Source organism: Pseudomonas sp. SIMBA_041 (assembly GCF_046535095.1).
Taxonomy (GTDB): Bacteria; Pseudomonadota; Gammaproteobacteria; order Pseudomonadales; family Pseudomonadaceae; genus Aquipseudomonas; species Aquipseudomonas mucoides.
The window spans coordinates 115,343-230,272 of sequence record NZ_JAWRXJ010000003.1; the positions used below are offsets into that span (position 1 = coordinate 115,343).

Below are 114,930 nucleotides of genomic sequence, written 5' to 3' on the forward strand. Positions count from 1 at the left end.
ATCCAGGCAATAGGGTTTCGTTAACGCGCAAAGCGCATCGGTATGGGGTAAATGGATCATCAATGGACCTGTGCTTGGGGATCAGACGGTAAGTGCGACAGCGTTGCGGCGAAGAAAAAACCGCAAGGGCAACAGGGATAGAAGCCCGGCGATGCCCGCCATCAGGGAGAAGGATTCATGGCTGTAACCAGCGCCGACTGCCGCAAGCAACGAACCACCGCCCCCCATGACAAGGATCGAGATCATGCCGATCATCGCCGAGACCAGGCCTTTGCTGTCATCGCTTGAGAACAATGCAAGGCGATAGAGTGCGGCGTTGCTCATGCCAAGACCGACCGCGTAAAGCCCAAGGCAACCGATCAGCAAGGGCGTCGAGACGCCGTAGAAACTGAGGACGACCAATGCGAAGAGCCCACCGCACAACGGCCAGAGCGAGTATCGAATCAGTTGTGGGATGTCGGTCTTGGCGATCAATCGATTGAGTATCAGGTTGCCAAGAATGACCGCGGCAAACACCGGGATTTGCCACAGGCCGTAAGCAAGTGGCGAAAGCCCTTGGTTATGCATCAGCAGCAGTGGCGCCAACCCGATCCAGGCAATCAACGGCAAACTCATGATGCCCAGCGCGACACTGGCGCTCAGGAATCGCGTGTTACCGAGCAGTGCGGCATAACGGCGCACGGTACCGCCCCATTCAAACGGCACGGCCATCAGGCGTTGACCGTCATGGCGTAACGTTCCCACGGTTTCCGGCATGTACACAAAAAGTGCCAGCCAGACCGCCATGCCGCTCATGCCCAGCAGCAAAAACAGTTCCCTCCAGGTTAACCATTCCAGCAGCAGGCTGCCCAACAGCGGGCCGAGAAGGGGAGAAAGCAGTGCGACATTTCCCAGCAGTGCCATGATTTTTACCGCGTCCGCTTCGCAGAACACTTCCTGCAATGCCGGGTAGCTGACGGCGATGACAAACCCCAATCCCAAGCCCTGGATCAGGCGTAATCCATTGAACGCATAAATGCTTTGCACACTGAATGCGGCACTGCAGGCGAGGGCGAATACCGCAGAACCGATAAGTAACATTCTACGGCGACCAAAGTGATCGGACAGTGGTCCGATAAGCCACTGCAACAGGATGCCTCCTGCCAGATACAGATTGAAAGCGAATGGGACATGTTGTGCACTTGCATTCAAGTCGTGAGTGACAGTCAACATGGCCGGCATGATCATATCGCTGGCCATATAAGTCAGTAGTTCGAAAAGCGTTATTGCGAAGCAAAAGCCAAGCAAATGACACGCGCTTATATTGATCAAAGGCCTGTCCATATATTCCCAGTTTTTTGCTGCGAGTTAATTGATGTGTGCTCTTGTTGCGCAGTAAGAGTATCCAACGATCAGGGAGGGCTCTAATAAAGGATTGAAACAGGGCGTTTCAACTGTTTGCGAGATGATGCAATGTGAGTCGCAGGGTGAAAAACATTAATGGGTTTAACGAAAATGCCCGCGACAGCGCGGGCATTAGTTAAGAGCTTGTCGGATTTGTCCTACGTACTAAAGTAAATAATGAATAGCTCTTGTCCCGGTCGTAAGTTATCGATGCTCGTAATAACCGGGCCCGCCACGATTATAGTGGTGATCCCCGTGCCAACCGCCGTGGGGGAAAATGATGCAGCCACTCAAGGCCAAAATTGCGATCAGGGGAATCAGCTGTGTGATTCGACGAAACATTTCGAAATCCTCATGGTTAGCGCCGCTATGAAGCCAAATCTCTTCATCGGCTGTAACATGAGACCCCGTTTACAGCTCGCCATCCCCGAAGAAAGGTAGGGGGTTGGCATGCGTTCGGATACAAAGCGGATACATTTTCAGGTTCAGGAACTCGCAATGACTCAATCGCAACGTTTGAAATACTCGATTCTGATCTCCCTGGTCGTGCTGGGGATCATGTTCGGCCTTTCGTATCTGCAAAACGAAGGTGTCATCAGCGAGAAGCTGTTTCAGTACATCGCCATTGGTGTGGCGGTGGTCGTGGTGGTGATCAACGGCGTGATGCGTCGCAAGGTCAAGGCTTGAGCGACGTATCTTCAACGGGTGAATCGCGATGGAGCATGGCTACAGCGTGCGGATGCAGACTGTAGCTTTTGTCCGGATTGAGCGTGATCACGCCTTCGCTGCACAAACGTTTCAACACTTCACGCACGCTGAGAAAGGACAAGGGAATGTCCAGGTCCAGCAACTGGCTGTGCACGCCGCGCACGCCGAGACTACGATCGCTTTCAGCGGCAACCAGTAAGGCGTCAATGACTTTGAGGCGAATCAGGCTGGTGCGCAGGCCAAAGCTTTTGAGCAGCAACCGGATGCGCTCATTGCCGTTGCGCTCGCCGCGCGGCTCGAAAATACCGGAGCCCATGGCAGGGCCCGAGGGTGCATTGCTACCGTCCATTGGCAATTGCGAGTTGTACATGCAAAAACTCCTTTTCCGAGCCGGCCAGAAAATGTGAAGGGGGCTCTCAGTCATTTAGACGAACGAGCACGACAAATAATGAAGGCCCAAATGTAGAAAATTTGTCGGTGCCATGTGAGCAGCCCGTGAGAAGGCCATTTGGAATGGCTTTGCGAGCCTAAATTTTTGTCTTTTGTTTCGTTCCTGAGAGAAGGCAGCGTGTTTGTCTATTCGATCAGGAGCGAGTGTGATTATTTTCAGGCAGTTAACCAGGCTAAGCCTTGCGGGTTTGTTAGTGGCGCTGAGTCTTGTGGCACACGCCCGCAGTCAGACAGAACAGGCGAGCGCTGACATTCGCCGCACCAGTTTCGGCGTGCCTCACATTCGTGCCGACAACGAACGGGGGCTCGGTTATGGCATCGGGTACGCCTACGCGCAGGACAACCTGTGTTTGCTGGCCAACGAAATTGTCACTGTCAATGGTGAACGCTCACGCTATTTCGGCCCGGAACAACTGACTGTCGAAGAGCGTGAGAATCTGGTCAGCGACCTGTTTTTCATCTGGCTGAACACACCCGATGCCGTCGCCGGTTTCTGGCAGGCGCAAACGCCCGAAGTGCAGCAACTCATTGACGGTTATGTCGCCGGCTACAACCGTTCGCTGGCAGAACGCCGGGCCCAGGGTTTGCCCGCGCGGTGTCAGGGGGGCTGGGTGCGCGAGATTACTGCCCAGGACCTGGTCAAGCTGACCCGTCGTCTACTGGTCGAAGGTGGAGTAGGGCAGTTCGCCGAAGCGTTGGCGGGTGCCACTCCACCCCAAGCCGTCACGCAAGTGATCGCTGAGCCATCGTCCTTCCAGGTGGCGGCCTCGCGCATGCAGCGGTTTGCGCTGGATCGCGGGAGTAACGCCGTGGCCATCGGCAGCGAACGTTCGTTCAATGGCCGCGGGATGCTGCTGGCCAATCCGCATTTTCCCTGGGTCGGCGCAATGCGCTTCTACCAGATGCACCTGACAATTCCCGGCAAACTGGATGTGATGGGCGCTGCGCTGCCAGGGTTGCCGATGATAAACATCGGGTTCAACCAGCACTTGGCCTGGACCCACACCGTGGACTCATCCAAACACTTCACGCTGTATCGACTGCAACTTGATCCCAAGGATTCGACCCGCTACCTGCTCGACGGCAAGTCCTTGCCGATGAAAAAACAAACCCTCACGGTGAATGTGCAGCAACCTGATGGTCAGACCACGCCGGTTTCTCATGTGGTGTACAGCACGTCCTTCGGCCCGATCGTGCAATGGCCTGGAAAACTGGATTGGAATCATCAATACGCGTACAGCCTGCGCGATGCCAACCTGGATAACGACCGGGTCCTGCAGCAGTGGTATGCGATGAACCAGGCGAACAGCCTCAAGGAGTTGCAGGCCTCGGTGCACGCCCTTCAGGGCATCCCGTGGGTCAACACCCTGGCCGTGGATGATCAGGGGCAAACGCTGTACATGAACCTGTCGGTGGTGCCAAACGTCAACGCGGAAAAACTGGTCAAGTGCAGCGATCCACGGGCCGGGTTGCAAATGATCGTGCTCGACGGCTCCAACAGTGCCTGTGCCTGGGACATTGACCCGCAAGCAGCGCAAAAAGGCATTTTTGCCCCAGACAAATTACCGCAGTTGTCGCGAAAGGATTTTGTGCAGCACTCCAATGATTCCGCCTGGATGGCCAACCCGGCGCAACCGCTCACCGGGTTCTCGCCATTGATCAGCCAGGAAGGCCAGCCGTTGGGTTTGCGCTCGCGTTTTGCACTGGATCGCTTGGCCACGCTGGAGCAGTCCGGGCGTTTGACGACAGGGGATTTGCAACGGATGGTCATGGACGATCAGGTGTACCTGGCCGCACAGGTGATGCCGGATCTGCTGCAGTTTTGTGCCGGTAACCTTGGCGCCGATGCCGCGGCGCTGACGCCGCTGTGCGGCCATTTAAAGGCGTGGGATCGCCGGGCGAATCTGGACAGCGGGCTGGGCTTTGTCCACTTCCAGAATGTCATGGAACCGTTGCAGCAAAACCCCGGTATCTGGCGCGTGGCATTTGATCCCAAAGATCCGCAAAACACCCCGCGTGGTCTGGCCATTGACCGGGCGGATGTCGCCAAGGCTCTTCGCGAGGCCATGCTCGTTTCGGTTGAACAGGTAAAAGCCCAAGGGTTGAAGCCAGACGTACGCTGGGGCGATATTCAGGTGGCCAGCAGCGGCGGCCAGCAAACGCCGATCCATGGTGGACCCGGCACGTTGGGCGTCTACAACGCCATACAAAGCGTGCCGAGAACAGACGGCAAACTTGAAGTGGTCAGTGGCACGAGCTACTTGCAGGTAGTGACCTTCGATGACGAGGGGCCACACGCTCAAGGTTTGCTGGCGTTCTCGTTGTCCAGCGATCCGGGTTCGAAGTACGCGCGGGATCAGACGCTGGCTTTTTCGAAGAAACAGTTGAGTGTGCTGCCGTTTACCGAGCAGCAGATCACGTCAGACCCGCAGTACCAGGCGCAGACAATTCGCGAGCAGGATGGAAACGCCGGGACGGTGGCTGCGCAGTAACAGCAAAGGCACTTGGATCAAAAACGAAGGCCGCACCCCACAAGGGTTGCGGCCTTCAGCTTTTAGGGGGGGTTAGCGGAATGGAGTTGAGGACCGGATTGCCGTCCTTGTTGCGGGTCAGGTAAACCGGCAGCACCTTGGGCAAGGACGCCACTAGGTTGTTGAGCTCTTTGATGTTGTAGATTCCGCCGAGACGGATCTGACCGGTACTGTGATCGGCCACCATCACGGGTTTGCTCAGGTAACGATTGATCAACGGCAGGGCATCGATGAGTGCCAGGTTATCAAGCACCAGTTTGCCACTGCGCCAGGCCAGCGAATTATCGTTGGCGTAGGTCTGACTGATTTGTGGCGTGTAGTCACTCTGTTTAAAGCACGCCTGCATGGCGGGGCCTAGACGTACGCCATCGCCGGGGAGGTCGTCGTTGCTGGTGACCAGCACCGACCCTTCGACCAGGTTCACACGAACCTGGTCCTCGTACATCCAGACGTTGAATCGGGTCCCGGTGACCCGGATACTGCCGCTGGCGGCCTTGACGACAAAAGGGTGAGTCGTGTCATGGCTGACGCTGAAGAAGGCTTCGCCTTTTTTCAGCGTCACCCGCCGCTGATCCTTGTAGTTGCTGAATGTCAGCTCACTGCCAAGATTCAGTTCAATCTGGCTGCCGTCGCTCAGGGTGACCTGACGGACCGTATCACGGGCTTCAAAGTGTTGGTACGAGTTGGGTAACCAACCCAAACTCCACCCACTGTATGCCGCCAGTGGCAACGCCAGGGTGCACACCGCAGCGGCAATGCCGAGACTGCGCCAAGGCGTAGTGGATTTGAGGCGCGCACCGTGATTGACGGGTTCAGGACGCGGCAGATCCCCGGCAACCTCCCAGATCTCCAGCATGGCTTCATATTCGAATGCATGCAGCGGATGGGCGTCATGCCATCGTTCGAAAGCTACACGTTCTTCAGCCGTGCAGTCGACTGCATGCAGGCGCATGCACCAATGCGCTGCGGCATCGGTGATCGCATCATAGTCGGCTGGCGATAGAGAATTGTCGGTCATTGACTCATCCTGATTTCCGGCATTCTAACCTTGCGAGGAAGCTGGCGAGAACAGCCGTCATGGCAATTAACTATCAAACACGCCTTTTTTTAAGTTCAAGGGGTACTGGCGTGCAGTTGCCGTCCCAAATGACCGATCAACCAGGCGACGCTGTCGGCGTTGCCAAGTAGTACTTTCAACCTGATCAGTGGGTCCCTTTTAAACGTGTGGCGGGCCTCGCTCAGGTTTTCTGCGCCGGTCAGCGTCAAAACGTGTTCTTTGATCAGGTCAGTGTCTTCACTGGCTGTATGACCCAGGTCTTCCCACTCACCAGTGTCAGGGTTTTGCGCCATGAACAGTTGGGTATAGGGCGTCTTTATGGACAGTGCGGTGTCTTGAAGCGTGGTCAACGCGCTTTTGAGCTGTTTGGCATCCTGTGTCACTGTTCCGATCAGGTCTGCGAATGGGCGGCCGGTGTCGAGGTATGAAATATCGAGGGTTTTACAGACGATGTGTGAGAGCTCATGAATGAGGGTCATCGAACGGCTATGGGCGCCGATGGGGAAGTGCACGTCGCTGAGGTGCGAGCGGTAGTGTTCGTAGCTGGAAGCGAAGAATTTTTCCGCCAGGTAAATTTTGCGTTTTGGGTCTTTCGGCGTAATGAAGCCGAAGGTGTTTTCTGCATCCTCGATCACCCTGCCGATCGTAAATCGACTGGAGTTGGCGGTTCTGAGCGTCGGGTCGAGCAACGCTGAAAATATTTCCTCCACGACTTTTTCAAGCTGCTCCACATGCGCGGGCAGAACTTGCGACACGCCTATAAAGTCGGTGATGAGTTGGTGCACCGGGGTCACCGCAGTGTCGGTAGTCTTTAGTAATTGCAGGTTTCGAAAGCTGTTCCAGGCATAGGTGGTTGCCAGGTCCAGTGCTTCATCGATCTGACGTGCCTTGTACGGAAACAATCGCCGGATCTGAGCCATCCCGCGGGCATCGACGTTCATGCCTCCCCAAACGGCCATTACGGTGTCCAATCGGTCGATAAGGTTGAAGCGGGACGCCAGCCTCTGGCGGTCCAGGACCCATTGTTTTACGGTGTTTTGGCGCAGAAAAGGCACACTTTTTTGGCTGCCTGCAATGCGCCAACGGGTGTCAAGCTTGACGACCGGATAGACGTTTCCTTCAACGGGCGCGTAGTGTTTTCCGGAGGCTGGATGAGTGTAGAGCCCAAGTGTCGAGTCGGAGGTCAGTGAATTGAGATCGACGTCGATGCTTTCATGGCGCTTTAACTGCGTGCGTTCGAGGGCGGTGGTATTGACCTCATGCCAGCTAAATCGGTTAGCGGACGACGTCGGAGCCGCTGCCCCCGTTACTGCGGGTAATTGCACTTGATCGCCAGCTAATTGCCGCAACGAAGCCAGTTGAGCAATACCGTCGATGAAGGCACTTATTGCAGCCCCCCATTTATGGGTTTGAAGGTCTTCGGCAGATTGCTTGATGTCGCGGTAACTGCGCCACACGGTCATGGGGTAAGCGAGTTTCCCCATGAAAAACGAATAAGCCTCGTGCAGGTCTTCGCCCAGTACGTGTTTGATGGTTTCCCATTCGCCCTGGTTTTTGTCGTCGGACTGACAACCGAGCAGTCGGCCCAGTAGCGCAGCGTTGTCTTTGAACAACTGGCTGAAGAGGTGGCCCTTGATCGGACTGGACGCCAATGTGACTTCTTGAGGCGGCTTGTCGGAAGTAGCCGTTACGGCTCGAGTGACGCGGTTGTGAGTGGTCGCCATCCGGTTTTCAAGCACCGTCCGGTCAGACGGCGTCAGGTTCATGAGTATCCAGTCGAGCAGCGGTCCGCGAGTCTTCAACTCTGTCAGTAACTGAACTTCACTTTCATATTCCTTTATCCCATGACGGGGACTGTGCGGTGCGACAAGGACGTGGGGGGCTGCGCTATCGGTGGCTGAGCCGATCAGGTAGACACCGGGCACTTTGATCGTCTGTGCGCTCTTGATCCCCAAGAGCTCGAGCGGGCGGATAATGGCATGGGCACCTTCGACCGCCGCGCGAGCGATGGCGTCGGGCATGTCCATGATTTGCCGGATCAGATCAAAGCCTTTTTCGCTCAGGCGTTCCTGCAGTTTTTCCGTGTGAGCGTAATGCATCAGTTGCCAAGGCAATTGTCTGTAAAAGCACTTTCTGCGATCGGCGTTGGCCGGGGTATCAGCAAGGGCTTCACTCAGTATTTTCTGCTGATGCTCCCCCGGCTTAAGATTTCGTATCAGGTCTTTGATGTACTGTTCGTTCATCCCCTCGGGAATGACACTGGTATCCAGCGATTGCAGTTTGAATCGGGCCTGATCCAGCTCCTTCATAGCCGTCAATGCGAAGTCGGTCAGGGTTTGAGTCCGGGCCGGCGACGTCAGACGTGCGCTGATCTGGACCTGGACCTTGTCCGGATCAATGTTGAAGGCGTCCGCCTTGAGTTGTTTTTCAAGCGCTGCGTGAGCCGTACGCTGCAGTGATCGCAGGCCGCTCAGGTAATCCTCGTCGTCTTTGACGTTGTCGAGGTATTGCTGAAGCAGTTCGCCATGCAGCACCAGATCTTCAATGGACGCTTTGGCGAGCCATGCCGGAAGTTTTTGCTGCGTCGTCAGGGACTGGGCAATGTCCGACGCGCGACCTAACCCTGTCAGCGGCTCACGTAGCGCCACCAGATTCAGAAGATCAGGCAGCCGCGCGGGGGGGAGTGGCGTGGCCAATGCGCGGGTAATGCATGCCTGGTCCAGATGGACGTAAGGCTTTTGGAGGTGATCGAGAAAGTGCCCGTGTATCCGCTGCAGTGGCGCCAGCACATACGTCCTGCCGGCCATTCGCTCGCTACGACCAAGGTTTTCCAGAAGGGTTAAACGCAGAGTGTCATCCTTGAGGCGCTGATCAAGTTCGGTCTGCAACTGTGACAGTGTCTTGAACGCTTCGAATCCCGATGCCGGCGTCCACAAAATCGCCTTGCCCGAGTGCTTCAGGTCCAGGCCTCCTCGTTCAGTCAGCACAAAACAACTCGCCAGCTTCAATGGGGTCGTCACGTCGCCGGCCTTCAATGCCAGGGAAAATACGTCTGGCAAGAAACCGTTTAACGCCGCTCGCTGCAGGTGTATCGGGCTATCGAGCACCGTTTTGATGATTGCCTGCTCGGTCGCGCCCAAGGTGCGTGTCACCGTGTGTAGCTTCAATTCGCTGCGCAATGCCGTTGACAGGGTATGCGTAAAACTCGATTGCAAGTCCGCCACGGATGAGTCGAGGAGGCTTTCTACTCGAGCGAGCGTATTGACGCCGACGGGAATGACCGGGTGTTGTTTACGCCGTTGATCGAGCGCCTGCCCAACCGAATCGAGGAGTGTCATCTGCTCTTTGGCTGAATCGGCTCGCACCGTTGCCGGTTGCCCGCTAATGCGCTGATCGACCCGTGTACTCCAGCGGCCTGTGGAAGCGGTGGCCAGCAGTCGACCATCAATAAGACCACGCACGTCCAGAGCATTATCCAGCAGGGCATGTGGGGAGAGCGTGCCTTCACTTTCACGGTAACGACTCAAGGCATGACTGAGGTTGTCCTGTTGCTTGTGAAGGATGTCGGTCATGACTTGGTCAAATACCGGGCCGACGAGGGGACTGCCTTCAATCAGGCGCTCCTGCGGCTCCATGCCCAGAAGGGTGAGACGTTCATCCAGCGACATGAAGTTGAGCAGCGCATCTTCGTGACCTTCACTGTTCATCATCTGCAGTAGGATCTTTTTGACCGCTGACAAATTGTCAGTCGCTTCGATACCTCGGGAGGGGGTGTATAGAAACCCCAAGGTGTCGGCGCCCCCGATCATCAAGGTCGAGGCCAGTTCCACGAAATGCTTGAACGGGGCCGTCACCCTGACTTTTTCGATGCGCAACGTCGCATCCCCGGGTTCTTGGCAGACCTTCATCAGTTGCAGATACTCCTGCGTGGTCAAAATGCCGTCCTGGCGCTGGAGCAGAAGTTTCAGTTGGAACGTATCGCGCAGGCCCTCGCTGAAAAACGCCAGGCGTGGCATCCCATTGCTCATGGCGGTGTTCCAGAACATGTCGAGCAGGCTGTACAAGTGAGGGGTGAAACTTTGGGCGATCTCTTTGACTGCGCTTTCCCAGGCCTGGTTATCGGCGTCACTGCTCACGCCGTGACCGGGATGCTCAAAGACCCTGGAGTCGCCGGGGGGCCACTGGTTGGTCAGGTAAAAGTGCAGGAGGGCATCGCCCAGTGAAAGCGAAGAGGTCGTGTGCTCATAGTCACCCCCGTCGAAGGCTGACACTGTACTGATAAACGTCTTCAGTCGAGTCAGGCGCTGGTCCAGTGCTGGAAACGGCTTGTACAACGCGTTTTTCAGGGTGTCGTTGAGCATAGACTGCAGCGTGGGCATCTTGAGCAGCTCGCCCATCATCGTCTTGATGTTTTGAGCTTGATTGGTATCAAGGGTGAGCTGCTGGTCCTGGAACACCGCGCCTTCGATTATTGTTGTGCAAATGTCAGGCACTGTGGCAACGGCTATAGCGCTACGTTGTTCAATGGAGAGGAAACGCAGCAGAGCAACCTTGTCGGTCGGCGACGCCAACCACTCCTTGAGCTTGCGTTTCAGCTCGTTCATGTCCGCAAACTTGATCAAGCCTTTCCATGGCGTGTAGAGCGTGACTTCTCCATCCTTGGGGCGGCCCATGGCGAAAGCGCCGGCCAGTGGGACGTCCGCCGTGTCCGGCACGGTCAGCCACAACCGGGAGACGTGCATGGGGTTGTTATGCGCGGTGCGGGCTACTTCGGTGGCCAGGTAAACGTTCTTGAGCCATTGCAGGTCATCGAGCGTGAAGTTCAGCGCTTTTTCGCGGTTACCGGGTTCTCGGGCATTGGAGGCAGTTTGTGCCTCGTCGAAAAAATACGGCATTGAAGGAGCGGTCATGATGTCCTCGATGTGCGGGGATCCGCAGGTCGCAGTCGTTAAGTCGAGGAATAACGGTACGGCCGCTATCTGGCTCATGTGCGGTACATATTGCTTGAGCCAATCTGGCTGCCGAGACTTGACAGGACGCCGGTACAACAGCGCTTAATCGGCGACTCTTTTCAGGTTGCCTTGCAACCTCGCTTCACCCTGTTGCCCGCACCCAATAATAAAACTGGAGCTTCAGATGACCGCATCGCCCGAAATGGCCGTCAGTTCGAACACCCAAACGCTCGATTTCGACGCGCTCGTTCAATTGCTCGAACAGATTTTTCTACGTCATGGCACCTCTGCCGACGTCGCCAAAACCCTGGCCCTCAACTGTGCCGGCGCCGAGCGCGACGGTGCTCACAGCCATGGCGTGTTCCGCATTCCGGGTTATGTCTCGACCCTGAACAGCGGCTGGGTCAATGGCCAGGCCGTGCCAGTGGTCGAAGACGTGGCCTCAGGATTCGTGCGCGTCGACGCCGGCAATGGTTTTGCCCAACCGGCCCTGGCGGCTGCACGCTCCCTGTTGATGGAAAAGGCGCGCAGCGCCGGCATTGCGGTGCTGGCGATTCGCAACTCGCACCATTTCGCCGCCTTGTGGCCAGACGTCGAGCCCTTTGCCTACGAAGGGCTGGTGGCGCTCAGCGTGGTCAACAGCATGACTTGCGTGGTGCCGCACGGTGCCGATCGTCCGTTGTTCGGCACCAACCCGATCGCGTTCGCCGCCCCGCGCGCGGATGGCGAGCCGATTGTCTTTGACCTGGCCACCAGCGCCATCGCCCATGGCGATGTGCAGATCGCGGCCCGCAAGGGCGAGCGTTTGCCGGAAGGCATGGGTGTGGACAGCCTCGGCCAGCCGACACAGGACCCGAAAGCGATTCTCGAGGGTGGCGCACTGCTGCCGTTTGGCGGGCACAAAGGTTCTGCCCTGTCGATGATGGTGGAATTGTTGGCGGCGGCGCTGACCGGCGGCAATTTTTCCTTTGAGTTCGACTGGTCGAACCATCCCGGCGCCAAGACACCATGGACTGGCCAACTGTTGATCGTCATCGACCCGAGCAAGGCCGCCGGGCAAAACTTTGCCGAGCGCAGCCAGGAACTGGTGCGGCAGATGCACGGCGTGGGGCTCAAGCGCCTGCCGGGTGATCGCCGCCATTCGCAACGGGCCAAGTCCGCGGCTCAAGGTATTGCGCTCGACACCGAGACGCTGGCGAACCTGCGGGCACTCGCGCAGTAACACAAGCCTGTATAGCCTTCGGGAGCTGCTACGAGTCGGTGTTAGGCGGGTATGAAAAAGGCGAGCCAATGGCTCGCCTTTTTACTGTGCAAAGCGGGGAGGCTTAGCGCCGACCCAGCAACAACCCGACCACCAGCCCGAATCCGGCAGAAATGGCCACGGTTTGCCATGGATGACCGCCGATGTAGGTTTCGGTGGCTTCGACGGCAGGTTTTGTGCGGTCACGCACGCTGCTGACCGAATCCCGTGCCTGCTGGAGTTTCTGGGCGATTTGCTCACGCAGGGTTTCTGCTTCCTCGCCGACCAGCGCGGCGCTGCTGTTCAGCAGTTTTTCCGATTCTTCGATCAGCGTGGTCAGCTCGCTGAATGCCAGATCCTTGATTTGGTCTTCGGCGGTTTGTGCAGCGGTTTTGCGAGCCATTGAGGTACTCCTTGCAGGTAAGTAGGCAGTGAACAATGGAGTCTGGCGCGGGTGAAAAAGTTGCAGTGGATTTCCCCGTCGAGCCTGCCGGACAGAAAATTCCTGAGTCGGACGTTTCGTCCTACAGTGTAAGATGTCGCCTATTTTACGCAGCAGGATATTCCAATGAGCTTCAATCTGGCCGACAAACCCCTCGCCGAGCGCGCGGCGCTGGAAGATGAAAAATCCCGTCTGTTCGACCTCTGGCAAAGCAACCTGGGCAAATCCAAGGGCGAAGCCGCGCGGCTATTTGGTGAACGCGCCAAACGCAAAGGCAAGTGGTCCGAATGGGTCCGCGCCGAACTCGACGCAATGTCGCCACCGGAATACGCCAACATGGTGCGCAGTGAAGTCAATCGCCTCATGGCGGCCAACAAGTAAGGCGGGGCTTCAGGCGAAACACGCGACAATTGCTTCGCGCACTTTCAATACCACCGGGTCGAGTTGGGTGCTGGTGCGCCAGCCCAATTCGATCGGGTAACGCGGCAAGGCCAAAGGGCAGGGCAGCAGCGCCAGACCACTGAGCGCCGCAATGCTCTGAGCGGCATGCGCGGGAATGGTCGCCACCGCCTGACTGCCTTTGAGCAAGTGCGGCAGCGCGGCAAAATGCGTGGTCGACGCACACACCCGACGACTCAAGCCCAGCGCCGCCAGCCCTTCATCGGTGATGCCGATAAAACCACCGGACGAGACCAGGAGGTGTTCGCGTGCGACGAATTCTTCAAGGCTGAGGGTTTGTTGTGCTTCGGCGAGGCTGGCGCGATCCACCAGACACAGATATCCGCCTTCTCCCAATACTTGACGGCTGAGCAAACGCTCGGCAAATCCACCGGCGGTGACCGCCAGATCGATGCTGCGCTCCATCAAGGCATGGCCGACGATCTGGCTGTGGGTTTGGCGGAAGATCAGCCGCAGCTTTGGCGCAGTCCGCGCGATTTCATCGATCAATCGCCGACCATAGGCGATCTCGAAATCGTCCGACATCCCCACCGACACTGAACGGCCATCGTACTGATGGGCCGCCGGATCGACCATCGCCAGGCTCTGGCGGCATTTGTTCAGCGCATCGCTGACCACCGGTTTCAATTGATTGGCCTTGAGCGTCGGTGCCAGTCCGCGGCCGGTGCGCACGAATAGCTGATCGCCATAGACCTCGCGCAACCTGCGCAAGGCGGCACTGACTGCCGATTGCGTCACGCCCAGACGCAAGGCCGCTCGGCTGGCGCTGGACTCTTCATGCAGGGCTTCGAAGACTTTGAGCAGGTTGAGGTCGACGTTGGCGATATTCATAGTGTTCATATCATTCAGCAACGAATCGGGCTTTATTCATGATCCCGTGGCGCCGGAGAATGAGCAATACCTGATGCCAATGGAGTCACTGCGATGCCCAAATCAATCGTTGCTGCGCTGCAAATCGGTGCCTTGCCCGGTGGCAAGGCCGACACTCTGGAACAGATTCTTGCCTGGGAAAAAGCCATTACTGAATCCAACGCCCAATTGGTAGTAATGCCCGAGGCGTTGCTCGGCGGTTACCCCAAGGGCGAAGGATTTGGTACGCAACTGGGTTATCGATTGCCGGAAGGGCGTGAAGCGTTTGCCCGGTATTTCGCCAACGCCATCGACGTACCCGGCGCCGAGACTGAAGCCCTGGCCGGGTTGTCGGCACGGACCGGGGCCAACCTGGTGATTGGCGTGATCGAACGTGCGGGCAGCACGCTGCACTGCACGGCGCTGTACTTCGACCCGCAGGCCGGACTGGTCGCCAAACACCGCAAGCTGATGCCCACTGGCACCGAACGGTTGATCTGGGGCAAGGGCGATGGCTCGACGTTGCCTGTGATCGACAGTCAGGTCGGGCGTATCGGTGCGGTGATTTGTTGGGAAAACATGATGCCGCTGCTGCGCACCGCGATGTACGCCAAAGGCATTGAAGTGTGGTGCGCGCCGACGGTAGACGAGCGCGAGATGTGGCAGGTCAGCATGCGTCACATCGCCCATGAAGGACGCTGCTTTGTGGTGAGCGCCTGCCAGGTTCAGGACTCACCCCAGGCCTTGGGTGTGGAGATTGCCAACTGGCCGGCGGATCGGCCGTTGATTGCTGGCGGGAGTGTGATTGTCGGGCCGATGGGTGACGTATTGGCGGGGCCGTTGCGTGACGGCGCAGGTCTGCTCACGGCGGAAATCGACACGGACGCTTTGATTCGTGCGCGGTATGACTACGACGTGGTGGGGCATTATGCGCGGCCGGATGTGTTTGAGCTGACGGTGGATGAGCGCGCCAAACCCGGTGTCCGCTTCAACACATAACCCCCTGTAGGAGTGAGCCTGCTCGCGATAGCGGTGTAGCAGTCGACAAGTGTATTGCCTCAAACGACGCCATCGCGAGCAGGCTCACTCCTACAGGAGAATTGTGGTGTTTACGATTGCGGGGTTTGCCGGGGGATTGCCGCCGCTCCCGGCAGGCTGAGTTTGCCCGTGTCCGTGAAACGCATCGTGCCAAACAATCCGCCAGCCAGCTTGCCGCGCAACACGTAAGGCAAGTCATTCAGCGATTGCGTCTGGCTCAGCCCGAGGGTTTGGCGCAGCACCGAAAACGCCGAAACGCTGACCGGCACCGTCAGCACCGTTTCAGAGAAGCGCGCAATCGACCCCGACTGATCGCTCACCCCCGAAGCCAGCGGCTGTCCATTGACCTCCAGGTCCAGCGCCACGCCGTTGTAGTCGAAGGAGCTGTCATTGGGGTTCTGCACGCGGATTTTCACCGCAAAACGAATTTCCATGCCCTGGCTTTGCAGCGGTTCGATGCCCACCACATTGATGTTCAATGGATCACGATTGGGGAGCAGGGCGCAGGCGCTCAGAGACAACAACAGCAGGGAAAGGATGATGGCGTGAACGCGGCGCATAAAAACTCTCGAAAAGAAAAGGGCTGAACCGCTCAAGATTAAGCCCTTGAGCCTTACGGGCGGTCCAACGGTGCGACAGCCCCAGGCGTTGCGGGTTCAGCCTTGGCCGGCACATCAGGGTTTTCCATGACCTGCAGGATCGAGGCTTCCGGATCGAAATCGTCTTCTTCCAGTGCCATGAACTCCTCGGGCAGGAAGATGTTCAGCACGATAGCGCACAACGCCCCGACGGTAATGGGCGATTCAAAAATGTTGTGCAGTGCCAGCGGCAACTCGCGCAGCACCTCAGGCACCGCCGCCACGCCCAGGCCCAGGCCGAGGGAAATCGCCACGATCAGCATGTTGCGTCGATGCAGGCCGGCTTCGGCGAGGATCTTGATCCCGGCTACCGCGACGGTGCCGAACATCACCAGTTCGGCGCCGCCAAGCACCGGTTTTGGCATCAGTTGCAGCACCGCGCCGATCATCGGGAACAACCCCAGCAGCACCAGCAAACCGGCAATGAAGAACGCCACGTAACGACTGGCCACGCCGGTGAGCTGGATCACGCCGTTGTTCTGCGCAAACGTGACCATCGGCATGCTGTTGAACACGGCGGCCATGGCGGAGTTGAGGCCGTCGGCGAGCAGGCCGGACTTGATCCGGCGAATGTAAATCGGGCCCTTGACCGGTTGCCGGGAAATCATCGAGTTGGCGGTCAGATCACCCGCAGCTTCCAGTGGCGAGACGAGAAAAATCACCGCGATCGGCACAAACGCGACCCAATCGAAGTTAAAGCCGTACTTGAACGGCACCGGCACGCTCATCAGCGGTACGTCGGGCAGGCTGGCGAAATTGACGTCGCCCATCAGCCACGCCACGACGTAACCCAGGGTCAGGCCGATGACGATGGCGCCGAGGCGTAGAAACGGCACATCGACCCGGTTCAGCAGCACAATCGTGCCGAGCACCAAAGCCGCCAGCGCCAGATGACTGGCCGCGCCAAGGTCCGCCGCACCGAAGCCGCCAGCAATGTCAGTCATGGCCACTTTGACCAACGACAGGCCCATCAACGTGATGATCGTGCCGGTGACCACCGGGGTGATCAGCATCCGCAATTTGCCGATGAACTGGCTCAGCGCGACTTCAATGAACGCCGCAAAAAAGCACACGCCAAAGATCGTCGAGAGGATTTCATCGGTGCCGCCACCGCGAGCCTTGACCATGAACCCGGCACTGAGAATCACACTGATAAAGGAAAAACTGGTGCCTTGCAGGCACAGCAAACCAGAACCGATCGGGCCAAAGCGCCGGGCTTGAACAAAGGTGCCCAGGCCGGAAACGAACAACGCCATGCTGATCAGGTACGGTATTTCGCTTTGCAGGCCGAGGGCGCCACCCATGATCAGGGTCGGGGTGATGATGCCGACAAAACTCGCCAATACATGCTGCAGGGCGGCGAAGACGGTGGCGGTCAGGTGCGGGCGGTCGTTGAGGCCGTAAATCAGGTCGTTGTTGCGCAAAACGGGGGCTTTTTCAGAGGCGGTCATGGTGGGTTGCGTGCCAAACGGCGGGCCGGGTCAGAAAATGGAGGCGCAGGATGCCAGCAGTGGACACTGAGGGCAACGAACAATAACTGCCTGAAAGGTCAGGTTTTACTGAAGGCTGCGAGCAAATCCTGCTCAAACGCCTTCTGCGCATCCCCCGGCACTTGAGCGCGATGCCGTGCGAGATGAAACGCCACTTCAAAACTCATATCGCTCTTCCGCACGGCACGTAATAAACCTTTGTCTTCCCAACTGCGGGCGAAGTGATTGGGCAAATAACCGACATGCTTGCCGGACAGAATGAAGGCAAGGGTGCCTTCGACCTGTTCCGAGCGCGCCGAACATAATTTGCCCTGGAACGGCTCGTCACTGCGCAGGAAACGGTAAGGGTGATCGACCCGGTCGCAGGCTTGCAGCGCTTCGTCGGTCGGCGCGTCATCCGTGAACAATGGGTGACCGGGAGCGCAATACAGGTGCTGGGTTTCAGTGAACAGTTCGCGATAGTCAAACGCGCTTTGCACCTGGGAGAAATAGCCGATGGCCAGGTCCAGCCGTTGCTGCAGCAGCAAGCGTTCCATTTCGCCGGGCATGGCACTGATCAGTTCGATGCGCACCGACTCGTCCCGTTCGCGAAAACGCCGGATCGCATCGGCCACCTGTTGCAGCACCGATTGATCAAGGGCTTCGGACAGCCCCAGGCGCACTTCGCCAATCAATCTGCCGGCCACACCGTTGGATTGATGTCGAAACGCTTCGATGGATTCAAACAGTCCGCGTGTCGCGGTCAATAGCTGCTCGCCCTTGGGGGTGATCTTGAATCCACCCTTGCCGCGACTGCACAGGCGATAACCGAGCCGGGTTTCCAGCTTGGCCATTTGCTGGCTGATGCTGGATTGGCTCAGGCCCAGTTCACCCTGGGCCGCGCTGAAGCCGCCGCACTCGACCACACGGACAAACAGGCGCAGCAGTTGCAGGTCGAGGTCGTGCAGTTGCCCGAGCATCAAACATTACTCCGCCATAAAGTCAGGTTAACAAACTTGATATTTCGCCAATGTAACCGAGCGCGCAACCTGCAACCACTTCTCTGGTCAGGTGTTCGTCATGGCTCCCATGTTCAAGCTGTGTTTCCCCACGTTGTTCCTCGCCATGGCGGTGTCGGCTCAGGCGCAGGAAAAGACCGTCAACCTCTACAGCTGGTCCGACTACGTGGCGCCCGAAACCTTGCAGGCGTTCGAAAAGGAAACCGGGATTCACGTGCGCTACGACACGTTCGACTCTTCGGAAGTGCTGGAAACCAAACTGCTGACGGGCGGCAGCGGGTATGACGTGGTGGTGCCGTCGTCCAGCGTGCTCGCCCGTGGTCTGGTGGCGGGTGCGCTGAAGGAAATTTCCCATGAAGGGCTCAAGGGTTACGCCAATCTTGACCCGGACCTGCTGGAAAAACTGGCCGCCGTCGATCCCGGCAATCGCTATGGCGTGCCCTATACCTGGGGCACGCTGGGTTTGGGGATGAACGTCGAAGCGGTGCAGAAGCGTCTGCCGAATGTACCGCTCAACAGCCTCGACCTGCTGTTCAAGCCGGAATACGCCAGCAAGCTGAAAGACTGCGGCATCGCGATTCTCGATTCGCCGCAGGAAGTCATCGGCCTGGCGCTGCACTATCTGGGTAAAGATCCCTACAGCACCGATAAAGCCGATCTGACAGCCGCCGAGGCGTTGTTACATAAGCTGCAGCCAAATGTGCTGTACGTCGCCTCCGGCCGGCAGATCAACGACCTGGCCAATGGCAGCATATGCCTGGCGCTGACCTACAACGGTGATGCGAGCATGGCCGCTGATCAGGCACGCAAGGCCAACAAGCCGTTTGAGGTGGCGTACCGGATTCCCCAGGAAGGCACGCTGGTCTGGCAAGACAACCTGGCGATTCCCAAGGACGCGCCGCACCCCGAAGAAGCCCGGGCCTTCATCGAGTTCATGTTGCGCCCCGAATCCGTTGCGGCGCTGACCAATACGCTGTTCTTCGCCACGGCCAACCAGGCGGCGACTCCGCTGGTGGATGAAGCCGTGCGCACCGACCCGGACATTTTTCCACTGCCCGACATGCGCGCACGCCTGTACGCCGACCAAAGCATGAGCCTCAAGGACCTGCGGTCGCGCACGCGCCTGTGGACCACATTCCGTAGCCGCCAATAATTAAAAAGGAGATCACCATGGACGTCCCGATGCAAAACGATCAGGCCATGACCCGCGACAGCCTCTACGGGACTGCCGCGGAAAGTACCTACGCCGGTATCACCAGTTTCATGCGCCGTCGCTACAGCCGCGACTTGCGCGGGGTCGACGTCGCGGTCAGCGGCGTGCCGTTCGACACCGCCACCAGCAACCGTCCCGGCGCACGTTTCGGGCCACGTGGAATACGCGCCGCGTCCACCGCAATTGCCTGGGAACGCCACTGGCCGTGGACGTTTGATCCGTTCGATCATTTGGCCGTCATCGACTACGGCGATTGCGACTTCGATTACGGTTCGCCACACACGGTGCCAGAAAGTATTGAGGCCCACGCCGAACACATCCTGAACAGCGGCAGCGCGATGCTGACCTTCGGCGGCGACCACTTTATTACCTACCCGCTGCTCAAGGCCCATGCGCGTAAACATGGTGCGTTGTCGCTGATCCACTTCGACGCCCACAGCGACACCTGGCCGGATGAAGAGGGCAAGCGGGTCGACCACGGCACCATGTTCTGGCACGCGGCGAAGGAAGGGCTGGTGGATCCGTCGCGTTCGGTGCAGATCGGTTTGCGCACCACTAATGACGATCACCGGGGGTTCCAGGTGCTGGATGCGCGGCAGGTGCATCGTGAGGGTTGCGAGGCGATTGTCGAAGCGATCCGGGCGAGGGTAGGGGATAACCCGGTGTACCTGACGTTCGATATCGATTGCCTCGACCCGGCTTTTGCACCCGGCACCGGGACACCGGTTTGCGGGGGCTTGAGCACCGTGCAGGCGCTGGAGATTCTGGGTGGCTTACGCGGGATCAATCTGGTGGGCATGGACGTGGTGGAAGTCGCACCGGCCTATGACCACGCAGACATTACCTCGCTGGCGGCGGCGACATTGGCCATGGAAATGCTGTGCCTCTATGCCGCCCGCCACAAGGTCGACCGGTAAATACCGTAAAACCTGGAGGCGTGAGCCTGCTCGCGAAGAAGCCATCACATTCAATATTGAGGTTGAATGTCAGTCTGCTTTCGCGAGCCGGCTCGCTCCCACATTCTGATAGGTGTCAGGCCACCGGGATGATCGGCAGGTCGAGGGTATGGTCACCGCTAAACCGCGAAAAAGAGCCGGCAAGCGTTTCGTGCGGCACGCCTTTGGCCACATCGCTGGCGCCATCGAGTCGTGATAACTGATCCGCGTTCAACTGCACGTTCAATGCCCCCAGCGTCGCATCCAGTTGCTCACGGGTGCGCGAGCCCAGAATCGGAATCAGCGCAGTGCTCGAGCGCTGGGCTTTTGCCCGCAACCAGGCAATGGCCACATGCGTCGCGCTCGCTTCCAGTTCGGCTGCAACGGCGAGCAGGGTGTCAAGAAGGGCCGTTTCCCGGGCGCCTTTTTCCGCATGAATCAACATGCCGAGTTTGGTCGCGCGATTGTCGTCATCGCTGGATCGGTACTTGCCAGTGAGAAAACCGCCACCCAATGGCGACCATAATGTGGCGGCCAGGCCCAAGGCTTCGGCCATCGGCAGTTGTTCACGTTCGGCCGTGCGTTCAGCCAGGCTGTATTCCACCTGAATCGCTGCAATCGGCGAAAAACCACGCACCTCGGCCAACACGTCGGCACGGGCGATACGCCACGCGGGGAAGTTCGACAGCCCCGCGTAATGGATCTTGCCGGCGCGCACCAGATCATCGAAGCCGCGCAGGATTTCTTCCATGGGCGTCACGCCATCGCTCATGTGCGCCCAGAACAGGTCCAGGTGATCGGTCTTGAGCCGGGTCAAGCTTTCTTCCACGGCGCGAACCATGTTTTTGCGGTTGTTGCCGGTGTGGGAAATGCTCGCGGACGGTGTCGTCCCCAAGGTGTACTTAGTGGCGATGACCAGGCGATCGCGCTCTGCCGCGATAAATTCGCTGAGCATGACTTCCGACTGACCTGCCTGATACCCGTTGGCGGTGTCGATGAAGTTGCCGCCGGCCTCCAGATAACCATCGAAAATACGCTTCGCTTCGTCACGCTCGGCGCCATGCCCCCAACCCGTGCCGAAATTGCCGGCGCCCAGTGCCAGTTCCGAAACCCGCAAGCCGGTTTTGCGGCCGAACACTTTGTAATGCATGGAGTGACTCCTGAGAAAAGACGTCGGGATTGAATATAGATGTTTATCAACATGTATTAAATATGATGCTGATAATTTATGCCGTCAATACGCTTTTCCTGAAGTGGCAAGACAGGCGACCACCGGACGTATCGCTGCTGCCACTTTCTGACAGGGGCCTCTGCTAAGCTCCGACAATTAAGCCCCTACAACTTTTTCAGACCGAGCCAGCCCATCGTGTCGCGAACCACTCGTTTACTCACATTGTTGCAAGTGCTGCGGGGCAAGAGTCGTCCGGTGACCGCCGCCACGCTCGCCAGTGAACTGGAGATTTCCGAACGCACGCTGTACCGCGACATCGCCGAACTCACCGCACTCGGCGCGCCGATCTTCGGCGAAGCGGGGGTGGGTTACGTGCTGCGCAGCGGTCTGTTTTTGCCGCCCTTGATGCTCAATGCCGACGAGACCGAGGCCATCGTGTTGGGTTTGCGCTACGTCGATCAGCGTGGCGACGAGGTGTTGAGCAAAGCGGCGGCCGACGCATTGGCCAAGATTGCCGCCGTGTTGGCGCCTGAAGCCCAGGACGCGTTGCGCAACCCGACGGTGCTGCCCGGGCCACCCGGTTATGGCTATCCGGAAAATGTGGTGCCGTTGAGCGTGTTTCGCCAGGCTATCCGCGACCAGTCCAAGCTGAACATCGACTACGCCGACGCCAACAAAGTGCCCAGCCAGCGGCTGATCTGGCCACTGGCGTTGGGTTTTCTCAATGAAGTGCGGATCATTGTTGCCTGGTGCGAATTGCGCAGTGCCTACCGGACCTTTCGCACCGACCGGATTTGCGCCGCCAATGAGCCGGGCGAGCGTTATCCGGGGCGGCGCAGCGACTTGTTACGGGTCTGGCGCAAACAGATGCAACTGGATGAAGCGGGGCGTTTCACTCCTGACAAGAATTGACACAGGCTTGTCTTAGCATGGGTGCAGAATCAATAAACAAGGAGCCGCAACCATGTCCAATCCCGCCTCTTTACTGGCCCCCGCGATCGCCGCCTACATTGCCGCCGCCAATGCTCGCGACACCTCCAGGGTCGCCAGTTTTTTCGCCGAGGATGCCAATGTGTTCGATGAAGGCCAGCACCAGATCGGCACCCGCGCAATCGCCCAATGGATGGAAGAGACCGCGCAGCGCTATCAGCCCCGGGTCGAGGTGCTGAATGTTCAGCAGCGCACCGGCAAGGTACTGGTGCACAACCTGATCTCCGGCACCTTTCCCGGCAGCCCGCTGGAACTGCGCTACATGTTCCGCCTCAACGAACAGGGGAAGATCGCCCGACTGGACATCTCGCTGTAGCTCAATCCAACCCCGATCTTGTAGCAGCTTGCGTTCGCACGTCGCCGCAGCCTCGCGGTGCTCGACAGTTGCTACGGTCCTGATGCAGCCCTGAGGCGGTGGCGACAGTTCGGACGTATACTCCCGCGCATGAATGTCGACTCTCCGTTAAGCGCCTGGCAACACGCCATTGAAACCAAGGGCTTCGTCCAGGACGAAGCCCAGGAACACGCCGTGTGGGCACTGCAAAAATGCCACGAAGCCTTGCATGAAGGGCGAACGCCGATCACCGGCGTTTACCTGTGGGGACCGGTCGGGCGGGGCAAGACCTGGTTGATGGATCAGTTCTATCAAACCCTGCGGGTGCCGGCCCGGCGTCAGCATTTCCACCACTTCATGGGCTGGGTGCATCAGCGTTCGTTTCAACTGACCGGCACCGCCGACCCCTTGAAGGCGTTGGCGCGGGAGTTGAGTGAGGACGTGCGCGTCCTGTGTTTCGACGAGTTGTTCGTCAACGACATCGGTGACGCGATCATTCTCGGGCGCTTGTTTCAGGTGATGTTCGAGCAGGGCGTGGTGGTGGTATGCACCTCCAACCTGCCGCCGGATCAGCTCTACGCCGATGGCTTCAATCGCGACCGCTTTATGCCCGCGATCGAGGCGATCAAGCGACACATGCAGGTGATCGCGGTGGAGGGCGGCGAAGATCACCGCCTGCATCCGGGCACCGCGTTGCAGCGCTACTGGGTGAGCGACGCCGCGCATCCCGATGCACTGGGTGACGTGTTCAAGGCCTTGACCGTGGGCCAGTCCGTGTCCCGCGATCCGGTGACCGTCGGCTACCGCCACGTCAATGTCCTGCAGGCCAGCGCTGGCGTGCTGTGGTGCCGTTATGCCGATCTGTGCGAACAACCTTTCTCGGCCATGGACTTCATGGCCCTGTGCGACACCTACAGCGCTATTCTGTTGAGTGAAGTGCCCAACCTCAGCGCACAAAAACGCGAAGGGCGCATCGCCCGAGGCACCGAAGATGCGGCCGAACACGTCGTTGCGGGAGACCGCGAGCTGCCGCAACTGTCCGTGCACGACGATGGCGTGCGGCGTTTCATCGCGCTGGTGGACGAGTGCTACGACCGCAAAGTGCCGCTGTACCTCGAAGCGCAGGTGCCGATGGACGCCCTGTACACCGAGGGTTATCTGGAATTCCCGTTCCGTCGCACGTTAAGCCGTTTGAAGGAAATGCAGCTGCAACGCTTTGCTGAAGCCTGATTTTCGGGAGCCGTGAACATGAATCAGCCCCTGTCTCACCATTTGCTGACCATGGCGTATCAAAACGCCTGGGCCAATTACCGACTGGCCAAGGCCTGGAACCAGTTGACCCCGGCCGAGCTCTCGGCCCCGCGAGTCAGTTTTTTCCCCAGCCTCGTCGCCACCCTCAATCACATCCTGACCTGCGACTGGTTTTACGTGGACGCGTTGGAGCGCGAGTTGCGCGGTGATGATCCACACCCCGACTGCTACGTTTTTTTCAAGGAAGACGAGCCATGCAGCGTCGGTGCAGACCTCAAGCGCGAGCAATCGCTGGTGGACAATCGGTTGATTGCCTACTGCGAGCAATTGCGCGATACAGACCTGGGACGAATCGTCACCATCGCCCGGGACACGCCGCAACATGACAGCCGTTTACGTCTGCTGTCCCATCTGTTCGAACACCAGCTTCATCATCGTGGCCAGGTCCATGCCATGCTCAGCGGCACCTCGGTGGCACCGCCGCAACTGGATGAGTTTTTCTGCTCTGGCGAGTCGGGTTTGCGGGCGGCGGATTTTGCCGAACTGGGCTGGACCGAGACGCTGATCTGGGGTGTTTGAGGCAGGTTCGGGTTGTCGGCGATGGCGACTCACGCTAATGTCCTTCGACTTCGCGGCGCGAGTGACGCGCCGGGATAACTCGACGGGATAGCAACGATGGAAATGGAATCCGCAGACATTCTGGTACTTCAGGCCAGCTACACCAACCCGGTGCACGCCGAGGCGATTGGCGTGGTGCTCAATGCCTATGCCCAGGACCCGATGGGCGGCGGGCATGCACTGCCCGAAGATACCCTGCAGCAGTTGCCCGGAGAGCTGGCCAAACGTCCCCACGCGTTCAGTGTACTGGCCTTCGTCGACGGCGCGCCGGCCGGGTTGGTCAATTGCTTCGAAGGTTTCTCGACCTTTGCCTGTCGGCCACTGGTCAACGTGCATGACGTGTCGGTGGTCCCGCAGTTCCGCGGTTTGGGGCTGAGCCAGAAGATGCTGCAAAAGGTTGAAGACATTGCCCGTCAGCGGGGTTGCTGCAAGATCACCCTGGAAGTCCTCGAAGGCAATGCGGTCGCACAGGCGTCCTACGGCAAGTTCGGGTTTGCCGCCGGCATGTTCGATCCGGCCCATGGCCGCATGCTGTTCTGGACCAAGGCGCTTTAACTGCTCAGGCATAAAAAAGGGCGCCCCTCAGGACGCCCGGCTGGCTTCGATTACTTCGGTTTGTAGTTTTCGGTCACTTGTGCGGTTTGATCGCTCGGAACACGCAGTTCAATATTTTTGATCTCGAAGCCATTTGCCTTTTGCTGGGCGAGATGCAGCGTCTCGTAGTAATACCGCATGCGTTCGGAGCCGTATTCTGCAAAGGCAGAGACTGAGCCGAACATCATCAGGCCAGCAACGATCAGGGTCGTACATTTCATGGGTGCCTCCCATTACGGGTTAAGGGCCTTTCGTCCATGAAGCAATGTCGCAGGGACATTATCTGCCGATTCCGCCAAATGGGAATGAGCACGCTAGAGCTTCCAGTCCAGGCTTAACGTGACGGTGCGCGGGTCACCCCAAAACACGCCGTTGTAGAACCCGACGTTGTCGTAGTACTTCGTGTCGAACAGGTTATCGACGTTCAGCGATGCCGAGAGGTGCCGGTCGAACTCATACCGCGACATCAACTTCACCACGCTGTAGGCCTCCTGGCGGATGTTCGCGCTGGTGGTGATCACTTCATCATTGGCGCTCCGTCCGATCGGGCGCCTGGCCGCGCGGTAGACGTCACTTTGCCAGTTCACCGCGCCACCGACGGTCAGGGCCTGCCATTCGCCGGGCAGGCGATACGCCGTGGACAGCCGCACCATATTCAGCGGTTGAGGGGTGTTGGTGCGTTGCTTTTCACCATTGACCGAGTGGGTGTAGGTGTAGCCGGCCGTCATGTTCCAGCCCGCCATGAGCTCGCCCGAGACCTCGGCTTCAAACCCCTGGACCTTGTTGCCTTTGCCGCCGGATTTGAAAAACTCCTCGCCGGTGACCGGGTCCGGCGGTACAGAGTCGTCGAGTTCGGCGACGTTATCTTGCTTGTTCCAGAACAGCGCCGTGGCCAGGTTCAGGCGTTCTTCCAGCAGGCTGCCCTTGAGCCCCAGTTCATAGTTGCTGCCCACTACCGGTTCCAGGTATTTGCGGTTGCTGTCGCGGGCGTCTTGCGGCTTGAAGATGTCGGTGTAGCTGACGTAAGCGGTGTACTCAGGTGTGATGTCGTAAAGCAGACCGGCGTAGGGCGTCCACATGTCGTTGTGCTGCTGGCGGGTGGTTTCGACGCCGGCCAGTTGCAGGTTGTTGTCGTAACTGTTGGACTTTTTCGAGATTTCCCACGTGCCATAACGACTGCCCAGTACCGCGTGCAGGTCGTCGGCCAGGGTCAGGCGCGTGGCCAGGTAGCCGGCTTTTTGTCGGGTCTTTTCATGAGCGCCTTGCAGGCTGGTGACGGTGTCGGGGAATTTTGGAATGCCGCCCATGTATTTCCAGTCAGGCACATTTTCGTAATCCGACCGCCGTGCGCCATCCACCGTGTAAGGATTGTCTTCACTGCGTTGCGACTCGCCATAGCCGATCATCATTTCGTGTTCACGCCCGAACAGTGAGTAAGGCCCGGCCACGTTGAAGTCATACACGTCCATCTTTTGCGTGCCGACCATGTGGCTGACGTTGGCGACCATACCGCTGCGATCCGCCTCGGGGAAACCGCCACCGGCGTAGTAAATCTTGCCGTCAGTGTCACTCTCGCGATGGGTGTAGGCCGCCTTGAAGTGCCAGCCCGCACCGAGTTGCTGCTCCAGCGTGGCGAATGCTGTCTTGTCCTTCAGCGGCCAGGAACTCCACGGCGTGGCCATGTTGGTGGAACGGCCCAGATGGGCTTTGCTGCCGTCGGCGTTCCAGTACGGGACCGTGCCCCAGGACGTGCCTTGCACCTGTTTGTCCTGATAGTCGTAACCCACCGCAAGCAGGGTGTCGTCGGTCAGGTCGGCTTCAATAATGCCGTAGCCGACTTCCCGTTGCAGTTGGTACTTGTCACGGTAGGAATGGCTGTCGCGATACGCCATCACGCTGCGCCCGCGCAAGCGGCCATCGAAGGCCAGCGGCCCGCCGACGTCCACGTAACTGTAGTAGTCGTCATAGCTGCCAGCGCTGACCCCGCTCAGCGCTTCCCACTGCGCGGTCGGTCGTTTGCGTACCATGTTGATCGTTGCCGACGGATCACCGGCGCCGGTGGTCAGGCCGGTCGCGCCGCGAACCACTTCGATGCGGTCGTAGATGATGGTGTCCGAATCCGACTTCATGTAGCTGAAAGTATTGAGCATCCCGTCGATCTGGAAGTTGGTGATCGAATACCCACGGGACGAATAGCTGACCCGGTCCGAGTCATTGTGCTGGACCACGATGCCGGTGGTCTGGCCCATGGCTTCGGACAGCGTGCCGAGTTTGAAATCGTCCATTTGCTGACGGGTGACGACGGACACCGATTGCGGCGTGTCCTTGATCGACAGGTTCAAGCGCGTCGCGGTGCTCATGGCGCCGGTGGTGTACGACTCGGTGTTTTCGGTGGTGCTGCCCAGGCTGTCGGCGGAAATGCTGGTGGCGGCCAGTTCAAGGGTGGCGGGCTGTTTGTCGGGATCAGTCTCGGCCAGCACATCAGGGCTGAGTGCGGCGCTGCACAGGCCGAAGGTCAAAGTCATGGAACGGGTGATGGGCGCGAACATCGCAGCCGACTCCTTGTCGTCAATGGAAAATTTCCGTTTGTTCAAAGACGAAGAGAGGAGAGGGGATTTAGCAATAAACGAGAATTAATCTCGTTTTAAAGTGTATCGAAGAGGGGAGGTTTTGCGCAGGGCGCAACAAAAGGGGCCGGAATCGGCCCCTGAATGGATCTACTGTTGAACGATTTTCGAATCAACTTTCGGCTTCATCAGGCTGAAGTCGATCAGAGGGCGCACCTGGCGCTCATAAGGGTTGCCGATCATCAATGGGCGCGGCTTGAAGTTGGCGCTGACCAGGCTCTTGCTGCGGTCCAGTTCATCAGCGCTCAAACCGGCGAGGTCAGCCCAGGTGTGAATCAGCTGCGAGCTGCTGTAAGGCCGGCTCAGGTCTGCGGCAAAACTCCAGTCATGGTTTTCGCGCCATTTCGGCGATGCCCAGGCCATGAACGGGATGGTGTACATCGGCGCGGTCGGCTTGTTCTCGTTACGGCCGAGGGTGGTGTGGCCGACGGAGTCGAACACGTCTTCGCCGTGGTCGGAGAGGTACAGCAGGAAGCCGTTCGGATCGGACTTGGCGTAGTCCTTGATCAGGCTCGATACCACGAAGTCGTTGTACAGGACTGCGTTGTCATAGCTGTTGTATGTCGGCACCTGGTCGTCGCGCACGCCGTCCGGCACGCCTTTACGGTCGGTGAACTTGTCGAACGTCGGCGGGTAGCGGTACTGGTAGCTCATGTGTGTGCCGAGCAAATGCACCACGATCAACTTGCGCGGCGCGGCATCGGCCAGTGCCTTGTTGAACGGCTCGACCACGTCGCCGTCGTACTGCGCAGCGTTCTGGTTACGGTTGTTGTTCAGGTACACCTGCTCGTCGGCCTGCTCGGAGAAGGTCGTCAGCATGGTGTTGCGCTTGGTCATGGTTTGCTGGTTGGTGATCCAGAACGTCTTGTAGCCCGCCTGTTTCATCATGCTGACCAGCGATGGAGTGGACAGGTAAAGGTCCGGATTTTCTTCGTCAGCGAAGGTCAGCACCTGCTGCAACGCCTCGATGGTGTAAGGGCGTGGGGTGATGACGTTGTCGAAGACCGTCAGTTGATCCTTGAGCTTGTCCAGTTCCGGTGTGGTTTCACGCGGATAGCCGTAGAGGCTCATGCGCTGACGGTTGGTGGACTCGCCGATCACCAGCACCAGGGTCGCCGGCTGGTTGGCCATGGTGTCCGTCAGGTTTTTCAGCGGTGCAATCTTGCTCGCGCTGTGCAGCATGTCTTGCATGCCCGCCAGGGTTTCCAGATAGCGGTGATAGGCCACGGCCATCTGCCAAGGCACGGCAGGCTCGATGCGGGTTTCGAACTTGTCGAAACCTTCTGCAAAGCTGCCGGTGCGCGCGGTCTGTTTGGCCAGCGGGTAGCCGACCACGGCAATCACAATGGCCGTCGCGGCAACCAGTGCCTGCCCGCGCGGCAATACGACCGGGCGCAAGCGAGTCCACAGGAAATAAGCGAACAGTGTGTGGGCGAGGAACGCCGCGACCATCCACCAGGCGAAATACTGGGTCATGTACTCGCCAGCTTCAGAGATGTTCGACTCGAACATGATGAAGATGACGCTTTGAGAAAACTCCTGCTGGTAAATAAAGAAGTAACCCAGGCTGGCCATCGAGCAGGCCCACAGCACGACACCGATCACCGCCGCCATCACGCGCGTCTGTTTAGGGAACAACAGCATCGGCGCAAGCCAGATGGCGCTCATCACAAACGCCTGGCGGAACCCGGTAAAGCCCGAGGTGCCAGTCAGTTGAATGAGTAATTGGGTGATGCCGGAAAAATACCAGAAGAACAGGAATAGCCAGAGGAATCCTGCCCAATCGAAACCTTTCGCAGACGCAGTGCTGCGTTTAAACAAAGCCATTCAACGCTCCAGCCAGAAATCACTTCGACGTCGTGCCATCCCTTGCCGACGAACGGAAACCACACGAGAACCGAGTGGCCATAATGGAAGGAATTATCAGTCAGCATTTGTGAAAAATTTGTGAACTGGCAGAGATCGCGGGGGCAAAACGAGGTCGGAAACAGCGCAAGGCTGTCTCCGATTCACCTGAAAAATCAGGCGTGAGGTGCGCGTTGGGTAACGGGCAAGGAGGGCGATTGAGTGCCTTGAGTCAGCTGGCGCAGTTGCGCGAGTTCCTGCTTCAAGAGGTCGCGCTCTTCTTTCAATTGACGCAATTCATCCCGACGAATCGTAACGTAAAGGGTCTGTGCTGGCCGTGCTGCGTGTACTGTGCCCATTGCTCACCTCGCAAATGGTTGTCTCAACTGTAGAACCGCCCCTTGCAAGCGGGTGCTGATCTACTATCGGCGCTGATTTTGATTTCTTTTGCCTCACAAGGGAACTTTTTTATTTTTCATGGTCGTTGTGTCTTCGGCGCGATTACCGACGTTATCAATCAGGATCGGGCACAATGCCCGGAAACTATGTGCCAACGCTCTGGACTAACCCCCCATGACTCACGTTGGGCTATAACCTTTGACACACATTATTTGTAGTAGGGAGCATCAGCACATGCAACTCGGGATCATTGGACTGGGCCGCATGGGCGGCAATATTGCGCGGCGCCTGATGCTCAATGGGCATACCACTGTCGTTTACGACCGCAATACCGCCTTTATCGATACCCTGGCTGCCGAGGGCGCCACGGGCGTCGCAGACTTGCCGGCCCTGGTCGCCGGCCTGGCCAAACCGCGAGCGGTCTGGGTCATGCTGCCAGCCGGCGCACCGACCGAAGACACCATCGAGACCCTGAGCAACCTGCTCGAAGCTGGCGATACCATCATCGACGGCGGCAACACCTTCTATAAGGACGACATCCGCCGGGCCAAGACCTTGTCGGAAAAAGGCCTGCACTACATCGACGTCGGCACCTCCGGCGGCGTGTGGGGCCTGGAGCGCGGCTACTGCATGATGATTGGCGGCGATGCCAAAGAGGTTCAACGCCTTGACCCGCTGTTCGCCAGCCTGGCGCCAGGCATGGGTGACATCCCGCGCACCAAGGACCGCAAGTCCGATGACGATCGCGCCGAGCGTGGCTACATCCACGCCGGCCCTGCAGGTTCGGGGCATTTCGTGAAGATGATTCACAACGGCATCGAATACGGAATGATGCAGGCCTTCGCCGAAGGTTTCGACATTCTCAAGACCAAGGCCAGCACCAACCTGCCGGAAGACCAGCGCTTTGACCTGAACGTCGCCGACATCGCCGAAGTCTGGCGTCGTGGCAGCGTGGTCTCGTCCTGGTTGCTCGACCTGACCGCCGACGCACTGGCCAGCGATCCGAAACTCGATGGCTATTCCGGCTCGGTGGCTGACAGCGGTGAAGGTCGCTGGACCATCGAAGCCGCCATGGAACAGTCGGTGCCGGTACCGGTGCTGTCGAACTCGCTGTTCTCGCGCTACCGTTCGCGCGGTCAAGGTACCTTTGGCGACAAGATTCTCTCTGCCCAGCGCTTCGGCTTCGGCGGCCATGTGGAGACTTCGAAAAAATGACCCGTCTGATCCGCAATAAATCCAAGGCAGAACCCGCACCACCGACCACGCTGTTCCTGTTCGGTGCCCACGGTGACCTGGTCAAGCGCTTGCTGATGCCGGCGCTGTACAACCTGAGTCGCGACGGTCTGCTGGGGGATGGATTGCGGATCATCGGCGTTGACCACAACGCCATCACTGACGATGCCTTTGCCCGCAAGCTCGAAGACTTCATTCGAACCGAAGTGGCCGCCAAGGTCGGCAAGGGCGATCAAGCCCTTGATCCGCAGGTGTGGGACAAACTGGCCCAAGGCATCAGCTACGTCCAGGGCGACTTCCTGGACGACAGCACTTATCAAGCGCTGGCGGCCAAAATCGCCGACAGCGGCACCGGCAACGCGGTCTTCTACCTGGCGACCGCGCCACGTTTCTTCAGCGAAGTGGTGCGTCGGCTAGGCGCGGCGGGTTTGCTGCAGGAAACGCCTGAATCGTTCCGAAGGGTGGTCATCGAAAAACCGTTCGGCTCCGACCTGCAAACCGCCGAAGCCTTGAATGCGTGTTTACTCAAGGTGATGACGGAAAACCAGATCTACCGGATCGATCACTACCTGGGCAAGGAGACCGTGCAGAACATTTTGATCAGCCGGTTTTCAAACAGCCTGTTCGAAGCCTTCTGGAACAACCATTACATCGACCACGTGCAGATTACCGCCGCCGAAACCGTCGGTGTCGAAACCCGTGGCAGTTTTTATGAACACACCGGCGCCCTGCGGGACATGGTGCCCAATCACCTGTTCCAGTTACTGGCGATGGTGGCAATGGAACCGCCGGCCGCGTTTGGCGCCGATGCGGTACGTGGGGAGAAGGCCAAGGTGGTGGGGGCCATTCGCCCCTGGTCCACCGAAGAGGCTCGGGCCAACTCGGTCCGCGGTCAATATGCCGCCGGCGAAGTCGACGGCAACCCGCTGCCGGGTTATCGCCAGGAAAACAACGTGGCACCCGACAGCACGACCGAAACCTACGTGGCGCTCAAAGTCATGATCGACAATTGGCGTTGGGTCGGCGTGCCGTTTTACCTGCGTACCGGCAAACGCATGAGCGTGCGCGATACCGAGATTGTGATCTGCTTCAAGCCGGCGCCGTATGCGCAGTTCCGCGACACCGAGGTCGATGAGTTGCAACCGACCTACCTGCGCATCCAGATTCAGCCCAACGAAGGCATGTGGTTCGACTTGTTGGCCAAACGGCCTGGCCCGGCGTTGAAGATGGCCAATATCGAACTGGGTTTTGCCTACAAGGACTTCTTCGAGATGCAGCCGTCTACCGGCTACGAAACGCTGATCTATGACTGCCTGACCGGCGACCAGACGCTGTTCCAGCGCGCCGACAACATCGAAAACGGCTGGCGCGCCGTCCAGCCGTTCCTCGATGCCTGGCAGCAGGACGCAACGGTTCAGCCATACGCGGCAGGTGAGGACGGCCCGGTCGACGCCGACAAGCTGCTGACCCGTGACGGTCGCGTCTGGCACAGCCTCGGATGACAGGCACCACGCAACAGCCCATCCGTTTTCTGCTCAGTGACATGGACGGCACGTTGTTGCTGCCTGATCACACGCTCAGTCAGCGCACCATTGCTGCGGTCCGTTCGTTGCGCGAGGCGGGCGTGCTGTTCAGCCTGGCCACCGGGCGCCCGCCGAAAGCGATGTTGCAGCAGATCGAAGCATTAGGCGTCGATGTGCCGACGGCGGCGTTCAATGGCGGCACGATCGTCAACCCGGACGGTAGCTTGCTGGTGGCCCATTACTTGCCGGCCACCGCTGCGCTCATCACCCTGACGCAGTTCGCCGATCTGCCGGACATTGAAGTCTGGGTGTTCAGCGGTGGCGACTGGCTGTTGAAGGACGCCAATGGCCCGATGGTTCCCCGGGAGCAGCATGGCCTGGGGTATCCGCCAGTCGTGGTTGAGAGTTTCGAACCGTACCTGGAACGCATCGACAAAATTGTCGCGGCCAGCCATAACACCGGGTTGCTGATCGAGCTGGAGGCGCAATTACTGCCCAAGGTTGAGGGGCAGGCCCAGGTCTCGCGTTCACAGCCGGTGTATCTGGACGTGACGGCGATGCAGGCGAACAAGGGCGCGGCGCTGGCAACACTGGCCGAGTACCTCGGGGTCGCGCTGGAACAGACCGCCGCGCTGGGCGATGGCGGCAACGACCCGGCGATGTTTCATCGCGCCGGACTGTCGATTGCCATGGGGCAGGCGGAAGAGGCGGTCAAGCGTCAGGCCGACGTGGTGACGGGCGCAAACACCGAAGACGGTGCGGCCCAGGCGATCGAGCAATACATCCTCCCTCGCCAACCCACATAAATCCCCCGTGCAGGAGTGAGCCTGCTCGCGATGAGGCCCTATCAGTCAACATCATCGTTGAATGTATGACCGCTATCGCGAGCAGGCTCACTCCTGCAGTTTTTGGTCAGGGTTACAGCCAGTAGCTGACCGCATACCAGCCCAACACACCCATCACCACTGTGTACGGCAACGCCATCCACACCATCCGCCCATACGACAAGCGAATCAGCGGCGCAATCGCCGAGGTCAGCAGAAACAGAAATGCTGCCTGGCCATTGGGGGTCGCCACGCTGGGCAGATTCGTCCCGGTATTGATCGCAATGGCCAGCGTCTCGAAGTGCTCGCGGGACATATGACCGGCAATGAACGCCCGTTTCACTTCCGTGATGTAAATGGTCGCCACAAACACGTTGTCGCTGATAGCCGACAGCAAGCCGTTGGCGATATACAACATGCCCGGTTGCTGGTCGGCCGGCAGCGCCAGGACCCACTGGATCAGCGGCGTGAACAGTTGCTGATCATGAATCACCGCCACCACCGCAAAAAACACCACCAGCAACGCGGTGAACGGCATGGCGTCCTTGAACGCATTGCCGATCCGGTGCTCGTCGGTGATGCCGGTGAATGCAGTGATCAAGATGATCACCATCAGCCCGATCAGGCCGACCTCCGCGATATGAAACGCCAACCCTGCAATCAGGATCAACGCCGCGGCGCCCTGGACCAATAAGGCGGCGCGCTGGCGTGGGGTACGTTCGGCGTTGTCTTCGGCGGCATAGTTGGCCAGCACGGTACGCACGTTGTCCGGCAGGAGAGTGCCGTAACCGAACCAGCGCAGTTTCTCCAGCAACACACAGGTCACCAGGCCGGCCACCAGCACTGGCAGCGAAACCGGGGCCACTTTCAAAAAGAATTCGGCGAAGTGCCAGCCCATCTCATGGCCGATCAGCAGGTTCTGCGGCTCACCCACTAACGTGCATACACCGCCTAACGCCGTGCCCACGGCACCGTGCATCAACAGGCTGCGCAGGAAGGCGCGGAACTGTTCGAGGTCTTCATGGTGGAGTCGCGGCAGGTGCTGGTCATCGCTGAACTCGCTGTCCTGGCGGGGATCATTGCCCGAGGCGACGCGGTGATACACCGAATAAAACCCCACGGCCGCGCTGATAATCACCGCCGTCACGGTCAAGGCATCCAGGAATGCCGACAGGAATGCCGAGAGGAAGCAGAACATCAACGCCAGCAGCGCTTTGGAGCGAACCCCCAGCAACAAGCGCGAAAACAGGAACAGCAGCAGGTCTTTCATGAAGTAGATGCCGGCCACCATGAACATCAGCAGCAGGATCACCGGAAAGTTGTGCACCAGTTCGTCATACAGTGCCTGCGGTGTGGTCATTTTCAGCAGCAGGGCTTCGATCAGCAGCAGCCCGCCAGGCATCAGTGGATAGCACTTGAGCGCCATGGCCAGGGTGAAGATGAATTCCAGCACCAGCAACCAACCGGCCACGACCGGACCTACGGTCCAAAGCACCAGTGCGTTGAGAATCAGGAAACCGAGAATGCTCGCCTTGTACCAGCGAGGTGAGTGGCCGAGAAAGTTATGCGCGAACGCCTGGGCCATTGAACCGGACATCGGCTACTCCTTGTATTAAGAAGCGCGCAACTTGCCGTAACAAGATGGGAATATCAAGTGCGGAAATGCCGGTCTAGCCCAAGTGTCGCACGACAATGGCCTTATAGTTGCCATCCAGCGAATAACCGCCGACGACGATTCTTCCGTCAGCCTGAGCGGCCACCGACGTGGCCGTGTCCAGGCTGCGGCCCAGACGCGTGCGAACCCAGCAGCTGCCTTCGGCAAACCCTGGGTCCAGCTGTCCACCCGGTAAGTACCGGGCTAACAGAAAGTCGGCTTCAACCCCACCGATCGTGGCGCCGACCGCTAATACACGACCGTCGCTCAGGCGCCGGGCGGCTGTCCATTGGCACCCGCTACGGCCGATTTTCAATAGTTGGGGATGGCCGCTGTTGCAATGGGCGTCCGGGCGGCCGTTGCTGTGTACTTTGAAGGCGAGGCAATGCATGGGGTCGCGGCTGCTGCCGAAACACTGCAAGTCGCCATTGTCCTGCTCGATGATCTGGCTGACCTGAGCGCCGCGTTCCTCGGCCTTGAACGTCATAAAACCATCCACGGCGAACGTGTCATCGAGGCGGCCATCGGGGAGGTAACGGGCGAGCAAGCCTTCTTCGGGAAAATTGATCGACCCACCCACCATGATCCGGCCGTCACGTTGCACCATCAGGCTGCTGAGCCAGGAGTTCATCAATAAATGCCGGACGATGACAAAGCCCCGGCCGTTGAAGGACGTGTCCAGTTCACCTTGGCGGGTGAGACGTATCAGCAGACCGACGTGATCGGCCAGTTCAAAATGATGGTTGGCCAGCAGCAGGATCCGGCCGTCTGCCTGGACCTGGACGTCGCAGGCTTCGGCCCCCGGAACCCCCGGAGGCAACCAGAGGTCGCGCATGCCTTGGGACAGGTTTCCCGGCAGGCGGACGACACAGCGCCCGTTGTCACCGAAATGTTCGACGGGGTGACCTTGCGAGTCGAACAGTGCCAGCGCGGGTAGCGTTCGGTGAGCGTTTTCATAGTGCAGACCGGCCACCAACAGGTGTCCGTTGGCGAGGACGTGGACTTTGCCCGCCATGGCCTCGTGACCGCGCTGGAATTGCCCGATAACGCTGCCGTCAAGGCCGAATGCCAAGTCTGCCGAGCCGTCCTCCAGTAAGCGGGCCAGGCCAAAGCAATTGCCGTCTCGCATGCCGACGGTTGCCGCCACCAGCACACGACCATTCGAGTCGATTTCCACGCTGTTGGCGATGCTTGAGGTACTGCCTGCGAAATACACTTGGGCTTTACCGTTGGCGGCAAAACCTTTATCGAGGTCGCCAGCGATGTTCTGCGTTGGTAGGGCAAAAGCCGTCTGGTGTGGCATTCGCGCATCTCCTTGCGAGCTGACCGAAACCCGGATGCGGGAGGGCAACTGCCTGCGAAACATTCAATCCCTGAATGAGCGATCGCACAACGGTCATAACTAACAGACGGAGGGTCACTGTGTGCCAGAACAGTGTCTTTTCGAACCACTGACAAGGCAGCCAAGTAATACGTGGCGAGGAAGTTGAAGTATTAAGTGGGCTGTTACTGTCGCAATCAGCCAGATAAACGGGGGAAGGGCGGATGACCCGAAAGTAATCCGCAAACACCCTTAATGCGGCATGGACCACGATTGCAGTTTATAACCTTCCTGGCTCAGTTCGGCACGGGCCTGCTCCAGCAGGTGTTCGAGTTGTGCAGGATCGGTATAGGCGCTGCAAGGGATCTGGGTGCGGCCGATATGGGTTTTGGTGCGGTCGATGACGGTGATGCAGAGCTCGCCGTTGCCGTCTTGTTGAGCCCAGGCAACGCATTGGAAAGGTTGAAATGCGCGGTCGGCAATCAAAAGAGCTTCGTTGATACGGAGCGGGGCGGTCATGGGGTCTTCTCTCTGTATGCCCAATCAAGTGATGTGCCGTCGGTTGGGCTTACCGTTCGGCTGGTTACTTGTACTGATGCACCCAATAGGGGGTCAGGTCACACCCAAACAAAAGAAATTTCAACTTTCTTTCATATACTCAATAGCAGGGGCTTCTTCTGAAAGCTAAATGAAAGGTTCAACTCGTTAGGTAACTAAGCAAGTCGTTGCTTATAACTTATTAAGTGGCTGCTCTATAGTCAATCGATACAAGGCCGTGTCAAATTCTTGCTAATGTTACAGCCAGGTCCGCCAAATGACTGTTTTTACTAATATTTCCTAATATTTGGCGCCAAGGAACAGTCATGATCGAAACGCCCGCGTTACGACGTCTGTTAGTAGTAGACCCCTGTGACGACTGCCATCGTCTGTTACCGGGTTTACGTTCTGTGGGTTGGGATGTTGATAGCTGTTCTCTGGAGAATGCCGGCGATAAAACCTGCGACGTTGGCCTCCTGCGATTACAACCTTTCCACCTGGAACGCCCGGAAGCCGTCAAAGAGCTCATCAGCCGCAGCGGCACCGAGTGGATCGCCGTACTCAATCAGGAAGTCCTGCGTTTGCAGAATGTCGGGGACTTCGTTTGTGAATGGTTTTTCGATTTTCACACGTTGCCGTTTGACGTCTCCCGGGTTCAGGTCACCCTGGGGCGGGCCTTCGGTATGGCGCGCCTGCGTGGCCAGGGCACGATTCACATCGATCAGCCTGAGCACGAATTACTGGGCGACAGCAAACCGATCCGTGAACTGCGCAAGTTGTTGAGTAAACTGGCGCCCACCGAATCTCCGGTCTTGATCCGCGGCGAAAGCGGCACCGGCAAGGAGTTGGTCGCCCGCACCCTGCACCGACAATCCCAACGCCACAGCAAACCTTTTGTGGCGATCAATTGCGGCGCGATTCCCGAACACCTGATTCAGTCCGAGTTGTTCGGCCATGAGAAGGGCGCCTTCACCGGCGCCCATCAACGCAAGGTCGGGCGGATCGAAGCGGCGAACGGCGGCACGTTGTTCCTCGATGAAATCGGCGATTTGCCGCTGGAACTGCAAGCCAATCTGTTGCGCTTCCTACAGGAAAAACACATTGAACGTGTAGGCGGCAGTCAGCCGATTCCGGTGGACGTGCGGGTATTGGCGGCAACACACGTCGACCTTGAGGCCGCCATCGAGAAGAAACGCTTCCGTGAAGATTTGTACTACCGCCTGAACGTGCTTCAGGTGGTCACCGCGCCGTTGCGTGAACGCCACGGCGATCTGTCGATGCTGGCCAACCACTTTTCCCATTTCTATAGCCATGAAACCGGCCGCCGTCCGCGCAGTTTCAGTGAGGACGCGCTGATTGCCATGGGCAAGCATGATTGGCCGGGCAATGTCCGCGAACTGGCCAACCGGGTACGGCGTGGACTGGTGTTGGCCGAAGGGCGGCAAATCGAAGCGCGGGATCTTGGGTTGATCAGCCAGCAAGCCTTCGCTACGCCCATGGGCACGCTCGAAGACTACAAGACGCGCGCCGAGCGCCAGGCATTGTGCGATGTACTGAATCGGCACAGTGACAACCTCAGTGTCGCCGCCAGAGTATTGGGTGTTTCACGCCCGACGTTCTACCGATTGCTGCACAAACATCAGATCCGCTAGGGCGCGGCAAAACGAAAAGGCCCGCTGCGACTTGCATCGCAGCGGGCCTTTTCCATTCCTTGTCAGGGGTTAGAAGTAGTAAGGGAATTTCAGGCTGAACTGGAAGTCCGGGGCATCGTCGGTCATACCCATGGACAGGTTGGGAACAATTGTGAGGTTGTCGGTGGCCGCAATGGTCATGCCGATGTTGAAGTAGCCGGCGTTTGCATCGCTGGAGACCACGGATTCCCAGTCCCCGCCATCCTGTTTCAGCTTGCTTTTGCGTTGCACCAGGTCAGACACCGAGAACGACATACTCATCTTTTCGTTCAGGGCAAACGCAATACCCGCGCCGATCTGGAAGCTGTCGCCGATTTGCACCTTGCCCGGGGTTTTCTGGTTGACCGTCGCGCTGATGTCGTCGAAGGATTCTTCGAAGTTGTGCGTGTAAGACAAGCTGCCGAACAACACCGCAGGGTCAAAGGTTTTGACCAGCGAAATGCCCGGGGTGACGGACCAAACGCCGTTACCGGTTGGCAGGGAGTCAGGTACGAACAGGTTGGTATTGGCGTCGGTCTGGCGCAGTTTGATCCCGAACGGATCCTTGCCCGTAGGCGCCTTGACCCTGAAGGTGAACACGGCATCCGGAGTGTTCACCGACTCGTCCATAAACTTGTAGGCGACACCAAAGTTCACGTCACCAATTTCCGGATCCTGGGTGACAGTCGCTTCAGTGGTGACGTTAGCCGCGCCCTGATTGCCGCCACCGGACTGGTACGTCGACTCGCGGTAAATGACTGGCACGTTCAGGTCGAACTGCCAGCGGTTGTTGAAGTTGTAGCGACCGGTGAGGTCGAGCGTCCAGGTATCAGCCTTGATCCGATCGAGGTTGATGTTGCCAAGGAAGATCGAGTCCAGTGCGAGAAAGCCGTTGAGAATCAGCTGGCGGGTGTCGTATCGGGAGTAAGTGAGCCCGGTTTCGACGCTGAATTTGCCGCCGCCGAAGAACCCGCTGGCTTCGTCGTACAGGTTGGAAACGCTCTGTGCCGGTTGTGAATCGTCAGCCAGCGATTGGCCATAAGAACTGCCACTGCCCCCTGCGGCTCCCCCCGATGCGGCTGCGGCGCCAGTCCCTGTGGCTACCGCGGTCCCCGCGTTCCCTTTCATGTCGGCTGGCGACTTGGCCAGGCGTTTTGGTGGGGGAGCTACGGGTTGGTCCTCTACCTGACGGACCCGTTGTTCGAGTACCGCCAGGGCTTTTTGTTGTACTTCGTATCGTTGCTTTAGCTCCAGAAGTTCCTGTTTCAGGGCCTCTACGTCGGCGTTGGGTGCTGCTTGCAACATCGCCGCCGGAAACAGAGTGCTCAAACAAACTACTGCGCGCAGTGACACTGATCGATACATGAATTAGCCGTCCCTTAAAGCCCAATGGTCGAGAGTCAGCGTAGTTCAATATCCTAAGGTGCGTAGGGCGTTAAGTTGGGTCAGGTTGCAGTCCAATGCGCCAGCACTCGGGCCATTATTATTGAGCACCACGTTGAGTTGAGTGAGGTTATTGACCATGTTGCTGTTGCCCAGCAATCGGGTGTTCTGCAGCAATCCGCCCTGGGCGACTTGTTGCAGTGCAGTGCCTTGGTTGCCGCTGGCCTGAATAGCCATTTGTATGCCACCCCCGGTGGCTGACACGGCGACACTGCCGGCGGCGTTGCTGCCGGTGATGGTTTGTCCGGCCATCAGGGCTTGTCCTTGACCTGGCACAAGCGCAGGAGCCTGGTTGGCTTCCTTCACGTCGATCGAGACGTTGTTGTAGGCGGTGTTGCCGTCCCCGGCGGCGCGAACACTTTGGGTAACGCCTTGGCTGGTCGCCAGGCCTGCTCCACCAATCACACTGCCGGCGCCTTGGTCAGGCGTAGTGCCATTGCCGTCGATCTTGATGGTTGATACGTAGAATTCGGGTTTGATCGTTGTTGCCTGGATCTGCATGGACGACGCTGCGCCGATGACGTCTCCGCTGGCGTTGCGCCAGGTGCTGCTCATGACCACGCCGAAGCTGATAATCCGGCCGGGCATTACATAACGGCCGCGCAACTGGGCCAGTTCCTGATCCTTTATTTCGATGGGTTTGAATCCATTGGCATAGCCTGATGCGCTCGCTGCCAGACAGGCAACGGCCAGCCAGTATGAACTTTTCATCTGCTGCTCCCGGAGCATCCTGCCCCACTATCATCTTTTGGCGATTAAAAGAAGTCGCTCTGTATGAAACCAAAATCCATCAATTCAGCGTCTCTGACAGGATTGAAAGTATCCAGCTTGTTCTTGGCCGTCAGTGGTACCGGTGGACTGCGCAATGCATTGGTTTTGTCATAACCGGGACCTACGATAGCGAAGACAATGCCGTTCCAACCTTTGACAAAGTCATCGTGGGAGTAGCGTTTGTGTCCGAGTACCGGGTCGCCGATATAGACCCAGTTCTTGTCAGCACGCTGCAACACCACGAAGTGCTTGTAGCCGCGAATTTCCATCAGTACCACCACCGGAATCGTTACAGCATCCAGCTTTTCAGGTGGGATCTTGTAGCCCCTGGCGCGCATGCCGATGCTTTCTATGTAGCGCTTCATGTCCAGCATGGAGAAACCTTGCGTACGAACAAGGTTCTGGTCAGCGTTGACCAGCATGCCTTTGATGATGTGCTCCTCATCGACGTCGAGCCAATAGGCCTGGCGTAACACCGTCGCCAGTGCGGCAGCGCCACAGCTGAAGTCGGTTTTCTGTTCGACAATGTCGGCAAACTTGCGCTCACGCAAACTCTGCACCTGCTTATAGACCAGCACGCCGCCAGGCAGGGCGGCAACTGGCATCTGTGCGGCCTGAGTCAGGCCAGACAGGCAGAGGAGGGCGAAAAGGGCAGTCTTACGCATGATCGATACGCCTTGGCGGACTGTGGAAAAGCCCCGTTGCCGGGGCTTTCATTTCGATCGCGATTACAGGCAGGCTTTGCAACCTGCGGCGATGGACAGCGAGTTGCTTTGTTGGTTGCCTACACCAGACGATACGTTGGCTCCGCCGTTGCCGGAGAAGTTGTTCATCGAGTTTTGCATTACAGCAGTGTTGGTCACAGGGTTTTTCCAGCCATCTGGAGTCAGGTATTGTTGAGTGGTTACGCCAGCCAGACCGAAGACGCCAACTGCAACGAAGTCGGAATTGACTTTGCCATCGTCATGGCCGCCATGACCACCACCTCTGTTGTCGTTGCCATAACCACCGTGGCCATGATCATCGTCAGCAGGAGTAGACACTGCTTTACCCGCTGCTACAAACGCGCCAGCAGCAGTGAAGGTGCCTCTGAGGGTGTCGGTTTTGTAGGTCTGAGTGCCGTTGTTGGCCACTTGCAGACCACTGGAGCTTTGGTCAGCCGATGCGGCTGCTGCGGCTACACGGCCACCCGATACAGCAATCGCCAGGTTGTTTTTCTGTTGGTTGAAGTTGCCAGCGGTCACGTTCATCCCGATGTTGCCGGAACCATTGTTGCCTGCATTGGTGAGCGTGGCGGTGTTGGTATTAGAGTAGTTGGCAACGGTGTTGTTGGTGTTGTTTTGTGTGGCGCTGGAAGCCGCCACTGCAGAACCGAAAATGAAGCTTTCGTCAGCAGTAGCCAGTGCGGCGGCGTTGTCTTGTTGGTTGCCGTCGCCGGCGGCCACGTTAGCGCCCATATTACCGTTGGAACCATTGAGCGAGTTGTCGAGCGCAGCACCATTTTTGGTGCCTTGGTTCAGCACTGTGTTGCCATCGCTGTCCTGTGTATCCAGAACAGTAGCGCCGGCGCCAGCCGTAATTGAAAGAATCTGATCCAGGGTTGGGCCTTTAGGCTGATGACTGCCATGCCCGTTTCCGTGACCATTGCCATGACCGTGATCATCATCACGACCGCCTGCTTGTGCTGCGATTGCCATCACTGCTGCGAGAGCGAAAACCAGTGGTTTGAGAGCCATTGTAGGTTTCATGGTGTTTCTCCGTGCTTATTAGTTGGTTAAGTGTTGGTACTTTCTAATCGCACTGCGTTTGGGTCAGTCAGCGACCCGGATGCTCAGGGTGTTAGCCATTCGGTTCCCCACCCCGGCACTCTGGTTCACCTGGATAATCCCTCGGCTGCCGGTGAAGGCCTGGTCGCTGGTAACGACCTGGCGACTGCCGGTTTGGGACCCAGTTGCTCCTGAGCTTGGTAGCAACGCCACGTTCTGTTGAGAAAGGGCGCTATCGTCGACGCTCTGCGGTCCAGCACTGATGCTGATCCGCGCAGCGTTGGCCATCTGGTTGTTGGCCCCGGCGCTCTGGTTGACGCCCAGTACACCGTTGCCATTACTGAAAGAGGTTCCGCCGATGGTGGCCGTCGCATTCATGGACGGATTGGCGGAGGTGTCGATTGACTGGTGAATCTTGGTGCTCGCCCCGGCATTGGTACCGATTGCGATGGCGCGAACGTTGGTTTGTTGTTGTTGATCGCCGGCCGCCTGGTTGACGTTCAAGTTGCCTTTGTACTGAACGCCGGCATCCTGGATGGTGGCGTTGTTCACGGTTGGAACACCGGAGTCGGCCATGGCGCTGGCACTGGCGAACAAGGCGAGAAAGATCAGGCTACGATTCATGTCATTGACCTCCGGCCATTCTGGTCAGTGGGGCCATGCCGGAACTCATGGCCCGATTGATGGTTCCGGAAATCGCGGCACCGCTGCCACCACCGTGGCCGGCGCTCATGCCAGGCATCCCGTTGGGATTGGTCACGACATTGAGGCCTGGCATGCTGCCACCGGTTGAATTTGGATTGATGTTGCCGCTGATGGTCGAGCCGCTGGCAATGCTGGCGAAATCACCGTCAGTCAACTCGGTGTTGCTCATGGTCGACGTGATGCGTGCCGAAGGGTTGGCATTGACGGTGGTCGGGTAGGGGTCTTTGCCGCCAGTGCGGCCAATTGGGACGGGTTGGACATCACGTGTGAGAACGATGACGCCATTGCCATCAGCCTGAGCGTTGAGGCTGAGTACCGACGTGGCGGCACATCCGATCAGCAGTAGGCAGGTCATGCCTTTATTGAAAGTCCCCACGGCAGCAATTCCTTCTTTTGTGGGCTGGCCCTTGTCAGCGTTGGGAAGGAGAGAGCGAAAGCTGTGCCGCTTTTGAATTGTCGTTTTAATTCAACGGGTTAACATTTTGTGAAAAGCGCGCGATACGTCCGCTGTTTCATGGCTGAGACAAGCTCGACAGGGTTTGGCTGAACAATCGCGACGCAAAGCTCTGGAACAAGGGTTTGCGAGGATGTGTTTCAAGCGCTTAACAAGAGTCATGACAAGATGATGAAGGGCGCTGAAATGGCCTGTTTGCGGGTAGATGAGTGTTTCACGAATGGACACTCTTGCCCCAAAACAGGGGAAATGGCTGGGGAAATCGACCCAAAACCGGCTCAGGAAACCAGCAGTCGGGTGACCGCATCAAAGGCCTGCCCCCGGCGGTTTTCCCAGCTTCCCCGCAGGACCTGAAACGGTTGGCGGTGCTGTTCGAGCCAAAGGTGAGTTGCCTTGAAAAATTCCAGGCGCTCACTCAGTTCGGGCTGACAGCGCTGGCCGTCATCTGTCCAGTCGACGTGCTCCGGCGATAGCAGCAGGTGAAAATCGTAATGGCGAGCCAATAATGCCGGCTCAAGCCATTCAGGGCAGTCGCCAAACAAGGTCTGGCTCCAGAGGATATTGCTCAGCAAATGAGTGTCGAGAATCAACAGCCGGGGCTGCCGGGAGCGGGCTTCATCTTCCCATTGCAACTGGCCGCGGGCGATGTCGGAAATATCCCCCAGGCAGGTGTCGCGTGGGTTCTGCTCAATGAACCAGCGCACGTATTCATCAACCCGCACACCGCCGAAATGGCCCTGTAACTCAGCCGCCAGCCAGCTCTTGCCACTGGATTCGGGCCCCGTGAGCACCAGCACCTTCATGCGCGCAGTACCGGGTCGGCACGCCATTCACGCCAGCCTTGCACGGCCAGCAGCAGGAACAGCGCATAGAGGGCCGACGTGAGGTACATGCCTTTGTAGATGAACAGCCCGACGAAAATGACATCGACGGCGATCCACAGCGGCCAGCATTGCACGCGTTTTTGCGCCATCCACAGTTGCGCGACCAGGCTGAACCCCGTGAGTGCAGCGTCGAGCCATGGCTGGGCAGCATCGGTCCAGTGCGCCATGGCGGCGCCCAACAGCACACTGCCCAGCGCGCCGACCGCGAGGCCCAAAGCGACTGATTTCGAGTCAAGCCGGCTGACCTGCCGACCGGTATTCGCTTCGCCTGCACGGGTCCATTGCCACCAGCCATAGAGTTGCAGCGCGGCGTAGATCACTTGCAGGAGCATGTCCGAATAGAGCTTCACCTCAAAAAAGATCCAGCTGTACAGCAGGACCATGACCAGGCCAATTGGCCAACACCAGGGGTTCTGTTTGACCGTCAACCAGACGGCGATCACACCGAGGGCAGCGGCAAACAGTTCAAGCCCGGACATGGAGGTTCCTTGGGGAGAGCGAAGTGGGGGGCGGATTGTACCGGCAGCCGCCGCCAAGTAGAACCTGCAGGCTAGTAGCAGCTGTCGAGCAGCGCGAGGCTGCGTTCGGCAGCGCAGCTGTCGTAAACCCTGTACACGCGGTCTGACTCAAACACCGCGCTGCCTGAATTCACGACGACTTCGTCGCCGAACGCAGCCTCCCGTTGTTCGACAGCTGCTACAGGGGGGTTACACGCGAAATTGCTTGAGCAAACCGTTCAACTGCTCGCTCAGGTCTTTCAGCCGAACACTGGCCACACTCGATTGCTCCGCTGCCAACGCGGTGCTGTGGGACAAGCCCGCGGCCTGGGTCACGTTCTGATTGATGTCTTCCACCACATGGGCCTGCTGCAACGTCGCGCTGGCGATAGACGCGTTCAGCCCGTTGAGGTTGCGTAACGCCTGGCCAATCGCATTCAGGCTCGCACCGGCCAGACCGGCTTGTTCGATGGTCAGTTGGGAGGCGCGGCTGCTGTCGCCGATGACCTTGACCGCCGCCTCCGAATGGCTTTGCAGGCGTTCGATCATCGACTGGATTTCCGCCGTGGACTTCTGCGTGCGCTGGGCCAGCAGGCGCACTTCATCGGCCACCACCGCGAACCCGCGACCCTGCTCACCGGCCCGGGCCGCTTCGATGGCGGCGTTGAGGGCGAGCAGGTTGGTTTGCTCGGCGATGGAGCGGATCACCTCCAGGACGCTGCCGATCTGCGTGCTTTCCGTTGCCAGGGTACGAATCACCTCGACTGCCTGATCGATGGTGCCGGACAGTTTGTCGATCTGCTGCAAGCTGCCGTCGATGTTGATCTGGCCTTGCTGCGCTTGGGATTCGGCATCGCGCATTTCGCTGGCCGCATGCTCGGCGTTCTTCGCCACATCCTGCACGCCATAGGTCACTTCATTAATCGCCGTGGCCACCAGTTCCATCTGCTGCGACTGTTGCTGGCTGCGTTGCTGAGCCTGGGCAGCGTCATTACCCAACTCACTGGACGACTGACCCAACGCACTGGCGGACACCTGCAGCTCGGTGATCACCAGGCGCAGCTTGGTGGTAAACGCGTTGAAGTGTCGTGCCAGTTGCGCCACTTCGTCCCGGCCGTGGGTATCGAGGCTGCGGGTCAGGTCACTTTCACCGCTGGCGATATTGGCCATGGCGTTCACGGTGTCTTGGAGCGGGCGCACAATACTGCGGGCAATCAGGATCACCAACAGCGCCATCACCAGCGCGATGACCACGCCGAGGAAAGTGGCCTTCCATACCTGGCCGTTAAATTCGGCCTGCGTGTCGTCGATGTACACGCCCGAGCCAATCACCCAGCCCCAAGGCTCGAAGAGTTTGACGTAAGAGGTTTTTTCCACCGGGGCACTGGCGCCCGGTTTCGGCCAGCGGTAGTTGACCATGCCGGCGCCCTTGGCCTTGGCCACGGCGACCATTTCGTTAAACACCGCAAAACCGTCCGGGTCGCGGATGGCCGAGAGGTTCTGGCCGTCCAGCTTGGGGTTGGCCGGGTGCATGATCATCACCGGCGTCAGGTCGTTGATCCAGAAATAGTCGCTCTGGTCGTAGCGCAGTCCGCGAACCGCGGTCAGTGCCTGTTTCTGCGCGGCCTCGCGCGTGAGGGTGCCGGCCGTTTCCAGGTCATGGTAGTAATTCAAAATGCCGCTGGCGGTCTGTACCACGTGCTGGGTTTTCAGCGCCTTGGCCTGATAAAGGTCGTCGTGAATCTGCTTGAGCATCAACATGCCCAACGTCAGCAGCATCACCACCGACACGATCAAGATGAGCCACAAGCGTCGGCTGATCGACACACTGCGCAAGCTGTTCATAACGCGGTTACTCCAGTTTTCTTTTTATTGTCATAAACCAATGCCCGCATCCAACCACGCTTTGCCGGTCGGGCCTATGCGACCCAAGTCCTATTCCGCAGCAGCGTTTTAAAGGCTTGTCTGATAGGATTTCGGCCCCGCGCGGAAAAACCTGAATCACGCTCGATTTTTCACGGAATTTTTACGGTTTCGTCTGGATCCTGTGCGCGCGGAACTTCAACTACGCTCAGCGCGATGAACGTTTAAATAAAACTAACGGGGCATGCCTGGGGGCATTGCTTTTGGGGGATTGATGGATCTTTGGACCGCCTTTCAGGCATTGATACTTGGCGTAGTAGAAGGGCTGACAGAGTTTCTGCCCATTTCCAGTACCGGGCACCAGATCATCGTCGCCGACTTGCTCAACTTTGGTGGTGAGCGGGCTATCGCGTTCAACATCATTATCCAGTTGGGTGCAATCCTGGCGGTGGTGTGGGAGTTTCGTCGCAAGATTCTCGATGTGGTCACCGGTTTGCCAACGCAACCGAGCGCGCGTCGCTTCACCGCCAACCTGCTGATCGCCTTCATGCCGGCGGTGGTATTGGGGGTGATTTTCTCCGACCTGATTCACCATTACCTGTTCAACCCGATTACCGTCGCGACGGCGTTGGTGGTGGGCGGTGTGATTATGTTGTGGGCCGAGAAACGCCAACATCAGGTGCATGCCGAAACCGTCGACGAGATTACCTGGCAAGATGCGCTGAAAGTCGGTTTCGCCCAATGCCTGGCCATGATTCCAGGGACATCGCGTTCCGGGTCGACCATCATCGGCGGGTTGCTGTTTGGCCTGTCGCGCAAGACCGCTACCGAGTTCTCGTTCTTCCTGGCGATGCCGACCATGGTCGCGGCGGCGGTGTATTCGGGGTTCAAATACCGCCACCTGTTCGTGCCGGCTGATTTTCCAGTGTTCGCGATCGGTTTCGTGACAGCCTTCATCTTCGCGATGATCGCGGTCCGTGGCCTGCTCAAGTTCATCGCCAGCCACAGCTACGCAGCGTTCGCCTGGTACCGCATTGTGTTCGGCCTGGTCATTCTGGCCACTTGGCAGTTCGGCTGGGTTGACTGGTCCGCGGCCAAGCCATGAGTGACGCCGGCAGGCACCACGACCCCGGACGCAGGTCCGGGGGAGAGCGCATCCAGAACCTGCGGCTCAAACTGCTGGTTTTCGCAGTGCTGTGCGCGTTGCCGCTGTTTGGGTCGGTGTCACTCTGGCTGCGTGGGGTGTCGCTGATTCCGCTGGCGGCATACGGGATCGTCAGTGTGCTGGCGTTTTTCCTGTACTGGAGCGACAAACGCAAGGCCCGCACCGACGCCTGGCGCACGCCGGAAAACGTCTTGCACGCGGTCGAACTGGCCGGTGGCTGGCCCGGCGCCTTGCTGGCCCAGCAGGTGTTTCGGCACAAGACCCGCAAAGTCTCCTATCAACTGCTGTTCTGGCTGATTGTGTTGCTGCACCAGGTGTTCTGGATCGATCAGATGTTTCTCGGCGCGAATCTGTTGGCTTTGTTTTAAAGCAGCAGTCCCACCTGGGTGCGCTTGGGCAGTTTACTCACCACCAATTGGTGGGACCGTTGCAATAAGCCTTGCAGTTCTTCGGCGCCCAGCGGGTAGGGCGTTTGCATGATGATCCACTGGGCTCTCGCCAGATAGGGAGCCGGGTGGATGCCCGGTCGATCGCAATGCCCCAGGAACAGGTCCTTGTCGACTTTGAAGGCCAGGGAATCGCCGCGCAAGTTCTGCAACGCGAACATCTTGTTTCCGGCAATCGAAAATACCCGTACACCGCCCCATTTATAGTCTTCCCGCGCACCCGGCAGCGCGAGACAGAACTGCGCGACATCCTCTTCGTTCATACGTCCAGCCTTCATATCAAACGGTCCCCACAGGCGCTGAATGTTTCGATCAAATGGTCGAGCCAGGCACGAACCGCCGGCATCACCCCGCGCCGGTGAGGGTAGACCGCTTGCAGCCAGCCGCCAGGCAACGACCAATCGGGCAACAGTTGAACCAGCGAACCGTCTTCCAGCTCCGGCTCGCAATACATCATCGGCAACAGGGTAAAACCCTGGCCGGCGAGGGTGCAGGCCTTGCGCACGATAAAGTCATCGATGCCCAGCCGCGCCTCCATGCTGAGATCGACACTTTTGCCCTGTTGATCCAGCAGGCGGATATGCACCATGCGGTCGGCTTCAAGGGCGCCGAGCACCGGCAGGGTTTTCAGGTCTTCGGGGTGATTGATTTCACGTTCGTGCAAAAACGCCGGGGTGGCGACCATGGCCATTTGTGCCTGGCGCAGGCGTCGGGTCACCAGCAGCGGATCTTCGTCGCCAAGCTCTCGCACGCGCAAGGCGACATCGACGCCTTCAGTCACCAGGTCGACCCGGCGATTGAGCAGCATCACTTCCAGTTGCACCTGCGGATACTTCTCAAGAAATCGGGCGATGACCGTCGGCAACATTTCATGCGCGAGGCCCACGGGGCAGGACACTCGCAAGCGCCCACGTGGTTCGCTGGACATGCTGGCCACCGCTTCATCGGCCATTTCCGCTTCCAGCAGCATCGCCTGACAGTGCCGCAGGTAGCGCTCGCCCACAGCGGTCAGCTTGAGTTGCCGGGTAGTGCGTTGCAGCAGGCGCGCACCGAGGCGTTCTTCCAGTTCGGCGATACGCCGCGACAGGCGCGACTTGGGAATCCCGAGCAAACGCCCGGCGGCCGCGAAACCGCCGGCTTCCACCACCTTGGCGAAATAGTAGAGATCATTGAGGTCTTGCATGACGGCAGTCCGATTGTTCTATCAGTGGGACGAACTATCGCATTGTTGCGGTCTAATCAGCCATTGGTTTCGTCTGTAGGATTCACTCCATCAGATCGCCCCGTGGCGGTCCTCACCTGGAGATCCCACATGAAACTGTTGCATATCGATTCGAGCATTCTTGGTGACAACTCGGCTTCCCGCCTGCTGAGCAGCGAAGTCGTCAAAGCCTGGCAAACCGCAGAGCCAAGCGCCGTGGTCACTTACCGCGACCTGGCCGCCGATGCCATCAGCCATTTCTCCGCCACGACCCTTGTTGCCGCGGGCACTACCGCCGAACTGCGCAACGCCGCCCAGCAGCACGAAGCCGAGCTGAGTGCCACTACCCTGGCCGAATTCCTCGCCGCCGATGCCGTGGTGATTGCCGCACCGATGTACAACTTCACCATCCCGACCCAACTCAAGGCCTGGATCGATCGCATCGCCGTTGCCGGTCAGACCTTCCGTTACACCGAAGCCGGTCCTGAAGGCCTGTGCGGCGGCAAGAAAGTCGTGATCGTCTCGACTTCCGGTGGCCTGCATGCCGGTCAGGCCACGGGTGTGGCTCACGAAGAGTACTTGAAAGTACTGTTCGGCTTCATCGGCATCACCGACATTGAATTCGTCCGTGCCCATGGCCTGGCTTACGGTGATGAAGTGCGCACCAAAGCCATGAGCGACGCTCAAGCGCAAATCAGCGAGCAATTGTTCGCCGCCGCGTAAGGCTTGCGTAAAAACGCAAAACAGCTCAGGCAACACCCCAAAAAACTCTGTATTCTGGTCACGCTAGTGCCAGATACGGAGTTTTTTGTTTCTGGCCGTTTCAGGTTGTGGCCCAGGTTATGCAACAGGGGGTAACGCTCCCGTTCTGCAACGACCTTGGTGGCCGCGATTGCTGGTACAAGGCCGCTGCCTCGATCAACCGAGGAGAACGGGCTTTCCGGTCAAGTAACAAAATGGTGGGGCATCCTTATGGTGCGTCTTTGTGCAACGTTACTGTTTTGCCTGCTCAGCAGCCTGAATTCAGTGCACGCCGCGCCTGCGCCACATCCTCACTGGAGCGTCGGCTTCCATGAGATGAGTTTTCTCGACCCTCTCGATTTGCAACCGATGCACGCCATCGCGTTCTATCCCTCCAGTGACCGCGAACACACCAGCAGAATCGAGGGCTACACGGTCGAAGCCGGTGAAGACATCCCGGTGGCTATCGGCCGTTTCCCGATGCTGATGCTGTCCCATGGCAACACCGGAACGCCGTTGGCCCTGCATGACCTCGCCACCTCGCTGGCGCGCAAGGGTTTTGTGGTGGTGGCGGTGATCCATCCCGGCGACAACTCCAAAGACCACAGCCGTCTTGGTACGTTGAGCAATCTTTACGGACGCCCGATCCAGATTTCCGAAGCCATTACCGCCACCCTGGGCGATCGCATGCTTGCGCCGTTCGTCAATGCCAATCAGGTCGGGGTCATCGGCTATTCGGCGGGCGGTGAGACGGCGTTGATCCTGTCGGGTGCTACGCCTGATCTGGATCGTCTGCGTCGTTATTGCGAGGAACGCCCGGACGACCGCGATGCTTGCAACACTAAGGGTGAATTGATTGTGGATCGTGACGATCTTCAACCCGTGGCCGACCCGCGTGTGCGTGCCTTGCTGTTGATGGCGCCGTTGAGTTTGAAGTTCGGCCGTCACACCCTGTCCGAGGTGCATGTGCCGGTGCTGCTGTATAGCGGCGACGGCGACAAACTGGTCGCATTCGACAAGAACGCCGCTGCACTCGCGCGTAAGTTGCCAATTGCCCCTGATTTCAAATTGCTGGCGGGAGCCGGGCACTTCGTGTTCATGGCGCCGTGCAACGAAGAGCAGATCGCCGCCATGCCGGCGCTGTGTACCGACGCCGACGGTGTCGACCGCGAGGGCATCCATCGTGACATGATTTCCGAGGCCGGGCGATTCTTCTCTCGCACCCTGGGCATCGCCACCCGCGCAGGCCTGCAAACCGCAGATCAGTGAAGCACAACCCTTGTAGCAGCTGGCTAGGCCATTGCGCGGCGTTTGAGTAGCAGGGTCAACGCCAATCCGGTCACCGACAACAACGCCGCGCTAAAGAAAATCCACGTGTACCCCATGTTCAACGCCACTGCGCCCATTAATGGTCCGGCGATGGCCAGTGCCAGATCAAAAAACACCGCATAAGCACTCAACCCCGCGCCACGACTGGAATTGGGCACCTGTTTGATCGCTTCAACCCCCAGCGCCGGATAAACCAGCGACAAGCCAAAACCGGTCAGGCCCGCGCCGATCAGCGCATAACCCGTCGAAGGCGCCAGCCACAACAGCACCAGACCCACGGTTTCAATGCTCATACAGGCAATGGCCGAGGTGAATCCGCCGAAACGGCTGATGCTGGAGATGAACAACAGCCGGGCCAAAATGAAGCAGGCACCGAACACGGTGAGGCAATACGCGGCACCGGCCCAGCCACGGCTGACGTAATACAGGGTAATAAAGGTAGTCAACGTGCCATACCCGATGGACGCCAGGCTCAGGCTCGCCCCAAACGGAGCGATTCGCCCGAACACCGCCCAAAAGGGCAGCCGCTCGCCACGAATCACCGGCACTGAGGGTTTGTTGCGGATCAGCAGCAGCGCGGCAAGCGCCAACAGCGACAGCGCGATCCCCAGACTGGCAAAACCATACTCGGCGACCATCACCACCCCCAATGGTGCGCCGATGGCGATGGCGCCGTAAGACGCGATGCCGTTCCAGGAGATGGAACGGGCGGTGTGCTCGGCGCCGACCTGGCCCATGCACCAACTGATGGTGCCGACGCCGATCAGTCCCTGGGCGATCCCGAGCAGCAAGCGACCGGCGATCAGGATCAATAGACTCAGCAAGGGCATGCTCTGCAGCAACGTCGACATCAGCGTCAACACGCCGCTCAGCACAATCCCCGACAACCCGTAGACAATCGCCCGCTTGGTGCCAATGCTGTCCGACATGCGCCCGGCCATCGGCCGGCTGAGCAGGGTGGCCAGGTATTGCGAACCAATGGTCAGCCCCGCGATGATCGCACTGAAGCCCAGTTGCTCATGAACATAGCCTGGCAACACCGCAATCGGCAGGCCGATGCAGAGGAAGGCAATAAAGGTATAAAAAACGATGGAGACGATCTGCAGGGTGATCGCCAGGGAGCTTTGCGGGGGCTGTTGCTGCGCAGACATGTGGGCTCGTTCGCGGGCGGCGGTGGGAGAGCTGCATCATGGCGTGGGCTGGGAATAAAAGGAAGCAGGCTAACTATATTCTCCACGCCGAGCGTGGGAACGATCACCACTTGGCCCTGAAATGCAAAAAGCCCCGTCACATGGACAGGGCTTTTACTTGCCGCTTGCAGCTTGAAACTAATCGCTGCTCTTAAAACACCACACCCTGGCTACGCAGGTAATCGTCATAAGTACCGCTGAAGTCGATCACGCCACTAGGGCTCAACTCGATGATGCGGGTCGCCAACGACGATACGAACTCACGGTCGTGGCTGACGAAGATCAGCGTGCCCGGGTAGTTCTCCAGCGCCAGGTTCAGCGCCTCGATGGATTCCATGTCCAAGTGGTTGGTCGGTTCGTCCATGATCAGCACGTTCGGCTTTTGCAGGATCAGCTTGCCGAACAGCATGCGACCTTGCTCACCACCGGAGATGACCTTGACCGACTTGAGGATCTCGTCGTTGGAGAACAGCATGCGGCCGAGGGTGCCACGAACGATTTGCTCGCCGCCCTGGGTCCATTGGCCCATCCAGTCGAACAGGTTGCAGTCGTCTTCGAAGTCGTGCGCGTGGTCCTGAGCGTAGTAGCCCAGTTCCGCTGCGTCGGTCCACTTCACCGTACCGGCATCCGGGGTCAGTTCGTTGACCAGGGTGCGCAGCAGGGTGGTTTTACCGATACCGTTCGGGCCGATGATCGCCACGCGCTCGCCGGCTTCAACCTGGAAGCTGAAGTCCTTGAACAGGGTCTTGCCGTCGAAGCCTTTGGCCATGCGCTCGACGATGACCGCCTGACGGTGCAGCTTCTTGGTTTGTTCGAAACGGATGAACGGGCTCACACGGCTCGAAGGCTTGACCTCGGCCAGTTGGATCTTGTCGATCGCCTTGGCGCGGGAGGTCGCTTGCTTGGCTTTCGAGGCGTTGGCCGAGAAGCGGCTGACGAACGATTGCAGCTCGGAAATCTGCGCCTTCTTCTTGGCGTTGTCCGACAGCAGTTGCTCGCGGGACTGGGTCGCCACGGTCATGTACTCGTCGTAGTTGCCCGGGAACAGACGCAGTTCGCCGTAATCCAGGTCAGCCATGTGGGTGCACACGCTGTTCAGGAAGTGACGGTCGTGAGAGATGATGATCATCAGGCTGGAGCGCTGGGTCAGAATGTTTTCCAGCCAGCGGATGGTGTTGATGTCCAGGTGGTTGGTCGGTTCGTCGAGCAACAGCACTTCAGGATCGGAGAACAGCGCCTGCGCCAGCAATACGCGCAGTTTCCAGCCTGGGGAAACTTCGCTCATCGGGCCAAAGTGCTGCTCGATGCCGATACCCAGGCCCAGCAACAGCTCGCCGGCACGGGATTCGGCGGTGTAGCCGTCCATTTCGGCGAATTCGGTTTCCAGCTCGGCCACGGCCATGCCGTCTTCTTCGGTCATTTCCGGCAGCGAGTAGATGCGATCGCGCTCGGCCTTGACCTTCCACAGCTCTTCGTGACCCATGATCACGGTATCGATCACGGTGAATTCTTCGTAGGCGAACTGGTCCTGGCGCAATTTACCCAGACGCACGTTCGGCTCGAGCATGACCTGGCCGCCGGATGGCTCGAGGTCGCCACCGAGGATTTTCATGAAAGTCGACTTGCCGCAACCGTTGGCGCCGATCAGGCCGTAGCGGTTGCCCGCGCCGAACTTGACCGAAACGTTTTCGAATAGCGGCTTGGCGCCGAACTGCATCGTGATGTTAGCTGTAGAGATCAAAGGTTTTTCCTGCGAAGCATTCAGAGTAGCTAGGGTTGCGGCAGTACCGATTCAGTACCCGTTTCCGGTATTCAAACCACGGGAAATGCATCCCGGTCAGAAGCGGAAGGTCCATCTGGCAATAAGTGGACAGCAGCATATGGAGCGCTTGGCCCGAGTCGAAGTGCGCTGAGACGGGGTTCATTCCCGTCATCAACCAAGGGGGGCGCGTAATGTTTGGCGGCGATTGTACTGGTCTGGCTCTCTAAACGATAGGGCGTTGAGACCGCTTGGGCGCATTGACAGTACCAGCGGACAGATTTTCACATTTGCAAGCTAACTATTTGTTACAGAGAGTGGCTAAAATGCGATTTTTCACCCGATGCCGACAGCCGGCGCAGGCTCAAGGACGCGCTACCGGGTTCGCTGTCTGGTTTTCAGACGCTGCACAAGACCCTTGGCCAATGGGTTGGCCGGGAAGGCAGTTTGTTCACTTCAGACGTGTGACGATTTCTGTGAAACTGATCATCGCCCTTGTTTACATAGTTTCCATTGCGTACGTCCACCTGCGCGGTCGCGTGCGCCACAAACTGGGGCGCCAGTTGAGTGATCACTCTTCGTTTCTGGCGCCGCTCAATTGCTTCCTTTATCTGTTCTCGAAAATTCCGGGCAAGCCTTATCTCAATCCGGCGGATTTCCCAGACCTGAGCCCGTTGCAGGCGCATTGGCAAGAAATTCGTGCTGAAGGCCAAAACCTGCTGAAGGCGGGGGAGATCAAGCGCGCGGATCAGTACAACGACGTTGGCTTCAACTCGTTCTTCAAGACCGGGTGGAAGCGGTTTTACCTGAAGTGGTACGGCGACAGCCATCCTTCGGCAATGAAACTCTGCCCACGTACCACGGAGCTGGTCCAGGGCATCGGCTCGATCAAGGCCGCGATGTTCGCCGAACTGCCGCCGGGTTCGAAACTGGTCCGTCACCGTGACCCTTATGCCGGTTCTTACCGTTATCACCTGGGGCTGGAGACGCCGAACGATGCTGGTTGCTACATCAATGTCGACGGCGAGAAGTACCACTGGCGCGACGGCGAAGCGGTGATGTTCGACGAAACATTCATTCATTACGCAGAGAACACCACGCAACAGAACCGGATCATTCTGTTCTGTGACGTCGAGCGTCCGATGAAGTATGGCTGGGCGGCGGCGTTTAATGGGTGGTTCAGCCGTAACGTGATGGCGGCGGCCGGGGCGCCGAATGATGAGGGCGACAGGACAGGGGGGATTAACCGTCTGTTCACCAGAATCTACAAGATTCGTTTGCGGGGCAAAGCGCTGAAGCAGCGTAATCGCAGGCGTTATTACCTGGAAAAGTGGGCGATCTTTGGCGGGTTGCTGGCGGTGTTTGTGCTGATCTGAGTTTAGTGGTGTGGCGGATTAAGCCATCGCGAGCAGGCTCACTCCCACAGTTGATCTGTGGCGTGCACAAATCAACTGTGGGAGCGAGCTTGCTCGCGATAGGGCCATAACAAACACCACAACATTCGAAACTAACCGCGCGAACTTTTCGGGGCTTTTTTCTGCGCCGCCGGCTTGGATTTCCCGGCACCTTTACTTCCCAGGCTACGTTTAAGCAACTCAGTCAAATCAATCACATCCGCCGTTTTGCGCTCCTCTTCACCCGTCGCCGTCTCGACATCCTCAATCTTGCCTTCATTGGCCTTTTTCTCGACCAGCGCCATGATCTTGTCTTCGAAGCTGTCGCGGTAGTCTTCAGGTTTCCAGTCAGCACTCATGTCCTGCACCAGGCGCTTGGCCATATCCAGTTCACCCTTGGCCAGTTCGGGTTTGGTCACTTCGCTGCCCAGTTCAAGGGTATCGAGGCTGCGCACTTCTGCGGGCCAACGCAACATCACCAGCACCATCGCCGACTCCAGCGGCATCAAGGCCGCCAAGTGCTGGCGCGTGTGCAACACCACGTGGGCCAGGGCGACTTTGTTGGTTTTGCTTAGCGTTTCCCGCAACAACGCGTACACCTTGCCGCCGCGTTTATCCGGGGCGAGGTAGTACGGCGTATCGATGTTTTGCAAGGGGATCTGTTCACTGTCGACAAAAGAAAAGATGTCGATGGTTTGCGTGGACAGCGGGTGCGCCGACTTGATTTCCTCTTCACTGAGGACCACGTACCGGCCCTTTTCATACTGCACGCCTTTGACAATATGCTCCTTGGTGACTTCCTTGCCGGTGACCTTGTTCACGCGTTTGTACCCGACCGGCTCCATGCTGCGGTTGTCCAGCCAGTCGAAATCCACCCCTTGGGAAGACGTCGCCGAGACCAGCGCCACAGGGATATGCACCAGCCCGAAACTGATTGCGCCTTTCCAGATTGCCCGTGCCATGGTCGTCTTCTCGCGAGTGATGATCAGGTGACCCGTGGCCTGAGGCAAAAGTTTCAGCCGCTTGAGGAGCCCGGCCGGGCGGCGTGGTCGTCTTGTGTTACATCTTGTGAAGGAGGTTTTAGTTAACAAAACCGAACCCCGGGCGTAGCGTGCTATCGAAGACCCTATCCACGTCGAGAGGCTCGCCCCATGAACAGATATGTACTCGGCTGCTGCACCGTGCTGGCGCTGAGTGGTTTGCTGAGCGGCATGGCCCAGGCTTCGCCACCCTCAGCATGGCTGCTGGCCCAAAGCCCAACGGGAGCCTCGAGCAACCCTTACAACAGCCCGATTCGCCGCGCCAACCCGAACAGCATGCAAGGCTCTCAATCCAGCGCCCCGGCCATTCGCGGGCCCAACACCATGCCGGTTCCACGCCCACCGACGCTGGATAACGGCGGCATCGGCAACCGCTATCCGCAAAGCCAGCCGGCCCCCGCCAGCCCACCGAAATTCATTCCCAATCCACCTCAGCGAGATACAGGCACTAGCAACCGTTGAGCCGGAACGACAAAAGGAAGCGTGCATGTTGCGTAAAACCCTCCTGGCCACCCTGTGTGCCAGCGCATTGATCACCGCTGCTGCGCCCGTTTTCGCGGCATCGACTCAGGAACTGGACAGCGAACAGGGCACCCTCGAAGTCACCACGATCACCAAGGGACTTGAACATCCCTGGTCGGTCGCCTTCCTGCCGGATCGCAAGGGCATGCTGGTCACCGAACGGCCCGGCAACCTGCGCGTCGTCAGCGTCGACGGCAAACTCTCCGGCCCGATCGATGGGGTGCCGAAGGTCTGGGCCAAGGGGCAGGGCGGCTTGCTGGATGTGGTGCTGTCCCCTGACTTCCGGCAGGACCGCACGGTTTATCTGTCGTATGCCGAAGGGGGCGGCGCGGGTGACAAGGCAGGCACGGCGGTCGGTCGCGGGCAATTATCTGAAGACCTGAAAACCCTCAAGGACTTCAAAGTGATCTTCCGCCAGGAGCCGAAGCTCTCTGTCGGCAACCATTTCGGCTCGCGCCTGGTGTTCGATCGTGACGGGTATCTGTTCATCACTCTCGGCGAAAACAATGACCGGCCAACCGCTCAGGACCTCGACAAGCTGCAAGGCAAAGTCGTGCGGATCTACCCGGACGGCAAGGTGCCGGACGACAACCCCTTTGTCGGTCAGGCCGGCGTACGCCCGGAAATCTGGTCTTATGGCCAACGAAACCCGCAAGGCGCGGCGCTCAATCCGTGGACCGGGGTTCTCTGGGAGAACGAACACGGGCCACAAGGCGGTGATGAGCTGAACATCATCGAACGCGGCAAGAATTACGGCTGGCCACTGGCAACCCACGGCATCAACTATTCCGGCGATCCGATCCCGGAAGCCAAGGGCAAGACCGCCGAAGGCACCGTGGCGCCGCACCATGTCTGGGAAAAGTCCCCGGGACTGAGCGGGATGGCGTTCTACGATGGGGATCGCTTCAAGGCCTGGCAGCACAATGCGTTTATCGGTGCGCTGGTGAGCCAGGAATTGATTCGCTTGCAGTTCGATGGCGATAAAGTGGTTCACGAAGAGCGCTTGCTCGGTGAGCTCAAGGCGCGGATTCGCGATGTGCGGCAAGGCCCGGACGGGTACTTGTATGTATTGACCGATGAAGACGACGGCGCGCTGTACAAGGTTGGCCTGAAATAACCCCAATCGCCGCGCGGCCCTGTAGCCGCTGGCGAAGCCTGCGGCTACAGGGAGGATTGCGCGTTGGGATAGAGAATCACCGCCGCCCGCAACTTGCCCCGGCCAAAGCTGCTCATCTTCTCGAACTCCCCATGGCTCACCGGCAGATGCTGGCAATCCATAGGCTGGCGATGCTGGCTATGGTCGACATCCGGATCATGCAGATAAACAAACTCCTCATCGCAGTCAGTGACGATGACCCAATGCGGTGATTTGGAGCGGGTCAGCCGATAGCTGCTGATCAACACCAGCGGCTGGCCACCGTCATTCAGCAAGCGTGGCAAGTCCAGCAGGCCGCCGATCACCTGTTTCACATGGGTGGCCTGCAACTGCACGGTGAACTCTTCGTGCACCAGGCGCATGACGTCTTTTTTATGCTCGTTACGCACCCCATCGAGAAACAACGGCCCCGTCATGCTCAGTTGCAAACGCACGCCAAATCCACGATTCCAGGCGGCCAACGCCAGGCCTTGCGGGCTGCATCCTCCGTGACCTGAGGTCATGAACACGGTCGTCGCCTCGCGCCAGATCTGCAGCTCTTCGCGGCGTTCCAGTTTCCGGTCTTTTTGCAGTGCGCCCATGGCCATTAGCAGGCAGGCCGGGCCGCAGGTGAAATCGGTGGTCTGCGGGTAATACGGCACTTTGATGTTTCTTGAGTCTCGGTGCTGGAGAATGCGTTTCTCCAGACGCAACGCATCGGCGTGGTCCTGGTAATAGTCATGAATCAGCGCAAAACGCCGGTAACCGTTGCACTCATAAAGGGCAATCGCCGCCGGATTGTCCATGCGCACCTCCAGCCGAACGTAGGCACAGTCGTGTTGCAGCGCACAGGCTTCGATGCGTTGCAGCAGCTGCTTGCCCAATCCGCTGCCACGCGCTTCGGCGGCAATCGCAATCGAATAGAGACGGGCCAGCGACGTGCCCCGATGAAACAACACCACCGCGTAGCCGACCAGATGCTCGTCGCGCTCAGCCACCAGCAACTGCCCATGGGCCCGAGTGATCATCCATTGAAAGCTGCGACTGGTGAGCCGGTCCGTGGTGAAACATTGCTGTTCAAGTGCCAATAACGCAGGTAAGTCTTCAACTACTGCCAAGCGAAAGACAAGGTTCATATGATCGCCGTAAAAGTTGCGTAACGAAACGGGACTTTCGAAAAAGTTCGTGCTTAATAGGAAAGGTCTTGTTCTCCAACGGATCAATCACTATGTCAGCGGTACAAGGTCATTGGCGCGAAGTATCCGAGCAAACTTCGCCGGCGGCAACTTTTTTAAATACAGCAGTCAGCACTTCTAGCCAGTTGATTATCATTGTCGAACGCAAGGAAGACTGGGCCTCCTACTTTCCCAGTGAAGACATCGTCACCGCCCAGGAATACCTCGAAAAGGCCCACGACAACGGGCAAGGCAAACGGGTCCAGGTGATTAACCTGTGCCGCAGCTACAAGTACCTGGGGCACGGTTATTACTGCTCGCTGCTGGCGGAAGCGCGGGGGCACAAGGTCATTCCGTCGGTGCGGACCATCAGCGAGCTGACCAAAAAGTCCTTGTATGGGCTTTCATTGGATGATTTGGAAAAGCCGCTGGAAAAAGCCCTTACGCATCATCTTTACAGCGACACCGAAGGCTTTACCCTGACCCTGTATTTCGGCAAGACCAATATAGAACCCTTGCAGGACTTGGCGCGGCAGTTATTCGAAGTATTCCCCTGTCCGGTCTTGTTAGTTGAGTTTCGTCGAACTAACGGTTGGCACATTGACGGCATCAAGTCCGGTGCGCTGCATAAGTTGCGAGAAGATCAGGAAGATCAATTCGCCCACTCACTGGACAGTTTCAGTCGCAAGATCTGGCGAATGCCACGCTCGCGACGTCTGGCCCGTTATGACCTCGCCATCCTCCACGATCCCCAAGAAGCATTGCCCCCATCCAACCCCAAGGCGCTGGATAATTTCATACGCGTCGGCAAGACCTTGGGCATCGATGTAGAGCTGATCGAGCGCAAAGACTACGCACGCATCGCCGAGTACGACGGCCTGCTGATCCGCGAGACCACCAGCGTCGATAACCACACCTACCGTTTTGCCAAGAAAGCCGAGAGCGAAGGGCTGGTCGTGATGGACGATCCGGCGTCGATCCTGCGCTGCACCAACAAGGTCTACCTGACCGACCTGCTCAAGAGCCATCAGCTCGGCATGCCGGCCACCGAAATTCTCTACAAGGAGCGACCGGAAGACTTCGAACGGGTCGGCGAGCGCCTGGGCTTTCCATTGGTACTGAAAATCCCCGACGGTTGTTTCTCTCGGGGCGTGATCAAGGTTGAAAGCCAACAGGCGTTGCTGGAAGCCACCGCCGAACTGTTCGAACATTCGGTGCTGTTGCTGGCGCAGGAGTTCTTCTACACCGAGTACGACTGGCGCATCGGCGTACTGAATCGCAAACCGATCTTTGCCTGCCAATACTTCATGTCCAAGGGCCATTGGCAAATCTACAACCACAAGGCCAAGGGACAGGACATCAACGGCGAATGCCGCACACTGGCCGTCCACGAAGCCCCGCGAGCGGTGGTGGAACTGGCGGTGAAAACTGCCAACCTGATTGGCGACGGACTGTACGGCGTCGACCTCAAACAGTCCGGCGACAAAGTGGTGGTGATCGAGGTCAACGACAACCCGAACATGGACGCCGGCATCGAAGACGCCTATCTGCAAGACGATTTGTATTCGTTGGTGCTGGAAGAGTTCGTCCGCCGGCTCGAGCTCAAGCGTCGCGGCCAGGCCTGGTGATCGCTCGATGATCAAGAGCTTTCAACTTTCCCACGGCGTCCTGCAATCAGTCGAACGGCTGGATGCCGAAGTGATGCTGTTCAGCAACCCGGACGCCGCCGAGCGCGATCTGCTGCACAGCCATTTCAAACTCGATGAACACGCGCTGGCTTCGGCCCTCGACCCGGACGAGGTGTCGCGCATCGAGTTTCATCCCGACAATCTGTTCCTGATCTGGAAGCGCCCGGAAAACTATTCCGGCGCCGACAGTCTGGCGTTTGAAGTGTCGTCCTGTGGGTTGTTGTTTTGCGAGGACCGGTTGCTGGTGATCGCCACCGACGACTCACCGCTGCACGGGCTCGGCACCCGGCAGCGGCTGAACACGCCGCTGGATGTCTTGCTTGACCTGCTGTTTAACAACATCCATCACTATTTGGGTCACCTGAAGGTGATCAAACTGGTTGCCCGGGAGTTGCAGCAAAAATTCAACGCCTCGATGCAGAACCAGCACCTGATCCAGATGTTCAACCTCAGCGAGAGCCTCATCTATTACATCAACGCGATTCACAGCAACGGCGCGGTCCTGACGCGGCTGCGCAATCACGCGGCCAAGGAACACTTCAGCGCCGAAGCCGTCAGCCTGATCGACGACCTGATCATCGAAAACAACCAGTGCTACAAACAGGCGGAAATCTACTCCACGGTGTTCTCCGGGCTGATCGACGCCCGGGGCAACCTGATGAACAACAGCATGAACAACCTGCTACGCAAACTGACGCTGATCAACGTGGTGTTTCTGCCGTTGAACCTGATCGCCAGCATTGGCGGCATGTCCGAGTTCAGCATGATGACCGCGGGCACGCCGTGGTGGGTGTCGTATCCGTTGTTTCTGAGCGCGATGATGCTGGGGGCGGGGGTGATGGTGTTGGGGCTCAGGCGGTTGGCTAAGTGAATGGGGTGGCAGATCAACCGCTATCGCGAGCAGGCTCGCTCCTGCACTGGATCTTCATCTGGCACAGATTGTGTCTATGACAAGAATCATCTGTAGGCGTGAGCCTGCTCGCGCTAGCTATCTTCAAACTGATGACAGTTGACCATTGACTTGCCATCCGCCCACGGCTAATTTCCAGCCATGACTTCCACCGTATTGCGCTGCCAGCCAAGCATTATTACCGCCATTCCTTATCTGGCGGGCTAGCTCACGACTGCAGCACCCAACCCGCCCTAGAGGCGGGTTTTTACTATCTGTCTCCAGGGCCCCGAACACAGCCAGGAGACGACCATGACCAGCACGCTCGCCCAGCAGACCTTGCTTGAGCATTACGTAAAAAAGATCCTTGCCGCGCCGGTGTATGAACTGGCGGTATGCACGCCGTTGCAAGCGGCTCGGGCGCTCTCCGAGGCGTTGGGTAATCAGGTGCTGCTCAAGCGCGAGGACCTGCAACCGACCTTTTCCTTCAAGATTCGCGGTGCCTACAACAAGTTGGTGCAGCTTAGTGATGAGCAAAAGGCACGCGGCGTGATCACCGCGTCAGCAGGCAATCATGCCCAAGGCGTGGCGCTGGCGGCGAAAACCTTGGGGATTGTCGCGACCATCGTCATGCCGCTTACTACGCCGGAACTGAAAGTGCTCGGGGTTCGAAGTCGCGGGGCGGAGGCGGTGCTGTACGGCGAGAGTTTTCCGTTCGCCCTCGACTATGCGCTGAACCTGGCCGAACAAACCGGTCGCACCTTTGTATCGCCCTTCGACGACCCGGACGTGATTGCCGGGCAGGGCACCGTGGCGATGGAGATCCTGCGTCAGCATCAAGGCCCGATCGACGCGATCTTTGTGCCGGTAGGCGGTGGAGGTTTGATTGCCGGTATCGCCGCATACGTCAAATACCTGCGACCTGAAGTGCGCATCATCGGCGTCGAGTCAGAACATTCGGCGTGTTTGGCGGCAGCGCTGCAGGCGCACGAACGGGTTGTGCTGCCGAGCGTCGGCACTTTCGCCGATGGCGTGGCGGTGGCGCAGATCGGCGCTTATGGCTTCGAAGTGTGCCGGTTTTGCGTCGATGACGTGTTGACGGTCAGCAACGACGAACTGTGCGCCGCGATCAAGAACATCTACGACGATACCCGCTCGATCACCGAACCGTCGGGTGCGCTGGCCGTGGCCGGAATCAAAAAGTATGTCGCGCAAACCGGTGCCCGTGGCCAGACACTGGTGGCCATCGACTCGGGGGCCAACATCAACTTTGACAGTTTGCGCCACGTGGCCGAGCGCGCCGCCATCAGCGGCGTCCCAGCGTGAGGCAGGAAGGGGTTACTCCTGAACGGCTTTCTCGACCTTGCTCGACGCTGACCAGATCCGGTAGCGCACTTCGATGTCTTTTGGCACGTACAGCACGATCGGCAGCTTGCTGTTGTAACGCAGCAAGAAGCCGTCGCCGACCACCGGTACGAAGTCTTTTTTACTCTTGCTATCCGGGCAGGCCATCAGCGTGCTCATCGGGCCGATAACTTTATCCAGTCGGTAGAACGGGTAGCCCCAACCCTCGAGGTTTTTCTCCTCAAGCATCCCACCCAGACGCTGGCGATTGCAGTCCACGGTCAGGGTTTTACCGGCGAGGATTTCGACTTGAAAGTCGTCTTCTTTCGTTTGCGGGGCAAGATGAATGACCTGGCGGGTAAAACCGCTTTCAGGCTTGGGGAAAGGGGCGACGGTTTCGAGCGTTGCAGCATTGGCGATGGTCGACAGCCCGGCAACCATTAGTCCGACAGTCGTAGTAAAGGTCAAAGAACCCATGATGCCTCCTTGCGTGTATTCAATTCGTGGCGCCATTCTTACTGTGCTCAGGCCCCAATGCAAACCCGGCGCTGTCAGACCGTAATTTGCAACGCCTTTCACGTCCCTTCATGCAAATTGCACGGTGGTTTCATTAAGTCTTGCGGCTAAATCATTGATTTGCCGATGAACTGCACGGCGAAATTCAAGGCATGTTTTATGCTTCAGTTGTTCTTAATCTGGCCGGGACTGCACACGAGCCAGCGTCGATTGTTGATTGGCTGTCTCACAAAGGAGGGGTCGCCATGTTTCTTTCTGCCTTGGAACTTCGCAACATCATCGAAAACAGGTTTTTGCCCAAGCGTTGCGAATGCACGCTGTCCCCGGATTTGTTGATGACGATAAAAGTGTACGCGGACGATCAGACCGATCGGCTGGATCTGCACGTGACCGGGATTGATGCCTCGGCGCTCAATGGTTGTCGGGAAATCAACGAATTAATCGACGAGCTGCGCGCCCGGCAACATCCTGAGGTCATTTCTCCACGCCGGGCGACCAGGGCGCTTTAACGCACCGTTTCGAGTTCCACCGACAGGCGCCGGGTCTGAAGAAAACCCAGGCCTAGCGCCAGCTCCACCAGGACCGCCAGCAAAATACCCGGCCCGGTATGGCCGTTGAGCCATTCGCCGAAACCCAGTGCCGCCAGACCGAAACAGCCGACCATAAAGCCGCTGCTTAATGCGCTTCGGATGACCGAGGGTGGCTCGTTTCGAACCCAATAAAAAATCAACCCCAACGCCGCGAACACCACCGCGATGCGTCGCGAAACAACGCCTGTCGCCGAGGAGTATTCAATACCCCAAATCGCCAGCAGCCAATCCGGCATCAAACCCCAGACCAGCGCCAGCACCAGACACAGGGCGGCGGTGAATATCGATAACGTGCGAAACGAAAACTGCATAGCGAATCCTTGCGGCAGTGAGGGAGGCGCTAAAGCATAACGCCAGAACCCTCACAGTAAAACCGCTTGGTTTCGAATCAGACCTTTCCGTCAGTTTTGCAAACTGCACGCGTCGGAAAGTTTCCTGTAGCTGATTTCTTCAGGTTTGCCCGACGTATCGATGTACTTCATGTCGGCGGTAATCACTTTGCATTCATTGGTCGTCGGCTCGGTCAGCGCCACGACTTTGCCGACATTGAGCGGCATGCCGTAGTGATAGGGCGTGGCTTTGGACGTGTCATTGGCCTGGGCAAGCCCGGCAAACGCGGTGCAGGCGAGGGCGGAGGCAAGGAGCAGCATGCGAGTGTTCATGTGACGATCTCCAGTGCGGACGGAAAGTCAGTTCGACGATCAACGTCAAACCTGCCGCACTGGGCATCAGAGGAATCTGAGGGCGTGCGGTCCAGTGAAGTTTTGGACCGCGGGGTTAAGCAATGGTTAACCCGCCTGAACGCCGCCTGTCGCGAGGGGCGGTGTCTGACGGATGTTTCGTTAGGAAAGTGGTTACGGAGTCCTCGGCTGGGTCCTACAGCGCTAGACGCCTTATCGACTTTCGCCTGCTGGGGGGAGCGATTACTGTTTGGGCTCGCTGCAAAATCAGCGATCGGGTTTGGTCACCTGATGCCATCACACATATGTGTGCCATCATTCGCGCTGCGGACATCCAAGTCCTCGTAGTGTGTTGCAATGGCGGCTGTGTGCTGGACGCCCTCGGGCGAACCGATTTGATGGTATCGGTTGACCAAGCCTGTACACAGCCGCCTCCCATCGTTTGGTCACGGTGCTGGCGTTACTTATTAACCATCGAGTAATTACTATGCCAACGTTCAAACCGTTTCCAGATCGCTATCGTCCACTCAACAGCGGCGTTACCGATTCGAGTCCTTTGCTGATCGACACCGAAGCCAACCCCCAAGACATATTCGAAGCCGGGTTACAGCGCGTACGAGCCTCTACCCAGCTACTTGAAACGCTTCATTGCCTATGTTTCAAGCACAGCGATGTTCAAGATATTCCGCACATTACTCACGCACTTTACTTGTTGACACAGGACGGGTTTGACCTGTTAGCGGTTGCGCAGCAGCGGATGATGGGGTGGAAGGCGCCGGTCTGACGACTGATCTTTAAAAAAATCCAGCGCTGCTAGGCGCTGGATTTTTGTATTGCGTCATGAATTACCAAGAGCCATACGGCACACCAAACTTTTCGACGTACGCTTTGGAAACGGCGGAAAGGGGGCGGTAGTGACCTCCAGACTTACCTTCGTATGGGCCACGCGGATCAATTACGGCTTTTACCGTAGTCACCTCGATCGGCGGCATACATGGACCGGTTACCCAAACTTTGGCAATGCCTCCGGGGACCAGTCTTACAGCTACTGCCTCACGATATCCGGTGATCCATTTCCCGTCGGCACTGCAGAAAACCTTTTCACCCCTGCGCATGACCTCCCGAGTCGCCTCGGATATGTTAATCACCATTTGATAAGTTTGCGGCTCTACCAGCGATTGCCAGCGGACATAGATCTGTTTGGGCAAGTCTGCACCAGTTACGTATTTACCTTTCCCCCAGCCGGCTCTTTTCGGCCAGCCTCGGGGATCGCCGGAACTGTTGGGGGGAGTTAGTATTGAGGCGGCGCCACTCATCGCACGGGGATATACCTGGTCCTGAATATCCACCACATCAGCCGACTCGATCCACACTTCCATGTAATTCGGCGCTGAAAAGCCCAAGCGCCATGATTTGTAAGGCATTGGCTCGCTGTTGGCGTATGTGCAACCACTGAGCAAAAAAGCGCAAATCGTAGTTCGCAAGAAATTACTCATCAGACTGCTTTGGCTCTGTCACTTCCAAGAATCATAGGGCACACCAAATTTTTCTACGTAGGCTTTGGATTGGTCGGACAGCTTGTCGTACTTACCGCCAGACTTTCCTTCATATGGGCCGCGTGGATCAATAACGGCTTTTACCTTGGTCACTTCTATCGCTGGCAGGCACGACCCCATCACCCACATTTTGGCTATCCCGCTGGGCGCCAAATTGATAACCAACGCGTTGCGGTAGTCTGTAATCCACTTACCATCAAATGCGCACAAAGCCTTTTCTTCCTTGCGCATTATCGCCCTTGTCGTCTCGGGGACGTCGATCACCATTTGGTAAGTTTGCGGTTCGACAAGAGACTGCCAGCGTACGTAAATCTTTTTTGGCAAGTCCGCCCCAGTTACATTCTTACCTTTGCCGATTCCTGGCTTTTCGGGCCACCCTCTAGGGTCGCCAGTGTTGTTAGGAGGCGTCTGTATGGCAGCAGTGCCACTCATCGCTCGCGGATAAACCTGCTCTTTGATATCGACTACATCAGCCGATTCAATCCACACTTCCATGTAATTCGGCGCTGAAAAGCCCAGGCGCCATGATTTGTAAGGCATTGCCTCGCTGTTGGCGAAAGTGTAACCACTGAGCAAAAATGCACAAATCGTACTTCGCAAGAAACTCCTCATCAGACTGCGTTGGCTCTTTCATTTCCAGGAATCATAAGGCACGCCATATTTTTCAACGTAGGCTTTGGAAACGCCGGAAAGGGGGCGGTAGTGACCTCCAGACTTACCTTCGTATGGGCCACGCGGATCAATCACGGCTTTTACCGTGGTCACCTCGATCGGCGTCATGCATGGACCGCCAACCCAGACTTTGGCAATACCTCCGGGGACCAGCCTTATACCGATTGACTGACGATAGCCAGTGATCCATTTCCCATCGGCAGCGCAGAAAACCTTTTCACCCTTAAGCATAATCTCCCGAGTAGCCTCAGGGATTTTAACCACCATCAAGTAGGTTTGCGGTTCGACCTGCGACTGCCAGCGGACATAAATCTGCTTGGGCAAGTCGGCCCCTGTCACATGCTTACCGCTGCCGATGCTAGCTCTTTTCGGCCAACCTCGCGGATCGCCAGAATTGTTGGGAGGCTTTAACATGGAGGCAAGACCACTCATCGCACGTGGGTATACATGGTCCTGAATATCGACAACATCGGCGGTTTCGATCCAGACCTCCATGTAGTCAGGAGCCGAGAATCCCAAGTACCAGGATTTGTAAGGCATTGAGTTGCTGCTAGCAAATGCGCAGCCACTGAGTAAGAGCGTGGTGAGGCTGAATTGTAAAAATTTTCTCATTAGGACGTCACGACTCTGTCGCTACCAAGAACCATAGGGCACACCAAACTCTTTGACATAAGCTTTGGATTCATCAGATAGAGAATCGTACTTGCCACCGGATTTCCCTTCATATGGGCCTCGCGGATCAATCACGCCCTTTACCCTAATTACCTCGATCGGAGTAAGGCATGACCCTCGTACCCAAACCTTGGCTATGCCACCGGGCGCCAAATTGATAACCAATGCGTTTCGGTAGTCTGTTATCCACTTGCCATCGGCAGCACAAAAAGCCTTTTCGCCCTTGCGCATGATCTCCTGAGTCGCCTCGGGTAAGTTGATCACCATCTGGTAAGTCTGGGGTTCGACCAAAGATTGCCAGCGGACATAGATTTTTTGGGGTAAATCCGCCCCAGTCACATTTTTACCTTTTCCTATGCCAGGTTTCTGAGGCCATCCTTTAGGGTCACCTGAATTGTTGGGAGGTCTCTGTATCGCAGCGGTGCCACTCATCGCACTGGGATACACCTGTTCCTTTACATCGACCACATCAGCTGACTCGATCCAAACCTCCATGTAATCGGGCGCCGAGAATCCCAAGTACCAGGATTTGTAAGGCATTGGCTCGCTGTTGGCGTATATGCAACCACTGAGCAAAAATGCGCAAATCGTAGTTCGCAAGAAATTACTCATCAGGCTGCTTTGGCTCTGTCACTTCCAAGAATCATAGGGCACACCAAACTTTTCGATGTACGCTTTGGACTGGTCGGATAGCTTGTCGTACTTGCCGCCAGACTTACCTTCATAAGGTCCTCTTGGGTCAATTTCGGCTTTTACCTTAGCCACTTCTATCGCTGGCAGGCACGATCCCATTACCCACACTTTAGCCATCCCTCCGGGTGCCAGATTTATTGCCAATACCTCGCGGTAGCCTGTTATCCATTTTCCATCAGCAGCACAAAAGGCTTTTTCACCCTTGCGCATAAGTTCCCTGGTCGACTCGGATATCTCGATAACCATTTTATAAGTTTGAGGTTCAACCAATGATTGCCATCGGACGTAGATTTTTTTGGGTAAGTTTGCTCCAGTTACACTCTTACCTTTGCCCGGCCCCGGCTTTTCCGGCCAGCCTCTAGGGTCGCCCGTGTTATTGGGAGGACTCTGTATCGCAGCAATGCCACTCATGGCACGTCTGTATACTTGGCCTTCGACATCAATAACATCAGCTGTTTCGATCCAGACGTCCATGTAGTTAGGTGCTGAGAAACCCAGGCGCCAGGCTTTGTAAGGTAGCGTTTCACTGTTGGCTAACGTGCATCCACTGAGCAGAAAGGCGGCGATAGCGACGCGTAAAAAGTTACTCATTTGGATGTACCGTACGTACAGAATTTACGTCTGGTCGATTGATGAAGACTATATTCAAGTCACTATTGTTTCGATTTTTAGCGGCGTTCCAGTTGTCAGATAAATGAACGTAACGTTGGAAGAGCAGTTCCTCTTCCTGTGAGGTCAGCCCTATTGTTTTGCTTTTCCCCTGAGCGTACGACAACAATTTTTCGGAGATAGGTATGAGCTCCGCAGGTAGCGCCAGTCTTGGGTTGCTCTCGGGGATTTGTCCAAAAGGCACTCCATTTTCAACGGCTAGTTCGCGCATGATCCGAAAGTAGATCAAGGACAGTTCACTGCGGACCTCTCGTTGACTGCTGACAGCGGCATAAACGTGTTTCATATCTTTGCGGTTTTCTTTGCCCGTAGTACGAAACGGCACCTCCCACGTACGGATCTCCAATGGGAGGTTATATTGGGCCAATTGATCCTGTAGCCGCCTCAAGTCCTCTTGGGCAACTTTGTAACTGTTAGCTTCAACAAAAGATGTCCTTTCGTCTACCGGGCTCCTACGCGGTTTGCTGAGCAGTATCCGCTCTCTCGCCTTAGGTAGATAGCCGCCACCGAGGTCCGAGTGCACGCCCGGCAAAATAATATCGGCAGCCCCAAGACTGTTTAACGCAAAATTGTAACGTCGCTCATTTCGAGCGACTAATTGGACTACTTTCTTCGCGGCGCCTGGTGCTAGATGGATATTGATCCCTGGGTTAAAAGCATTATTACCATTCCAATCTCCTACCAGCGGGTTGGCAATGGCTGCAACTGTGTCGTAGACGCCGATGAAATTTATGGAGATGTCGGTATTTGGCTTCCATGCGAAGCTGTCCGATAACATTGGCGATCCCGCCGGCAGCGCTTTAGCGAGAATACTTTGGCTACCTTTTAGTATTTCATTAGCAAAGTCTCTTGCCGCCGCAGAGCCTCGACTGAATCCGAAAATGTCGAACTCAATGTTCGAAATACGCTTATCAGGATTGTTGTTTTTAAAGAGTCGGATCGCCTGAATAAATAGCTCGGGAGTCTCTTCTACCCGCGCCCGGACACCTTGTGCACCTATGCCTGTGCCTTGTGAAAAAGTCGAGTCCTCCTCGATACTGCTGGTGCCGATCCCATCCACATAAATCGATAAACTCGCCCTTTCTGCATCAATAGGCAGCGCTTCATCCACTTGGTTCTGATAAAGGTCATACAGTCTGGCTACGTTACTGACATCATTGCCATAACTGTTGTCCGGGCTACTTCCTTTGCCGTCGTAGCCTAAAGAAGCGCAGAACTGACGGATGTCCTCGGCCATATCTTGCAGGTTTACATCCGGAGCGAAGCAACCATAAACACGCTCGCTATTGTTACGGTTATTCCCCGTACCATCAAAGAACATCCCAATCCGCAACGTAATTTCTTCCAGCTCAACCTCTTCTTCCTCTTCCTCCAGCTCTTCCTCCTCAGCCGGACGTGCTGCCTTAGGCTCCGAATCCGCCACCGCATTAAACTTGCCAACCGGCGGAGCACTCAGCAGTTTCCCTGCTGCGGCCGCCGCTGCTGCACCCGGAATAATCGGCGGAAGAATCTTAATCCCGCTCCCCGAACCCGGCGCACCACCCGAATTGGTCTTCACCTCAGCCCCACTAATCGTCACGCCCCCGGCATCCACCTTGACGAAACTCCCGCCAGCCTTGGCCGTCAGTTCCATCCCGCCTTCAACTACCACCTTGTCGCCAGCGTTGTAGTGAATCTCTTCTCCCGCCTCGACGAACTGCGCCGTGCCGACCTTCACATGCTGGGTCGCCGCCACCGTCAGGTGATCATCGGCCCGCGCTTCAGTCTTGCGGTCCAGGTGAGTGATGCGGTGTTCTTCAACCTTGAACTCGCTGAAGACATTGGCCTCGACCGTGTCGTGCCGCTCGTTGCCGATGCGGATTTTCTGGTCGTGTTCGATGTTTTCATCCCAGTCGCGCTGGGCGTGGAGGTAGATCTGTTCCGCGCCTTTTTTGTCTTCGATGCGAAATTCGTTGTAGCCCTTGCCGCCCGGTGAGCTGAGGGTCTTGAAGGTGCTGCGGGTTTTGTTTGCCGGCAGGTCGTAGGGGACGACGTTTTCCTTGTGGTACAGGCAGCCGGTGACCAATGGCTGGTCGGGGTCGCCTTCGAGGAAGGTGACGAGCACTTCCATGCCGACGCGCGGGATGGCGATGCCGCCGTAGGCACTGCCGGCCCAACCGGTGGCGACGCGCAGCCAGCAGCTGGTTTTGTCGTTGGCCTGGCCGTCGCGGTCCCAGAAGAATTGCACTTTGACGCGACCGTATTCGTCGCAATGGATTTCTTCGCCCGGCGGGCCGGTGACGATGGCGGTCTGGCTGCCGAGGACTTGCGGTTTCGGGTGTTCGAGGGCAGGGCGGTAGTGCGCGTCCCACGGCGTGGCGAGGAAGCGGTTGCGGTAGCCCTGGTGGAAATCGTCTTTGTTGTGGGTGACGTCGCTGGTGATGTTCTCGCCGAGCACTTGCGGCTGTTTGCCTTCGTGGACCACTTCCAGCAGCAGCCAGAGGTCGTTCCATTCGCTGCGCGGGTGTTCGCTGAGGGCCATGAAGTGGCCGCTGACCAACGTCGGTTCGTCACCTTTGCCTTCAGCGAGTTTGTAGTCGCTGCGATGGCGTTCCAGCGCACGGGTCGCCAGTTGTTTACCGCGTTCGCGCGTGAGAAAGAGGCCGGGGTAATCGTAGTCTTCGAGGTCCGGGGCGACGCCGCTCTTGGCGGCGCCTTCGGGCAGGATGCGTGGCTTTTCAAAGTCGTAGTCGCGGCGGCTGACGCGGCTGGTGCGGGTTTCCAGGCGCAGGTTGAAGCGTTTGATCACCGGTTTCTCGGCGGCCATGCCGGAGTCTTGCTGGTAGGCCACGGGCGAGAGTTTGCGGAACACGGTCTGATCATCGCCGAACACCAGTTTGTGGCCGCTGGCGCTGTGCTGAAAGTGGAAGTGAATGCCTTCTTCTTCGCACAGGCGCTGGATGAAATGCAGGTCGGATTCGTCGTACTGCACGCAGTAGTCGCGGTCCGGGTAAACCGCACCGAGCTGAAAACTGTAGGCGTCCGCGAGGATGCCGCGCGCTTCCAGGACCTGCGCGATGATCTTCGGCACGCTTAACTGCTGGAAGATTTGCTGGTCGTGGTTGTGGCGCAGGTACGCCAATTGCGGGCACAGGCTGATGCTGTAGCGGGTCAGTTTTTTACCCGAGTCGCCTTGCTCGATTCGATAGACCAGGCCGTGGATGAGGCCTTTGCCGGTTGCGCCGAAGGTCAGGCAACCTGGTTTGTGCAGAATGTCTTCGAGTTTCAGGTCGGGGCGGGCGCTGACCAGCTCGATGTCGAAACAGAACGGCTGGTTGAGGGCTTCACGGCCGACGAAACTGAGGACTTGCAGGTCGGCGGAAACACCTTCCAGCGTGAGGGAAATATGGGTTGCGTTAGCGTCCAGCATGCCTTGAATTCCGTCCTTTGGATAAGCTGGGGCGGATGGTGCAGGATTAAACGGCCTCGTTCAAGGCGCAAATGGCGTAGGTGCGGATGCCTTGTGCTATCAGGAAAACCCTTAGGCACAAGGTATGGGTCAATGAATGCGGGGCATATTTCGTCATCTGTTCCTGAACACGACAGCGTCACGCAATTGCGGCGACCGGGAATCGACAGTCATTTTCAGACTTTCGGGGTGGTGACCCTGAGATTGGCGGTGTGTGTTACACCGCCATCGCGAGCCGGCTCGCGATGAGGGCCTTACATTCAGCGCAATTCCAACTGCCCGCCTGGAACGTATCACCTGAGCCTACGGTGTCGGCGCCCTAAGTATTTGTATTGCGCGAAGGTTTCAACATGGGCCTCTTCGCGACGTCGTCTCAGGGCAGGACTTCAGCCATGAACGCTCCATTCGGAGAAATGGCAGTGAATGGACTGGGTTCACCCCCTCCCACCATAGTGAACTCCGGCGGCTCCGACCCCACGATATTGCCAACCACTTTGCGTCCATCGTTTTCTTTTTTCAGCAGCAGGACATTATTATCGCTGACCCGTTTGACCCGACCGTAAGTCTGACCTTTTGGCGCAGTGACAATGTTGATGGCAATGTCTTGAGGGTGCCAAAAGCCGGGGTTTGGAGTGCCGTCCAAAGTGTGGTAGTCGAGGGCAATGTTCCCGCTGCTATTAACGGCCACACCAACAACGCTTGACATAAAATTATGCAAGTCTAGGACTTTGGGCTCGGAATTTTCCCCATCCCAGTAGGTTGCCATGGGCTTGTTGTTCGATGAAACACAACTCCCTACATATCGGTTTGCATTATTGACCGCTCGAATCTCGCAAGACGAGTAATTCGCCGGGACGTTTACATTGACGGCGATGAAGCCAGAAATATCTCTGTAGGCAATTTTCGCAACGCCTTTCCCCGCCTCATCACGGCAGTTGAGCGCGACACGAGGCGCGTCAGGTGCCATCTGATCGTTGATCGCAACCGCTTGGCAGTTATCCCTGGGGGTTGACACCGTCATCGGGGTTTTAGCGTCTACTGAGGTCCACATCGTTGCAGTGGCACGACCATTTTTGTCGATGCTTTGCCCCACAACAAACCCACTGTTGTTGTAGGCAACTGCTTTTGTACTGACATCGTCCGGGTTTCTCTGGTCCTGAAAAATGCTGCGAAGTGGCTCCAGTTTAGTGGCGACGGTATAGGGCGGTTTCCAGATTGTCCCGAATTCCAGGCCGTTGGTTTCTTTACAGTTGCCTGAGACAGTTCCGTCGATACCAATTCCCAGAACTCTACAATCCTGCCCTTGCACAAGGCTTGGGAGGACGATCGAACCGGTAATGTTATCTGAGCTCCAGACGATCACCGCTCCGTTGGATGCCGTGCAGTTACCCACCGCACGTTTATAGTTGTTGATGTCGATCACTTCGCACGAGGAAAACTCTTTGGCCATGCGAACTTGCAGATTAGTAGTGGCCATCGTGTCCGTTCCGTACGCCAAAGCAAATGCGGCCAGTATCGCGTTCAGCGACGTTAGATTTTTAATGATCTTCCGTTTCATTTTCTGCTCCATCTTGTTAGCGTGTGGGCTCGAACCAGACTGTTGTTCAGGTCCGTAACAGCAACACTGCAAGAAGAGTTAATATCAAAAAATGAAGCTCGACTACTGTCAGATCTAACAGTGGACGGCCACTGTTAGAGTGTATGTACTGGCGGGTTGAGATCGTTGTTTTCTGGTCGTGAAGGACTCACCCCCGGCAGTTTCCGTTTATGGCGGGGGGACGATTTATCAGATGAGTTGCTGCCGATACGGCAAATCCGGCCCGGTCTTGCTGCACGTCAACGCCGCCGCCGTCACCGCGAACGTCAACATCCCGGCAATCTGTTCACGGTCGAGCGATTGCACACCTTCCACCGAATCCAGCTGTTGCTCGGTCAACCACGTAATCAACGCCGCCTGGAACGTATCGCCAGCCCCCACCGTGTCGGCAATCTTCACCGAACTGGCCGGCACCGACCACGAACCATGAGCCCGGCTAAACACCGTCGCGCCTTCGCCACCCCGGGTCAGGAACACCAACTGACAGCGATGCTGCAGCCAGCCTTCAATCACCCGCTGTGGGTCCTGCTCGGGATACAACAGGCTCAAATCCTCATCGCTGACTTTGATCAGGTCCGCGTATTCGACCAGCGTCGCGATCCGCGAACGCCACAGGTCAATGTTCGGTTCAGGATTGAGCCGTACGTTCGGGTCGAGGCTGATCAGGCGTTTACCGCTTTCACGCTGAACCAGCGCCAGCAACGTGTCGGCTATCGGTTGCACCACCAACGAGAACGAACCGATGTGCAAGCCGCGCACTTCAGTCCCCAGTTCCGGCAGGTGTTCCGGTTTCAACTGACGGTCCGCGCAGCCTTCACCGCGAAAGCTGTAATGCGGCGAGCCGTTGGCGCCCACCGCAACCATCGCCAATGTCGTCGGTGCGGCGAAGTCCACGAGGAAGTCCGGGCGCACGCCTTCGTTCAATAGCACTTGCTGCAAGCGCCGGCCGAGGTAGTCGGTGGACAGTCCGGCAAACAGCGCCGAGTCCACACCCAAACGGCGCAAACCGACGGCGACATTGAACGGCGAGCCACCGGCAATCGCCTTGAAATTCACTTTTGAAGCCAGGCCGCTGGCGTCGTCTTCACTGAAGTAATCGAACAGCGCTTCGCCACACACCAGATACATAATTGTTCACTCTTTAAAGGGTTGCGACATGCTGTTGATAGCGTTCGTAGGCCTGCTGACAGGCCGCCACATGCTTTGCAATCGGCAAGGTTTCGCTGGCCAGGTCGAGTTTGACGCAGCGCTCGCACAGGTCCGCCAGACTGTCTTCCTGCCCGTTCGCCCAGGACCTGCACCACGCTGCTTGAATCGCCGCGCCGAGGGCGGCGGCTTCGCTTTGTTCGGTGCAGATTACGGGCGTATCCATGATGTCGGCGACGATCTGTCGCCACACCGGGCTCTTCGAGCCGCCGCCGATCAGGCAGATGCTGCGGCTTTGTAAGCCATTCTGGCGCAGCAGGTCCAGCCCATAACGCAAACCGAAGGTCGTGCCTTCCACCACCGCGCGGCACAGGTTGGCCGGCGTCAGGTTGGTCATCGTCAGCCCCAGCAGGCTGCCGGTAGCATGGGGCAGGGCGGGGACGCGTTCGCCGTTGAGGAACGGCAGCATGCTCACGCCTTCGGCACCGATGGGGGCTTGCGCGACTAAATCGTTGAACTGCTGGATATCCAGGTCGAACAACTCGCGAATAACACCCGTCGCGTTGGTCAGGTTCATCGTGCAGATCAGCGGCAGCCAGCCACCGCTGGAGGAACAAAAGGTCGCCACCGAGGCGTCCGTGCTGACTTTCGGTTGATCGGCATAGGCGTAAACGGTGCCTGACGAACCGAGGCTCATGGTGATCGCGCCGGGCTTGATGTTGCCGGTGCCGATCGCGCCCATCATGTTGTCGCCGCCGCCGCTTGAAACCAGCGCATGCGGGTTGATGCCCAAGCGTTCGGCGATGCTCGGCAGGACCGTGCCGACGGCTTGATGGGCGTCGATCAACTCCGGCAGGGCGGCTTGCAGGCGTCCGCTGGGGTCGATGTCGCGCAGCAGCTGCAAGTCCCACTGGCGGCTGCGCACGTTGAAATACCCGGTGCCGGAGGCGTCGCCATACTCGCTGCAGCTACGGCCGGTGAGCCAGTAATTCAGGTAGTCGTGGGGCAGCAGGATGCGGGTGATTCGGGAAAAAATCTCGGGATGCTGCTCTTTGGTCCAGAGCAGTTTTGACACGGTGTAGCCGGGTGCGATGACGACGCCGAGGCGCTCGAGTGAACCCTTTTCACCGCCGAGGTGCTCCAGCAGGCGGTCGTTTTCGGCTGTGGTTTCGGTGTCGCACCAGAGTTTGGCGGGGCGCAGGACCTGGCCCTGATCGTCGAGCAGGACCAGTCCGTGTTGCTGGCCTGAGACGCCGATGCCGAGGAGGTGTTGACCGTCGACGTTGGCGGCGAGCAGGGCGTTTCGGGTGGCGAGGGTGAAAGCTTCCAGCCACTGATGTGTGTCTTGCTCACGGCGGCCGTTGGCGCCGCTGATCAGGGTGTGGGCGGCGGCGCCCTGGCCCAGCACTTGGCCGCTGACTGCGTCGAGGACAATGGCTTTGGTGCCTTGGGTGCCGCAGTCGATGCCCAGGAAAAGGTGTTGGTTTGCCATGTCAGGTCCTTGGAGTGTCAGGTCGATCTCGCGATGACGGTAGTCCATTCACCGCAGTACTTAAGCCAGCACCCGCTCCAACGTCCGCGTCACCCCCACCTCCCGCAAGCTGTTACAGCACCACTCAAACGCCGCCACAAACTCGGCCGAATGCGGAATCGCGGTGCCAAAAATCTCCTCGACCGCCAGCAACCGCTGGGTAATCAACACATCATCCGCCACCAGCCCCTGAAAAAAAGCCGCCCGTGGGTCCGGAATCGAATAGGTATCACCGTTTTCATCCACCCCCTTCAAATACAGCGCCCACGCCGCCACCACCAGCGCCGCACGCTTGGTCTCTCGACCGTCGGCAATCAAGCGGTTGATCGTCGGCACCGTGAATTTGGGAAATTTCGACGAGCCGTCCGAACACACTCGCTCCAGTTGATCGGCAATCGCCTGATTGGAGAAGCGTTCAACCAAGGTGTTTTTGTAGTCTGTCAGGTCAATCCCCGGCACCGGCGACAGTTGTGGCGTGACGTCCAGGTCCATGTAAGCCCGCATGTAGCGCACAAACAGCGGGTCGTTCATGGTTTCGTGAACGAAGCGATATCCCTTCAAGAACCCGAGATACGTCAGCGCCAGATGACTGCCATTGAGCAGTTTGATCTTCATCTCTTCATAAGGCGTGACGTCGTCCGTGAACTGCACGCCGACCTTTTCCCAGGCCGGGCGACCGTTGACGAATTTGTCTTCCAGCACCCATTGCACAAACGGTTCGCAGACCACGGGCCAGGCATCGTCAACCGCGTGTTTGTCAGCCAGTTGCAGGCGATGTTCGGTGCTGGTCATCGGCGTGATGCGGTCGACCATGGCGTTGGGGAAACTCACGTTGCGGTCGATCCACTCGCACAGATCGGCATCGCGCAACGCGGCGAAGGCCAGTAGCGCTTTGCGGGTCACCGCGCCGTTGTGCGGCAGGTTATCGCAGGACATCAGCGTGAACGCCGGGGTGCCGGCAGCGCGCCGTTTGGCCAGGGCGGCGCAGAGGAAACCGAACACTGTTTTCGGCGCATCCGGGTGCGTCAGGTCGTGCTGGATTTGCGGCAAGTGCGCCATGAACTCGCCGTTGCTGTCATCGATGCAGTAACCGCCCTCGGTGATAGTCAGCGAGACGATGCGGATCTCGGGGCCGGCGAGTTTTTCGATCAGTGCGGTCGCGCCGTCTTCGGCCAGCAGCATGTCGCGAATCGCACCGATCACCCGGACTTCGGTGTCATCGGTATCGCCGAGTTCGAACAGGGTGAACAGGTAATCCTGCTCTTTGAGATCGTCCCGGGCGCGGCGGTCTTCGGCGCGCAGGCCGACCCCGCAAATCGCCCAGTCCAGGCCTTCGCCAGTGTTCATCAGCGCGTCGGTGTAATACGCCTGATGGGCGCGGTGAAAACCACCGACGCCAATGTGCGCGATGCCTTGGCGCGTATCGCTCAGGGCGTAGGCGGGCAGGACCACCTCGGGTTTGAGATGGTGGAGATTCTGTTTATTGAGTTTCATCACATAGTCTCGATATCAGGCCGCAGCGCGCAACGGACGGGTCAACGCCACGCCGTCGGCATCGAATAAATGGCAGTGTTCGGCGTCCAGGTGCAGGCTCAGCGACTCGCCGTAACGGCTGGCGAGGTCGCCGCGAACACGCATGGTCAGGGCCTCGCCGGAGGAAGTCACGACGTGGCAGAACGTGTCGCTGCCCAAACGCTCGCTGACGTCGGCGGTGACTTGCAGCGTGCAGTCGCCGGGTTGTGCCAGTTCCAGGTGTTCCGGACGAATGCCCAGGGTCACTGCGCCACCGACGCTCAAGTTGGCGCCGGTCAACGGCAGGGTGATGCGAGCACCGGCGTCGAGCAGCACTTCACAGCTTTGGCTGTCGATGCGGGTGACGTTGCCCTTGAGGAAACCCATTTTCGGCGTGCCCAGAAAGCCCGCGACAAACAGGTTGGCCGGTTGGTGATACAGGTCCAGCGGCGAGCCGACCTGTTCGATTTTGCCGCCGTTGAGCACCACCACCTTGTCGGCCATGGTCATGGCTTCGACCTGATCGTGGGTCACGTAGATCATCGTCGCTTGCAGTTCTTTGTGCAGTCGCAGCAGTTCCAGGCGCATCTGCACCCGCAGGGCGGCGTCGAGGTTGGACAGCGGTTCGTCAAACAGGAAGATTTTCGGGTTGCGCACAATCGCCCGGCCGATGGCCACGCGCTGACGCTGGCCGCCAGACAGCTGTTTCGGTTTGCGTTCCAGCATTGGACCGAGTTCGAGGATGCGCGCTGCTTCGCCGACTTTCTTCTCGACTTCCGCTTTCGGCACGCCGGCCAGATCGAGGGCAAACGACATGTTCTTTTTCACGGTCATGTGCGGGTACAGGGCGTAGGTCTGGAACACCATCGCCAGGTCGCGCTTGGCCGGGCTGACTTCGGTGATGTCGCGGCCGTCGAGCTCGATGGTGCCGCCGCTGACTTCTTCCAGGCCGGCGATCAGGCGCAGCAGGGTCGATTTGCCGCAACCCGACGGGCCGACGAACACCACGAATTCCTTGTCGTTCACTTCCAGGTCGATGCCTTTGATGATGGAAAAGCCTTCGAAGCCTTTTTGCAGATTCTTGATTTTCAGGTTGGCCATGGTGGCGCTCCTTTTGTGCTTATTCTTTGAGGGCTATTTCACGGCACCGAACGACAGGCCGCGGACCAATTGTTTCTGGCTGATCCAGCCGAAGATCAGGATCGGCGCGCAAGCCAGGGTCGACACCGCCGACAACTTGGCCCAGAACAAGCCTTCAGGGCTTGAGTAAGAGGCAATCAACGCGGTCAGCGGCGCGGCTTTGGATGAGGTCAGGTTCAAGGACCAGAACGCCTCGTTCCAGCACAGGATCAGCGACAGCAAAACGGTTGAAGCCAGGCCGCCCTTGGCGATCGGCAGCAGCACCCGGACCATCTCCTGCCACAGCGTGGCGCCGTCGAGGCGCGCGGCTTCGAGGATGTCTTTGGGGATGTCTTTGAAGTAGGTGTAAATCATCCAGACCACAATCGGCAGGTTGATCAGCGTGTAGATCACGATCAGCGCGATGCGCGTGTCGAGCAGGCCGAAGGTCTTGGCCAGCAGGTAAATCGGCATCAGCACGCCCACCGGTGGCAGCATTTTGGTCGAGAGCATCCACAGCAGCGTGCCCTTGGTGCGCTGGGTTTCGTAGAACGCCATCGAGTAGGCCGCCGGCACGGCGATCAACAGGCACAATGCCGTGGCACTGAAGGAAATCACCACCGAGTTCCAGGCGAAGCTGAAGTAGTCGCTGCGTTCATTGATGTGCAGGTAGTTCTCCAGCGTCGGCGTGAAGATGAACTGCGGTGGCGTGGCGAACGCGTCGATTTCGGTTTTGAAACTGGTCAGCACCATCCAGAAGATCGGGAAGAAAATCACGATGGCGATGGCCCAGGCCAGCGTGCCGAGCAGCAGGCTTTGCAGGCGGCGGGATTGTTGAAGGGTCATGGCGCAGGCCTCAGGCTTTGTCTGTCAGGTTTTTGCCGATCATGCGCACCAGCACGATGGCCGCGATGTTGGCAATCACCACCGCGATCAAGCCGCCGGCGGATGCCATGCCGACATCGAACTGCACCAGCGCCTGGTTGTAGATCAGGTAGGCGAGGTTGGTCGAGGCGTAGCCGGGGCCGCCGTTGGTGGTGGTAAAGATTTCGGCGAACACCGAGAGCAGGAAGATGGTCTCGATCATCACCACCACCGCAATTGGCCGCGCCAGGTGCGGCAAGGTCAGGTGCCAGAAGATGGCGACAGGCCCGGCGCCGTCGAGACGTGCGGCTTCCTTCTGTTCCTGGTCGAGGGACTGCATGGCGGTCATCAGGATCAGGATCGCGAAGGGCAGCCATTGCCAGGACACAATGATGATGATCGACAGCAGCGGGTAGTGCGCCAGCCAGTCCACCGGTTGCGCGCCGAACAGTTTCCAGACGTAGGCGAGAATCCCCGACACCGGATGGAAAATCAGGTTCTTCCAGATCAGCGCACCGACGGTGGGCATGATGAAGAACGGCGAAATCAGCATGACCCGCACGATGCCGCGGCCCATGAACTCACTGGCTTCAAGCAGTGCACTGATCAGCACACCGAACACCACGCTGATCAGCAACACGCTGCCCACCAGCAACAAGGTGTTGGTGGCGCCGGGCAGGAAGCCGGAATCCGTCAGGAAGTAAGTGAAGTTCTCCAGCCCGACGAACTCGTTTTCACCCGGATTGAGCAGGTTGTAGCGAATCGTCGAGAAGTAGACGGTCATGCCCAGCGGCACGATCATCCACAGCAGCAACAGGGCGACCGAAGGACTGACCAGAAACCAGCCGGGATTGGCCAACCGGCTTTTACGCACCGGTTGGGGTATGTCCATGTGAGCGTTGGCAGTTGAAATATTCATGGCATTAAACCAATTAGGAACAGACATACGAAGATCGACATGTGGGAGCGGGCTTGTGTGGCGAGGGAGCTTGCTCCCGCTGGGTCGCGAAGCGGCCCCAATAGCTTTGCGACTGCTGCGCAGCCGAGCGGGAGCAAGCTCCCTCGCCACAAAAGCCCACTCTGGATCGGTTGCGAGAGTTACTTGGGATAACCGGCGCGCTTCATCTCGCGTTCGGTGGTTTGCTGGGCCGCAGCCAAGGCTTGATCGACCGTGGTTTGCCCAATCAGCGCCGCCGAGAACGACTTGCCCACCTGGGTGCCAATGCCCTGGAACTCAGGAATGGTCACCAACTGAATACCGATATACGGCACGGGCTTGAGCGTCGGCTTGCTTGGGTCCGCTGCCTTGAGCGATTCCAGCGTGACCTTGGCGAACGGCGCGGCATTCATGTAGGCCTCGCTGTAGGTGGAGGCGCGAGTGCCGGGCGGCACGTTGGCGATGCCGTCTTTCTCCGCGACCAGCGCGCCGTATTCCTTGGAGGTGGCCCAGGCACTGAACGTTTTGGCGGCGTCCTTGGCCTTGGAGCTGGTCGGAATCGCCAGCGCCCAGGAATAGAGCCACGCCGAACCCTTGTCGGTGGTTTCGTGCGGGGCGTAGGTGAAGCCAACGTGGTCGGCCACCTTGCTTTGGGTTTTGTCAGTGACGAACGAGCCGGCAACGCTGGCATCGACCCAGATTGCGCATTTGCCGCTGTTGAACAGTGCGAGGTTTTCGTTGAATCCGTTGCTGGAAGCGCCCGGCGGACCGGATTGCTTCATGGTCTCGACGTAGAAGTTCAGGGCGTTTTTCCACTCTGGACCGGTGAATTCCGGCTGCCATTTCTCATCGAACCAACGTGCGCCATAGGCGTTGGCGACGGTGGTGATCAGCGCCATGTTCTCGCCCCAGCCGGCCTTGCCACGCAGGCAGATGCCGTACTGTTCTTTATCCTTGTGCGTGAGTTTGCTGGCGAATTCGCCGATCTGGGTCCAGGTCGGGCGCTCGGGCATGGTCAGCCCGGCCTCCTTGAACAGGTCGGTGCGGTAATAGGTGATCGAGCTTTCGGCGTAGAACGGCAGGGCGTACAGGGAGCCCTTGACAGAAAGGCCCTCACGCACCGACGGGAAGACGTCGTCCAGGGCATAAGACGCCGGTAAGTCCTTCATCGGCTCCAGCCAACCCTTGGCACCCCACAGTGCGGCTTCGTACATGCCGATGGTCAACACATCGAACTGTCCGCCCTGAGTGGCGATGTCAGTGGTCAGGCGTTGGCGCAGGACGTTTTCTTCCAGTACCACCCAGTTGAGCTTGATGTCCGGGTGCTCGGCCTCGAAGGTTTTCGAGAGCTTTTGCATGCGGATCATGTCGCTGTTGTTGACGGTGGCGATGGTCAGCGTTTGAGCGCCGAGGCTGATGCTGCTGAGGGTCATGCAGGTGAGGGCAAGCAGAGCTTTTACAGAAGGTTGCATCGTGCACTCCTTTTCTGCGACCCAAGGGTTACAGAAGGACAGTTATTGTTTTTGTGTCTTCCTGCGGCAGGAAGAATGTGCGCTGATTACAGCCCTCAATTGAAGATGAGACAAATCATCCATCGCACTTGGATCGATACTATTTTGCACTCGGGTTAGAGAAAGGCAGGATTTAACGCGCTGCACTCTGTAGCAGCTGCCGGACAAGGTGTCAGTGCTGATTTTGCTCAGTAAGGCGCTGCACTGCCAGCCGCCGGTAGTGCGATGGTGTCATGCCCTTGAGTTGCTGAAAGCGCCGGTTGAAGTTGGAAATATTGTTGAAACCCGACTCGAAGCACACGTCGGTCACCGGTTTGTCGCCATCGGCCAGCAACTCACAGGACTTGCTGATGCGCAGACGATTGACGAATTCGATGAAGCAGCGCCCGGTGGCTTGCTTGAAGACGCGACTGAAGTAAGTCGGCTTCATGCCCAAATGCTCGGCGACTTCTTCGAGCGACAGCTCCCGGGCGTAGTGGGCGAAGATGTAATCCACGGCTCGGTTGGTGCGATCGATATTATGCTCATCAGCCAATTGCGGCGTCGTTGCCCCTGACAGCAATTGAAAATCGTCGGAGGCCGCCAGCAGCTCCAGCAGAATGAAAAAGTGTCCGAGGCGGGTCACGCCTTGGGTGTCGGCGATCCGTTGCATCAGTGTCATGGCCTGGCGGATGGTGCGCTTGCATCGGAACTCGATGCCGTACTGCGCGCGCTCCAGCAGTGGCGCCAAGGTCTTGAGTTCGGCGAACACCTGATGGCCGCTTTCGAACAACTCGTCAGTGAAGTTGACCAGCATGTCGCGCTTGGGCACCACTTCGTCTTCCTCGACCTGGCTGATCCAGTTGTGCGGCAGGTTGGGGCCTGTAAGGAACAATGTCTCCGGATAGAAGTTGCCGATGTAGTCGCCGATGAACACTTTGCCGGAGCTGGCGACGATCAGGTGCAGTTCGTATTCCTTATGAAAATGCCAGCGCACCAAAGGGCAGGGGAACCCGTGCTGGCGGTAAATGATGGACAACCCGTTATGGTCATCCATCAGTTCATAGGAGGGGTCTGTCACGCGGGCTGTTCGGGTCATGTCAGGACGCTTTTCTTGTTATCGCTACCGGATCATGCCCCTTTTGGCACCTGCGATGCCAGCCTGCAATGACGATCACTTATGCCGGCTCATGCAATCGGTGCCCGTATACCGCCTTCATGCTGGTGGCACTCCAGCAATAGCGGACGATGTCCGCTTCATCAAAGAAGTCGGTGCTGATAATGCTGCACCGCGTGACCCAATCGCGAGAGCTGTGGAACCAATCGTTGATTTGATTTTTTAAGTGTTGCGGGCCACCCAGCAGCGAATAGCAGGTTGCTGGCAACGACCAGAGGAAGGTCTCGTAAGGGGCTCCCGCGAGGGTGGTCTCGATGTGTGATTTTAGATCGATGGCATCGGTGAATGCGTTGCCGTTCCACTTATGAGGAATCTGCGGCCAGAAATATTCATTGTCCAGTCCGGGTTTCGCGCGCGCCGCCAAGACGATGCGGCGCCGCGAACTGGCACGTTTGAGTTGTTCCACGGTGCTGAATGCATCCGAATAGGGAATCAAGCGCGAACCCAGGCGGCGCATCAGCAAGTCATTGAATTGCCGGTAGTCGAAAATCTTTGGCCCATCTTCCAACTGATGGAAATCGAGGACGATGAATTCGTCCGGGTTTTGAGTCAGGAATGTCGCTACCGCTTCGATCAGCTCATCAAGAATGCGGTGGGACTGAAAGCCGTTGTGATGAAAATAATAGACCGGCACTTCCGGGCCGGCGGTACAGCCGAGCCGGATATCGAATGCCCGTGCGCCGTTGGCCAGTTGCCAGGCAAATGAATCGTTCTGGCACGTCGTCCAATTGCCGACCACGACCTCGTAGTTGGGGGCCTTTTTGTCCATCCCGGCGTTGTGCGTGCCGGGCCAGACAATATCGGTCAACTTCAAATGGCCGATGTCCAGTACGTTGCTCATCCATTTTTGTGTGTCGAGTGCGGTTGCAGTGTTATAGGTCATGACGTTTCCTTGTCGGTGATTTGCCCCATCCGTGGGGGAGACTCATGACCCAGCGTAGAAGTGCCTGCCAGCATTGCCAGTCACAGAAACACTTGCACAAAAATAGCGATTTAGTGGCGCGGCAACTAAGCATTGCGCCAGCCGGCTTTTTTCAGGTTGACGGTTTTGCAATAAGAAACCAGTTGGGATTCTTCAATGAAGTCGACATTGATAATGTTGCACTTCTCGGCCCAATTACTGGTCTTTGGATCAAACCAGGAATCAAGTTTTTCGTGTATATCTACCGGGCCGCCGAGCGCGCTGTAGCTGGTGGCGGAAAGCGACCAGGGTGCCCACGTTCCTGGCGGGTTTTTCAACACGTCAGCAATGTGTTTCTCCAACTCCTTGGCGTTGGTGATGCCACTGCCGGACCATTGGTGTTCGATTTGCCGGATAAACAAATTTTCATCAAGTGCGGGATGCCATGGGGCTGCGACCAACACCCTTTGTAGGGGGCTGATTTTTTTGAGTTGATGCAGACTCAGGGATTGGTTTTTTCTGGGGATCAGGCAATGGCCGAGAAATAGCTTGATCATATTATTGAAGTAAGCGTAATCAAACGGGTCCCCCTTCAAATCATGGAAGTCCAGAATGATGAACTCATCGGGGTTCTCCCGAAGAAAGTGTTGCACATCGGTGACAAGGTTCCCCAAGGTACGGTTATTGCGGTAGCCATTGTGGTGAATGCGAAATTTCCCTGGATCGGGTGCACCCGCGTCGTACATCAGACGAATGTCGAGTGCTCGAGCCCCATGGTTCAGTTGCGCGGAAAAGGATTGATGCTGGCAGGCCAGCCAGTGAGCACCCGGAATAAATGGCCAGGACGCTTTCCAGTCGCTGCCAGCGTTGTGAGTGCCCGGCAGTGTTAATTCAGTGAGCGACAATGTATCAATTGCCGGATGGGCGGACATCCAGTTGTTGAGCGCGTCATTATTTTGAACAGCGTAATTCATGGGGTGCATCCCTGCATTGAAAGATTAAATAAAAAGACTGTGCCGAACGTTACTGAAAGTTTGCACGTTCGGCTTGGTATTAAGAAGGGGGATGCCGGGCGGGGTCAATAATACGGCTGATGCAAAATGTTTATTGTTAAAGTGTTATAGCGGAGTTCTGTTTTTTGCTTCAATCCATTGGGCCATATACTGCGTACTTTTATGGTGGTGGTGACGCAACATGCTGCCTGTAAAGTTATCACTTCTAAGTTGCGACAGATGTTGCTGGCAGTACAACAATTTATCGATCAATGCTGGACCATGTACAGACGGTTGATAGCGATCGGCCAACAACGTCCGCCCCAGGGATTGGGCTTCTATCCAAAGTGTCTCATCCTTGTACAGTCGAACCGCGCTATCGGCGAACGCCTGAGCTGTCTGGGTCACTGCGCCGGGCCAGAGATGTTCGCCCTGCATCGCTTCGGCGCCGATGGGCGTTGTGACCGTAGGCGTGCCACACAACATCGCGTCGACGATCTTGCCTTTGATACCTGCACCGAAACGCAGCGGTGCCAGACACACCCGTGCCGCCGACATGACTTGCAAGGCATCTTCAGCCCAGTTCATTACATGAAAGCCCTGCGCCGGGTTGTGCAGGGCCGTGGCCTTGGGCGGTGTGTAAGCGCCGTAGATATGCAACTGCGCCTTGGGCAATTGTTCGCGGATCAATGGCCAGATGGCCGTTTTCATCCAGAGCACCGCATCCCAGTTCGGCGCATGGCGAAAGTTACCGATACTCAAAAAATGTGCCCGGTCTGCAAACGGCAACGGTGGCGCACTGGGCGGATCGACCATCAGGGGGCACCAGTGCAACAGGTTGCGCGGCAACTTGAATTGCTCGACCAGCAACTCGATTTCCACCTCGGAAATCATCAGGTTCACGTCGCAACGATACAGCGCGGCAATTTCGCGTTTGGCCAGGTCCGTATCCGCCATCAACTCGAACTCTTCGCGCAATGCCGGGGCAAACAACTCGCTGAAGTCGTTGGCGTCATCACGGTCTTTCAATCGGTCTTTGAGTCGTTGATGCCGGGCATGACGCAGACTTTGCAAATCCGACGTCTCAAGCACACGCAACGCGTCGGGGCAGTGCTTTTCAACGCGCCAGCCAAACTGTTCTTCCATCATGAACTGATCGAACAGCACGATATCCGGCGCCAGCTCGGTGATGAACGCGTCAAAGCTGCTGTTGTTCAACTCGATGGCGACTTCACGAATACCCAGCGCCGTCAGGTCCGCCCGGTGTTCACCGGTGCCGGCCGGGCTGCTGAAAGTGATGTCCCAGCCTTGCTGCAAGAACGTATCGAGGAGTTGCATGACATGCCCGCTGGCCGCTGAAGAGCGGGGCTCGGGCCAAACGTAACCAATAACCAGAACTTTGGTTGCGCGGGGCTGACTCATTAACGGGTATTCCTTGGTGCGGGTAATAGGGAGGGGCAGTACTGAGAAGCAGAACTGAGAAGTCAGGCGAGCATGGACTTGACCTTGTCCCGCAACTGATCAATCGAGAACGGTTTGCCGATCACCTGCATGCCGTCAGGCACCTCAATGCTTTCGGCATAGCCGCTGGCAAACAGGATGGGTAACTCAGGGCGCAGCATTCGCGCCTGGGTGGCCAATTCTCGGCCGTCCATCACGGGCAGGCCGACGTCGGTCATCATCAGGTTGATGACCTTTTTATTATCCTCGAGAAACTTCAGCGCCTGTTCGCTGCCATCCGCTTCAAGGACGTTGAACTCCAGCTCCTCCAGCACGTCAACGATCAGCATGCGCACAATGGCATCGTCTTCGACTACTAAAATGATGGAGGCGTCGGTGGACATAATGGTTACTCGCAAAGATTGAATTCAGGGGGGCCGGTCGATTGAAATCACCGGGCTCTTGCATGAGTAAGTGGCGGATCCCGACAAGTTCCCAGCGTTGTGCAAAAAAGAACAGCTGTACAAGATGGCAAGGATAACCGCTCCCTTCGCGCTCGCGCAGCTAAATGCGGGATTTACCCTGATACAAGGCAGAAAATTGGATCAACGTGCTTCTTTTGGGGCAAACTCCGTGCTTTTGAACAGTTCGACAAGGCCTCCCCATGACCACTGCGTCTTCGGTTGATGAGCAACGATTCCGCAAACTCCTGAGCCGCAACGTCAGCCTGCCATTGGGCGTCGGTGTCATCAGCGCGGTATTTTTTGTTTCGCTGATCACTTATCTGTTGTCGGTAATCCAATGGGTCGAGCACACCGACCGGGTGATCAATAACGCCAATGAAGCGGCCAAGTTGACCATCGACCTGGAAACCGGCATGCGCGGTTACCTGCTGACCGGTGACGAGCACTTTCTTGACCCCTACGAAACGGCCAAGCCGAGAATAGCGGTGGCCCTTGATACCTTGCTTGAACTGACCGCCGACAACCCGGCGCAAACCGATCGCTTGCGTCGTCTGCAAGCGTTGCAGACCGAGTGGGCGAGCTACGCGCAATCGATGATCGATTTGCAGCGTAACAGCGGCGATTATCGCGGTGCGGTCAAGGCCGGGCGCGGTAAGCGCCTGACCGATGAAATCCGCAAGCAGTTCGAAGACGTGGTCGACATGGAGCAGCAGCTGCGCGCCACGCGCAGCGACGAAGTGCGCCGTACCACGCTCTGGAGCATCGGCCTGTACCTGCTGTTCGTCGCCGGTGTCAGCGCCATGCTCGCCTTCATTGGTCGACGCGACCTGCTCAATCTCTCGCAAATCTACAGTGCCAACCTCGCGGCGCAGCAATCCAGCGCCTTGCGCCTGGAGCAACAAGCCTGGCTGCGTAACGGCCAGACCGAGCTGGCCGAACAAGTATTGGGGCAACTGAGCCTCAATCTGTTGGGTCGCAACATTCTGCAGTTTTGCGCGCAGTACCTGGGCACCGCCGTCGCCGCCATTTATGTTCGCGAAGACCACGGTGGCCTTAAGCGTATTGCTTCCTACGGTTTCTCTCGCGAGCAGGAAGAGCGAAATCAGCAGATCTACAGCGATGAAGGCATCGTCGGCCAAGTCGCGAACCAGGCCCGCCTGATTCGTCTGGATGATGTGCCGAGCAATTACTTCAAGGTCAGTTCCGGCCTGGGCGAAGGCCTGCCGCACAGCGTGCTCGTAGTGCCGACCAGTGACGACGACCGGGTCAACGGTGTGATCGAGCTGGGCTTCCTGCGTCCGTTGTCTGATCGTGACATCGAGTTGCTGGAGTTGATTGCCGGCAACATCGGCACCTCCATCGAAGCTGCACGCTATCGCCAGCGTTTGCAGGAGGTGTTGGCCGAAACCCAGCAGCTCAACGAAGCGCTGCAAGTGCAGCAAGAAGAGCTCAAGACCGCCAACGAAGAACTCGAAGAACAGTCGCGGATTCTCAAGGAGTCCCAGGCGCACCTGGAAACCCAGCAGGTGGAACTCGAGCAGACCAACGAGCAGCTCGCCGAGCAGGCGCAGATCCTCGCAGACCAGCGCGATGCCATGGATCAGAAGAACACCGAGCTCAACCTGGCCCAGGTGCAGCTTGAGGACCGCGCCCTGGAGCTGCAGCGCTCCAGCAAGTACAAGTCCGAGTTCCTCGCCAACATGTCCCACGAACTGCGCACGCCGCTGAACAGTTCGTTGATCCTGGCCAAATTGCTCGCCGAAAACCCTCAGGAAAATCTCAGCGCTGAACAGGTGAAATTCGCCGAGTCGATTTATTCCGCCGGTAATGACTTGCTCAACCTGATCAACGACATTCTCGATATTTCCAAAGTCGAGGCCGGCAAGCTGGAGATGCGTCCGGAAAACGTCAGCGTCGAGCGTCTGGTTGATGGCTTGCGCGGGATGTTCGAGCCGATGGCGGCTGACAAGCACCTCGCGTTTCACGTTGAACTGCAACCCGGTGCGCCGAAGATGCTTTTCACCGACCGCCAGCGTCTGGAACAGGTGATCAAAAACCTGCTGTCGAACGCGGTGAAATTCACCGAGAAGGGTTCGGTCAGCGTTACCGTGGCCTCGCAACCGAATGAGGGCGTGGCCTTCATCATCCGCGACTCGGGCATCGGTATCGCCGAAGACCAGCAGGACAGCATTTTCGAAGCGTTCCGTCAGGCGGATGGCACCACTAATCGCCGCTATGGCGGCACCGGCCTGGGCTTGTCGATTTCCCGGGACCTGGCGGCGTTGCTTGGTGGTTCGATCAGCGTCAGCAGTGAGCCGGGGCAGGGCAGTGTGTTCACGCTGGTGTTGCCTCAGCAATACGTCGAGCCGGGCGACGAGCCTGTCGAGCCGATGCAGGCTTCACCCGTCGCAATCACCCCCCGCGCGGCACCGGCGGAGTTGGCTCCACTGGTTGCCCCGGTTGATATTCCTCGTTTCAACGACGACCGCGGCCAGGCGCCGTTCAAGACACGGTGCATTCTGATCGTGGAGGATGAGCCGAACTTTGCGAACATTCTTTTCGACCTCGCGCACGAACTGGGCTATCAGTGCCTGGTTGCTCACGGGGCCGACGAAGGGTATGACCTGGCCAAGGAGTTCATTCCCGACGCCATTCTGCTGGACATGCGCCTGCCCGATCATTCCGGGCTGACCGTGTTGCAGCGCCTGAAAGAGCACGCCGAAACCCGGCACATTCCGGTTCACGTGATTTCCGTTGAAGACCGGGTCGAGGCCGCCATGCACATGGGCGCCATCGGTTACGCGGTCAAGCCGACGACTCGCGAAGAACTCAAGGATGTGTTCGCCCGCCTCGAAGCCAAGCTGACCCAGAAGGTCAAGCGCGTGTTGCTGGTGGAAGACGATGATCTGCAGCGCGACAGCATTGCCCGGCTGATCGGTGACGAGGACATCGAAATCACGGCGGTAGGCCTGGCTCAGGACGCGCTGGACCTGCTGCGCACGACGATTTTCGATTGCATGATCATCGACTTGAAATTGCCGGACATGCTCGGTAACGACTTGCTCAAGCGCATGTCCACGGAAGACATCTGCTCGTTCCCGCCGGTGATTGTCTACACCGGGCGCAACCTGACCCGCGATGAAGAGACCGAACTGCGCAAGTATTCGCGCTCGATCATCATCAAAGGCGCGCGCTCGCCTGAGCGTTTGCTGGACGAGGTCACACTCTTTCTGCACAAAGTCGAATCGAAGTTGTCCCATGAACGGCAGAGGATGCTCAAGACCGCGCGCAGCCGCGACAAGGTCTTCGAGGGTCGCAAGGTGCTGCTGGTGGACGACGATGTACGCAACATCTTCGCCCTCACCAGTGCACTGGAGCAAAAGGGCGCAGTCGTGGTCATTGGCCGAAACGGTCGTGAAGCGATTGAAAGGTTGAATGAAGTCGAGGACATCGATCTGGTGTTGATGGACGTGATGATGCCGGAGATGGATGGCTTCGAAGCCACTATCGAGATCCGCAAGGACCCGCGCTGGCGCAAGCTGCCGATCATTGCGGTGACGGCCAAGGCCATGAAAGACGATCAGGAGCGCTGCCTGCAGGCCGGCTCCAATGATTACCTGGCCAAGCCTATCGACCTGGATCGTCTGTTCTCGCTGATTCGCGTGTGGTTACCGAAGATGGAACGCATTTAGTGGAAGGCATTTATTCAGTGGAGCGAAACAGCGACATCGAATTGCGCTTGTTGATCGAGGCGATTTACCTCAAGTACAGCTACGACTTTCGCGACTACTCCGGCGCTTCGATCAAGCGTCGGGTGAATCATGCGCTGGTTCAGTTCGAGTGCAACACCATCTCGGCCTTGCAGGAAAAGGTCCTGCACGACCCGACGGCGTTCATGCAGTTGCTGCAACTGCTGACGATCCCGGTCAGCGAGATGTTCCGCGACCCTTCGCACTTCCTCGCGATCCGCAAGGAAGTGGTGCCGCTGCTCAAGACCTATCCTTCGATCAAAATCTGGATTGCCGGGTGCAGTACCGGTGAAGAAGTCTATTCGATGGCGATTCTGCTGCGTGAAGAAGGCTTGCTGGAACGCGCCATCATTTATGCCACCGACATCAACCCACACTCGCTGGACAAGGCCCGGCAAGGGATTTTCTCCATGGAGAATGTCCGGGCCTACACTGCTAATTACCAGCAGGCCGGTGGCCAGTGCTCGTTCGCCGATTACTACACGGCGGCCTATGGCTACGCCATTTTCGACAAGAGCCTGTGCGAGAACGTGACCTTCGCCGACCACAGTCTGGCGACGGACAGTGTCTTTTCCGAGACTCAATTAATTTCGTGTCGTAACGTATTGATTTATTTTAATAAAAAACTTCAGGATCGTGCGTTCGGATTGTTTCATGAGTCGCTGTGTCATCGCGGGTTCCTGGTGTTGGGCAGTAAGGAAACCCCGGATTTTTCGGCCTTCGGCAACCAGTTCGAGCCGCTGGTCAAACAAGAACGGATCTACCGCAAATCATGAACAACGCTGCAGCTGTTCCTTCTATTGAAGCCATCGTGATCGGCGCTTCGGCCGGCGGCGTAGCGGCGTTGCTGACTATTCTCAGCCCGTTGCGCGAAGGCTTCGCGCTGCCGATCATCGTCGTGTTGCACCTGCCCGACGAGCGTAGCAGCCTGTTGGCCGAAGTATTTGCGCGCCGGGTTTCGATGCCTGTTCGGGAAGCGAGCGATAAAACCCGGATTGAAGCCGGGACGTTGTATTTCGCCACGCCCGGTTATCACCTGTCGGTGGAACATGACCGCAGTTTCTCGTTGAGCCTGGAAGAGCGCGTCCACCATTCGCGACCCGCCATCGATTACCTGTTCGAGTCCGCTGGCGACACCTACGGTTCAGCACTGGCCGCCGTGTTGTTGACCGGGGCCAACCGTGACGGCGCTCGTGGTTTGTCCCACGTCAAAAGTCGCGGTGGAATGACCATCGTGCAAGACCCGAATGAAGCCCAGGTCGCAACCATGCCCCAGGCGGCGCTGGATATTCATGAGCCGGACCATATTCTCCCTATCGGCGGCATCGGCCGTCTGCTTGTCGAGCTGGAACGAATAGCATGCTAAGTAACATCCAAGCCAAACTGCTGATCGTCGACGATCTGCCGGAGAACCTGCTGGCGCTCGAAGCGCTGATCAAGCGCGAAGACCGCATGGTCTACAAGGCCTTGTCCGCCGACGAAGCCTTGTCGCTGCTGTTGCAGCACGAATTCGCCATGGCGATTCTCGATGTACAGATGCCCGGCATGAACGGCTTCGAGCTGGCTGAATTGATGCGGGGCACGGAAAAAACCAAAAACATCCCGATTGTGTTCGTCAGCGCTGCCGGCCGGGAGTTGAACTACGCGTTCAAAGGCTACGAAAGCGGTGCAGTGGATTTCTTGCACAAGCCGTTGGACATTCACGCGGTCAAGAGCAAGGTCAATGTGTTCGTCGACCTGTACCGCCAAAGCAAAGCGATGAAACAGCAGGTTGAAGCGCTGGAGCAGAGCCGTCGTGAGCAGGAAGCGTTGCTCAAACAATTGCAGAGCACTCAACTGGAGCTGGAGCAAGCAGTGCGCATGCGCGATGACTTCATGTCGATTGTCGCCCACGAAGTGCGCACGCCACTCAACGGCCTTATTCTTGAAACCCAGTTGCGCAAGATGCACCTGGCCCGGGATAACGCCTCGGCGTTCACCCTGGACAAGATGCACGCCATGGTCGACCGTGACGAGCGGCAGATCAAAAGCCTGATCCGCCTGATCGAAGATATGCTGGATGTGTCGCGCATTCGCACCGGCAAGCTGTCGATCCGTCCCACAAAGTTCGACCTGGTGCAATTGGTCGGCAATCTGTTGGATAACTTCAAGCCGCAAGTCGAGGCCGCCGAGTGTTCCACGCGCTTTACTGCCGAGCAGCCAGTGGTCGGCCACTGGGATGAATTTCGCATCGAGCAAGTGATTTCAAATCTGCTCACCAACGCCTTGCGTTATGGTGGCAAAAGCCAGATTGATGTGCGGGTGTACGTACAGGACGGTCAGGCGCGGGTCGAGGTGCAGGATCAAGGGATCGGCATCAGTGAAGAAAACCAGAAGCGTATTTTTCAACAGTTCGAGCGTGTTTCCGCCAAGACCGTGGTCGCGGGGCTGGGTCTTGGACTGTTTATTTCCGAGCAGATTATCGCCGCCCATGGCGGTTCCATCGCCGTCGAGAGCAAAATCAACGAAGGCGCTCTATTTCGCGTTTGTCTGCCGCTTTAGGAAATGAGCCAGATAAACGCAACCTCTGAGCGACCCCACGGTCGTATCAGCAGCTATTGACCGAACAAAGGCTTCCCATGAGTGAAGATGCACAAGATGTAGTACTTGTCGTCGAGGATGACCCCTCGATTCTGATGGTACTGTCCGCGTACTTGTCGGGTGAAGGTTACCGGGTGCTGCAAGCCGAAAATGGCGAGCAGGCCTTTGAAATTCTGGCGAGCAAGCCACACCTGGACATGATGATCACCGACTTTCGTCTGCCCGGCGGGATTTCCGGCGTGCAGATCGCCGAGCCGGCAGTGAAACTGCGACCGGAACTCAAAGTGATTTTTATCAGCGGTTATCCGCAGGAAATCCGCGAGACAGACAGCCCGATCACCAAGACCGCGCCGATCCTGGCCAAGCCATTCGACCTGAATGAACTGCAAGAGCTCATGCAGCGAATGCTGTCCTGAGCTCTTTGCCATAGGCCCTCGGGGCGCATCAGATACTGATCATCTCCCGCACCTTGGCCGTCAGCAGGTCAAAGGTGAAGGGTTTGGTGATCATCTGCATGCCGGGGTCCAGAAACCCACCCCGCACGGCCGCGTGTTCGGCATAACCGGTGATGAACAGCACTTTCAGATCAGGCCGATACTGCCGACCAATTTCCGCCAGTTGCCGGCCGTTCATGCCCGGCAGCCCGACATCGCTGATCAACAGATCAATCCGTTGCGCTGAATCTAGGATCGGCACCGCACTGTCGGCATCACCGGCCTCCACGAAGGCATAACCCAACTCACTCAACACGGCACTGACCAGCACGCGAACCGCCGGGTCGTCTTCGACAATCAACACGGTTTCACCGTCCTGAGCATAAGGCGCCTGCTGGATGTCCATCAGGTTTTCCTCGGCCTGGTCCCCGCCGCTGTAGCGCGGCAAAAACACACTCACTGATGTGCCGTGACCCACTTCGCTGTGGATGGTGACGTGACCGTTCGACTGCTTGCTGAACCCGTAAATCATCGATAACCCCAACCCGGTGCCCTGACCAATTGGCTTGGTCGTGAAGAACGGGTCAAAGGCACGACTGATCGTGCTTTCGGCCATGCCACAGCCCGTGTCGGTCACGCGCAGCACCACGTAATCACCGGGCTGTAGATTACCGTGGGCCGCAACGAATCCCGAATCGAGCTTTTGATTGGACGTATTGACCACCAGCGTGCCGCCTTCGGGCATGGCATCGCGGGCGTTGAGCACGAGGTTGAGCAGGGCGCTCTCGAGTTGATTGGGATCGGCCTCGGCCACCCATAAGTCATCGCTCAACTGCATGTCCAGATGAATACTTTCATTGATGCTGCGTTGCAGCAGTTCGCCCATGGACACCACGAGGGTGTTCATTTCCACGGGTTTGGAGTCCAGTGATTGACGGCGCGAGAATGCCAGCAGCCGATGAGTCAGGCCTGCGGCGCGGTTGGCAGAGGTCACGCCCAGGTCGATCAACCCGTCGAGGTCCTCGGTGCGTCCTCTGGCGAGGCGCCGACGCAACAACTCAAGGCTGCCGATGATGCCGGTCAGCATGTTATTGAAGTCATGGGCAATGCCGCCGGTAAGCTGGCCGACCGCTTCCATCTTCTGGGATTGTCTGAGGGCTTCTTCGTTGTGGCGCAACTGTGCAGTGCGTTCCTCGACTTGTTGTTCGAGGGTTTCGAGGGTGTTTTGCAGGCGCAGTTCACTTTGGCTCAGATCGATCAACCGGTCCCTGGCTTCATACTGTCGTCGACGACCGCGCAACGCGGTGGTGACGAGGCTGATCAAGGTCACCGGATGAAAAGGGCGCTCAAGAAAGGTGACGTTGCCTAATTGCGGGCCGAGTCGTGACGCAGGGTTCTGCTCCGGGCCACCGTGGTGCGTCAGTAATACAATCGGCAGATCGGACCAGGCCGGTTGCTGATCGATCAGCAACCGCAGAGGGTCAAGATCACACCCTATCAGGGCTTCCGAAGAAATCAGCAGCAGGCCGGCACCTTTGACCAACTCCCCGCACAGCGCCACCAGATCCCGGGTCACAATGCCTTCGAATCCCGCCTCGTTGAGCATCATCAGCGCAATCTGGCTGTCACGTCCCAGTGGCGCGAGAATGATTGCGCGCTCAGACATAGCCTCGACAATACTCACCGGACATCGTCCTGGAGCAGCGGTTGGCTGGCGCCCAGATAGGTCGGTACGCCGCGCAATACGCCCTGGAACGCATCCAAAGGTTCACCGATGGTCATGCCCCGGCTGCCGATGCGGTATTCGCGAATGGTCGATTCGTGGCTGCCGGTGCGTTTCTTGATGATTGAGATCGCCCGGCGAACCTTGCCCAGGGCTTCGAAGTAGCGCAACAGGATTACCGTGTCAGCCAGGTACGTGATGTCGACCGGCGCTTGCATGTCACCGACCAGCCCATGTTGGGCGACGGTCATGAACGTCGCAGCGCCTCGACGATTGAGGTACAGCAGCAACTCGTGCATGTGCAGTACCAGCGCATTTTCCTCAGGCATCGCGGCCTGATAGCCATTGATGCTGTCGATCACCACGGTTTTGATTTGACGTTCATCGACACAGCGGCGCACCCGGTGGGAGAACTCGCCGGGGGACAGTTCGGCGGCGTCGACTTGCTCGATCAGCAGGTTGCCGGTGTCTTGCAGGGCCTGCAGGTCGATGCCCATGTTTTTCATGCGCTCGAACAGTAACCCCAGCTCTTCATCGAAAATGAACAGCGCGGCTTTTTCGCCACGCGCCACGGCAGCAGCGGCGAAGATCATCGAGATCAGCGATTTGCCGGTACCGGCCGGCCCCAGAATCAGCGTGCTGGAACCGGTCTCGATACCGCCGCCGAGCAGGGCGTCCATTTCTTTGATGCCGCTGGTCAACTGTTGGCGGATGTAGCCACCTCGGTGTTCGGCCGCGACCAGGCGCGGGAATACGTGCACACCGTCGCCCATGATGGTGAAGTCGTGATAGCCGCCGCGATACTTCTGGCCGCGGTACTTCACCACGCGGATGCGGCGGCGTTCGGCGCCATAGTTGGGTGTGAGTTCTTCGAGTCGAATCACGCCATGCGCGACGCTGTGTACGGTTTTATCGAGGGATTCGGTGGTCAGGTCATCCAGCAACAACACGGTAGCGTCGTAACGCACAAAGTAGTGTTTGATCGCCAGAATCTGCCGCCGATAGCGCAGTGAACTCTGGGCCAACAGGCGGATTTCGGACAGGCTGTCGAGCACCACGCGCGTCGGTTTGACCCGCTCGACCACTTCGAAAATCTGCTTGGTGGCTTCACCCAGTTCAAGGTCCGAGGAGTACAGCAGACTCTGCTGGTGCTCGGCGTTGAGCAGGCTTTCCGGCGGGGTCAGTTCGAAGATGTGGATGTTCTCATCCAGCTCCCAGCCATGGGACAGGGCGCCTTGACGCAGCTCACGCTCGGTTTCTGACAAGGTGATGTACAACGAGCGTTCGCCGGCTCGGGCGCCGGCCAACAGGAAATGCAAAGCAACGGTGGTTTTGCCGGTACCGGGTTCGCCCTCCAGCAAAAATACATGTCCACGAGACAAGCCTCCGGCCAGGATGTCATCCAGACCTTCGATGCCGGTGGCGGCTTTTGCACTGAACAGCTCGGTTGATGTAGACAAGAAAAACCCTCTCATGACCAGGGGAAGCGAGGCAGCAGGCTTGAGGTGCCTGTTTGGACTGCCTTTTCTCTTGACCTTTGGCCGTGACGACGGTTCAACCTTTTTGCAGAACTGACCTGTGGCAGCTGCCGAAGGCTGCGTTCGAGTGCGTAGCACTCGTTATCGGATGCCGGGCGGGCGCTACGCACCCGGACGCAGCCTTCGGCAGCTGCTACAGAGGGGGCTGTTACAAGCCTTGCTGCAACGCGGGGTCATCCGGGTTGAGCTGCTCCAGCTGAGCCAACAGGATCTGCACGTTCTGCAACTGTCCGCTTTCTTTCCAGTAATTGATCAGCAGCACACGCGCCTTACGGTCGGCCGGGTGGCGCTGGACGATCTCTTGCAACTGCTTCTGCGCGGCTTCCAGCTCCTGCTCAAGGTGCAAGGTGGTCGCCAGGTCATAGCGATAATCCTTGTTGTCGGGCTCCAGCTCCACAGCTTTGGAAAGGCCGAGCACGGCAAACTCACTTTGCCCGTGATTCAGCAGCCAGAGCCCCAGGGCATGTTGCAGGTAGGCCGAGTCGGGCTGCGTTTTGAGCTGTTTCGCCAGCAATTGGCGTGCGGCATCGCTTTGGCCCTGGCGGTCGAGCACATCGATCTGCATCACCAGCGCCGGCAGATTGCCGGGGTCCAGCTGTAATGTGCGATCCAGCGCTTCTTGTGCCTCTTTCAATTCGGCGTTGTGCAGGTGCAGGCGCGCCAATTGATATTGGTTTTGCGCGCTGGGTGGCTGACTGTTAAGGGCCAGTTCCCAGGCATCGATGGCTTGCTCCAGTGGCGCGAAATATAACCCCAGGTCATCCGGTGACAGTCCCAACAGTGCATTGACGGCGGCAAATCGCACGCTTTCTACGCTGTCATCGAGCAATGGGCCGATCAACAAGCTGCGTTGGCCGGCAGACACCAGGCCGCTGATGCTCTTTATGGCGGCGATCCGTACGTTTTCATCCGGATGCTGCAGGTCCGCATCCGCCAGTTTCAAGGCCTGCGGGCTTGGGTAGTTGGGGAGTTCGGCGAGCAACCAGATACGCCGCTTGGGCGACAGATCAGGTCGCCCCAGTTGCTGATATAACACCCGTGCGGCACCCGGCTGACCGGAACGGGCCTGGGTCAACGCTTCGCTGTAACCGCGCTTGATCGCTTCGGGCACCTCAGGCGTTGTGCTGCGCAGGAACAACCAGGCCATAACAATGGCAAACAGCACACAGAGACTGATGAGCAAGTAGCGGCGGGACTGGGGCATGCAGGAATCCGGGAGCTGGCAAGCTTGTGCAAAGGCCGTCAGCTTCGGTCAGCTGGGGCTGTGAGTCAAACCCTGAGGGGGCTCAATGTCGAGGATTTTGCCTACAGCTTGCGTCGACATCGAAACCTGTCGAGGCCTTGAAGCAGTGACTACGCTTGCTGAAGGTGAATCGAAGGGAGCTCCCATGCAACCGCTGCTTCAATACTTCAAGGCAATCCTCAACCCCGGGCCCGGTGTGCTGCTTTTTGCCTTGAGAACCATCGCCGCCGGGCTACTAACCCTGTACCTAGCGTTCCTGTTCGACCTCGATCAGCCCAAATGGTCGATCATGGCGGTGGTCATCGTCAGCCAGCCATTGGGCGGCATGGCGCTGGCCCGCAGTCTCGGGCAGGTCATCGGCACCACCTTGGGCGCTGTCGCGGCAGTCGTGATCATGGCGATCTTCCCCCAGGCGCCGTTGCCTTTCATCATTACCCTGGCACTGTGGCTGGCACTGTGCACCGCTGGTGGCACCTTATTGCGCTACACCAGTTCCCAAGCCTTTGTGCTCAGTGGTTACACGGCGGTGGTGGTGGCGCTGTTGGCCGTGCCTGATCAGGACGGCACCTTCCTTTTGGCGGTGACGCGCTTGACCGAGACGCTGCTGGCGGTGGCGTGTGTCTGCGTCGTCAGCCTCCTGACCGCACGACCCGAGACCGTGGCCCGGAGCTACTTCGCCAAGATTGATCAGGTGATCAAGTTGTTGGCGACTCACGCCGCGGCGGTCATTCGAACCGAAGAAAGCGAAGCCGATTTTCATCGCAGGCAAATGCAGCTGTTAGGCGAAATCAGCGTTCTGGAAGGATTGCGCCGGCACCTTTATTACGATGCCCCACGATTACGCAGCGCCGATGAGCTGGTGCAACTGCTGGGAAACCAATTGGTTTTACTGACGTCCCGGCTGACGGCGCTGCGCCACCAGCGTGAGCTGCTGACCGAGCGCTGGGAGGGGGAGTTGCCCTTGGAAATACAGCATTTACGCGCCGAAGAATTGGCGTTTCTCGATGAGCTGGCCCAAAAGGGCCGCTCGCTATCGGCCGATGCGCGTCATCATTTTTCGGCATTGCAGCAGCGTTTCGACGATCAGGCGTACAAGGCAGAACAACTGACCGAAACAATGCCGGCCACATTGCGATCGCTGGCGTGGGCCCTGCGCTGGGAACAGGCTCGGTTGTTACAGCAACTGGAACAGATTTTGGAACTGAGTGACGCCATTCAGGAGGAACGCCAGGCCAGTTGCGTCTACCGGGGACAGGCGAATCCGCTGCATCTGGATTTCACCCTGGCGGGGATGAACGCCATTCGAGCCTTTATTGCATTGCTGGTGGCCGGACTGATCTGGATCGAGACCGGCTGGGACGGAGCGCGGGGCGGCATGGTGCTGGTCGGGATTCTTTGTTCGCTGATGGCAACCTTCCCCAGACCGCTGCTGGCGGCGCAGAGCTATGCAAGGGGGCTATTCCTGGCGTTGATTGTGTCGGCGCTTTATCAATTCATGCTGGTGCCCATGATCAGTAATTTCGAGCTAATGGCCTTGTTGTTGGCGCCATTGCTGTATGCGGTCGCGGTGGGTCTCTCCACGCCGGCAACCACCGGGACAGGCATCGGCTTTGGTCTGTCGACCTTTCTGTTGTTAGGTCCACAAAACGTCGGGATCGGCCAGAACAGTGCGATTCAGTGGTTCGAGTTTGCCGGAGCTTACGTCAGCGCAACGGTCCTGGCATTGAGCGTCTTCGCCTTGATCTTCCCGTTCAGGCCTGTTCTGCGGATTCGCCGGCTGTTCAAGGAAAACGCGGAGCAGGTCTACGCCTTGATGAAGACGCCGGCTACCGATGCACAGCAATTTGCCTTCGAAAGCCGCATGGTCGATCGACTGACCATGATGCTGGGGTTGTTGCCGGCGACCAGCGATAAGCAGTCCGACGAGTTATTTCAGGTCAGCCTCGGGTGCATGGCCCTGGGCGTTGCGTTGAACCAGCTCAGGCAACAGGGGCAGGGCAATACCTTATTGAGTTCGGAGCAACAGCAGCGGTTGTCGGCTGCGGTCCGCGATTGCGCAAGATGGGTGGCCGGGCGGTCCGGGACAGACCCCGATCGGCTGCTTGGGGAATTGCGCGTACTGGGCGACGAATTGGACGATTTGCACCTGATGGTCCACGAGCACTTGTGGTCGGTGTTCCGAATGCGCGTGGCGCTGCTGATCGTGGAGTCGTTCGTGCGGCGATATCGCGAATACTTTCAACCGGTAGTTGCAACAGGAGTGCCGGCCCTTGCCCATTGATTTTGAACTGGGTGGCGTGTACTTGCCGCCCATCGCCCAAGCGCTGTTATTGGCGCTGCCGATTTTTCTGGCGCTGGACTGGGCGTTACGCCGCCTCGGTGTGCTGCGTTTCGTCTGGCATGAAGCTTTATTCGAGGGCGCGTTGTATGCCTGCGTGTGCGCGACGTTGATTCTGGTAATGGGAGCCTGATGCCTTGAAGAAATTTCTTCCCCGACTCGCCACACTGGTCGTTGTGCTGTTGGCCTTCATTCTTGGCTGGTTTGCCTGGGAGCATTACACCCGAGCTCCCTGGACCCGGGATGCACGGGTTCGCGCTGACGTGGTGACGTTGTCTGCCGATGTCTCGGGGCGCATCGTCAAACTGGGTGTACAAGACAACCAGCATGTTGAAAAAGGCCAGCTGCTGCTGGAAATCGATCCGGCTCGCTACACCCTGGCCGTGGAACGTTCCAAACGCTCGGTGGAAGTGGCGAAAGCTTCACTGGGGCAGTCACAGGCGGCGATCGTTGCCAGCGAAGCACTGCTCAAACAGCGGCAGAGCGAGGAGCAACGCCGGCGTACGTTGAAGGAACGCTCGGCCGTCTCTGGTGAAGAGTGGGAAAAAGCCAGCACGGAAGTGGCTGTGGCTCAGGCCGATCTGCTGCGTAACCAGGCCATCCTGGTGTTGGCTCAGGCTAACGTGCAACTGGCCATCGCAGCATTGACCCAGTCCGAACTGGACTTGCAACGCACTCGCGTTGAATCGCCGGTCACCGGTTTTGTCACCAACCTGCTGACCCGTCAAGGCGACTACGCCACCGCTGGCGGCCCGTTATTGGCACTGGTGGACAGCGATTCGTTTTATGTCAGCGGTTACTTCGAAGAGACCAAGTTGCCGCGAATCGCAGAGGGTGACCGGGTCGACATCGAATTGATGAGCGGCGAAACCTTTGGCGGCACCGTGCAAAGCATCGCTTTCGCCATCGCCGACCGGGAAAACCTGCCGGGCGGACGCTTGCTGGCCAACATCAACCCCAGCTACACCTGGGTCAAACTGGCGCAACGGGTGCCGGTTCGGATAAAGATTGATGATGACTATGCCGGCAAAAACCTCCTGCGCGCCGGCACAACTGCCACCGTAACCGTCCTCGAAAACCGCACCCCCCAAGATCACCGCTAACCCCCCTGTAGGAGTGGATTCAAGAATCAGCAGACAAAAAAAAGCCCCGCGACCGAATGAGACGCGGGGCTAAAAAAATGGTCGGTTGCGGCCAACCAAAGGAGCGCTTTAACAACTTACTTGCTGGCGACGGTCTCCGGTTGCCAGCCACCGCCAAGGGCTTTGTAAATCGCGACAATGCCGCTATACAGTTCGGTTTCGGCCGATGCCTGGGTGTCTTCCGCTGCCAGTCGCTCGCGTTGCGCGTCCAGCAGGACGAGGAAGTCCGCCGTGCCTTCGCGATAGCGAATTTCGGCGAGGTCGGCGGCGGCTCGACTCGACTCGCTCTGACGAATCAGAGAGATCAAGCGTTGCTGACGCTTGCCGTAATCGCTGAACGCGTTTTCCGACTCTTCCAGTGCCAACAGCACTTGCTGCTCATAACTGGCCAGCGCGCCTTCGGCATCCGCATCCGCACCGCGAATACGGGCTTTTACACTGCCCAGGTCAAACGCGGCCCAGGTGATGCTTGGGCCCAGTGCCCAGGCGTTGGCTGCCGAGGACCCAATTTGCGAACCGCGTCCTGCCGTAAAACCAAGGAAGCCGCTGAGGCTGACCTGTGGGAACAAATCAGCCGTGGCCACGCCGATGCGGGCGGTGGCAGACGCCAGTTTGCGCTCGGCGCTAAGGATGTCCGGACGACGTTGCAGCAGTTGACCCGGATCGCCAATCGGCAGCGCTTTGGCGATGGCCGGCAGGCTCTTGGGACTCAGGTCGACCGTCAGCTTGTCCGGGCGCTCACCCAGCAGGGTGGCGATACGGTTTTTTTGCCGAACCTGTTCGGCCTGCAATTGCGGCACGCTGGCTTCGACGGACGCCAAACGTGCATCGGCGCGCTCCACGTCCAACTGATCACCGACGCCGGCATCACGCAGGCTGATGGTGATCTTGCGTGACTCCTGTTGGTTCTCCAGGTTCGCCAAAGCGATCTTTTCGCGCAGTTGTGCACCCCGTAATTGACCGTAGGAATCCACCAGTTCGGCAATCATGGTGACTTGCAGTTGGTAGAGATCGGCCTCGATGGCTTGCTGTTCGGCGTTGGCCGATTCCAGGTTGCGCTGGATACGGCCAAACAGGTCGATCTCCCACGCCATGTCCAGGCCCAGGTCGTAGCGTTCGCTGTTGACCCGTTTGGTGGTCTGGCCAGGGATTTGCCCTTTGCCCAGTTCACTGCTGGCCCGGCTGGTGATGGTCGGCATGGCGTCGTTGCTGATGTCATCGCGAATCGCCCGGGCCGCTTTCCAGCGGGCGAAGGCCACGCGCAAATCACGGTTGCCTTGCAGCGATTGAGTCACCAACTGATTAAGGGTCGGGTCCTCGAACTGCTGCCACCAGATGCCTTCGAAGTGCGAGCGGTCGAAGTTTTTCTGGCCGGCAGCGCCATCGGTAGCCGTGGTGATATGCGCCGGTTCAGTCGCAGGGGTCTTGTAGTCCGGGCCGACGGCACAGGCACTCAGGGCCAGTACCAGCAGGCTCGGAAGAAAGGCTTTCAAGCTCATTGTTGCGACTCCAGTTGCTTTTGAAGATTCAGCGCCTTGGCCGCCTTGCGCTTTTCACCGCGCTCCACAAAGTTGCGAATCAATACGTAGAACACCGGCGTCAGCAACAGACCGAAGAAGGTCACCCCGAGCATCCCGGAGAACACCGCCACACCCATGGCGTGACGCATTTCGGCACCGGCACCGCTGGAGAACACCAGAGGCACGACACCCATGATGAACGCGAAGGACGTCATCAGGATCGGCCGCAGACGCAAGCGGCAAGCTTCCAGCACCGCAGCGAGCGGGTTGAGGCCTTCGTCCTGCTGTTTGTCCTTGGCAAACTCGACGATCAGGATCGCGTTCTTACACGCAAGCCCCACCAGTACGATCAAGCCGATCTGGGTGAAGATGTTGTTGTCTCCACCCGAAGCAATCACACCGGTGATGGCCGACAGCAAGGTCATCGGTACGATCAGGATCACTGCCATTGGCAGGCTCCAGCTTTCGTACTGAGCCGCGAGTACCAGGAACGCCAGCAGAACGCAGAGCGGGAAGACGAACAGGGCGGTGTTGCCGGACAGAATCTGCTGGTAGGTCAGGTCGGTCCATTCGTAGGTCATGCCGTTCGGCAGTTCATCCTTGAGCAGTTTCTCGATGGCTTTTTCGGCCTGGCCAGAGCTGTAGCCCGGGGCGGCGGCGCCGTTGATTTCAGCGGTGATGAAGCCGTTGTAGTGCATCACGCGGTCCGGCCCCGAGGTGTCGCTGACCTTGATGAAGGTCGCCAGCGGGATCATTTCGCCTTTGTTGTTGCGCACTTTCAGCTGACCGATCTGGTCCGGTTCAAGACGGAATTGTTGTTCAGCCTGAACGTTGACCTGGTAGGTACGACCGAAGCGGTTGAAGTCGTTGGCATACAGCGAACCCAGGTAGATCTGCAGGGTGTCGAAGATGTCACTGACGGCCACGCCATGAGTCTTGGCTTTTTCCCGGTCGATGGCGGCATCGACCTGCGGCACGTTCACGGTGTAGCTGGTGAACAGGGCGGCCAGTTCCGGCACGTTGTGGCTTTTGTTGATGATGTTCATGGTTTCTTTGTACAGCTCGTCGTAGCCGAGGTTGCCCTTGTCTTCGATCTGCAGGCGGAAACCACCGATGGTGCCCAGACCCTGTACTGGCGGCGGCGGGAAGATCGCCATGTAGGCTTCTTGAATCCCGGCGAACTGGCCGTTCAAGGCACCGGCAATGGCACCGGCGGACATGCTCGGGTCTTTACGCTCGTCGAACGGCTTCAAGGTCACGAACACGATGCCGGCGTTAGGACTGTTGGTGAAGCCGTTGATCGACAGGCCGGGGAAGGCCACTGCGCTTTCCACGCCAGGCTGTTTCAGGGCCAGGTCGGACATGCGTTTGATCACGTCTTCGGTACGGTCCAGGCTCGAAGCGTCCGGCAGTTGCGCGAAGGCCACCAGGTATTGTTTGTCCTGGCCGGGTACGAAGCCGGTCGGGGTGTGGGCGAAACCGAAGAAGGTCAGCACCATCAGGCCTGCGTACAACAGCAGGGCAATACCGCTGCTGCGGATAACCCGGGCTACGGTGCCGACATAGCCATGGCTGGCGCGTTCGAAGAACCGGTTGAACGGACGGAACAGCCAACCGCCCAACAGTTTATCAAGCACTTTGGTAAAGCGATCTTTCGGCGCACTGTGGCTCTTGAGCAGCACGGCGGCCAGGGCAGGGGACAGTGTCAGCGAGTTGAACGCCGAGATCACGGTCGAGATGGCAATGGTCAGGGCAAACTGTTTGTAGAACTGGCCGGTGAGTCCGGAAATGAACGCCGCCGGGATAAATACCGCACACAGCACCAGCGCCGTCGCGATGATCGGCCCGGTCACCTCCCGCATGGCTTTCTTGGTGGCTTCTACGGGCGTTTCTCCCAGCTCGATGTGCCTCTCCACGTTCTCCACTACCACGATGGCATCGTCCACCACGATACCGATCGCCAGTACCAACCCGAACAGCGACAGGGCGTTCAACGAGAAGCCGAACAAGTGCATCACCGCGAACGTGCCGATCAGCGACACCGGTACGGCTACCAATGGAATGATCGAGGCGCGCCAGGTTTGCAGGAACAGAATCACCACCAACACAACGAGAATCAGTGCTTCGAAGAGGGTGTGAACAACGGCTTCGATGGAGCCGCGAACGAAGATCGTCGGGTCGTAGACGATGCTGAAGTCCATGCCTTCCGGGAAGTTCTTCTTCAGCTCGGCCATCTTGTCGCGCACTTCGTTGGAGATTTCGATCGCATTGGAACCAGGGCGCTGGAAGATCGGGATCGCCACCGCCGGTTGGTTGTTCAGCAACGAGCGCAGGGCGTATTGGCTGGAGCCCAGTTCAACGCGGGCAATGTCTTTGAGGCGAGTGATTTCACCGTTATCGCCGGAGCGAATGATGATGTTCTCGAACTCTTCTTCCGAAACCAGACGACCTTGAGTGTTGACCGACAGCTGGAAAGCCGTGGCATTTGGCGCAGGAGGAGCGCCCAGTGCACCGGCGGCCACTTGACGGTTCTGCTCACGAATCGCGGTCACCACATCGGTGGCGGTCAGGTTACGCGAAGCGGTCTTGTTCGGATCGAGCCAGACGCGCAGCGAGTAATCGCCCATGCCGAACAATTGCACATCACCGACCCCGCCCAGACGCGCCAGCTCATCCTTGATGTTGAGCAGGGCATAGTTGGACAGGTAAAGCATGTCGTAGCGTTTGTCCGGCGAGGTCAAGTGCACAACCATGGTCAGGTCGGGCGAAGCCTTGTCGACAGTGATACCGATGCGCGTCACTTCTTCTGGAAGTTTCGGCTCGGTCCGGGTGACCCGGTTCTGTACCTGCACCTGCGCATTGTCCAGGTCAGTGCCCAGCGCGAAGGTGATGGTCAGGGTGATTTTGCCGTCAGCGGTGGACTGCGAGGACATGTACAGCATGTTCTCGACGCCGGTGATGGCTTGCTCCAGCGGAGCGGCCACCGTTTCACCGATGACTTTAGGGTTGGCACCCGGGAAGTTGGCGCGGACCACAACGGTCGGCGGCACCACCTCCGGGTATTCACTGATTGGCAACTGGAACAGCGAGATAGCGCCGGCGATCAGGATCAACAGCGAGAGCACCGCTGCGAAGATCGGCCGTGAAATGAAGAATTGGGAAAAATTCATCGGAGTCGTTGTCCCTTAACCGCGTGGAGTCGCAGCAGCCAGTTTCACAACCTCACCCGGCGCGACCTTGGCAGGTGCGACTTGGGGCAGGTTGCTGGCTTCCAGCGCTTGTCGTTGTTGAGCCAAGGCCGCGAGGGTTTGTTCGCTGGCCATCGGGATCACTTCAGGGGTGACCGGCGAGCCAGGGCGAACCCGTTGCAGCCCCTTGACGATGACGGTGTCATCTTTGTTCAGGCCGTTGCGCACGATGCGCAAACCTTCGATCTTTGGTCCCAGTTCGACGGCGCGGTACGCCGTTTTGTTGTCGGCATCCATCACCAGTACGAATTTTTTGCCCAGATCGGTACCGACCGCTTCGTCATTGATCAGCACGGCGGAGTAGGTGCCGCTGCCGACCAGTTTCAGACGCGCATAAAGGCCTGGGGTATAGCTGCCGTCTGCGTTGTCGAAGACTGCGCGACCACGGATGGTGCCGGTTTTCGGGTTGACCTGGTTGTCGACGAAGTTCATCACGCCCTGGTGCGGGTTGCCGTCTTCGTTGGACAGGCCCATGTAAACCGGGGTGGTGGCGCCGCGTTTGCCCTGGCGAGCGAGCTGGGTGTACTTGAGGAATACGCGTTCGTCAGCGTCGAAGTAGGCGTAGACCTTATCGGTGGAAACAACGCTGGTCAGCGGCGTGGTGTCCGCAGTCACCAGGTTACCGGCAGTGATTTCTGCACGGCTGACACGACCACTGATGGGCGCGGTGACGCGGGTGAAGCTCAGGTTCAGTTTGGCCAGGTCCAGTTGCGCCTGCAGGGCACCGACAGCGGCGCGGGCTTCTTGAGCGGCACTGGTACGCGAATCGGCCAGTTCGGCGGAGATCGCGTTGCTGGTGCGAAGACGCTCGCCGCGCTGGGCTTCGTTTTCACTGCGGGTGGCGTTGGCGCGGGACTGGGCAACCAGGGCTTCGAGACGGCGAACCTCGGCCTGGAATGGACGCGGGTCTATCTGGAACAGCAAGTCGCCTTTCTTGACCAGAGCGCCTTCCGTAAACGCTACGTCATCAATCTGACCGGAGACCCGTGGACGAATTTCTACGGTTTCCGGCGCTTCAAGGCGCCCGGTGAATTCGTCCCACTCGTTGATCGGTTGTTCCAGCACCTTGGCGACGCTGACCTTCGCCGCGGGCATGGTCGCGGCAGACTCCGGCGCCTTGCCGCAGGCGCTCATCACCAGTACGGCCAACATGGCCAATGGGAAGCGCAAATGTTTGAGTGACTGTTCCATGGATGCATCCGCCAATGTATTGAGAATGGACGGATGATGAGCGGCGAGGGTGTATCTCACGAATCGAATGAAGCGAAGGTAACTATCATTCGGAATGATATGAGGCTCGGGCGAGCTCTCTAGCATGCACCTTTGGCTAATCCGTGATCAATTGAATTGATGACAATTCAGTGTTGCGGGGAATGCAAAGGACAGACTTGGAACCGAGTCGTGGCCATCGCGGGCAAGCCACGCTCCCACAGGGCAATGCATTCCAATGTGGGAGCGGGCCTGCTCGCGAAGAGGCCGGAAGCCTTAACCCAAACTCAAGATCAGGCGAGGCTATCCGGATCCCCAAAGAACATCTGAATCCGCGACCGTAACCAACGTTCACCGGGATCATTATCCTGCGACCCACGCCAGGCCATGTGCAATTCAAAACTGCGCACCGGCAGCGGTGGGTCTTCAGCCCGGACACCGCCAGCCGCTGTCAACGCTTCGGCGGTGTAATCCGGCACGGTCGCCACAATGTCGGTGCCACTGATGAGCGTGCTCAGCCCGTTGAACTGCGGCACCGCCAGCACGACATGCCGTTTGCGCCCAAGCTTTTCCAGTTCGTCATCTATAAAGCCGCTCAGGTCACCGGCGAACGACACCAATGCATGCGGCCTGGCGCAGAAGTCATCCAGGCTCAACGGCCCTGGCACGGTGTCGGCGCGCAATAGCTTCGGCATGCTGCGGCGCAGCACTTTGCGCTTGGCGTTGGCCGGCAGGTCGGCGGTATAGCTGACGCCGATGGAAATCTCGCCCGACGCCAGCAGGCTCGGCATCAGGATGTAATTGGCCCGACGCACCACCAGTACGATCCCGGGGGATTCGGCACGCAAACGCTTGAGCAGCATCGGCAACAGAGCGAATTCGACATCATCCGACAGCCCAATGCGGAACACCGCCGTGCTGGTGGCCGGATCAAACTCCGCCGCACGGCTGACGGCCGTGGAAATCGAGTCCAGCGCGGGGGAGAGCAGGGCGAAGATTTCTATCGCCCGGGCGGACGGTTCCATGCTGCGACCTGTGCGCACGAACAACGGATCATCGAACAGCCCGCGCAGGCGTGAAAGCGCCGCACTGATGGCCGGCTGGCCGAGAAACAGCTTCTCTGCAGCGCGGGTCACGCTACGTTCGTGCATCAGTGTTTCGAAAACGATTAACAGGTTCAGGTCGACACGACGCAGGTCATTACGATTCATCTGGAGTCCTGGCAGAGTCATCAAGCTTGACGAGAGCGGCCATATGAGAACAATGGCCGGCATGAATCTTACGGGGAAAGGCTGCTACTCTGCACCGTGTAATTCAGTTTTTCCTGAAGGGCCGCTTCGATTTTCACGACATTTGATGATGTCGCCGGTGCTGCGGAATCAATGACAGGCATGTCGACTATTAATAGCCACTGATAGTCTTGGGTAGAAAGCCCAGATAGAGTTCATGGCATTAGAGGTTACTTTGACGAGGTTTGCGATGTCCCGCACGATCCGTTTTCACAAGTTTGGTCCAGCCGAGGTGCTCAAATGCGAAGAGCATGCGGCGGCACTTCCTGCTCCGGGCGAAGTGCAGGTGCGTGTCGAGGCGATTGGCATCAGCTGGTATGACACGCTTTGGCGCCAGAACCTGGCGTCGTCCCACGCTCGTCTGCCTGCAGGCATCGGCCAGGAAATGTCAGGTGTCGTGACGGCGCTCGGTGAGGGTGTCGATGACCTGGCAGTCGGTGACAAGGTCGCCAGCTTCCCGTCTCAAAGCCCGAACGACTATCCCGTGTACGGCGAGCAGATTGTTTTGCCGCGCTCGGCACTGACCCGGTATCCGGATGTGCTGACTCCGGTCGAAGCGGCCGTGCATTACACGCCGTTGTTGATCGCTTATTTCGCTTACGTCGATCTGGCACGCATCAAACCCGGGCAGTTCGTGCTGGTGACTGACGCTAGCCATTGTGCCGGACCATCGTTCGTACAACTGGGCAAAGCCTTGGGTGTACGTGTGATTGCCGCCACCAAAACGGCGGAAGAACGCGAAAACCTGTTGGCACTGGGTGCCGAGAAAGTCATCGTCACCGAAGAAGAAGATCTGCTGATGCGGATCAACAAAATCACCGATAACCGCGGTGTGGATGTGGTGTTCGACGGGTTGGGCGGGCCGCAGATGTCCTTGCTGGGCGATGTGCTCGCACCGCGTGGCAGCCTGGTGTTGTACGGCCTTCAAGGCGGCAACCAGACGCCGTTCCCGGCCTGTGCAGCGTTCCAGAAGAACATACAGTTCTTTGTGCACTGTATCGGCAACTTCACCGGCAAGCCGGAACTGGGCATCATCCAGGATGAGGTCGCACTGCAACGTGCGTTGCGTGACATCAATCAGATGACGGCTGACCGTGTGCTGCTGCCGCTCAAGACTCGGGTCTTTCCGTTTTCCGAGTTTGTCGAGGCACACCGCTATATGGACGAATGCCCATGCCGCGAGCGGGTTGCCCTTCAGGTCGAACCTGCGTAACACGCCCCAATAAAAGTCCGTGCTTGCACGGACTTTTTCGTTCTCCCTCCGAAAATATGAGGCTCCCGTCAATTCATGACGGGTCAGTTCAGCAACTGAACTGGTTTTTGCCCTCAATCTGTATCTTCTAATCATCATATAAGCCCCGATAATTGAATGATTACTTTCATCTCAAGGAATGAGCTATGGCCAGGTATCGGGCAGATACTTTTCAATGCGCTCCGGCAATACAAACTCAACTATTAATGAGTTATCGATCGGTTGCCGAAAAAACACAGGTAACTTCTTTCTTTATTTGTCGTGCTACTTGTCTGTGGGACGTTGTCGGATATTTCCTAGGATGTCTCCGGTCGTCGCCCGGTGCCCGGCTTGTGGGGCTTGGAGGCGCGTGGTTGTCAGGAGGGTTAACGGTCGGCTGCAATCATTTCAAATAATGACTAAAAACTAAGTGTTAGCATTTGATATCAGGCGCAACACTCTAATCATGACCGGCAACCCATTGCGCAATGCATGGCGTTGTTTGCGTGACATCGAACCTATGAGTAACAGGTAGACAATAATGACCAATACCCATGATCAGGCAATGAACTATGTTTATCAGCAAGTACTGCAGCGATTACTGAGTTTCTTTTCCCGGGCCGAGCGCACTGCATTGCAGCTGATGATTCAGCGCGTGGTGGTCGCCGCCGGTGGCATGGAGCGTATTGGCGAGTTCAAGGTGCTGACGATCCAGTCTGGGAGCCGTGACAGTTGTTACACCCTGGCGTTGCTGCGTGCCGCGCAATTGAGCATCGCCGGGCGCGCACCGGCGACCTTCCAGCTGCGTGTGGCGACCTTGCGCTCGAACAGCACCGCTTCGACGGCGCTTGAAAACATCCATCACAGCTGCAGCGCCTTGTTTCTCTACGACGATCCACGGGTTGAAGTGTTGATGGTCGATAACCGCGAGGTCCTGCCGTTCAATCACGCCGTGGCGATCTCCGAAGGCGGTCGCGAATCAAATCGCCTCAATCTGTTGATGGTCGGTCACCGTCGAACCTGGCACGACCCCCTTGACCTGTGGGATGAGGGGTACCTGGCAACCGGCGAGTTCTATGGGCAAATTGCCCGTTGGGACCGCGGTGTCGATGCCTTGGTCAGCAGCGATTCACCTCGCCAGCAAAAGCAGTTCATGGATGGATTGAACCGTGCTGCGGCGAAGGCGGGGTTTGCGATGTCGGCTCAGCCAGAGACCAGCTATGAGCAGCTCTTCGCACGGCTCGATGCGCTGGGCAGCGACTGCTATCGCGAGTTTTACCCCGGCCACGATCAGCCGGCATGGCGTCCAGCAGAGCGTTTTGAGGCGTGTCGCCGCGCAACGTTCATCGACATCCACGACATGCTGGTCAGCAATCTGGAGGAGCGCTGGCCGCTGCTCACAGAGTTCCTCAAGTTTCAACCTGACGAGCTGACGGCTCAGTCGGGTGATAACGAATACGTGAGCTTTTCGATTTCTGCGCATCTGCGTGGGCTACAAGCCTGTTTCGTGCAGGGTCGGACCTATGAAGCCGGCATTGTTGACTATGTTCAGCGGCAATTGGTCATGATGCGTCGCAAGCACCTTCCGGAGTATGCATACGAGCAGGTATTGCGGGCATATGGCAATCCAGATCAGCGTGAACTGGCGGCGGCCGAGGCCCAAAGATGCCTCTGCCTGAACGAAGCTCAACTGGTGTGTTTACTGTTCGCACCCTTTGTCGAGAAAGGCGCGTCGCTTGAGCATTTTCTGCGTCAATGCCATCCCGGCATGCTCGTGGCGCTACCCGAACTGCATCGCGCGATGCAGGGCAAGCCTGCGCCCGAGCAGGTGTTGCAATGGATGGTCGACGTCAGCGGGCTGCCCGTCAGCCTGATCGGTACGCTGTACCACATGGGGCCGGTGGCCAGTGGCGAGACTGCGGGCAAGGGGCTGCAAGCCGATATGAGGGTGATTGACGCCGTGACGGGCGAACGGTCAACGGGGCGTTGAAAGTGCCTCGCTTGATAACGCCCGTCCGGATCCATCGGGCTGCGCCCATCGTGTGCAGTCATCGCTCATGAAAGGCCCCCGAGAAACCGACTTCGCTTATCAGGCGGTGTATCGCTACCTGACTCATCTGATCAGCGAACCGGTCAGCGACACACGTGTGCGGCTTCCGTCATTACGACAGCTGGCGGAGCGTCTGAGCGTGTCGATATCGACCATTCAGTACGCCTATTCGCTGCTGGAAAAGGAAGGGCGCGTCTATTCGGTGGCCAAATCCGGTTATTACGCACTTCCGGTGTCGTTCATCCGGCCACCGTGCAGCGGCAATGACCTGCTCGAGACGGTTTATGTGAATGCCAGGCGACCGGGAATGCTGGTATTGAGCGCTGACGAACCCGCATTGCTGCAGCCGTTGGACAGCCCGCTATTGCTGTTGGAGAGAGAACTGTTGCGCCAATATCCGCGCCAGCCGCAACCGACGTCTCAACCCTGTGGCGAACGGGAGCTGCGCGCAGCGCTGGCGGCGCGATATACCTCCTCTCCGACACGTTGCTGGCACGCCGACGATGTCTACATCGGTGCTGATCTGCGGGGTGTGCTGGAAATATTGATCGCGGTGCTTTGCCTCAAGGACGCCACGGTTGTGGTGGAGTCTCCG

101 protein-coding genes (2 of these 101 only partly in view) are annotated in these 114,930 nt (G+C 58.1%); 39 read left to right on the forward strand and 62 right to left on the reverse strand.

Going from position 1 to position 114,930, the window contains the following annotated elements:
- Together SB725_RS07680 and SB725_RS07685 are read right to left on the reverse strand one after the other, a co-directional pair.
- Positions 1-60 carry the 5' end (the start) of an acyl-protein synthase gene (locus tag SB725_RS07680; RefSeq protein WP_194939995.1) on the reverse strand. The gene continues 1,071 nt to the left of window position 1, outside the view, so only the first 60 of its 1,131 coding nucleotides appear in the window; it begins with the start codon at positions 58-60; its stop codon lies beyond the left edge, outside the window.
- Positions 61-81: 21 nt separating this feature from the next.
- Positions 82-1,323 (reverse strand): MdfA family multidrug efflux MFS transporter, encoded by a 1,242-nt coding sequence (locus tag SB725_RS07685; protein ID WP_027923488.1) that lies wholly within the window; start codon positions 1,321-1,323, stop codon positions 82-84.
- Positions 1,324-1,881: 558 nt separating this feature from the next.
- Between SB725_RS07685 and SB725_RS07690 the strand changes: the two genes are divergently transcribed.
- Positions 1,882-2,070 (forward strand): hypothetical protein, encoded by a 189-nt coding sequence (locus SB725_RS07690; protein ID WP_027923490.1) that lies wholly within the window; start codon positions 1,882-1,884, stop codon positions 2,068-2,070.
- Here SB725_RS07690 and SB725_RS07695 read toward each other — a convergent pair.
- Positions 2,060-2,461, reverse strand: a complete 402-nt coding sequence (locus SB725_RS07695) for a fe2+ zn2+ uptake regulation protein (RefSeq protein ID WP_027923491.1) — start codon at positions 2,459-2,461, stop codon at positions 2,060-2,062. The two genes, SB725_RS07690 and SB725_RS07695, sit on opposite strands and share 11 nt — an antisense overlap.
- Positions 2,462-2,687: 226 nt before the next feature.
- Here SB725_RS07695 and SB725_RS07700 point away from each other — a divergent pair, with 226 nt between their 5' ends.
- Positions 2,688-5,033, forward strand: coding sequence for an acylase (locus tag SB725_RS07700; RefSeq protein WP_410921504.1), 2,346 nt, complete (start codon positions 2,688-2,690; stop codon positions 5,031-5,033).
- Positions 5,034-5,088: 55 nt separating this feature from the next.
- Here SB725_RS07700 and SB725_RS07705 read toward each other — a convergent pair whose 3' ends face one another.
- Together SB725_RS07705 and SB725_RS07710 are read right to left on the reverse strand one after the other, a co-directional pair.
- Entirely contained in the window at positions 5,089-6,090 is a 1,002-nt protein-coding gene (locus SB725_RS07705) for a FecR family protein (RefSeq protein ID WP_410921505.1), read from the reverse strand.
- Between the two features lie 95 nt (positions 6,091-6,185).
- Positions 6,186-11,039, reverse strand: coding sequence for a dermonecrotic toxin domain-containing protein (locus SB725_RS07710; protein ID WP_410921506.1), 4,854 nt, complete (start codon positions 11,037-11,039; stop codon positions 6,186-6,188).
- 226 nt (positions 11,040-11,265) lie between these two features.
- Here SB725_RS07710 and SB725_RS07715 point away from each other — a divergent pair, with 226 nt between their 5' ends.
- Entirely contained in the window at positions 11,266-12,303 is a 1,038-nt protein-coding gene (locus tag SB725_RS07715) for an Ldh family oxidoreductase (protein ID WP_059180913.1), read from the forward strand.
- Positions 12,304-12,406: 103 nt separating this feature from the next.
- On the opposite strand, the gene SB725_RS07720 is transcribed toward SB725_RS07715, so the two are convergent.
- The gene (locus SB725_RS07720) at positions 12,407-12,724 is read right to left on the reverse strand and encodes a YqjD family protein (RefSeq protein ID WP_027923496.1); all 318 of its coding nucleotides are present in this window, start codon (positions 12,722-12,724) and stop codon (positions 12,407-12,409) included.
- A gap of 165 nt (positions 12,725-12,889) precedes the next feature.
- Between SB725_RS07720 and SB725_RS07725 the strand changes: the two genes are divergently transcribed.
- Positions 12,890-13,144, forward strand: a complete 255-nt coding sequence (locus tag SB725_RS07725) for a hypothetical protein (RefSeq protein ID WP_027923497.1) — start codon at positions 12,890-12,892, stop codon at positions 13,142-13,144.
- A 9-nt stretch (positions 13,145-13,153) separates the two neighbouring features.
- On the opposite strand, the gene SB725_RS07730 is transcribed toward SB725_RS07725, so the two are convergent.
- Positions 13,154-14,062: a LysR family transcriptional regulator gene (locus SB725_RS07730; RefSeq protein ID WP_194939999.1), complete on the reverse strand. Its 909-nt coding sequence runs from the start codon at positions 14,060-14,062 to the stop codon at positions 13,154-13,156.
- 84 nt (positions 14,063-14,146) lie between these two features.
- Here SB725_RS07730 and SB725_RS07735 point away from each other — a divergent pair, with 84 nt between their 5' ends.
- Complete coding sequence (locus tag SB725_RS07735; protein WP_194940000.1) at positions 14,147-15,070, forward strand: carbon-nitrogen hydrolase family protein; 924 nt, start codon at positions 14,147-14,149, stop codon at positions 15,068-15,070.
- A 110-nt stretch (positions 15,071-15,180) separates the two neighbouring features.
- Here SB725_RS07735 and SB725_RS07740 read toward each other — a convergent pair whose 3' ends face one another.
- The 3 genes from SB725_RS07740 to SB725_RS07750 form a co-directional block, all read right to left on the reverse strand.
- The gene (locus tag SB725_RS07740) at positions 15,181-15,669 is read right to left on the reverse strand and encodes an LEA type 2 family protein (RefSeq protein WP_410921507.1); all 489 of its coding nucleotides are present in this window, start codon (positions 15,667-15,669) and stop codon (positions 15,181-15,183) included.
- 53 nt (positions 15,670-15,722) lie between these two features.
- A complete protein-coding gene (locus SB725_RS07745; RefSeq protein ID WP_059180911.1) occupies positions 15,723-17,198 on the reverse strand; it encodes a nucleobase:cation symporter-2 family protein in 1,476 nt (491 codons plus the stop codon).
- Between the two features lie 98 nt (positions 17,199-17,296).
- Complete coding sequence (locus tag SB725_RS07750) at positions 17,297-18,196, reverse strand: LysR family transcriptional regulator (RefSeq protein ID WP_410921508.1); 900 nt, start codon at positions 18,194-18,196, stop codon at positions 17,297-17,299.
- A gap of 100 nt (positions 18,197-18,296) precedes the next feature.
- Between SB725_RS07750 and SB725_RS07755 the strand changes: the two genes are divergently transcribed.
- Positions 18,297-19,388: a polyamine ABC transporter substrate-binding protein gene (locus tag SB725_RS07755; RefSeq protein WP_027923503.1), complete on the forward strand. Its 1,092-nt coding sequence runs from the start codon at positions 18,297-18,299 to the stop codon at positions 19,386-19,388.
- 17 nt (positions 19,389-19,405) lie between these two features.
- Positions 19,406-20,365: an agmatinase gene (gene speB / locus SB725_RS07760; protein ID WP_410921509.1), complete on the forward strand. Its 960-nt coding sequence runs from the start codon at positions 19,406-19,408 to the stop codon at positions 20,363-20,365.
- A gap of 115 nt (positions 20,366-20,480) precedes the next feature.
- Here the strand turns inward: speB and SB725_RS07765 are convergent, their stop codons facing one another.
- Positions 20,481-21,533 (reverse strand): aldo/keto reductase, encoded by a 1,053-nt coding sequence (locus SB725_RS07765; protein ID WP_410921510.1) that lies wholly within the window; start codon positions 21,531-21,533, stop codon positions 20,481-20,483.
- 216 nt (positions 21,534-21,749) lie between these two features.
- Between SB725_RS07765 and SB725_RS07770 the strand changes: the two genes are divergently transcribed.
- From SB725_RS07770 to SB725_RS07790, 5 genes are all read left to right on the forward strand, one after another.
- Entirely contained in the window at positions 21,750-22,466 is a 717-nt protein-coding gene (locus tag SB725_RS07770) for a helix-turn-helix transcriptional regulator (protein ID WP_059180908.1), read from the forward strand.
- 52 nt (positions 22,467-22,518) lie between these two features.
- Positions 22,519-22,860, forward strand: a complete 342-nt coding sequence (locus SB725_RS07775) for a nuclear transport factor 2 family protein (protein WP_027923507.1) — start codon at positions 22,519-22,521, stop codon at positions 22,858-22,860.
- Between the two features lie 129 nt (positions 22,861-22,989).
- Positions 22,990-24,108 carry a cell division protein ZapE gene (zapE, locus tag SB725_RS07780; RefSeq protein ID WP_410921511.1) on the forward strand — a complete coding sequence of 373 codons (1,119 nt, stop codon included), beginning with the start codon at positions 22,990-22,992 and terminating at the stop codon, positions 24,106-24,108.
- Positions 24,109-24,126: 18 nt separating this feature from the next.
- Positions 24,127-24,708, forward strand: coding sequence for a DinB family protein (locus tag SB725_RS07785; RefSeq protein ID WP_410921512.1), 582 nt, complete (start codon positions 24,127-24,129; stop codon positions 24,706-24,708).
- 102 nt (positions 24,709-24,810) lie between these two features.
- A complete protein-coding gene (locus SB725_RS07790) occupies positions 24,811-25,302 on the forward strand; it encodes a GNAT family N-acetyltransferase (RefSeq protein WP_027923510.1) in 492 nt (163 codons plus the stop codon).
- A 50-nt stretch (positions 25,303-25,352) separates the two neighbouring features.
- On the opposite strand, the gene SB725_RS07795 is transcribed toward SB725_RS07790, so the two are convergent.
- The 4 genes from SB725_RS07795 to SB725_RS07810 all read right to left on the reverse strand — a co-directional run bounded on the left by SB725_RS07795 (position 25,353) and on the right by SB725_RS07810 (position 30,172).
- Positions 25,353-25,562 (reverse strand): hypothetical protein, encoded by a 210-nt coding sequence (locus SB725_RS07795; RefSeq protein ID WP_027923511.1) that lies wholly within the window; start codon positions 25,560-25,562, stop codon positions 25,353-25,355.
- Between the two features lie 93 nt (positions 25,563-25,655).
- Positions 25,656-27,890, reverse strand: a complete 2,235-nt coding sequence (locus SB725_RS07800; protein WP_410921513.1) for a TonB-dependent siderophore receptor — start codon at positions 27,888-27,890, stop codon at positions 25,656-25,658.
- A gap of 168 nt (positions 27,891-28,058) precedes the next feature.
- Positions 28,059-29,795, reverse strand: coding sequence for a phosphoethanolamine transferase CptA (locus SB725_RS07805; protein WP_027923513.1), 1,737 nt, complete (start codon positions 29,793-29,795; stop codon positions 28,059-28,061).
- 194 nt (positions 29,796-29,989) lie between these two features.
- Complete coding sequence (locus SB725_RS07810; protein ID WP_081743948.1) at positions 29,990-30,172, reverse strand: DUF6026 family protein; 183 nt, start codon at positions 30,170-30,172, stop codon at positions 29,990-29,992.
- A 274-nt stretch (positions 30,173-30,446) separates the two neighbouring features.
- Between SB725_RS07810 and gnd the strand changes: the two genes are divergently transcribed.
- The 3 genes from gnd to SB725_RS07825 are packed head-to-tail and all read left to right on the forward strand — an operon-like array spanning position 30,447 to position 33,774.
- Positions 30,447-31,427 (forward strand): phosphogluconate dehydrogenase (NAD(+)-dependent, decarboxylating), encoded by a 981-nt coding sequence (gene gnd / locus SB725_RS07815; RefSeq protein ID WP_027923514.1) that lies wholly within the window; start codon positions 30,447-30,449, stop codon positions 31,425-31,427.
- Positions 31,424-32,947, forward strand: coding sequence for a glucose-6-phosphate dehydrogenase (zwf, locus tag SB725_RS07820; RefSeq protein WP_027923515.1), 1,524 nt, complete (start codon positions 31,424-31,426; stop codon positions 32,945-32,947). Before gnd ends, zwf begins: the two co-directional genes overlap by 4 nt.
- Entirely contained in the window at positions 32,944-33,774 is an 831-nt protein-coding gene (locus SB725_RS07825; protein ID WP_059180903.1) for a Cof-type HAD-IIB family hydrolase, read from the forward strand. The genes zwf and SB725_RS07825 overlap by 4 nt, the downstream gene beginning before the upstream one ends.
- Before the next feature lie 112 nt (positions 33,775-33,886).
- Here SB725_RS07825 and nhaB read toward each other — a convergent pair whose 3' ends face one another.
- The 3 genes from nhaB to SB725_RS07840 all read right to left on the reverse strand — a co-directional run bounded on the left by nhaB (position 33,887) and on the right by SB725_RS07840 (position 37,286).
- A complete protein-coding gene (gene nhaB, locus SB725_RS07830; protein WP_410921514.1) occupies positions 33,887-35,389 on the reverse strand; it encodes a sodium/proton antiporter NhaB in 1,503 nt (500 codons plus the stop codon).
- Positions 35,390-35,462: 73 nt separating this feature from the next.
- Complete coding sequence (locus SB725_RS07835; RefSeq protein ID WP_059180902.1) at positions 35,463-36,749, reverse strand: hypothetical protein; 1,287 nt, start codon at positions 36,747-36,749, stop codon at positions 35,463-35,465.
- Positions 36,750-37,019: 270 nt separating this feature from the next.
- Positions 37,020-37,286 carry a hypothetical protein gene (locus SB725_RS07840; protein WP_027923519.1) on the reverse strand — a complete coding sequence of 89 codons (267 nt, stop codon included), beginning with the start codon at positions 37,284-37,286 and terminating at the stop codon, positions 37,020-37,022.
- A gap of 344 nt (positions 37,287-37,630) precedes the next feature.
- Here SB725_RS07840 and SB725_RS07845 point away from each other — a divergent pair, with 344 nt between their 5' ends.
- Entirely contained in the window at positions 37,631-38,956 is a 1,326-nt protein-coding gene (locus SB725_RS07845; protein WP_194940004.1) for a sigma-54 dependent transcriptional regulator, read from the forward strand.
- A gap of 69 nt (positions 38,957-39,025) precedes the next feature.
- On the opposite strand, the gene SB725_RS07850 is transcribed toward SB725_RS07845, so the two are convergent.
- From SB725_RS07850 to SB725_RS07890, 9 genes are all read right to left on the reverse strand, one after another.
- A complete protein-coding gene (locus SB725_RS07850; RefSeq protein WP_027923521.1) occupies positions 39,026-40,339 on the reverse strand; it encodes a transporter in 1,314 nt (437 codons plus the stop codon).
- Positions 40,340-40,384: 45 nt separating this feature from the next.
- Entirely contained in the window at positions 40,385-41,128 is a 744-nt protein-coding gene (locus SB725_RS07855; RefSeq protein WP_410921515.1) for a hypothetical protein, read from the reverse strand.
- A 44-nt stretch (positions 41,129-41,172) separates the two neighbouring features.
- The gene (locus SB725_RS07860) at positions 41,173-41,853 is read right to left on the reverse strand and encodes a C39 family peptidase (RefSeq protein WP_027923523.1); all 681 of its coding nucleotides are present in this window, start codon (positions 41,851-41,853) and stop codon (positions 41,173-41,175) included.
- 63 nt (positions 41,854-41,916) lie between these two features.
- The gene (locus SB725_RS07865) at positions 41,917-42,936 is read right to left on the reverse strand and encodes a heme utilization protein (protein ID WP_410921516.1); all 1,020 of its coding nucleotides are present in this window, start codon (positions 42,934-42,936) and stop codon (positions 41,917-41,919) included.
- A 63-nt stretch (positions 42,937-42,999) separates the two neighbouring features.
- Positions 43,000-43,578 (reverse strand): hypothetical protein, encoded by a 579-nt coding sequence (locus SB725_RS07870; protein ID WP_027923525.1) that lies wholly within the window; start codon positions 43,576-43,578, stop codon positions 43,000-43,002.
- Position 43,579: 1 nt separating this feature from the next.
- Entirely contained in the window at positions 43,580-44,035 is a 456-nt protein-coding gene (locus SB725_RS07875) for a hypothetical protein (RefSeq protein WP_027923526.1), read from the reverse strand.
- Positions 44,036-44,391: 356 nt separating this feature from the next.
- Positions 44,392-44,916, reverse strand: coding sequence for an AAA family ATPase (locus tag SB725_RS07880; RefSeq protein WP_194940382.1), 525 nt, complete (start codon positions 44,914-44,916; stop codon positions 44,392-44,394).
- Entirely contained in the window at positions 44,913-45,476 is a 564-nt protein-coding gene (gene pnuC, locus SB725_RS07885) for a nicotinamide riboside transporter PnuC (RefSeq protein ID WP_027923528.1), read from the reverse strand. The genes SB725_RS07880 and pnuC overlap by 4 nt, the downstream gene beginning before the upstream one ends.
- 228 nt (positions 45,477-45,704) lie before the next feature.
- Positions 45,705-47,339, reverse strand: coding sequence for a methyl-accepting chemotaxis protein (locus SB725_RS07890; protein ID WP_027923529.1), 1,635 nt, complete (start codon positions 47,337-47,339; stop codon positions 45,705-45,707).
- 292 nt (positions 47,340-47,631) lie between these two features.
- On the opposite strand from SB725_RS07890, the gene SB725_RS07895 reads away from it, so the two are divergent.
- Entirely contained in the window at positions 47,632-48,462 is an 831-nt protein-coding gene (locus tag SB725_RS07895) for an undecaprenyl-diphosphate phosphatase (RefSeq protein ID WP_027923530.1), read from the forward strand.
- A complete protein-coding gene (locus SB725_RS07900; protein WP_410921517.1) occupies positions 48,459-48,890 on the forward strand; it encodes a DUF1294 domain-containing protein in 432 nt (143 codons plus the stop codon). Before SB725_RS07895 ends, SB725_RS07900 begins: the two co-directional genes overlap by 4 nt.
- Here the strand turns inward: SB725_RS07900 and SB725_RS07905 are convergent.
- Positions 48,887-49,246 (reverse strand): MmcQ/YjbR family DNA-binding protein, encoded by a 360-nt coding sequence (locus tag SB725_RS07905; protein ID WP_027923532.1) that lies wholly within the window; start codon positions 49,244-49,246, stop codon positions 48,887-48,889. The two genes, SB725_RS07900 and SB725_RS07905, sit on opposite strands and share 4 nt — an antisense overlap.
- Positions 49,243-50,151 (reverse strand): LysR substrate-binding domain-containing protein, encoded by a 909-nt coding sequence (locus SB725_RS07910; protein ID WP_027923533.1) that lies wholly within the window; start codon positions 50,149-50,151, stop codon positions 49,243-49,245. The genes SB725_RS07905 and SB725_RS07910 overlap by 4 nt, the downstream gene beginning before the upstream one ends.
- 129 nt (positions 50,152-50,280) lie before the next feature.
- Here SB725_RS07910 and SB725_RS07915 point away from each other — a divergent pair, with 129 nt between their 5' ends.
- Together SB725_RS07915 and SB725_RS07920 are read left to right on the forward strand one after the other, a co-directional pair.
- Positions 50,281-50,892, forward strand: coding sequence for an FMN-dependent NADH-azoreductase (locus SB725_RS07915; protein WP_410921518.1), 612 nt, complete (start codon positions 50,281-50,283; stop codon positions 50,890-50,892).
- Between the two features lie 249 nt (positions 50,893-51,141).
- Positions 51,142-52,179 (forward strand): alpha/beta hydrolase family protein, encoded by a 1,038-nt coding sequence (locus SB725_RS07920; RefSeq protein WP_027923534.1) that lies wholly within the window; start codon positions 51,142-51,144, stop codon positions 52,177-52,179.
- Between the two features lie 23 nt (positions 52,180-52,202).
- Here SB725_RS07920 and SB725_RS07925 read toward each other — a convergent pair whose 3' ends face one another.
- Both SB725_RS07925 and SB725_RS07930 read right to left on the reverse strand, forming a co-directional pair.
- A complete protein-coding gene (locus SB725_RS07925) occupies positions 52,203-53,390 on the reverse strand; it encodes an MFS transporter (protein WP_410921519.1) in 1,188 nt (395 codons plus the stop codon).
- A gap of 190 nt (positions 53,391-53,580) precedes the next feature.
- Positions 53,581-55,170: an ABC-F family ATPase gene (locus SB725_RS07930; protein ID WP_080943075.1), complete on the reverse strand. Its 1,590-nt coding sequence runs from the start codon at positions 55,168-55,170 to the stop codon at positions 53,581-53,583.
- Positions 55,171-55,664: 494 nt separating this feature from the next.
- On the opposite strand from SB725_RS07930, the gene lpxO reads away from it, so the two are divergent.
- Positions 55,665-56,564, forward strand: coding sequence for a lipid A hydroxylase LpxO (lpxO, locus tag SB725_RS07935; RefSeq protein WP_059180895.1), 900 nt, complete (start codon positions 55,665-55,667; stop codon positions 56,562-56,564).
- A 131-nt stretch (positions 56,565-56,695) separates the two neighbouring features.
- Here the strand turns inward: lpxO and SB725_RS07940 are convergent, their stop codons facing one another.
- On the reverse strand, positions 56,696-57,544 hold the full coding sequence (locus SB725_RS07940; RefSeq protein WP_059183011.1) for a Ku protein: 849 nt from the start codon (positions 57,542-57,544) through the stop codon (positions 56,696-56,698).
- Positions 57,545-57,733: 189 nt separating this feature from the next.
- Here SB725_RS07940 and SB725_RS07945 point away from each other — a divergent pair, with 189 nt between their 5' ends.
- Together SB725_RS07945 and SB725_RS07950 are read left to right on the forward strand one after the other, a co-directional pair.
- Positions 57,734-58,084 carry a hypothetical protein gene (locus SB725_RS07945; protein WP_059183009.1) on the forward strand — a complete coding sequence of 117 codons (351 nt, stop codon included), beginning with the start codon at positions 57,734-57,736 and terminating at the stop codon, positions 58,082-58,084.
- Positions 58,085-58,109: 25 nt separating this feature from the next.
- Complete coding sequence (locus SB725_RS07950; RefSeq protein WP_027923540.1) at positions 58,110-59,261, forward strand: PQQ-dependent sugar dehydrogenase; 1,152 nt, start codon at positions 58,110-58,112, stop codon at positions 59,259-59,261.
- 44 nt (positions 59,262-59,305) lie between these two features.
- Here SB725_RS07950 and SB725_RS07955 read toward each other — a convergent pair whose 3' ends face one another.
- A complete protein-coding gene (locus tag SB725_RS07955; RefSeq protein WP_410921520.1) occupies positions 59,306-60,415 on the reverse strand; it encodes a peptidase C39 family protein in 1,110 nt (369 codons plus the stop codon).
- 92 nt (positions 60,416-60,507) lie between these two features.
- Here SB725_RS07955 and SB725_RS07960 point away from each other — a divergent pair, with 92 nt between their 5' ends.
- From SB725_RS07960 to ilvA, 3 genes are all read left to right on the forward strand, one after another.
- Positions 60,508-62,082, forward strand: a complete 1,575-nt coding sequence (locus SB725_RS07960) for a RimK family protein (RefSeq protein WP_027923542.1) — start codon at positions 60,508-60,510, stop codon at positions 62,080-62,082.
- Between the two features lie 7 nt (positions 62,083-62,089).
- A complete protein-coding gene (locus SB725_RS07965) occupies positions 62,090-63,013 on the forward strand; it encodes a magnesium transporter CorA family protein (protein WP_027923543.1) in 924 nt (307 codons plus the stop codon).
- Between the two features lie 330 nt (positions 63,014-63,343).
- A complete protein-coding gene (gene ilvA / locus SB725_RS07970) occupies positions 63,344-64,357 on the forward strand; it encodes a threonine ammonia-lyase, biosynthetic (protein ID WP_410921521.1) in 1,014 nt (337 codons plus the stop codon).
- Between the two features lie 12 nt (positions 64,358-64,369).
- Here ilvA and eco read toward each other — a convergent pair whose 3' ends face one another.
- Positions 64,370-64,852, reverse strand: coding sequence for a serine protease inhibitor ecotin (gene eco, locus SB725_RS07975; protein WP_027923544.1), 483 nt, complete (start codon positions 64,850-64,852; stop codon positions 64,370-64,372).
- A gap of 284 nt (positions 64,853-65,136) precedes the next feature.
- Here eco and SB725_RS07980 point away from each other — a divergent pair, with 284 nt between their 5' ends.
- Positions 65,137-65,400 carry a DUF1652 domain-containing protein gene (locus SB725_RS07980; RefSeq protein ID WP_194940012.1) on the forward strand — a complete coding sequence of 88 codons (264 nt, stop codon included), beginning with the start codon at positions 65,137-65,139 and terminating at the stop codon, positions 65,398-65,400.
- On the opposite strand, the gene SB725_RS07985 is transcribed toward SB725_RS07980, so the two are convergent.
- Together SB725_RS07985 and SB725_RS07990 are read right to left on the reverse strand one after the other, a co-directional pair.
- On the reverse strand, positions 65,397-65,792 hold the full coding sequence (locus tag SB725_RS07985) for a hypothetical protein (RefSeq protein ID WP_027923546.1): 396 nt from the start codon (positions 65,790-65,792) through the stop codon (positions 65,397-65,399). The two genes, SB725_RS07980 and SB725_RS07985, sit on opposite strands and share 4 nt — an antisense overlap.
- A 90-nt stretch (positions 65,793-65,882) precedes the next feature.
- On the reverse strand, positions 65,883-66,143 hold the full coding sequence (locus SB725_RS07990) for a DUF2790 domain-containing protein (protein WP_059183004.1): 261 nt from the start codon (positions 66,141-66,143) through the stop codon (positions 65,883-65,885).
- A 505-nt stretch (positions 66,144-66,648) separates the two neighbouring features.
- Between SB725_RS07990 and SB725_RS07995 the strand changes: the two genes are divergently transcribed.
- The gene (locus SB725_RS07995) at positions 66,649-66,945 is read left to right on the forward strand and encodes a hypothetical protein (RefSeq protein WP_027923548.1); all 297 of its coding nucleotides are present in this window, start codon (positions 66,649-66,651) and stop codon (positions 66,943-66,945) included.
- A 61-nt stretch (positions 66,946-67,006) separates the two neighbouring features.
- Here SB725_RS07995 and SB725_RS08000 read toward each other — a convergent pair whose 3' ends face one another.
- The 19 genes from SB725_RS08000 to SB725_RS08090 all read right to left on the reverse strand — a co-directional run bounded on the left by SB725_RS08000 (position 67,007) and on the right by SB725_RS08090 (position 88,981).
- Positions 67,007-67,657, reverse strand: coding sequence for a DUF2931 family protein (locus SB725_RS08000; RefSeq protein WP_410921522.1), 651 nt, complete (start codon positions 67,655-67,657; stop codon positions 67,007-67,009).
- A gap of 18 nt (positions 67,658-67,675) precedes the next feature.
- Complete coding sequence (locus SB725_RS08005; protein ID WP_410921523.1) at positions 67,676-68,329, reverse strand: DUF2931 family protein; 654 nt, start codon at positions 68,327-68,329, stop codon at positions 67,676-67,678.
- 18 nt (positions 68,330-68,347) lie between these two features.
- Positions 68,348-69,001 carry a DUF2931 family protein gene (locus SB725_RS08010; protein WP_027923550.1) on the reverse strand — a complete coding sequence of 218 codons (654 nt, stop codon included), beginning with the start codon at positions 68,999-69,001 and terminating at the stop codon, positions 68,348-68,350.
- A 21-nt stretch (positions 69,002-69,022) separates the two neighbouring features.
- Positions 69,023-69,673 (reverse strand): DUF2931 family protein, encoded by a 651-nt coding sequence (locus SB725_RS08015; protein ID WP_410921524.1) that lies wholly within the window; start codon positions 69,671-69,673, stop codon positions 69,023-69,025.
- Between the two features lie 18 nt (positions 69,674-69,691).
- Positions 69,692-70,345 carry a DUF2931 family protein gene (locus SB725_RS08020; protein WP_410921525.1) on the reverse strand — a complete coding sequence of 218 codons (654 nt, stop codon included), beginning with the start codon at positions 70,343-70,345 and terminating at the stop codon, positions 69,692-69,694.
- Positions 70,338-73,832, reverse strand: a complete 3,495-nt coding sequence (gene tssI / locus SB725_RS08025; RefSeq protein ID WP_410921526.1) for a type VI secretion system tip protein TssI/VgrG — start codon at positions 73,830-73,832, stop codon at positions 70,338-70,340. The genes SB725_RS08020 and tssI overlap by 8 nt, the downstream gene beginning before the upstream one ends.
- A gap of 412 nt (positions 73,833-74,244) precedes the next feature.
- Positions 74,245-75,429 (reverse strand): hypothetical protein, encoded by a 1,185-nt coding sequence (locus SB725_RS08030; protein WP_410921527.1) that lies wholly within the window; start codon positions 75,427-75,429, stop codon positions 74,245-74,247.
- 228 nt (positions 75,430-75,657) lie between these two features.
- Positions 75,658-76,596, reverse strand: coding sequence for a carbohydrate kinase family protein (locus SB725_RS08035; RefSeq protein WP_410921528.1), 939 nt, complete (start codon positions 76,594-76,596; stop codon positions 75,658-75,660).
- A 13-nt stretch (positions 76,597-76,609) separates the two neighbouring features.
- Positions 76,610-78,106 (reverse strand): xylulokinase, encoded by a 1,497-nt coding sequence (gene xylB / locus SB725_RS08040; protein WP_194940014.1) that lies wholly within the window; start codon positions 78,104-78,106, stop codon positions 76,610-76,612.
- Positions 78,107-78,166: 60 nt separating this feature from the next.
- The gene (locus SB725_RS08045; protein ID WP_410921529.1) at positions 78,167-79,639 is read right to left on the reverse strand and encodes a mannitol dehydrogenase family protein; all 1,473 of its coding nucleotides are present in this window, start codon (positions 79,637-79,639) and stop codon (positions 78,167-78,169) included.
- Between the two features lie 15 nt (positions 79,640-79,654).
- The gene (locus SB725_RS08050; RefSeq protein WP_059182997.1) at positions 79,655-80,758 is read right to left on the reverse strand and encodes an ABC transporter ATP-binding protein; all 1,104 of its coding nucleotides are present in this window, start codon (positions 80,756-80,758) and stop codon (positions 79,655-79,657) included.
- Between the two features lie 33 nt (positions 80,759-80,791).
- Complete coding sequence (locus SB725_RS08055) at positions 80,792-81,622, reverse strand: carbohydrate ABC transporter permease (RefSeq protein WP_027923248.1); 831 nt, start codon at positions 81,620-81,622, stop codon at positions 80,792-80,794.
- A 10-nt stretch (positions 81,623-81,632) separates the two neighbouring features.
- Positions 81,633-82,532 (reverse strand): carbohydrate ABC transporter permease, encoded by a 900-nt coding sequence (locus tag SB725_RS08060; RefSeq protein ID WP_228758773.1) that lies wholly within the window; start codon positions 82,530-82,532, stop codon positions 81,633-81,635.
- A 206-nt stretch (positions 82,533-82,738) separates the two neighbouring features.
- Positions 82,739-84,049, reverse strand: coding sequence for an ABC transporter substrate-binding protein (locus tag SB725_RS08065; protein WP_027923246.1), 1,311 nt, complete (start codon positions 84,047-84,049; stop codon positions 82,739-82,741).
- 211 nt (positions 84,050-84,260) lie between these two features.
- A complete protein-coding gene (locus SB725_RS08070; RefSeq protein ID WP_027923245.1) occupies positions 84,261-85,166 on the reverse strand; it encodes an AraC family transcriptional regulator in 906 nt (301 codons plus the stop codon).
- A gap of 79 nt (positions 85,167-85,245) precedes the next feature.
- Complete coding sequence (locus tag SB725_RS08075; protein WP_027923244.1) at positions 85,246-86,127, reverse strand: phospholipase; 882 nt, start codon at positions 86,125-86,127, stop codon at positions 85,246-85,248.
- A 125-nt stretch (positions 86,128-86,252) separates the two neighbouring features.
- On the reverse strand, positions 86,253-87,119 hold the full coding sequence (locus tag SB725_RS08080) for a phospholipase (RefSeq protein ID WP_027923243.1): 867 nt from the start codon (positions 87,117-87,119) through the stop codon (positions 86,253-86,255).
- Positions 87,120-87,263: 144 nt separating this feature from the next.
- On the reverse strand, positions 87,264-88,559 hold the full coding sequence (locus tag SB725_RS08085) for a glycosyltransferase (protein ID WP_027923242.1): 1,296 nt from the start codon (positions 88,557-88,559) through the stop codon (positions 87,264-87,266).
- Positions 88,560-88,621: 62 nt separating this feature from the next.
- A complete protein-coding gene (locus tag SB725_RS08090) occupies positions 88,622-88,981 on the reverse strand; it encodes a response regulator (RefSeq protein WP_027923241.1) in 360 nt (119 codons plus the stop codon).
- A gap of 260 nt (positions 88,982-89,241) precedes the next feature.
- Here SB725_RS08090 and SB725_RS08095 point away from each other — a divergent pair, with 260 nt between their 5' ends.
- The 5 genes from SB725_RS08095 to SB725_RS08115 all read left to right on the forward strand — a co-directional run bounded on the left by SB725_RS08095 (position 89,242) and on the right by SB725_RS08115 (position 95,786).
- Positions 89,242-92,733 carry a response regulator gene (locus SB725_RS08095; RefSeq protein WP_027923240.1) on the forward strand — a complete coding sequence of 1,164 codons (3,492 nt, stop codon included), beginning with the start codon at positions 89,242-89,244 and terminating at the stop codon, positions 92,731-92,733.
- On the forward strand, positions 92,733-93,566 hold the full coding sequence (locus SB725_RS08100; RefSeq protein ID WP_027923239.1) for a CheR family methyltransferase: 834 nt from the start codon (positions 92,733-92,735) through the stop codon (positions 93,564-93,566). Before SB725_RS08095 ends, SB725_RS08100 begins: the two co-directional genes overlap by 1 nt.
- Complete coding sequence (locus SB725_RS08105) at positions 93,563-94,156, forward strand: chemotaxis protein CheB (protein ID WP_027923238.1); 594 nt, start codon at positions 93,563-93,565, stop codon at positions 94,154-94,156. The genes SB725_RS08100 and SB725_RS08105 overlap by 4 nt, the downstream gene beginning before the upstream one ends.
- On the forward strand, positions 94,150-95,331 hold the full coding sequence (locus SB725_RS08110; RefSeq protein ID WP_059182994.1) for a hybrid sensor histidine kinase/response regulator: 1,182 nt from the start codon (positions 94,150-94,152) through the stop codon (positions 95,329-95,331). The genes SB725_RS08105 and SB725_RS08110 overlap by 7 nt, the downstream gene beginning before the upstream one ends.
- 77 nt (positions 95,332-95,408) lie before the next feature.
- Positions 95,409-95,786 (forward strand): response regulator, encoded by a 378-nt coding sequence (locus tag SB725_RS08115; RefSeq protein ID WP_027923236.1) that lies wholly within the window; start codon positions 95,409-95,411, stop codon positions 95,784-95,786.
- Between the two features lie 28 nt (positions 95,787-95,814).
- Here SB725_RS08115 and SB725_RS08120 read toward each other — a convergent pair whose 3' ends face one another.
- The 3 genes from SB725_RS08120 to SB725_RS08130 form a co-directional block, all read right to left on the reverse strand.
- Positions 95,815-97,470 (reverse strand): ATP-binding protein, encoded by a 1,656-nt coding sequence (locus tag SB725_RS08120; protein WP_410921530.1) that lies wholly within the window; start codon positions 97,468-97,470, stop codon positions 95,815-95,817.
- Between the two features lie 14 nt (positions 97,471-97,484).
- Complete coding sequence (locus SB725_RS08125) at positions 97,485-98,987, reverse strand: ATPase domain-containing protein (protein WP_027923234.1); 1,503 nt, start codon at positions 98,985-98,987, stop codon at positions 97,485-97,487.
- Between the two features lie 226 nt (positions 98,988-99,213).
- Positions 99,214-100,269 carry a HEAT repeat domain-containing protein gene (locus tag SB725_RS08130; protein ID WP_027923233.1) on the reverse strand — a complete coding sequence of 352 codons (1,056 nt, stop codon included), beginning with the start codon at positions 100,267-100,269 and terminating at the stop codon, positions 99,214-99,216.
- Positions 100,270-100,453: 184 nt separating this feature from the next.
- Between SB725_RS08130 and SB725_RS08135 the strand changes: the two genes are divergently transcribed.
- From SB725_RS08135 to SB725_RS08145, 3 genes are read left to right on the forward strand one after another with little or no spacing between them, the layout of a single operon-like run.
- The gene (locus SB725_RS08135; RefSeq protein WP_027923232.1) at positions 100,454-102,589 is read left to right on the forward strand and encodes an FUSC family protein; all 2,136 of its coding nucleotides are present in this window, start codon (positions 100,454-100,456) and stop codon (positions 102,587-102,589) included.
- Positions 102,579-102,779 carry a DUF1656 domain-containing protein gene (locus SB725_RS08140; RefSeq protein ID WP_410921531.1) on the forward strand — a complete coding sequence of 67 codons (201 nt, stop codon included), beginning with the start codon at positions 102,579-102,581 and terminating at the stop codon, positions 102,777-102,779. The genes SB725_RS08135 and SB725_RS08140 overlap by 11 nt, the downstream gene beginning before the upstream one ends.
- A 4-nt stretch (positions 102,780-102,783) precedes the next feature.
- The gene (locus SB725_RS08145) at positions 102,784-103,749 is read left to right on the forward strand and encodes a biotin/lipoyl-binding protein (RefSeq protein WP_410921532.1); all 966 of its coding nucleotides are present in this window, start codon (positions 102,784-102,786) and stop codon (positions 103,747-103,749) included.
- A gap of 116 nt (positions 103,750-103,865) precedes the next feature.
- On the opposite strand, the gene SB725_RS08150 is transcribed toward SB725_RS08145, so the two are convergent.
- From SB725_RS08150 to SB725_RS08165, 4 genes are all read right to left on the reverse strand, one after another.
- Positions 103,866-105,287 (reverse strand): efflux transporter outer membrane subunit, encoded by a 1,422-nt coding sequence (locus tag SB725_RS08150; RefSeq protein ID WP_027923229.1) that lies wholly within the window; start codon positions 105,285-105,287, stop codon positions 103,866-103,868.
- A complete protein-coding gene (locus SB725_RS08155) occupies positions 105,284-108,478 on the reverse strand; it encodes an efflux RND transporter permease subunit (protein ID WP_027923228.1) in 3,195 nt (1,064 codons plus the stop codon). The genes SB725_RS08150 and SB725_RS08155 overlap by 4 nt, the downstream gene beginning before the upstream one ends.
- A gap of 15 nt (positions 108,479-108,493) precedes the next feature.
- Positions 108,494-109,747, reverse strand: coding sequence for a multidrug efflux RND transporter periplasmic adaptor subunit MexE (mexE, locus tag SB725_RS08160; RefSeq protein ID WP_059182991.1), 1,254 nt, complete (start codon positions 109,745-109,747; stop codon positions 108,494-108,496).
- Positions 109,748-110,058: 311 nt separating this feature from the next.
- Positions 110,059-110,976, reverse strand: coding sequence for a LysR family transcriptional regulator (locus SB725_RS08165; RefSeq protein WP_059182990.1), 918 nt, complete (start codon positions 110,974-110,976; stop codon positions 110,059-110,061).
- A 268-nt stretch (positions 110,977-111,244) separates the two neighbouring features.
- Here SB725_RS08165 and SB725_RS08170 point away from each other — a divergent pair, with 268 nt between their 5' ends.
- The 3 genes from SB725_RS08170 to SB725_RS08180 all read left to right on the forward strand — a co-directional run.
- On the forward strand, positions 111,245-112,267 hold the full coding sequence (locus SB725_RS08170; RefSeq protein ID WP_027923225.1) for a zinc-dependent alcohol dehydrogenase family protein: 1,023 nt from the start codon (positions 111,245-111,247) through the stop codon (positions 112,265-112,267).
- Positions 112,268-112,826: 559 nt separating this feature from the next.
- Positions 112,827-114,275 carry a hypothetical protein gene (locus tag SB725_RS08175; RefSeq protein WP_410921533.1) on the forward strand — a complete coding sequence of 483 codons (1,449 nt, stop codon included), beginning with the start codon at positions 112,827-112,829 and terminating at the stop codon, positions 114,273-114,275.
- A gap of 67 nt (positions 114,276-114,342) precedes the next feature.
- Positions 114,343-114,930 carry the 5' end (the start) of a PLP-dependent aminotransferase family protein gene (locus tag SB725_RS08180; protein WP_027923223.1) on the forward strand. The gene runs 813 nt beyond the window's last position, so only the first 588 of its 1,401 coding nucleotides appear in the window; its start codon is at positions 114,343-114,345; the stop codon falls past the right edge of the window.

What these genes read in the sequence shown, in the direction of transcription:
- SB725_RS07685 (WP_027923488.1), bottom strand. Translation starts at nt 1,323, where the DNA reads ATGGACAGGCCTTTGATCAATATAAGCGCGTGTCATTTGCTTGGCTTT.
- SB725_RS07690 (WP_027923490.1), top strand. Translation starts at nt 1,882, where the DNA reads ATGACTCAATCGCAACGTTTGAAATACTCGATTCTGATCTCCCTGGTC.
- SB725_RS07695 (WP_027923491.1), bottom strand. Translation starts at nt 2,461, where the DNA reads ATGTACAACTCGCAATTGCCAATGGACGGTAGCAATGCACCCTCGGGC.
- SB725_RS07705 (WP_410921505.1), bottom strand. Translation starts at nt 6,090, where the DNA reads ATGACCGACAATTCTCTATCGCCAGCCGACTATGATGCGATCACCGAT.
- SB725_RS07710 (WP_410921506.1), bottom strand. Translation starts at nt 11,039, where the DNA reads ATGACCGCTCCTTCAATGCCGTATTTTTTCGACGAGGCACAAACTGCC.
- SB725_RS07715 (WP_059180913.1), top strand. Translation starts at nt 11,266, where the DNA reads ATGACCGCATCGCCCGAAATGGCCGTCAGTTCGAACACCCAAACGCTC.
- SB725_RS07720 (WP_027923496.1), bottom strand. Translation starts at nt 12,724, where the DNA reads ATGGCTCGCAAAACCGCTGCACAAACCGCCGAAGACCAAATCAAGGAT.
- SB725_RS07725 (WP_027923497.1), top strand. Translation starts at nt 12,890, where the DNA reads ATGAGCTTCAATCTGGCCGACAAACCCCTCGCCGAGCGCGCGGCGCTG.
- SB725_RS07730 (WP_194939999.1), bottom strand. Translation starts at nt 14,062, where the DNA reads ATGAACACTATGAATATCGCCAACGTCGACCTCAACCTGCTCAAAGTC.
- SB725_RS07735 (WP_194940000.1), top strand. Translation starts at nt 14,147, where the DNA reads ATGCCCAAATCAATCGTTGCTGCGCTGCAAATCGGTGCCTTGCCCGGT.
- SB725_RS07740 (WP_410921507.1), bottom strand. Translation starts at nt 15,669, where the DNA reads ATGCGCCGCGTTCACGCCATCATCCTTTCCCTGCTGTTGTTGTCTCTG.
- SB725_RS07745 (WP_059180911.1), bottom strand. Translation starts at nt 17,198, where the DNA reads ATGACCGCCTCTGAAAAAGCCCCCGTTTTGCGCAACAACGACCTGATT.
- SB725_RS07750 (WP_410921508.1), bottom strand. Translation starts at nt 18,196, where the DNA reads ATGCTCGGGCAACTGCACGACCTCGACCTGCAACTGCTGCGCCTGTTT.
- SB725_RS07755 (WP_027923503.1), top strand. Translation starts at nt 18,297, where the DNA reads ATGGCTCCCATGTTCAAGCTGTGTTTCCCCACGTTGTTCCTCGCCATG.
- speB (WP_410921509.1), top strand. Translation starts at nt 19,406, where the DNA reads ATGGACGTCCCGATGCAAAACGATCAGGCCATGACCCGCGACAGCCTC.
- SB725_RS07765 (WP_410921510.1), bottom strand. Translation starts at nt 21,533, where the DNA reads ATGCATTACAAAGTGTTCGGCCGCAAAACCGGCTTGCGGGTTTCGGAA.
- SB725_RS07775 (WP_027923507.1), top strand. Translation starts at nt 22,519, where the DNA reads ATGTCCAATCCCGCCTCTTTACTGGCCCCCGCGATCGCCGCCTACATT.
- zapE (WP_410921511.1), top strand. Translation starts at nt 22,990, where the DNA reads ATGAATGTCGACTCTCCGTTAAGCGCCTGGCAACACGCCATTGAAACC.
- SB725_RS07785 (WP_410921512.1), top strand. Translation starts at nt 24,127, where the DNA reads ATGAATCAGCCCCTGTCTCACCATTTGCTGACCATGGCGTATCAAAAC.
- SB725_RS07790 (WP_027923510.1), top strand. Translation starts at nt 24,811, where the DNA reads ATGGAATCCGCAGACATTCTGGTACTTCAGGCCAGCTACACCAACCCG.
- SB725_RS07795 (WP_027923511.1), bottom strand. Translation starts at nt 25,562, where the DNA reads ATGAAATGTACGACCCTGATCGTTGCTGGCCTGATGATGTTCGGCTCA.
- SB725_RS07800 (WP_410921513.1), bottom strand. Translation starts at nt 27,890, where the DNA reads ATGTTCGCGCCCATCACCCGTTCCATGACTTTGACCTTCGGCCTGTGC.
- SB725_RS07805 (WP_027923513.1), bottom strand. Translation starts at nt 29,795, where the DNA reads ATGGCTTTGTTTAAACGCAGCACTGCGTCTGCGAAAGGTTTCGATTGG.
- SB725_RS07810 (WP_081743948.1), bottom strand. Translation starts at nt 30,172, where the DNA reads ATGGGCACAGTACACGCAGCACGGCCAGCACAGACCCTTTACGTTACG.
- gnd (WP_027923514.1), top strand. Translation starts at nt 30,447, where the DNA reads ATGCAACTCGGGATCATTGGACTGGGCCGCATGGGCGGCAATATTGCG.
- zwf (WP_027923515.1), top strand. Translation starts at nt 31,424, where the DNA reads ATGACCCGTCTGATCCGCAATAAATCCAAGGCAGAACCCGCACCACCG.
- SB725_RS07825 (WP_059180903.1), top strand. Translation starts at nt 32,944, where the DNA reads ATGACAGGCACCACGCAACAGCCCATCCGTTTTCTGCTCAGTGACATG.
- nhaB (WP_410921514.1), bottom strand. Translation starts at nt 35,389, where the DNA reads ATGTCCGGTTCAATGGCCCAGGCGTTCGCGCATAACTTTCTCGGCCAC.
- SB725_RS07835 (WP_059180902.1), bottom strand. Translation starts at nt 36,749, where the DNA reads ATGCCACACCAGACGGCTTTTGCCCTACCAACGCAGAACATCGCTGGC.
- SB725_RS07840 (WP_027923519.1), bottom strand. Translation starts at nt 37,286, where the DNA reads ATGACCGCCCCGCTCCGTATCAACGAAGCTCTTTTGATTGCCGACCGC.
- SB725_RS07845 (WP_194940004.1), top strand. Translation starts at nt 37,631, where the DNA reads ATGATCGAAACGCCCGCGTTACGACGTCTGTTAGTAGTAGACCCCTGT.
- SB725_RS07850 (WP_027923521.1), bottom strand. Translation starts at nt 40,339, where the DNA reads ATGTATCGATCAGTGTCACTGCGCGCAGTAGTTTGTTTGAGCACTCTG.
- SB725_RS07855 (WP_410921515.1), bottom strand. Translation starts at nt 41,128, where the DNA reads ATGAAAAGTTCATACTGGCTGGCCGTTGCCTGTCTGGCAGCGAGCGCA.
- SB725_RS07860 (WP_027923523.1), bottom strand. Translation starts at nt 41,853, where the DNA reads ATGCGTAAGACTGCCCTTTTCGCCCTCCTCTGCCTGTCTGGCCTGACT.
- SB725_RS07865 (WP_410921516.1), bottom strand. Translation starts at nt 42,936, where the DNA reads ATGAAACCTACAATGGCTCTCAAACCACTGGTTTTCGCTCTCGCAGCA.
- SB725_RS07870 (WP_027923525.1), bottom strand. Translation starts at nt 43,578, where the DNA reads ATGAATCGTAGCCTGATCTTTCTCGCCTTGTTCGCCAGTGCCAGCGCC.
- SB725_RS07880 (WP_194940382.1), bottom strand. Translation starts at nt 44,916, where the DNA reads ATGAAGGTGCTGGTGCTCACGGGGCCCGAATCCAGTGGCAAGAGCTGG.
- pnuC (WP_027923528.1), bottom strand. Translation starts at nt 45,476, where the DNA reads ATGTCCGGGCTTGAACTGTTTGCCGCTGCCCTCGGTGTGATCGCCGTC.
- SB725_RS07890 (WP_027923529.1), bottom strand. Translation starts at nt 47,339, where the DNA reads ATGAACAGCTTGCGCAGTGTGTCGATCAGCCGACGCTTGTGGCTCATC.
- SB725_RS07895 (WP_027923530.1), top strand. Translation starts at nt 47,632, where the DNA reads ATGGATCTTTGGACCGCCTTTCAGGCATTGATACTTGGCGTAGTAGAA.
- SB725_RS07900 (WP_410921517.1), top strand. Translation starts at nt 48,459, where the DNA reads ATGAGTGACGCCGGCAGGCACCACGACCCCGGACGCAGGTCCGGGGGA.
- SB725_RS07905 (WP_027923532.1), bottom strand. Translation starts at nt 49,246, where the DNA reads ATGAAGGCTGGACGTATGAACGAAGAGGATGTCGCGCAGTTCTGTCTC.
- SB725_RS07910 (WP_027923533.1), bottom strand. Translation starts at nt 50,151, where the DNA reads ATGCAAGACCTCAATGATCTCTACTATTTCGCCAAGGTGGTGGAAGCC.
- SB725_RS07915 (WP_410921518.1), top strand. Translation starts at nt 50,281, where the DNA reads ATGAAACTGTTGCATATCGATTCGAGCATTCTTGGTGACAACTCGGCT.
- SB725_RS07920 (WP_027923534.1), top strand. Translation starts at nt 51,142, where the DNA reads ATGGTGCGTCTTTGTGCAACGTTACTGTTTTGCCTGCTCAGCAGCCTG.
- SB725_RS07925 (WP_410921519.1), bottom strand. Translation starts at nt 53,390, where the DNA reads ATGTCTGCGCAGCAACAGCCCCCGCAAAGCTCCCTGGCGATCACCCTG.
- SB725_RS07940 (WP_059183011.1), bottom strand. Translation starts at nt 57,544, where the DNA reads ATGGCACGGGCAATCTGGAAAGGCGCAATCAGTTTCGGGCTGGTGCAT.
- SB725_RS07945 (WP_059183009.1), top strand. Translation starts at nt 57,734, where the DNA reads ATGAACAGATATGTACTCGGCTGCTGCACCGTGCTGGCGCTGAGTGGT.
- SB725_RS07950 (WP_027923540.1), top strand. Translation starts at nt 58,110, where the DNA reads ATGTTGCGTAAAACCCTCCTGGCCACCCTGTGTGCCAGCGCATTGATC.
- SB725_RS07955 (WP_410921520.1), bottom strand. Translation starts at nt 60,415, where the DNA reads ATGAACCTTGTCTTTCGCTTGGCAGTAGTTGAAGACTTACCTGCGTTA.
- SB725_RS07960 (WP_027923542.1), top strand. Translation starts at nt 60,508, where the DNA reads ATGTCAGCGGTACAAGGTCATTGGCGCGAAGTATCCGAGCAAACTTCG.
- SB725_RS07965 (WP_027923543.1), top strand. Translation starts at nt 62,090, where the DNA reads ATGATCAAGAGCTTTCAACTTTCCCACGGCGTCCTGCAATCAGTCGAA.
- ilvA (WP_410921521.1), top strand. Translation starts at nt 63,344, where the DNA reads ATGACCAGCACGCTCGCCCAGCAGACCTTGCTTGAGCATTACGTAAAA.
- eco (WP_027923544.1), bottom strand. Translation starts at nt 64,852, where the DNA reads ATGGGTTCTTTGACCTTTACTACGACTGTCGGACTAATGGTTGCCGGG.
- SB725_RS07980 (WP_194940012.1), top strand. Translation starts at nt 65,137, where the DNA reads ATGTTTCTTTCTGCCTTGGAACTTCGCAACATCATCGAAAACAGGTTT.
- SB725_RS07985 (WP_027923546.1), bottom strand. Translation starts at nt 65,792, where the DNA reads ATGCAGTTTTCGTTTCGCACGTTATCGATATTCACCGCCGCCCTGTGT.
- SB725_RS07990 (WP_059183004.1), bottom strand. Translation starts at nt 66,143, where the DNA reads ATGAACACTCGCATGCTGCTCCTTGCCTCCGCCCTCGCCTGCACCGCG.
- SB725_RS07995 (WP_027923548.1), top strand. Translation starts at nt 66,649, where the DNA reads ATGCCAACGTTCAAACCGTTTCCAGATCGCTATCGTCCACTCAACAGC.
- SB725_RS08000 (WP_410921522.1), bottom strand. Translation starts at nt 67,657, where the DNA reads ATGAGTAATTTCTTGCGAACTACGATTTGCGCTTTTTTGCTCAGTGGT.
- SB725_RS08005 (WP_410921523.1), bottom strand. Translation starts at nt 68,329, where the DNA reads ATGAGGAGTTTCTTGCGAAGTACGATTTGTGCATTTTTGCTCAGTGGT.
- SB725_RS08010 (WP_027923550.1), bottom strand. Translation starts at nt 69,001, where the DNA reads ATGAGAAAATTTTTACAATTCAGCCTCACCACGCTCTTACTCAGTGGC.
- SB725_RS08015 (WP_410921524.1), bottom strand. Translation starts at nt 69,673, where the DNA reads ATGAGTAATTTCTTGCGAACTACGATTTGCGCATTTTTGCTCAGTGGT.
- SB725_RS08020 (WP_410921525.1), bottom strand. Translation starts at nt 70,345, where the DNA reads ATGAGTAACTTTTTACGCGTCGCTATCGCCGCCTTTCTGCTCAGTGGA.
- tssI (WP_410921526.1), bottom strand. Translation starts at nt 73,832, where the DNA reads ATGCTGGACGCTAACGCAACCCATATTTCCCTCACGCTGGAAGGTGTT.
- SB725_RS08030 (WP_410921527.1), bottom strand. Translation starts at nt 75,429, where the DNA reads ATGAAACGGAAGATCATTAAAAATCTAACGTCGCTGAACGCGATACTG.
- SB725_RS08035 (WP_410921528.1), bottom strand. Translation starts at nt 76,596, where the DNA reads ATGTATCTGGTGTGTGGCGAAGCGCTGTTCGATTACTTCAGTGAAGAC.
- xylB (WP_194940014.1), bottom strand. Translation starts at nt 78,106, where the DNA reads ATGGCAAACCAACACCTTTTCCTGGGCATCGACTGCGGCACCCAAGGC.
- SB725_RS08045 (WP_410921529.1), bottom strand. Translation starts at nt 79,639, where the DNA reads ATGAAACTCAATAAACAGAATCTCCACCATCTCAAACCCGAGGTGGTC.
- SB725_RS08050 (WP_059182997.1), bottom strand. Translation starts at nt 80,758, where the DNA reads ATGGCCAACCTGAAAATCAAGAATCTGCAAAAAGGCTTCGAAGGCTTT.
- SB725_RS08055 (WP_027923248.1), bottom strand. Translation starts at nt 81,622, where the DNA reads ATGACCCTTCAACAATCCCGCCGCCTGCAAAGCCTGCTGCTCGGCACG.
- SB725_RS08060 (WP_228758773.1), bottom strand. Translation starts at nt 82,532, where the DNA reads ATGGACATACCCCAACCGGTGCGTAAAAGCCGGTTGGCCAATCCCGGC.
- SB725_RS08065 (WP_027923246.1), bottom strand. Translation starts at nt 84,049, where the DNA reads ATGCAACCTTCTGTAAAAGCTCTGCTTGCCCTCACCTGCATGACCCTC.
- SB725_RS08070 (WP_027923245.1), bottom strand. Translation starts at nt 85,166, where the DNA reads ATGACCCGAACAGCCCGCGTGACAGACCCCTCCTATGAACTGATGGAT.
- SB725_RS08075 (WP_027923244.1), bottom strand. Translation starts at nt 86,127, where the DNA reads ATGACCTATAACACTGCAACCGCACTCGACACACAAAAATGGATGAGC.
- SB725_RS08080 (WP_027923243.1), bottom strand. Translation starts at nt 87,119, where the DNA reads ATGAATTACGCTGTTCAAAATAATGACGCGCTCAACAACTGGATGTCC.
- SB725_RS08085 (WP_027923242.1), bottom strand. Translation starts at nt 88,559, where the DNA reads ATGAGTCAGCCCCGCGCAACCAAAGTTCTGGTTATTGGTTACGTTTGG.
- SB725_RS08090 (WP_027923241.1), bottom strand. Translation starts at nt 88,981, where the DNA reads ATGTCCACCGACGCCTCCATCATTTTAGTAGTCGAAGACGATGCCATT.
- SB725_RS08095 (WP_027923240.1), top strand. Translation starts at nt 89,242, where the DNA reads ATGACCACTGCGTCTTCGGTTGATGAGCAACGATTCCGCAAACTCCTG.
- SB725_RS08105 (WP_027923238.1), top strand. Translation starts at nt 93,563, where the DNA reads ATGAACAACGCTGCAGCTGTTCCTTCTATTGAAGCCATCGTGATCGGC.
- SB725_RS08110 (WP_059182994.1), top strand. Translation starts at nt 94,150, where the DNA reads ATGCTAAGTAACATCCAAGCCAAACTGCTGATCGTCGACGATCTGCCG.
- SB725_RS08115 (WP_027923236.1), top strand. Translation starts at nt 95,409, where the DNA reads ATGAGTGAAGATGCACAAGATGTAGTACTTGTCGTCGAGGATGACCCC.
- SB725_RS08120 (WP_410921530.1), bottom strand. Translation starts at nt 97,470, where the DNA reads ATGTCTGAGCGCGCAATCATTCTCGCGCCACTGGGACGTGACAGCCAG.
- SB725_RS08130 (WP_027923233.1), bottom strand. Translation starts at nt 100,269, where the DNA reads ATGCCCCAGTCCCGCCGCTACTTGCTCATCAGTCTCTGTGTGCTGTTT.
- SB725_RS08135 (WP_027923232.1), top strand. Translation starts at nt 100,454, where the DNA reads ATGCAACCGCTGCTTCAATACTTCAAGGCAATCCTCAACCCCGGGCCC.
- SB725_RS08150 (WP_027923229.1), bottom strand. Translation starts at nt 105,287, where the DNA reads ATGAGCTTGAAAGCCTTTCTTCCGAGCCTGCTGGTACTGGCCCTGAGT.
- SB725_RS08155 (WP_027923228.1), bottom strand. Translation starts at nt 108,478, where the DNA reads ATGAATTTTTCCCAATTCTTCATTTCACGGCCGATCTTCGCAGCGGTG.
- mexE (WP_059182991.1), bottom strand. Translation starts at nt 109,747, where the DNA reads ATGGAACAGTCACTCAAACATTTGCGCTTCCCATTGGCCATGTTGGCC.
- SB725_RS08165 (WP_059182990.1), bottom strand. Translation starts at nt 110,976, where the DNA reads ATGAATCGTAATGACCTGCGTCGTGTCGACCTGAACCTGTTAATCGTT.
- SB725_RS08170 (WP_027923225.1), top strand. Translation starts at nt 111,245, where the DNA reads ATGTCCCGCACGATCCGTTTTCACAAGTTTGGTCCAGCCGAGGTGCTC.
- SB725_RS08175 (WP_410921533.1), top strand. Translation starts at nt 112,827, where the DNA reads ATGACCAATACCCATGATCAGGCAATGAACTATGTTTATCAGCAAGTA.